The organism is Pseudoduganella ginsengisoli, assembly GCF_009720865.1.
In the GTDB taxonomy this organism is placed as follows: Bacteria; Pseudomonadota; Gammaproteobacteria; order Burkholderiales; family Burkholderiaceae_D; genus Rugamonas; species Rugamonas ginsengisoli.
The window spans coordinates 1-89719 of record NZ_WNLA01000024.1 but is presented as its reverse complement, the minus strand read 5'-3'; the positions used below and the strand labels follow the sequence as shown (position 1 = coordinate 89719).

Below are 89719 nucleotides of genomic sequence, written 5' to 3'. Positions count from 1 at the left end.
GCGCCTGGCCGTTGCCGGCAGTACTGCCGGCGGCGTCCGATACCATCGCGGCGGCAGCTTGCGCGGCCGTTGCCGTGGCGGCGGCAATGGCGCCGTCTGCGACGGGCAAGTCCGCCTGCGCATCCGCGCTGCCGGTTTGCATGGACGTTGACGCGGCAGGCGCCATCGCGGCGGCTGCGTCTTCCGTGACGGCGGCGGCGGGGGCTGTCTGCTGTGGCTGGTTGTATCCGGCCACCATGGCCAGCATGGCCGCCATGGCATCGGCCGGCGCGGCGGCTTCCGCGATGGCGGCGGCCGTGGCAGCGCTGTCGGCCGCGGCCGCATCCGCTTTCGCGTCCGCAGGTTTGCTGTCGCCCTCCGGCGCCTGTGCGGTGCTACTCTGGCTGGCGTCCGCTGTCTGTGCTGCTGTGCCGGATTCCGGCGCCTGCTCCGCCTGAGGCGCCGCTTGTGCCGGCTGGCCGGACTGGGCTTGCTGAGGCTGCTGGGCCTGTGGAGACTGCGGCACTTGCTGCGGCGCCTGCGGCTGTGGATGGGCGGCCTGTTGTGCGGCCGGCGCCTTCGCGGCGGGCTGCGCTGGCGCCGGGCGGGGCGCTGCAACGGGCTGTGCCTGAGGCGCCCGCTGTGGGGGCGCCGGCTGCGTCATGCCATACGGCTGGCGCTGTTCCATCTGGCGCGTCAAGGTCTGCGAGAACAAGCCATCCAGGCCAGGCGCGCCGGACGTGCGGCTGGCCGGCGCGTTGGCGCCCGTGGTTTGGATGTTCGGGATGAGCGGAGTCTGCATGATTGCGCCGTCAATTAACGTTTATGAAAGGCCTGGCGGGCCGCGTGTTCATCCATGGCTTTCTGGTCGCGCTTGTTTTCAGCTTTCACCGCCGCCGCCATGGCGCGGTCATTCAAGGTCGAATACGACATGCGCTTGCGTTCTGCTTCTTGCCACGCGCTCTTTTCCCGCTCGCCCTTCACCTGCGTATGCTTCAACACTTCTTCCTGGCCCCGGATTGCATCGTCCAGCTTGCCCATAAAAGCCTGGAAATTGCGGTAAGCCATGGGCGTAATACCGGCTTGCTGGCTGGCCTGGAAGCGCTTGCTGTATTCGTCGCGGTAGCCGATCAGCATGTTCAACTTGTCTTCGGCTTCCTGCACGGCTTTTAATGCCTGGCCAAGGCGCTTGGCCGCGTCATCAGTTTCGCGGCGCGCCAGTTCGATCAAGGTTTGCAGTTGGGAGGGAGAAGCCATAATTCATTATAGGCCCGGGTGTTGCCAGTCAATCAGCCGAACAGAACCGATAATTGCCCTAAACTCTCGCTCATGCTGACCCGTTCCGTGATTTGCTGCTGCAGGAACTTTTCAATTTTGTCATGCAATTGAATGGCCTGGTCCAGCACCGGGTCGCTGCCGGGGCTGTAGGCGCCCACGGCAATCAAGTCGCGGCTGCGCTCATAGCGGGAATACAACTGTTTCAGGTAGCGCGCCCGGTTTTGATGGTCTGCCGAAGTAATGGAGTGCATGGCGCGGCTGATCGATTGTTCAATATCGATGGCCGGGTAGTGGCCCGCTTCGGCCAGGCGACGGTTCAGCACGATATGGCCGTCCAGGATCGCGCGCGCCGAGTCGGCAATCGGGTCTTGCTGGTCGTCGCCTTCTGTCAGCACAGTATAAAACGCGGTAATGGAGCCGCCGCCCATTTCGCCATTGCCGGCCCGTTCCACGAGGACCGGCAATTTTGCAAACACGGAAGGCGGATAGCCTTTGGTGGCGGGCGGTTCGCCTATAGCCAGCGCGATTTCCCGCTGCGCCATCGCATAGCGTGTCAGCGAATCCATGATCAACAGCACGTTCTTGCCCTGGTCGCGGAAGTATTCGGCAATCGCAGTCGAGTACGCCGCGCCCTGCATGCGCATCAGCGGCGGCGTATCGGCTGGCGCTGCGACGACGACAGAGCGCGCCAAGCCTTCTTCGCCCAGGATGTGTTCAATGAATTCCTTGACTTCGCGGCCGCGCTCGCCGATGAGGCCGACGACAATGACATCCGCTTCCGTATAGCGCGCCATCATGCCCAGCAATACGGATTTGCCGACGCCGGAACCTGCAAACAAGCCCATGCGCTGGCCCCGGCCCACGGTCAGCATGGCGTTAATGGAACGCACGCCCACGTCCAGCGTTTCCACAATCGGCGCGCGGCCCAGCGGGTTGGCAGGGCGCACGTTGATGGGCGCGCTGTCGGTGGTGTGGATGGGACCGCCGCCGTCGAGCGGGCGGCCCGCGCCATCGAGTACGCGGCCCAGCAGTTCATAGCCGACCGGTAAATGGCGGGCGCGGTCGCTAGGGCGGCGGCGCGGGTGCGCCACGCTGCCGGGTTTAGGAATCGATTGTTCGATGGGGAAGACGCGGGTGCCCGGCACGATGCCTTCGACGTCGCTTTGCGGCATCAAGAACAGTTTTTCGCCTTCAAACCCGACCACTTCCGCTTCCACCTTGCCGCCGGACGGCAGGGGAACCGTGCAGGCGGCGCCGACTGCCAGCCGCAGGCCGACCGCTTCCATGACGAGACCGGCCACGCGCGTGACGCGGCCAGAGATTTGCATGGGTTCGACAAAGTCCACCAGCGTGGCGCAATCGTTGAGGTAGCTGCTCCAGCGTTGGGAGTGGGTGGATGGTTCTGAAGGCATATAAATTTCCGGGACTTTTCACAGCAGGTCGGATTTTACGGGGACGCCGAGTCAAATCCGCCCTACATTAATCGAGCCACTCAATATTCTTCCCCAGTGCATGGGTCAGCCTAGCCCAGCGCGCCGCCGTTTGCGCATCGATCTGGTTGCTGGCGGTATCGACTTTACAGCCGCCCCGCTCGATGCTGGGGTCGTCAATCACGCGCCAGCCGCCTTTATCCAATTCTTCACCGATGCCTTCGCGCACGACTTCCGCATCTTCAGGATTGAGCATCAGCAGCGCCGGCTGTTGCAGCGAAGGCAAGTATTCAATGGCTTCGCGCACGATGGGCAAAATCAGCGATGGCCTGACCTGCAGCGCCTGTTTCAGCATGGCTTTCGCTAATTGCAGCGCCAGTTCCAGCACGTCGGCGGCAATCACGGTGTCGGCTTCACGCAGCGCTTCGCTGAAATTGTCTGCCAGGTCGCGCAGCGGCAATAATTTCTGGTCGGTTTCTTCCTTGCCCAGTGCGATCGCGTCAGCATGGCCTTCCGCATGGCCGGCCGCATAACCGGCGCCATACCCCTCGATGCGGGCTTCTTCGCGGATGGCGGCCAATTCCTCTTCGGTCGGGTAATGCAGTGGCGGTGCTTCCGGTTCCGCGTATTCGGGTTCCTGTACTTCGGGGGGAGGCGGGGGCGCCGCCGCTGCCTGTTCGGCGGCAACGCGCGCCAGCGTGCTGGGACGGAAGTCGCCAAACGACTTCATTTCCCAGCGCTGGTACGCGGTCTGCTGTTCTTTCGGTATGTGGGCCATTTACTACTTTAAATAAACGAATCCTCGCCTTTGCCGCCGAGGACGATCTGCCCTTCGTCCGCCAGGCGGCGCACGATTTGCAGGATTTGCTTTTGCTGCGTTTCCACTTCGGACAAGCGCACCGGACCTTTCGATTCCAAATCTTCGCGCATCATTTCCGATGCACGGGCCGACATGTTCTTGAAGATCTTGTCGCGCAACTCTTGCGACGCGCCTTTCAGTGCAATGATCAGCATTTCCGACTGGACTTCGCGCAACAGCAGCTGGATGCCGCGGTCGTCGATGTCGATCAGGTTGTCGAACACGAACATCTCGTCCATGATCTTTTGCGCCATGTCGTTGTCGTAGTTCTTGATGTTGTCCATCACGTTCTGTTCTTGCTCGCCCGACATGAAGTTCAAGATTTCCGCAGCAGCACGGACGCCGCCCAGTGTGGATTTCTTGATGTTTTCATTACCGGACAACAGCTTGGTCAGCACGTCATTCAATTCGCGCAAAGCGGCAGGCTGCACGCCATCCAGCGTGGCGATACGCAGCACCACGTCATTGCGCAAACGGTCTGTAAAGTGCCCGAGGATTTCACACGCCTGGTCGCGCTCCAGGTGAACGAGAATGGTGGCAATGATCTGCGGGTGCTCGTTGCGGATCAATTCGGCCACGGAATTGGAATCCATCCATTTCAGCGATTCAATACCGGACGCATCTTTGCCGCCCAGAATCCGCGACAGCAGCACGGACGCCTTGTCGTCGCCCAGCGCCTTGGTCAACACCTGGCGGATGTATTCGTCCGAATCCAGGCCGACGGTAGAGGCCGCTGCCGTGCGGTCGCGGAAATCGTCCAGGGTGGAAATCACTTGCTCATGCGGCACGTTTTTCATGGTGGCCATGGCCGCGCCCAGCTTCAGCACTTCCCGTGGTCCCAAAAATTTCATCACTTCTGCCGCCTCGGTTTCCCCCATGGCCAGCATCAGGATGGCGGCTTTTTGCAGTCCGGTATTCTCAGTCATTTGCGCCTATCCATTCCTTGATCACATTGGCAACAATACGAGGGTCGTCGATCGCGAGTTTCTTGGCCAGCGCCAGGTTGTCGCGGTAGGTACGGGCCGTGTTTTCTTCCATTTTAGCCAGTTCCATCTCCAGCAGCTCTTCTTCTGTCGGGCCTTCAGGCTCTTCAATGACTTCTTCAACCGGTTCTGGCTCAGGCTCGTTGATCTCGTCAATTTTCTTGAAGACTGGCCGCATCATTGGACGCACGATGCGCAGCAAGATGTACAGCAGAATCAGCGCGGTAATCAGGAACTTCGCCAATTCTTTTGCCAGCGGCAAGTTGGCCGGATCACGCCACCAGTCCAGCACGACAGGCGGTTCAAATGGCTTGTCAACGCCGTCAAACGGGGCATTCGCGACGCTCAGCGAATCGCCCCGCTCCTGGTTAAAGCCCATGGCTTCGCGCACCAGGTTGCGGATATTTTCCATTTCCGCCGGCGTGTAAGGCTTGATCGTGACTTTGCCGGTCTTGGCATCGACAAAGCGGCGGTAATTGATGACGACGCCCACCGTCATGCGCTTCAGGCCGGCCATGGCCTTTTGTTCATAGCGCACGGTCTTGTCGACTTCGTAATTGGTGGTCGATTCCTTGTGGTTCGGACCGTTCGCTGCCGTGGTTTGCGTGCCGGCCGGCGTGCCGGGGGCAGGGGCCGTGCCTGGCGGCGTCGTGGTCAGTGGCGCCGTCGCGGCGCCAGGCGGCTGGTTCGACAGGGCGCCTGGCACGCCGTTGGGATTGGCATTGCCGCTGCCGTTGGTTTCACTGCTTTGCTGGCTGCGGATGGCGGAGGCGGCCGGCGGCGAATTGGGTTTATACGATTCGGCAGCCTGTTCCACGGCGGCAAAGTCCACGTCGGCCACGGCTTCGGCGCGCACGTTACCCTCGCCCACGATAGGCAGGACGATGGATTCGACTTGCTTGATGACTTGCTTCTGGACTTCCTGCACGTATTTCAGCTGGCTGGCGTCCAGGTTTTTATTCAATCCCGCTTCATTGCCTTTGTTCTGGTTCGACAGCAGGTTGCCGGCGCCATCGACAATGGTGACGTTCGATGGCAGCAATTCCGGTACCGACGATGCCACCAGGTGCACGATGGCCGACGATTGCGCGGGATCGAGCTGGCGGTTCGGGTGCAAGGTCAGGATGACGGACGCGGTCGGCTTTTGCTGTTCGCGCACGAACACGGAAGGTTTTGGCATCGCCAGGTGTACACGGGCCGATTGCACGGTGGACAGCGATTCAATCGAGCGCGCCAGTTCGCCTTCGAGCGCGCGCTGGTAATTGACTTGTTCGTGGAATTGCGACACGCCCAGCTTCTGGTTTTCCATCAGCTCGAAGCCGACGTTGCCGCCTTTCGGCAAACCTTGCGCCGCCAGTTTCAGGCGCACGTCGTGCACTTGCTCGGTCGGCACCAGGATGGCCTGGCCGTTTTCAGAAAACTTGTGCTTGACCTGCATCTGGTCCAGCGCGGCCGTGATGGCGCCGCCGTCGCGGTCCGTGTAATTCGAGAACAGCACACCGTAGGCGGGCGGCTGGTTCCACAGCCACAGCGCGATGACCAATGCCAGCAAGGCAGCCGCGCCGGCGCCGCGCACCACCCATTTACCCATCTGGGTTTGCAGGAAGGGCGGTTTGACTTCCGGTTCAACCGGTTCCGCTGGTTCTTCGATATCGAGTTGTTCGGCGGCTGCTGCCATGGCTGTTCAGGATGAGATTGGTGGATGCTGTTGCACATTATGGTGCAGCCGGGCGGGAGGCGATCCTGGAAATAAGGGCAGGTTTACCGCGTTGCTCCACGCTGGCGGCTGGCGCAGCGACTGATATTCTGCCAGCACTGACGGGACCGCCACCTATTTTACCTGTGGCTGTGTTCCATGTAAGCAACAAAGTGAGGTCAAAATGAAAACCAGCGGTCTCGGCATCGACAGCAGCCGTATCCAGGCAATGATGGAGCAATTGAAAGCGCATGCGGCCCGTCCGCAGGCGACGCCGCCGGCCATCAAAACCGAAGCGCCCGCTGCAAAAGTCGAGTTTTCCGATGCCTTGAAAAAGTCGCTGGATGCCGTGGCGGAAAGCCAGAACCAGTCAGAGGCGCTGGGCAAGCGGTTTCAAATGGGCGATGACTCGGTCAGCCTGTCCGACGTGATGATTTCCATGCAAAAGGCCAGCATCAACTTCCAGGCCACGGTGCAGGTGCGCAACAAGCTGGTGTCGGCGTATCACGACATCATGAATATGCAAGTGTAATCATTTGGGGCCAGGCCCCGCGCCGGGATCAGCCCAAGCCTGCTATGCGTGCGTTGCGCTCGCGCTCCAGCTTGGTGATGTAGCGTTGCACGGAATTCAATGCCCCCCGCTGCATGTCAAGGAATTGGCAGCCGAGGCGGCGGTTCGTCTTGTTGTTCAACAAGGTCAAATCAATCATATTGCGGATTTGCAAACTCGTGACGACCGTGCCGATTTCCGGCAACTCAATGCGGCAATCTTCATATTTCTTGCCGATGGTGTCACCCAGCAGCAATTTGTTATCGAGTATGGCAATGCCGCCGCAGCTGATGTCGGCCAGCGGAAAACTGCTGGTGCCGCCGCCCAGTTCCGCCGGCAGGGGAATCACGGCGCGCACCGGATTCGTCACCGGCGTATTCATGCGGTAATACTCGCGGCGCTGCAAGCGGATCACGGACTGGGGCAGGGCGATCTTGAACGCCGGGTTGCCCTGGAAACGGCACGGTTCTACACGCTCGCTGGAAAACAGGATGCGGATCTTGTCCAGCGTGGTTTCATACGACAGTGTTCTTGCCCCTAAAATACGCTGGTTCTGGTCGGGATTGATCGAGCAATCCAGGATGACCGCGTTATTGTCCGCATCCACCTCGAGGATGGACGTGACGCACACGTCGGATTCGCCATGCACCAGCATGCGGATCAGCTGGTTTTTTTCGCCGATGCCACGCAGCAGGGCGATAATTTCTTTGCGCGATTCGACTTCAAAGTCGTGCCAGTTTTCCAGTTCCGCTTCTATTCTGTTCATCTATTTTGATCTTCTTCGGTTAATGGAGAGCTGGTGTCAGGTGGTGGCGGAAGCGGCATGCCCGACTTTTGCGCTGCTTCAATATGATAAAGCCACGCTAATAGTTCCGCAATTATCCGGTACAGCACCGGGGGAATCTGGCGGTCCAGGTCGACGTCCATCAGCAACGACACCAGTTCTTTGGACTCATGAATATGCACGCCGTGTTCATTGGCCACGGCAATAATTTGTTCCGCCACCAGGCCGCGGCCTTTGGCGACAACTTTCGGGGCCGGTTCACCGCTGCGGTACGCCAGCGCCACGGCGCTTTGCAATGGCCGCAAATTTCGTGACTCAGCCATTTGGCCCCCACTTTCGGATACACGGGCTCTCGCTGCGGTATGCCAGCGCCACGGCGCTTTGCAATGGCCGCAAATTTCGTGACTCAGCCATTTGGCCCCCCCTTTCGGATACACGGGCTCTCGCTGCGGTATGCCAGCGCCACCGCGCTTTGCAGTGGCCGGAAGTCAGGCTGCTTCGCCACCGGACGCTCCTTCCGTGCCGATCGACAGCGACGCCAGCGGCGCACCTGCCGCATCTAATGCCCGCTGCAATTCTCCCGCCCACGCGCGCATCGTGTCAGCGCTGCCATCGCTGCCGGCCTGCAGCTGGATATGCACCTGGTCGCCCACCAGCGTGACGGACGCCGCCACCTTGCCCAGCATGGGCAGGCTGAAGCGCACACCGCTGCGCCACAGGGTTTCCGGTTCCCGCTCATCGTGCCCTTTGCGCTGGCCGGGGTGATCGCGGTCTTGCCGTTCGACTTCCCACTGCATGGGCTGGCCCGGCCACGCTTCGCCATGCCATTGCACGCGCTGCTGTTCATGCGCATGCAATTGCTGGTTGATCATTTGCGCAGCCGATAAATCCGGCGCCACCTGTGCCGCCCGCGCCAGCGATTCGGCGCTCTGGCGGCCGGTCTGCTGTTCAGGCCGCTGCATTTGCGGTTCGCGCTGCAAATCCGCCAGCGGACGCTTGCCTTCCGCCCATTCCGCCACATGCGATTCATAAAACAAGCCGCTGCTGCCGAGCGCATCCTGCAAGCTTTTTGCCAATTGTTTGGGTTCTGGCGCGCCATCCTGCACCAAGGGCGTTTTACCGGCAATGGTAGCCGGCGTGCCGGGCGCGTGGTACGCATTGGCCAGCGCGGTGGCGATGCTGCGCGCACCCTGGCTCAGCGTCGGGGCGGGCGTGTCGCGGCCCAGGTCCGGCAACTGGTCGGCCGGCGTCAGCGGTGCTTTACTCAGCAACATCGCGCCCAGCGATTGCGGGCGGGCTTGCTGGGCGGGCGCGGCATTGCCGGGCTGCGCTGCTTCCTGGCCGGGGTGTGTGGATGGCTGCGGTGCGTTCTGCTTGAGCTGGGCAACAGATTGCGCCGCTTTGGCGGCTGCGGCCTGCGCGTAAGCCAGCGCTTGCGCGTGGGCCGCGTCAGCCGGGCTGGCGGCATTGCCCGGCGTTTGCTGCTGGGCGCCGGTGGCGGCGGGCTGGCTGTTTGGCGCCGCGCCTTCCGCAAGCGTTTCCACTTCGGCCGGCAATGCGCCTGCCGGCGTCGCTGTGGCGCCGGTTCCTGCATTGGGCTGGCGGCCCGGAACGGGGACGGTTTGCGATGGCAATGGGGCCGCTTCGCCGGCCTCGGCCTGCGGCAAACCCGTGTCCGAGTACATCGGCACGGCAGTTTGCGGCGTATTATTGCCTACCTGGAAGGTGGGGCGGGGAGAGACCGACAACAAGGTCATCGGCAATTCGGCGCCCACTTGCACGCCGGGCGGCAGCATCATGCGGACGGAAGCGCCTGCCACGCGCACCAGTGAACTGCCGTCCTGGTAGTTGGACAGCACCTGTCCCGGCATCGATTGCCCCACCAGCGAGCTCAAGGTGCGGGCCAGCATGGCTTGCCGCGCATCGCTGACAGGAATGGCAGCGGCGGGCGGGGTGACTGCGCCGGCCGGCTTGACGCCGGTGGCGTCCAGGCGCGGCGGCAACATCTAAGCTCCTAAAGTGTGGATACCCGGCCTGGAAGGCCCGGCACCCACGCGTAATAAGTAATCAAACGCCGCCGTACGCGTTGACAAGGCGGCGTTCCGTACCGGTACTGTTGATCAGCGCAGACAGCTGGGCCATCCACGGCATCGTGATATCACGGATCTTGCGGTCCGCCGTCAGCATTTTACGGATCAGCTCGACTTTACGCTCGCGCTGTTCCCCCACCATCGGGGCCGACCCTTCTTCCGCCTGCAGCGTGCGCACGTGGGCCGCGCAGCGCTGTTCCAGTTCCACCAGCTGATCCCATTCACTGCGCGTGGCAGCGTCCAGCATCTGCTCCGTCAAGTCTGCCATTTCAGCGTACACCGTCAATACTTCGTGGTTGGTCATCATGTATTCACGCACTCGCATATTTGTTGGCCAGGGACGAAGGTGGAACGGATGGCTGTGGCGGCTTCGCGGTGTCGCCGATCTGGTTCCACGCATCGCGCAATTCCGTCAGCAGGCGCTGTACTTCTTCGAGGATGGCGGGGTCATTCTTCAGGTTGGCGGTCAGCAAGCGCCCGCTCATGTATTCGTACAGGGCGTCCAGACCCTCGGCGATTTCGCCGCCGACTTTCTTGTCCAGCGCCGCGCGCAAGCCGCTGTCGATAATCATGATGGCCTTGGAGATGGCTTTGCCTTTTTCCCCGATATTGCCTGCGCGCATATTCACCAGCGCATTGCTGATCGAAACCAGCGCGCCGTCAAACAGCATGACGATCAGCTTGTGTGGACTGGCTGCGAGAACGCCGGTCTCGATGCCCACTTTTGCATAGGCATTGACGCCAGTTTGCCTTGATCCGAACATACTATCTCTCCTGTTATTTATTCAGTGATGCAAATTGCTGCGTCAGGAACGAAGCGGTCTTGCTCATGCTGGACAACGCGGTATCCAGCGCCGTGTACTGCTTGCGGTAACGTGCTTCAATATCGACCAGCTTCGCGTTGAACGCATCTTTTTGCTTGCCGATATCTTTGACTGTGTCATTCAAACCCTTGGTGCGGCCAGTCAGGATGCCGGTCGCACCCAGGTAATTCTTGGCCAGCGTATCAAGCTGGTACGCATAGCCTTGCGAAAAGCCCAGCGTGCCGCGCGCGCCAATGGTGTCGCCCTTGATTTCCAGCTTCAAGCCTTCGGTCGGCGCACCGGGTGCACCCGTCAGCATCTGGCCATCGCCAGACGCGGAAAAGCCGCCGATGGTGCCGGCAACGTCGACGCCGTCCACGGACGTTGCCGCGCCAAAGATATCGGCCACTGCCGTGCCGGTATCGCTGGTCAACGTCAGGTTGGATCCGGAACCATATTTGGTCGAATTGAGTTTCAGCGTGCCGTCATCGTTGATGGAGGCCGATACCGTGGCGCCGGACGTCGTGAAATTACTGGCGCCATTGATCGACGCCTGCAAGACGTTGGACAATTCCTGTGCCGTGTACGTGCCCGCCGGGATTTTCACGGACGCCGTGCTGATGGCGGCCGACGACGTCGAACTGTTCAGCTTGACGGTCCACACGGTGTCGGCAGCAATCGTTGTCGATGCAGGAACAGCGGCGGCGCTGGTCAGCGTAGCTTGCGTAGCCAGGCGGGTAATATCAATGCGGTAATCGCCCGCCTTGGTGGCCGTGCGCGACGACACAAAGCTGATGTCCGGATCGCTGCTGCGGCCGACCGCGGCAAACAAGCCCGCGATGTCATTGAAATTCGTGTTGATGGCTTTTTGCAGCTTGCTGTTATCCAAAGTCAGCGTGCCATCTTTCTGGAAGGCGATGCCGATTTGCGACAGCGACGTTAGCTTGCTGCCTTCCAGCCCGCTGATGGTTTGCGTCATCTGGCGCCGCAGCGACGCTTGCAAGGTCTGGATGGTGGAATCGCCCAGCAAGTCGCCGCCTTTTTTCGTCTCCGGATCATAGCTGCTGACCGACTTGATTTGCGTATTCAAATCGTTGAATGCCTTGACGAAGCCACTGATATTGCTGGTCAGCGAACCAGTATCTTTCGACACGGACAGGCTGGCGCTGCCGACCTTGACGGCATTGATGGTGACGCCTTCAATGGCGCCCGTAATGCCCGTGCTGTGGCTGGTCACGGGAATCCCGTTGACGTTGGCCAGGGTATCGAGGGCAGCGGTTTTTTGGCTCAGGTTTTGCGTACCGGCCGGATCATAGGCCAGCAGGCTTTCCACGGAAGGGTCGGCCGGGTCGCCGTTGTTGCCGCTGACCGTGATTTTCATGTTCGAGTTGGCGCCCGTGGACGACGACGCCAGCACCAGGTGATAGGGCGTACCGCTGCTGCCATCGGACACGATGCTGGCCGTCACGCCGAAGTTGGCCTTATTGATGGCGTCGCGGATGCCTTGCAGCGTGTTGTTGGTGCTGTCGATGACGATATTGCCGCTGGAACGGGTACCGTCTTGCGCAAACGTGGCGCCCTGGTACGCGCCGCTGACGCCTGCCGTCAAGCCCGCCACGCCGGGATTGCTGCCGCCCACGGTAATTTGCGTACCGTCCGTCGACACCAGCGAGACCGTGCTGGTAGTGGTGGCGTTATAACCGCTGTTGGCCGTGCCGCTGTTGCCGATCCCGCCAGTAACCGCACCCGTGACGCTTTCCGTCACATTGATATTATTGCCATCCGTATTCGAGAAGCGCAGCGTGCCTGCCGCTGCCGTGCCGGACACGGTGATATTGGCATTGGCCAGCGCCTGCGTCACGCTGTTGTTGCCGGACAAAACTGCATCGATGGCGGCCGCATCGACACCGCCCGCGCCGCCGGCTGCAATGCCCGTGGCCTGGCTGATGATGTCGATGCCGCTGACCGACAAGCTATACGTGCCCCCGCCGCTGGTATCGATGGCGCCAAACGTGCTGGCGCCGCCATTGCCGAACAGCGTGGCGGCAGTTTGCGTGGTATCGGCTTTGGCCGTGACACCCGTGGTGCCGCTCTTGGCATTGATGGCGTCGGCCAGCAACTTCGCGCTGCGCGTGCTGCCGTCGGTGGCAATGGCCGTGCCGTTCAGGCTCAGCGCGCCCGGCGTGATGCCGCCGTTGACGACGCCGGCGCCCAGGGCCGTGCTGGTCACGCCGAAGCTGCCTCCAGTCACCGTGCCCAGAGAAATATTGATGGTGGTCTTGGCGCCCAGTCCGATCGTGGACGTGGTGGATTTGTAGCCACCGGAAGCCAGCGTTTGCGCCTGTGCAACCTGTGAAACGCTGACCCGGTATGAGCCTGGCTGGGCCTTGTTGGTAGCCGAGCCGGTGATGATGTTGGAATCGCTGGAATTCGTGTTCAGGGATTGGAAGCCCGACAGCGACGTCAGGCTGGATAACGACCCCTGGAAGGTGCCCAACGCGCCCGATACCGTGCCGAAAGCCGTGACTTTGGCAAGATAGCTGGCTGATTTCTTGTCCAGGGTCGCTACTGGCGCAGCCTCAACGGCCATCAGCTTAGCGATGATGCCATTGACGTCCAGATTGGATCCGATACCCGGTGAGGAAATGCCCACGTTGTACTCCTGTTGAAAGCATTAGGTTAAGTCATTATCGGCACATTCAAAGGGGACTTGAGAGGGGGAATTACAGTCCAGTTCATCATACGCTTAAAAAAGCGGCAGATTGGAAACTGGCGTTGCCTGATGTGAAATGTGCGGAAAAGAACGGTCGCCTCGTTGCGGGCGCAACACGGCATGCCGCCCATGTTGCCATGGGGGAGAAACGGGCGGCGCGCTGTAGCGGCCGCTCGTGGGGTGAATCAGGCGGTTTGCTTGATCAGCAAGCCTTTGGAATTTTCCAGCGATTTGGCTATGGCCAATGCTTCCGGCGACGGAATCTGGCGCAGCACTTCCTTGGTGGCCTGGTCAACGACTTTGACCACGGTGCGCTTGCTGTCATTGTCCACTGAAAACTCCAGGCCCTGTGCCTTGGCCTGGGATGCCTTGTTTAATTCCGACACTGCCTGATTGACTTCGTCCAGCGTAGGCACAGGCGCCGCACCTTTGACTGCATTCGCTGTTTCCAGGGTTGCAGCAGCAGGGGCTTTGCCGGTACTGGCCAATGCCACTGTGTCTGCCGCAGCCACAGTCCGGTCGACGCCGCGGGCGCCGCTGGAGGAACTGATGGAGTCGATAGTCATGATGCTTCCTTTGCGAAAAATCCCCGGCTGAAAAAATCAGCCGGGGAACCTGTTATCAACGATGGCTGGCCATCATGTCATGTGGGATTAACCACGGAGCAGGGACAGCACACCGTTAGGCAGCGAGTTCGCTTGCGCCAGGATCGCGGTGCCAGCTTGTTGCAGGATCTGGCCACGGGTCAGCTGAGCGGTTTCTGCCGCGAAGTCGGTATCCTGGATACGGCTGCGGGATGCCGACAGGTTTTCCGTCGTGATTTGCAGGTTGGAGATGGTCGAAGCGAAACGGTTCTGGATCGCACCCAGTGCTGCACGGTTGCTGTTGACCGAATTCAGCGCGGCATCGATGGTCAGCAGTGCATCGTTGGCGCCATCGACCGTGCTGACGTCGATGTTCGAAACCGAGCTCAGCGACGAACCCACGGTCACGGCGCCGGTCACAGCGCCTGCGCCGTTGCTGGTGATCGAGAAGCCGGAGTCGGACGAGAATTCGACACGGCCACCCACGGTCACGTCCGCACCCCATGCCACGTTGGCGCCGGGACCGCCGCCGTTACCCAGGTCATGGCCGCGTACTTGTGCGCCTTGCAGTGCGGTGTTGGCGGTGGCAGCCAGTTCGTGGAAGTTGATGTCGTTGCCGGTATTGTCGGCCAGTTCCAGTTCTTTCGCACCGGTGGTCTGGTCGATCTTGATGGTCGCCGTCACGTTGGTGGTCGCGGTCTGTGCATTTACAGCCTGGGCCAGTGCCGACAGGTCGCCGCCCGTCACGGAAGCCGAAATCGTGACGGCTTTCGAGTTGGCATCGTTGGCGATCGAGTTGGCGCCACGCAGTTCGAACTGAACGGTACCGTCCGAAATGTTGGAAATCGTCGCCACGCTCTTGGCCTGGGCGCTGACACCGCTGGTGCCGGTGTTGGCGTTGACGGCTTCCGCCACTTTCTTGGCGCTGTCGCCAGCGGTCACGAACACTTTCGACGTGATGCCGGCGCCAGAGCTGATGGTCAGCTCTTCGTTGGCGGTCACGTTGTTGGTGGCGGTTGCCACAGCCTGCGATTGCGACGTGGCGCTATCGACTGGCTTGATGGTGTTGTTGCCAATGTCGGTGGCTTTGGCCGACTGCACGCCGATGTTAATGGTCTGGTTCGAGTTCGCGCCCACCTGGAACTGGGTGTTGGTCAGGGTGCCGTCCAGCACGTTCTGGCCGTTGAACTGGGTGGAGGTTGCAACGCGGTTCAGTTCGGAGGACAGTGCGGACACCTCGTTCTGGATCGATTTGCGGTCGGAAGCCGAGTTGGAACCGTTAGCGGACTGAACTGCCAGCTCACGAATACGCTGCAGCAGGTCGCCGGCGGTGCTCAGGCCACCTTCAGCCGTTTGCGCCAGAGAAATACCGTCGTTGGCGTTACGGGCTGCTTGGTTATTGCCGCGAACTTGCGAAGTGAAACGTTCCGAAATTGCCAGGCCCGCAGCGTCGTCTTTTGCGCTGTTAATACGCAGACCGGACGACAGGCGTTGCAGGGAAGTGGACAACGCGGATTGGGACGAATTCAGGTTGCGCTGCGAGTTCAGGGAGGCAATGTTGGTGTTGATGGTCTGGGCCATGATGATTCTCCGTTTGCTACATGTTTGGGCTGCGTGCTCATTTCACTTTGGCCCGCCTCGCTGTTCTGAGACGATCAAGCCGCTGTTGTTTTGTGTAACGGTTGCCTCAGAGGAAAATTAAGGGGAAAAATCACGCTAAATTTTTTCAATCCGCCCTAAACCTCGCGTCCTGATGCACGCTTAAGCGGCGCAAAAATTGTGAACTTTAGGGTCGAAAAAAATATTTTTTCACCCTAAAAAATTTCAAAAAACCGACTAAAGCGCCGTCTCGGCCCGATGGAGAATGTGATTATGTTGTTAAAAAATTACGTTGGTGCCAGGCACCAAGGCGATTTGCAACAATTTTGGGGCCAGGCCCCAATTGTCGAGTAGTTGATTGCGCGGAAAAAAAAGGCCCGCTCGGAGGCGGGCCTTGTAGATAAGTAAGGAGTGGACTCAGTCGGCAATCACCACGCGGTTCTTGCCCGTCTGCTTGGCCTGGTACATGGCCTTGTCCGCCCGCTTGACCAATTCCGTCTGGTCTTCATTCGGGCGGCGCAGCGCCACGCCGGCCGAGAACGTAATCAGCACTTTTTCATTGTCGTGCATGAAGAAGTGGCGCGTCAGTTCCCGCTGCAGGCGCGTCATGGTTTGCGATGCCGCTTCAATCGTGGTTTCCGGCAACAGGATCAAGAATTCTTCGCCGCCAAAGCGCGCCACCACATCCATCGACCGGATGGTTTCCTTGACGATTTTCACCAGGTGTTTCAGCGCACCATCGCCGGCAATGTGGCCATAGGTATCGTTGAGCCGCTTGAAATCGTCCAGATCCAGCACGGCAATGCACAGCGGCGTGCCGCGGCGGTCGGCGCGGGCCATTTCCCGCTCGAATACATCATCCAGGCCGCGGCGGTTCAGGCTGCCCGTCAACTGGTCTTCCCGCACCAGCTCGCTCATATGCTGCAACTTCGCTTCCAGCGCATGGATACGCGCTTCCGCATCCTGCACTTCCTGGCGCGCCATCACCATGTTGTCGCGCGCCTTCAGCGCCTCGCTTTGAACGAGGCGGGTTTCCTTTAATACTTCGTCAAGAATGTCGTTGAGTTCGCTGATCTTGTCCGCATTGCGGATTTTCTCGGAATAGCCGCCAATCTTTTCATGGAAATCGCCCGTCGACGTGGCCACCTGGCCGAGGCGGTCGATGAACGTCATCATCATGTTCTTGACGGTCAGCTTGACGTCCGACAGGCCATGCTTCAACTGGCTCTGCTTATAAATGACGTCTTTCAGGCTGCGGGTGGCGTCTTCCAGCTTGCGCGAATCCAGCGGGCCGGCAATCAATTCCTGCACCATGTCGATCTGGCCGCGCAGCCATGAATCGTCATCCAGCAAGCCGCTGACGTTTTCCAGCAGCAGGCGGAACAGGCGCAGCAGCAATTCCTGCTGTTCACCCTGGTCGCCGCTGCGCAATTCAATCTGGTAGCACAGCTGCTTCAGGCGGGAACCGATTTCCGCCAGCGCCACGTCGGAATGGGCTTCCTTGGTGGCGGCGCCCAGTGCTTCCGCCTCCGCCGACAGCGCAGGATTCGCGCTCAGCAGCGACGCTACGGCAAAGGTCAGCGTGCGGGCCAGCATCTCTCGCAATTGCTTGGTTTGTTCGCCGTCCGGCAAATCCGCCAGGTCGATGCCTTTCTTGGGCGCCGGACGCTCCGCCAGTTGCGACAGCGTGCGCGCATAGCCATCCCAGTCGCGTCCCTTGACAGCGCGGTTCAGGCGGCGGCCGAATTCCGCCAGGTCGCCAGTCTGGTCCGACAGGCGGTTGGCAAACTGGTACAGCATCAATTCCGGGCCCGGATCAGGGCGCGGTTCCGGCGCGGCCGTTGGCGCCTGCAGCGCAGGCGGCGCTATCCCGGCAATTTCATAATATATGTCGCGGTACGCTTCTGGCGTTGGCGAAATGCGGCGCAAAGCCAGGCGGCGGAACGCTTCACGGGCGATGTCAGCCGGATTCTGTTCCATTGCGGCAGGTTGGGTAGGTTTGCTGGACATGTGACGCACGGCCTCTTGTTATCAGTGTTAACAGACTGTCTTCATGATAGTTCACTGGTTAGTCTGTCAAATTCACGATTAACGGGTGGAACTAGTGTTACTTTGCGGCATTTGACAATTAGCAGCGCCACTGAGTTTGCAAAGCGACAGTGCGGCTATTGAACTTAAGTAATGTTAACCGCCTTATTCAATCAACCCGTTTTTAATGGCGTAATGTGTCAATTCCGCACTGTTTTTCAATTTCATCTTGGCCAGCAGGCGGGACCGGTACTCGCTAACGGTTTTCACGGACAGCGACAATTCCTTGGCGATCGTTCCCACGGTCTTGCCGGACGCGATCATGGTCAGCGTCTGGTATTCGCGGTCGGACAAGGTTTCGTGGGCCGGTGCTTCATGGTCTTCACCGAGGTGGTTGGCCAATTCCTGCGCCAGCGCCGGACTCACGTATTTTAATCCTCCCGCCACTTGCCGGATCGCCGTCACCAATTCTTTTGGCGCACTTTGCTTGGTCAGATAGCCGGCCGCACCGGCTTTCAGCGAACGGATCGCATACTGGTCTTCGCGGTGCATGGACAGCATCAGCACCGCCAGCTCCGGTTTTTCTTTTTTGATTTGCTTGAGGACGTCGATGCCGCTCTTGTCGGGCAGGGAAATGTCCAGCAACACCACATGGCAGCCCGAGCGGCGGAACAGTTTGACGGCATCGACGCCGTTTTCCGCTTCGCCCGCCACCACAATGTCGCGGGTATCGGCCAGGATTTGTTTCAAGCCTTCGCGCACGATGGCATGGTCATCAGCAATGAAGACCTTGATGAGGGCTTTGTCGGTCATGTCACGAATTTAAAATTTCAATACGGCAATATCAATAAGTTGCTCATTGTACCGTCCCGGCTTGCCGCCAGCGAGGGAAAGCAGCATCTTCAATGCACGGGGCAGGGCCGTCAGGCCGGGCATCCTCATTGTAAGGTGCGCCGTATCTTGATGGCCACGACCGTGCCGCCGCCATGGGCGTGGCTGAGCGCCAGGGTGCCGCCCAGCGCGGCAGCCCGCTCCGCCATGCCGCGCAAGCCAAAGGACTGGGGTTTCGCCCGGTCTGCCGGGCGGATGCCGCGGCCGTTGTCGGTTATTTTTAAATGCAGGTAGCCGCGGGTGCGCGACAGTTGCACGTCCACGTGCGTGGCATGGGCGTGCTTGGCGATATTGGTCAGCGCTTCCTGCAAGATGCGGAATAGCGCGCTGGCGCGGTCCGGCGCCACATCAAGGTCCGTATCGGTGCACGTGAATGCGCACTCGATGCCGGTCTGGTTGGCAAATTCGCGCACTTGCCATTCCAGCGCCACATCCAGCCCGCAATCGAGGATGGATGGGCGCAAATCCAGCGAGATGCGGTGGACGGCGTCGATCGTGCGGTCCACCAGTGCATCCACATAGGCAGCTTTTTCCTGCAGCACCGGGTCTTGCGGCAAACGCTTGGACAGCATGGCCAGCGCCATTTTGATGGCTGTCAGGTTGCCGCCCAGGTCATCGTGGATTTCACGGGCAATACGGGTGCGTTCCTGTTCCTTGACCGTTTCAATGTGGGCCGTCAATTCCGCCAGCCGGGCGCGGCTTCTGCGGACTTCCAGCTGTTCCAGCCGGCTTTCCGTGATATTGGTCATGATGCCTTCCCACTGCACGCCGCCGCCATCGGACAGCGGGTGCGGGGTGCAGCGCAAATTGATCCATTTCACGTCGCGCCATGCATCGACCCAGATCCGGCCTTCCCAATTCCATGCGGACAGCGTGACGGCAGACGCTTGCATCGCATCGGTATAGGATTTGCGGTCTTCCTCCAAAATCAGCGCTTCGAAGCGTTCCGGCTGCGCATGCAATTCCGCCGGCGCCATGCCCAGCAGGGCCTGGCAGCCATCGGACAGGTACGGGAAGGCGACCCTGCCATCGGCATAGCGGATGAACTGGTACACCAGGCCCGGTGTATTGCGCACGATGGCGTCAAAGCGTGCCTGCGCCTGGCGCAGTGCGGCCGTGTGTGGATGGGGCTCAAGGGACTGGTCGGGTTGGGACGGTTGGCTCATGACTCGCAGTGTAGCGCCCGGGCCGGTCAATGCGCTACTGATGGCATGCTGCAGGGCGGGGCGGCCCGCGCTTATCCGTTATGGCTGCTTGCGCCGTGCGCGCCATTGGGCAATGTAGCGGCGCAATACGCGCAGCAGGCGCACGCCATTGCGCGCATGCCGCGCGGGGCTCAGGCGCCGCCGCATGTCATGGCGCCATTGCTGCACGCGGGACCGGATCGCCTGCACGTTTTGCCACGCGCGGGTGGCGCGCAGGCGGCCGATCCAGCGGTCGCGCAATTCAAGAAAGCGGCCGTGGCCCCAGGCAAACCACGCCATGCGCATCAGCGCCGGCTGTGTCAGCGCATAAATCCGGGCCACCAGCGCGGCGCCCGCGACTTTGGCAATGACGATGGTGGAAATGCCGGCAAATGCATGGCCTTTGGCAATGGCAAACAGTGCAAGGATCTTGACGGGAAACAGCGCCAGTCCGGGCAATAAGAACAGGCACAGGGCGGGAATGGGCCCCAGCGAACAAATCCATGACCGTACACGGGGCATGGGAATCAGGCGCGTGATGGCTGCCATGATGCGTTCGCCCAAGTCCCACAGCCACTCTTCCAGCAACAGGATCAGGGCGGCCGTGTAGACCAGTGGCGCCAGCAGGCGGCGCCTGAGTGTGTACAATCGCTTCATTGAGCAATAATAAATGCTACTCGCTTAAAAATTGGTTATGAACAAGGCTTTTGTCAAAGAATCCGATGCCGACGATGACGACGACGACCTGCAGGGGGCGCCGCCCATTCCGAAAGGCTCAAAAAACTACATTACCCCGGCAGGCTACCAGCGCATCAAGCAAGAGTTGCTGCACTTGATAGATGATGAGCGGCCGGAAGTGGTGAAAGTCGTGCACTGGGCTGCATCGAATGGCGACCGCTCGGAAAACGGCGACTATATCTATGGCAAGAAGCGTTTGCGGGAAATCGACCGCCGCATCCGTTTCCTCACCAAGCGCCTGGATCTGGCCGAAGTGGTGGACCCCAGTGTCCATCATGGCAGCGACCAGGTGTTCTTTGGCGCCACCGTCACCTATGCAAAGCAGGATGGCGAAGAACACACCATCACCATCGTTGGTATTGATGAGTTTGATCCGTTAAAAGGCAAAGTCAGCTGGATCTCTCCCATTGCCCGTACGCTGACCAAGGCGCGCGAAGGCGATACGGTGGTGCTGCATACACCGAACGGTGTGGAAGAACTCGATATTCTGGAAGTCACTTATCCGGAGCCGTCCGCCTGACGCTGCGGCCAGGCAGCAAGCCTGCCGCGCCAGCATACGCGAAGTGCGTCCCGCACGGCTCACGATTTGCCACCGCCCCACGGTCCGGCAAATTTATTCCGGATCCTGCCGTGCGGCGCCTGCCGCAGGACTAGCATGTTGCCGCGCCCCGCAACGGCGCGCGCACCTTGACTCATCCATGGGAGGCTTCATGAGCACGTTACGTTACTGCTGGCCCGTCTTGCTGCTGTGCGGGTCGTTCCAGGCTGCGGCTGCGCCGCAATACAGCCTGGCCTTGCTCGACAATGCGCACGGCACGGCCGTTGCCATCAATAATGCCGGCCTGGTGGCTGGAAACCGCTGGGACAATACGCTGGGCAGCCGCTCATTTACGTGGAGTGGCGGCCAGTTCGCCCTGTTGCCGCCAGCATTCGGCCTGGTCTACGGCATGAGCTCGCAGGGCCATATCGCTGGTTCGACGCAAACGTTCGAGGAGGGCGGCGGGCAATGGATGTGGTCCGAAGGCGTGGTTTACCACCAGGGCAAACTCGACGGGGTACCGGAAGTCTTTCCCCCTGCGACGAACTTCGGTATGTACCGTTTTACGCGTGCACAAGCCGTCAATGGCGCGGGCGCCGTGCTGGCCGTGACGGAAGCGGGCAGCCACAGTGGGACATTCCTGTACGCGAATGGCCACACCACGGTCTTGCCCATGTCGCAAGCGATCGCCATCAACGATGCGGGGCAAATTGCCGGCAACAGTAGTTATTCAGAACCCATTGAACAAGCCGTGCTGTTTGACCACGGCGTGCTGACGGGACTGGGAACCTTGCCGACGGATGGCTATGCGCACAGCCGGGCCAGCGATATCAATGAACAGGGCATGGTGGTGGGGTCGTCTTACTATGGTAATGGGGACCAGTTGCACACGCATTCCTTCCTGTACCAACACGGAGAAATGACGCCGCTGGGCAACTTCACGACGGAAAACGTTGCCAATGCCATTAACAATGCGGGCGCGGTGGTGGGGTATTACATGGTGGGAGGCGCTACCGACCATGGCTACCTGATCGTCAATGGTGAGCAATACGACTTGAATGCACTGGTCAATAACAGCGCAGGCTGGACCATCAGCCGTGCGGAAGACATCAATGACAGCGGCTATATCGTGGGGCAGGCGTGCCGCAACAATGGCAGCGATTGCGTGGCGATGATGTTGAGCCCGGTGCCAGAACCGGGAGTGTGGGCCATGCTGGCGGCAGGGGTGGGCTTGCTGGGCTGGCGCCGGATGCGGGGCGCTGCGTAGCGCCCCGCTGGAGCCGCGTCAGCTACGTTCGCGCAGCACGCGGTTCACGCCCGCGACTTTACGCACGTTGCGCAGCAAGCCCGCCAAATGTACGCGGTCCTTCACTTGCACGGTAAAGCGCAACTGGTGCAGCACGTGTTCCGCATCTTCGTCCATGCCGACAAACGTGATGTTGGCGTCGGATTCGCCTATCTCGGCAGCGACGCGCGCCAAAATGCCTTTTTCATTTTCAATCAGCAGCTTGATGCGGACATCGAAGCGGCGGTTGATGTCATGGCCCCATTTGACGGGGATCCAGCGGTCCGGTTCTTTCTGGCGCTGGCGCTTGCCGACGGAGCAATCGTTGGTGTGCACCAGCAAACCCTGGTCGCGCCGTAACTGGCCGATGATGCCGTCGCCGGGAATCGGCAGGCAGCATTGCGCCAGCTGCACGGACACGCCTTCGCTGCCGCATATGGTGACCGGGTCCAGTTCCGCCGCACTGTTGTGGTCGACCGGCATGGCGGCCGATTCACCGCCAATCAAGCCAAAGATGTGGCGCGCAACCAGCGCCGCCATGCGCTTGCCGATGCCGATGTCGGCATACAGTTCATCGAGCGACTTGGCCGACGATTCATTGAGCAGGCGTTCGGCCAGCGGTTCCGGCAATTCCGGATCGATATTGGCAACGGCCAGCGCCTGCGCCAGCAATTGCTTGCCCAGTGCGATGGATTCCGGCAGGTTAATGGTGCGCAAATGGTGGCGGATCGCGGAGCGGGCTTTGCCCGTACGCACAAAGCTGAGCCAGCCAGGGCTGGGGCGCGATTGCGGGTCCGTGATGATTTCAATAATGTCGCCGTTGCGCAGTTCGGTACGCAGCGGCACGGATTCGCCATTGATGTTGACGCCCACCGTGTGGTCGCCAATGCCCGTGTGGATCGCGTACGCAAAATCGATCGGTGTGGCGCCGCGGGGCAGCGCAATGATTTTCGACTTGGGCGTGAACACGTAGACGGAATCGGGGAACAAGTCGACTTTCACGTGTTCGAGGAATTCCGCGGAATCGCCCGTTTGCTGCTGGATGTCCAGCAGCGACTGCAGCCACGCGTGGGTGCGCTGCTGCAAATCCGTCATGCTGGTGTCGCCGGTTTTGTACAGCCAGTGCGCAGCCACGCCCGACTCCGCCGTGCGGTGCATTTCCTGCGTGCGGATCTGGAATTCCACCGGCGTACCATACGGGCCGATCAACGTGGTGTGCAGCGACTGGTAGCCGTTCAATTTGCGGATCGCAATGTAATCCTTGAACTTGCCCGGCATGGGTTTGTACAGCGAGTGCAGCGTGCCCAGCGCGACATAGCATTCCTGGAACGTGTTGACGACGACGCGGAAGCCATACACGTCCAGCACTTGCGAAAAGCTCAGGTGCTTGCTGCGCATCTTTTTATAGATGCCATACAAGGTTTTTTCACGGCCATACACTTCCGCCTCGATATCAGCGGACGCCAGCGTGTTTTTCACGGCTTCGAGGATTTTCTTGACCACTTCGCGGCGGTTGCCGCGCGCGGCTTTCACGGCCTTGGCCAGCACGTGGTAGCGCAGCGGGTGCAAGTGCGCAAACGATAAATCCTGCAATTCGCGGTAGATATTGTTCAAGCCCAGGCGGTGTGCAATGGGTACGTACACTTCCATGGTTTCGCCTGCGATGCGGCGCTTCTTGGCCGGCGCCATCACATCCAGCGTGCGCATGTTGTGCAGGCGGTCAGCCAGTTTGATCAGGATGACGCGCACATCGGACGCCATGGCCAGCAGCATCTTGCGGAAGTTTTCCGCCTGCGCTTCGATCTGGCTCTGGAATTCAATTTTCTCCAGCTTCGACAAGCCATCGACCAGGTGCGCGACCGGCGCGCCAAAGCGCTCGATCAACTCTTCCTTCTTGACGTCCTGGTCTTCCATCACATCGTGCAACAGGGCCGCCATGATGGCTTGCGCATCGAGTTTCCAGTCGGCGCAAATTTCCGCGACAGCGATCGGATGGGAGATATACGGTTCACCGGACTTGCGGACTTGGCCGAGGTGCATCTCGTCCGAGAAGCGGTACGCTTCCTTGACCTTTTTCAGGTCGGCGGCCGACAAGTATTCGGACAGCTTTTCAGTCAGGTGAGTAACGGACGCAACGCCCGCAGTCAGGGTAGGGGTAGCCAGTGGCGAAGAAGGCACAGGGGAAGCAGCGGTGGAGGGTGAAGCGGGAACGCCCGGCTCAGTGGAGGCCGGGCGCTTGGCCCGGCTGGCGGGCTTGCCTGTTACATCGTCAGGTATCAGGTTCATACGGGTCCACTCGTTCTAAACGTTCGAACCGCGTCGTAAGTGAGGGCGCGCAGCGCCCAGCTTACATAGGAACCTTTTTCAGCATTTCCAGGCCGACTTTGCCGGCCGCGATTTCACGCAGTGCAACAACGGTTGGTTTGTCTTTGGCTTCCACTTTCGGGGTGTGGCCTTGCAGCAGCTGGCGGGCGCGGTACGTTGCAGCCAGGGTCAGCTGGAAGCGGTTTGGTACGTTTTTCAGGCAATCTTCAATGGTGATACGGGCCATCTATTACTCCAATTCGGTGGAAAGCTTAGTTGCAAATACTAGCTAAAATTACGGATTATTCTGCGTGTTCCGCGTGGATACCCAGCTGGGCGAAGAGCGAGACGTTGCGTGCTGCTTGCTGCGAGAACCTGCAGCGGGCTGCCCGGACTATCGCGTTCAACTCGGCCAGGGCGACGGAAAAGTCTTGGTTGATAATAACATACTCGAACTCGGGCGCGTGGGCGATTTCGCCGCCCGCAGCCAGCAAGCGCCGCGTAATCACGTGCGGTTCATCCTGGCCGCGCTTGTGCAGCCGTTCTTCCAGCGCCTGGATCGATGGCGGCAAAATAAAGATCCCGGCAGCCATTGGGAATTGCTTCTTCACCTGGCGCGCACCTTGCCAGTCGATTTCCAGCAAGATGTCGGTGCCTGTCTTCATTTGCTCTTCCACGAAGATGCGCGACGTGCCGTAGTAATTACCGTGCACTTCCGCCCATTCGAGGAATTCACCGGCCTGTGCGCGCGCGACGAAGTCTTCCGGCGTCGTGAAAAAGTATTCACGGCCATGTTCTTCGCCTGGGCGCGGCGGGCGCGTCGTGGTCGAGATCGACAGCTTGATGCCTGGCTCTTGCGCCAGCAGGGCGTTGACCAGCGTGGACTTGCCGGCGCCGGATGGCGCGGCCACCATGAACAGGCTGCCAGAGAATGCGTGAGGGAGGCTCATGTTGTTCTTCCAATAACTTGTGAGCGTTGGATCGCCCAAAGGCGTATTTTATCAAGGCTTGCTCTGGATCACCACTTTTGCGCAGGTTTGATCCCATCGCGTGGCTCGAAAAGCACGATCGTTTTCCTTGAAACTGGACCGACTGGTCTATAGAATGGTTTTATGCCTACTTCAACTGACAAAAAATCGGCGCCACCCGGCACCCGCGAACGGCTGGTGGGGGCGATGATCCGCACGTTGCAGACCCGGGGCCTGCACGGGGCGGGGCTGAGCGAGATCCTCGCGCTGGCCAAGGCGCCCAAGGGCGTGCTGTACCACCATTTCCCCGGCGGTAAAAATGCGCTGGCCGTGGCGGCCGTGGAAACCACGGTGGCGTGGTCGTGCGACTGGCTGGACAAATTGATGGACCAGCACGAACACCCGGCTGACGCGCTGCGCGACTGGATCGCCCGCGCCATGGGCGGGCTGGGCGACAGTGGTTTTGAAATCGGCTGCCCGATGGCGGCCGTGGCGCTGGAATCGACGGCGGCCGATGTGGAATTGCGCGCGGCGCTGGCGCGTGGCTTTGATGCGATCCGTTTGCGGATTGCCCAGGCGCTGGTGCGCGCCGGCCATGATGAACAGCGGGCGCGGGGATTGGCTGCACTGATGGTGGCTGCCTACGAAGGGGGCTTGTTGCAGGCACGCGTTGCCAATGACGTGACCCCCATGCTGCAGGCGACGGATACGTTGCTGTTGCTGTTGAAAACCAAGGAGTGACCATGAGTGAAGCTTTGACGATACACGCCAGCGATGGCTATCCGCTGGCAGCACTGCGCTTCCCGGCGCAAGGCCCGGAGCGGGCGCGCCTGATCGTGGCGGGGGCTACCGGCGTACCGCAAGGTTTTTATCGGCGCTTTGCCGAATTTGCCGCCAGCCGCGGCTATACGGTGCTGACCTTTGACTACCGCGGCATCGCGCAATCGAAGTCCGGCAAGCTGCGCGGCTTCCGCGCCAGCTTCCTCGATTGGGCGCGGCTGGATCTGGCGGCTGTCGTGGACGCTGCGGCTGCGCTGCCATCGACGGCCCCTATCTATATGGTGGGCCACTCGTTTGGCGGCCATGCCTTCGGCTTGCTGCCGAACCACGCGAAAGTCGACGGGCTGTATGTCTTTGGCACAGGGGCCGGCTGGCACGGCTGGATGCCGCCGCTGGAACGCATCCGCGTGTGGTTCATGTGGCACGTGGCCGGGCCGCTGCTGGTGAAGTGGAAGGGATTCCTCGCCTGGAAAAAGCTGGGCATGGGCGAAGACTTGCCGCTGGGTGTGTACACGCAGTGGAAGCGCTGGTGCAACTACCCGCATTACTTCTTTGACGACCCGGAAATGGGACAGGTGGCGCGCGATTTCGCGCAAGTGACGGCGCCCATCATGGCGGTCAATGCGGCGGACGATTTGTGGGCGCCGCCAGATTCGCGCAATGCGTTCATGACGGGCTACCGCAATGCGCCGTGGAGCGGCGTCGATATTGACCCGAAGCGCTCCGGCATTGGCGCTATAGGCCACATGGGATATTTCAGGCCGCATGCACAGGCATTGTGGGAACCTGCGCTGGCATGGTTTGAAGGATTGGGCGCACGGCGTCCGGCCAGTCGTCCGGCACTGTAAACGCAAAAACGGCAAGCCGCGAAGCTTGCCGTTTAATTTCAACCATGGGGCCGGGCCCCACAGTTAAGCGAACCGTTTAGATCGCCCAGCCGCCGCCGTAGAAGATCGCCAGTGCTGCAGCAATGGCCACGGTACCGGTGTTCAGTTTGCGGAACTCGCCGGAAATCACGCGGCCCACCACCAGGGTGCAGAAGCCCAGCATGATGCCGGTCACGATGTTGCAGGTCAGCAGGATGAAAACGGCGCAAACCAGACCCGACAGGGCATCGATCTTGTCATCCATGTGCATGCGGGCAACCGAACCCAGCATCAGCAAGCCAACGTACATCAGTGCCGGCGCGGTAGCGTAGGCAGGCACCAGGCCGGCCAGTGGCGAGAAGAAGATCAGGCCCAGGAAGGACAGGCCCACGACGACAGCCGCCAGGCCGGTACGGGCGCCGGCTGCAGTGCCCACGGTCGATTCAATGTAAGCCGCAGCAGGAGCGCCGCCCACCAGTGCCGAGAAGATCGACGAGATCGAGTCGGTGGTCAGTGCACGGCCGCCATTGTGGATGTAGCCGTTTTCATTGATCTGGCCAGCTTCGCCGGCAACAGCGCGGATGGTGCCGGTGGCGTCAAACACGGCGGTCATGACCAGCGCCAGTACGGAAGGTAGTACCGCCATCGACAGCGCGCCCTGGATATCCATCGAGCCGATCAGCGAAGCTTTGCCTTCGGCCGCCAGGCTAGGCAGGGCGAACACGCCAGTGAATTTCACGGTTGGGTCAAATGCCAGGCCGGCAGCGGACAGCGCCACCACCACCAGCAAAATGCCGCCAGGTACTTTGCGGGTTTCCAGGCCGAAGATGGCAGCCAGACCAACCAGGCTCATCATGACAGGGAAGGACGTGATGTCACCCAGCGCAACCGGCAAGCCGTCGTGCGGGTTCTTGATGACGAGGCCGACGCCGTTGGCAGCGATCAGCAGCAGGAACAGGCCGATGCCCACGCCGGTACCGTGCGCCACGCCTTGCGGCAAGTTTTGCAGGATCCACGAACGCACGCCGGTCACGGAAATCAGCGTGAACACGATACCCATCAAGGCAACCGCGCCCAGCGCCACTTGCGGCGACAAGCCTTTACCCAGCACCAGGCCGAAAGCCATGAAGGCAGTCAGCGAAATAGCGCAGCCAACCGCGATCGGCAGGCGGGCCCACACGCCCATCAGCAGCGAACCAAATGCCGCGGTGAGGCAAACCGCAACAAACACGGCGCTGACGTCAAAGCCGGCTTTACCCAGCATGCCCGGAACCACGAACACGGAATACACCATGGCCAGGAAAGTGGTAATACCGGCGATGATTTCACGGCGCTGCGTACTGCCACGCGCTGAAATTTGGAAGTAGTCATCGATTTTGCTGACTGGCACCACTGGCGCCGCTGGCGGCGCTTCCTGGTTGACGACTGGCCGGAGTTGAGGTTGGCTCATGTTGTGCTGCTCCTATCTATTCTCCGCTGATGCGGCCATTTACCCCGGCCGCCCCAAGCGTGTCTGAGTTATATATTTGGGGGTGGTACGACTGCCTTCGTGGGCGAGCGCCCAGTCGGTATAGGTAGAGTAGGGTTTTGACAGGGGGCGACGCACTACGCCCAGGAAATAGCTGCCATATGTCAATTCTTATGCATAGCAAATTACTACCAAGGTATGCATGGTTGGCAACAGCGGGCTAAGTCCCGGTTTACAAGAGGGAAAACCGGGTTTGGCCATCTCTCTGGCGGCTGTGGCGACGCGTGCTTTGTAGCTCAGTTTCACAAAAGCTGTTGCGTGAAAACTGGCGTGGTGTTGCATATTTTATCTGCTTGCCGCACGCGTAAAGATGTCGATTAATGCATGAGTGTAATGACTTTTTGATTGGGATGGGGCCCAAGTCATGAATCGCAAGAAATATATCACGTTATGATGTATTTTCTTGATTCAAATCATTGACGCCATGACACTTCCTCCGCTGGGCAAGGCTGACTTTTTTGCCTTGTCTGAATTCCGTTACCAAATGCGCCGCTTTGAGCGGTTTTCTGAAACTGCCGTGCAGGCGGAAGGCATCACGCCGCTGCAATATTTGCTGATGCTGCACATCAAGGGCTTTCCGGGCCGCGAATGGGCGACCATCGGCGAGCTGGCTGAAAAGCTGCAAGCACAGCAGCACGGCGTGGTGGCGCTGGTTTCCCGCTGCGAAGCGGCCGGGCTGGTGCAGCGCCGCGACAGCGTGGAAGACCGCCGCCGCGTGGAAGTGCACTTGCTGCCAGCCGGCGAAACCATCCTGACCCGCCTGGCGGATGTGCACCGCGCCGAACTGGTGGCGCTGCAAGGCAAGTTCACGGTGCCTGTTCTCCTTCCTTCCGGCGACCATCATGAGTGAGCGCGAACTTTCCCGCCGCGATTTCAACGGCGATGTGCGGCTGCTGCTGAATGCGATCCGGTTATTCACCAACCTGTTTTTCTATTAAACGCTGTCAGTGGCGGAACTGTCGCCTGCAGCCCATACGCTGGGGCCGTGGGTGATTGCCGTGCCGGTGGTAGGCGGGCTGTTGATCGGGTTGATGCTATGACGTGATAGGCGATTTATTGCTGCACCATCCGGCGGCCAGTGCCGTCGGTGCGCTGTTGCTGGCCAAGGCGCTGATGTGAGTGGTGGCGTGCGTTTCCCGTCACGCGGGACGGCGTGGTGATCGGCATGCTGGACCGCGCCGCGCTGGGGACGATGACGGTGATTACACAGGAAGCGCCGGTCAGCGTGTTGTATGGCCTCAACCCACCACCGGTGGCGCTGCCCGGCGAAACGTGCCGCATCGTGGCCACCCGCATGGCCGTGCATGGCGTCGAGCATTTGCCGGTGGTGGCCGATACCGAATCCTTGCGCTTGATCGGCGTGGTCAGCCGCAGCGACCTCGTGAAGCCGGCACTCAGCCTGCACAAGGTAGAATATGAGTGGCGGGCATTCCGGCGTATGGGGCAGTTACGGACGTGAGTTATTTTGCGGCGGGACTTTTTTCTGGATCATAAATTTCACCTTTTACTTTGGGGTGAAATGTAAATCTCTTGAAGTAAATTAGCTAGTTCTTGCTTGCGGCATCATAAAGTTCACCTATGATTCGAGTCTCAAAGCGATAATTCAGTGGAGGAGGGTAATCTAATTTCGGATCATCTAATTGCTCTATTTTTATTTGAGCATCTTCTTTCCAGGGGAGCCAGGATTTTGCTTCAGCTAACGAGCCGGATGAAGCAGAGAGCAGTAATGCTGAAATTAAAGTTCTGATATAAACATTTCATTTATTTATCTGATATTTAAGAAAGTTGTTGAATTTAGATGGTCCGGCCTGGACCGGGTAACTTTGGTTTCATTTACCCATCAGATATATGCAGGAAATGCGTTTATTGTAGCGAAAATCGGTAAATCCCTGAGGTAGATTTTTACCTGTTCCGGCGATTGAATCAGAGGCTTACGATTAATTTGGCATTGCATCGAAAATCTCGCCCTCAATAATTGGTTTGAAATGAAATTTCAACTCGACAGGATATATGGATGAGGGGTCGTCGTACGAAAATTCGAAATCTGCATGTTCTGCCATTGGGAGCCACTTCCTGTCGTATGCATTCTTTTGGCTATCCCGTCGTATATAGCTGATGGCATAAGTTTGCGAGGATGGGCAGATGGGTTTTATTTTTTTAGCTCCACACAATTTTCTGAACAGGAGCGGACATTGATGCGGCTTGGAGTAATTATTAATTTGTAGTCTGTCGGAATAGTGTAGGTGTCACGAGGGCGATAGCTGTAACCGTATCTGCCAAAATCTATAGGCCCTTTGCTGATTTCGCCATCCTTATTCACCAAATAGGCAGAAGGTTCCTGTGCATGTTTAATTTGATCGCAAATAGCGGGTGATGTTGCAGAAAATGCATGGACCGACAGCATTGACAGCGCAGTTATAAGCAGAATCGATTGACGGCTGTAACGCTTACGCATACAGGTGTTCAATGTTTCTTTGATGCGTCATACATTTCGCCAACAATCCTTTGTTCAAAATGGTATGTGACGCCTACTGGATATGGAGATGCGGGATCTTCAACGTCCGGGAATGTGGCGTAGGTGTCAACTTTGAAGGGTAGCCATGACAAATCATTGATGTCTCTGCGCTTGTTGATCCTCGTGTATGCCAGATCATATGTAGCTGTTCCAGGACATAACGATTTAGCTTTTTTGACTGAAAGGCAACTTCCCGCGCAAGGGATGACTTTTAATCTGGCTGGAGTAATTATGACTTTGTAATCAGTAAGGATGACGTTGTAATCTTCATCATTGTTGATATAGCCGTATTTCCCAAGGTTGATTGGTCCAGTGCTGATGTTTTTGGATTTGTCTATCAAGAATACTGTAGGGCTCTTGCTAGATGCAATTAACCGGCAAATGCTATTTATTTTTGATTCATGCTCACCTGCTAGCAAGTACGGAGAAAGCAGCGCTAAGCTCATTGGTATGAGTCTTTTTAATTTCTCCGGGCTTATGAATTTAACCTCATTATTTTTTAATTGTGGGATCATATATTTCGCCGACAATTCTGCTGTTAAATGCGTAATCTAGTTCAACCCAATCATTTGTCTCGGGATCGATTACACTTGAAAATCCCATTTCACTTTCAGTTTTCCACGGAAGCGAGGAAGTGCCCTGTAAATCTTTTCCATCTCTAATAACAATACCTAGTGAGTAAGTTGAGGACATAGGGCAAAGGGGCTTAGTTCTCTTAGTTTCAAAGCAACCGATTGTGCAATTCTCAATCTTTAATCTTGCTGGAGTGATAATGATTTTATATTCGGTGGGAATAGTGAAGGTGTCACTATGGGAGTATTTGTAGGGGAATCGTCCAAATTCGATTGGTCCTTTGCTTAGCTTGCCATCCTTGCCGACCAAGAATGCAGTTGGGTTTTTTGATTTTTTTACAATATCGCACACTTCGGTATTATTTTCGTTACCTGATGCGTTCGCAATCATTACAAATGAAATTGCTAGAAAAGAAAAATGAGCGGTTAATGATTGGCGGGTCATTTAATTTGTTCGATTAAGAATGATTGGTATCTATTTTTCAGGTCGTTCATTGTGAAAACATAGCCATCTTTTTTTCTAACATGGATACCTCCAGGTAAGCTGGTCCACGTAGTTTTTAAGATGGACGCGGCCTCTTCAATTTTACCTGTTCGAATTAGCGATAAAGATTGTTTGCTTGCTTCTATCAGTCTTGTAGCCATCCTATCTTGTTGTAAAGGGGTAAAGCCCCTTTTAAATCCAAAATGAGGTTTGAGGAGCTCATAATAGGTCCCCAGAAGGATTTGATAAGCTCCAGCAGCCGTGTTGCTACGGTCTCCTAAGGACTCGAAAGGATGAGTGCTAACATCTTTGAAGCTTTTTCCTCCGTTTAGCAAGTAGTACCGTTTACTATCATCAGGCTCACCATGACACTCAAACTCTCTAAGAACTTTCAAAAAAGCACGTAGTCGAAGATCAGGCATTGGATCGGAAATTTTTCTATAGATCCCTGCAACTGCGTAATCTTGCATGTTGGGAAGCTGGGTTCTTTTGAAGTCACTGATATACCCATCATACGTCCGCACATCAATATGCCCATAATTCTTGTCATCCGGCAGGTTGGGCTTAGTTGCTTCTCTTGGCTTCTTCGGGTCAGCCCCGCCTGTATATTTCGTCTTATTTTTCTTTGCTTCCTCTTTGGCAAGCTTGCGCTCTTTCATCGCTGCTTCCCACAAACTAAGCTCCTTCTTGTACGCCGCTTGTTTCAGGTCGTACTCAGCCTTTTCCTTTTCATACTTCTTAAAGGCCGCCTCGGTAACTTTGCGGTTTGCTTCTTCTTTTTCGTCGGAATAACGGTAAACAATCACGTCGCCTGGTAGCGCCCAGCGCGCATCAGGAACCGATGCCGTAACGTCCACAAACCCCTGCGACAGCAGCCATTTTCCCGCACCTTTGGCTGAAATGTCATCGTTGAATCCACTGACCAGGCCGGCACGCCATAAACCCACTTTTACCGAGGCATAACAACGCCCATCGGACTTGCCGGGAGCTTTGCCGGTTAGCGGCGTAAATTTCTTGGCCAACAGGTCTGCTTTGATTGATGCAGACGTGCATTTATCGGTTTTGAACATGGCGTCCCACTGCCATGTCGACTGTTCTTCCATGATGTCGATCAGCGTTTTGACGGAAGGTGGTACCGGCTGGTCCAGGCTGGTGACCTTTGGTCCTGCCACCGTGCCGGTGTTCTGCTGTTGGGCCGGGGGCGATTTGGCGCCAGATGCAGCCTTGTCATTGACTCCCGGCGTCGTACAGCCGGAAGCGCCGGCTTTAAAGTCTTGCGGACTCCACAGTCCTAAAGTTGGCAAGCGGTTCCTGTGCAGCCAGTCTCCAACCCGTTCTTTGATGGATAAACGCGGACGTCCTGCGTTATCGCGGCAAGCTTGCGTTTCCTTGCTGGGCGGCTTGCCATTGCCGGCAATTTGCCCGGCAGTGGGCGCGTTGGGGGCAACGGTGGCAGTTGGGGCTTGCGGCGGGGCGGCGGGTTGTGCCGGAGGCGGCGCTGCCGTTGCTGCGGTAACTGGCGCCGCAGCAGGCGCCGGAGTCGGTCCCGGCGTGGCAGCTGCCGGATCTGGTTCACCTTCATGTGGCTCCGTCTCCAGCGCCACCTTGATATGGGGGCTGACCGCACACACGTTCATGTCAGAGCCCTGGGTGAAACCGACGTATTTGGTCGAATACTCGCCATTGGTCTTCTTGACCAGGATTTCCAGCGGTTCGTTGGGCTTCAAGCCGGAGATTTCCGGTATGTTGCCTTGCTCATCTGTCGTGCCGCTGTAAGTCTCTTTGCCGACCACGACACGGCATTTCAGCCCGGCGATGGGCTGCCCGCCAAAGTCGCGGATCGACATGTTGAAACAAATGGTGCTGTCGCCGTCGGCCTGTGCGTCCGCTGCGGGCGAGGCGTCAGGCGCCGCGATGTCATCTGGCTCGACAGCAGGCGCCGCATCAGGCAATGCATCCAACTGCGGAAACGCGCTGGTGGCATTGCGCGGCAAAGGTGACTGGCCAATCATGCGTCCCCTCCTGCAGGGCCAAAGTTATGTTTAACATCCACAAACACCCGCCATTCCCCCTCACCCAAAAACAAATCCACCGCCTCCTTCTCCTTGGTAAACACGCGGCGTGTATCGCCTTCGTCGCCCGTGACGCCGGTGGCGATGACAGTGCCGGACTTGTCGCGGATCGAATACGGCATTTGCACGTGGGCCGCGCCGCTGGTTTCATCCACACCGATAAAATTGGCGACATTGACTTGCTGGCTGTAGACGCCGGGCCAGCTTTCCGGCACAGGCATGCGCGGGAAATCGGAGCTGGCGCTGGCCGGTCCACCCAATTCCTTCATGCTGGCCTTGAAGTCGATTTTTCCCGGACCGTGCAGCATGATGTTGCCGCCTTCCAGCTTCAGGAACGCGCCTTGCGCTGCCAGTTGCACGTGTTCTTTGGCGGCAGCCAGTACGCTGCCGCTCACGCTGGCGACCGTCACAGATTTGTCCGCCGTGATAGCGGTGCGGCCGGTCTGGCTCTGCACACTGGCTTCGCCGCTGGCCGCATGCAGGCGGATACCGGTTTCCTGTACCGGCTTGCTGCCGCTTGCCTTACCGTAGGTGAACAGGCTGATGCCGCCCGCCACCGCCTGCAAGTGATTGCCTTGCGCGGCCATGTTGATGTCCTGTCCCGCCGTGATGCTGCTGTTTTCCGCTGCACTGAGGATGGCGCTGCCTGGCGTGAGGGCGGCAATACCGGCGGGCGCAGACAATTGCAGTTGTGGTTCGCGGAATGCGCTGGCGCCCGCGTCATTGCCAGCGATAGTTTTCATGCTGTGCGCGACGGCGGCAATGGCTGGCAGCTGGTCTGGCGCCGGTTCTGGTGTTCCATTGCTAGCGGCCACGCCCGCGCGGTGCTGTTGCGCGGTTTTTGCCATCGATGCCTGCAATTGCACTGCTTGTCCCAGCTGCGCATGCGCTTCGCGTGCATCGAGCTGGCTGCCGCTGGCGCCGCGCCGCGCATCGCCGGACAACAGTATGCCTTGTCCGGCACGCAGCGCGGCGCTGTGCGTCGTATGGAGTTCAGCGCCCAAACCTGCCGGCTCCAGCGACTGGTTATCGTCCTGATGGCGCTGGCGCCCGAGGTTCAGTTCGGACGCATCTTGCTGTTGCCTGCCATGGCGCTGTAATGCCAGGCGCGGACGTCCCGCCGTATCGTCGAACACCAGCTGGCTGTAAGCGCCCGTTCCCTCCTGGCTGGCGCTCATGGCTTGCGATTTCAGGCCCGACAGCACGGCCGGATGGGCGTGCGCGGCGCTGGCGCCCGGGAACCATGCGGGCGCGTTGCCCGTGCTGGCGCCCGCCCCAGCGGCATGCTGGTTGTGCTGCGCATTGTCGTGGCCCTTGCCGTTGTACAGCGCGCCAATGATGGTGGGACGGTCGATATCGCCTTCGAGAAAGTCCACCAAGACTTCCTGGCCAACGCGGGGCAGGGCGTGGCTGCCCCAGTTGGCGCCGGCAATGGGCGCCAGCGGCGTGGCAACGCGCACCCATGTGCCGGCGCTGTCGTCGGCGGGTGCCCCAGCGTGGCTGTCCGGATCAGGATGTTCCAGCCGGCTGTGGCTTTGCTTGCCACGCTGCCAGTGGAACTGCACTTTGACGCGGTGGTCGCGGTCGGTATGGATGGTGCTGCCCGGCGGGCCGACAACGATCGCCGTCTGCTGGCCGGTCACGCGGGGTTTTTGATGGCGGGGTTCGCCATCGTCGCCAAAGGGCGCCGGACGGTACGCAATACTGCTGCGTATTGCTTCGATACGGTTGCGGTACAGCGGGCGTTCATGGATGCGCAGTCCCGCCGCATGCAGGCCGGTCGAGGTTTCCTTGGCAATGCTGGAAGCCAGGGCGCCAACGGGCAGACGCGCACTGATTGCAGCCTGCATCTGGGCGTCCAGATTGTTGTGCATCAGGTGTACTGCGCGCAGCACCACGAACGTGCGCGCGTCATCGCCGTCGGCTAAATCCAGCTGGTCTTGTCCATGCAGTGTAAATATGGTGCCAGGGGACAGCGTGCGCACGGTCCCTGCACCAGTGTGGACTTCTTTGCGCGCTTCCAGTCCGGCCAGCAGATTGTCTGCATGCCGCTGCCCATGCGCGGTGGAGGCATAAGCATACTGGCCCAGCGTATCGCGGTGGGATAGCGGCGAAGCGCCGCCGCTGCCTGCATTGACTGGCCTGCTGTGCAATGTCCGGTAATCCCAGCTGCGCAATTCGATGGCATTGGTTTGCAGGCGCAGTTCGGTACGCCAGCGGTCCATTGCATCGTCCTTCATCACGGCGCCGGGCTGGGTAAAGCGGACAATGGGCTGGCCGGCAGGCTGGAATACGCCGTTATGGTCGGCGATGACCAGCGTATGCGCGCCCAGCGCAGGGCTGTCCGGATCGCCTGCATGGTCGAAAAAATAAAACAAGCCCTGTTCCAGCATCAGGCGCTGGACAAAGGCCAGGTCGCTTTCCTGATACTGCGTCACCAGGCTGTGTCTGGGATAAACGCTGATGTCGAGCAAGTCGAAGCGCCACGCGGGCGCCAGCTTGCCCCGGCCGCGCCACGCGGAAAAGACGGCGTCCAGTATTTCCGGCACCGTCATGTCCTGGAATACCCGGCTGTCGCGGCCGTATGCCAGAAAGCTGGTCCAGGGCTCCAGTGTCAGCTGGTAGCGTGCCAGCCCGCCATTGGATGCGGCCAGTTCCACTGCAGTGATATGGCCGTGAAAAGGGCGCAATGTATCCGTGCTGGCTGTCAGCAATTGCAGCAGGGCAGGTTGCCCCAGCAGTGACTTCAGCGGGATGGCGGCATCGGTCGATAGCGCGCTGATCGTGAGCGAAAAGCCGGCATCCAGCGCTTCTTCGCCACGAACGCATTCCGGGATCAGCTTGTCTGCCCCAATGGGCGTGCTCAGCTGTAGCAGGCGGGTGGCTTGTGTCAGGCCGGAAAACGAAAAACTTGCCATACAACATGTCGAAAGTCATTTATTAATGACAATATTACACGTTGAATATGTATTTTTGATAAGAGTGCGCCTATCGTGCGCACCCTCAGGGGAAGCAGCCCGGCGTGGCGGGCCGGCATTGCTTACTCCAGGTTTTGCACCTGCTCGCGCATCTGCTCGATCAACAGCTTCAATTCCATCGAGGCATCGGCCAATTCCTTGACCGACGCCTTGGCGCCCAGGGTGTTCGCTTCGCGGTTCAATTCCTGCATCATGAAGTCCAGGCGCTTGCCGACCTGGCCGCCTTTTTTCAGGATGTGGCGCGTTTCCGTCAGGTGGGCGGACAGGCGGCCCAGTTCTTCGGCCACGTCGATACGGATGCCGTACAAAATCACTTCCTGGCGGATGCGTTCCAGCGCGTCCTGGCGCGACAGGCTTGTGTTCGAGCTCTGGCACGCGATGCCCAGCGCTTCCTGCATGCGTTCCACGGCTTTTTGCTGGAATTGCGCAACCACCTGGGGAATCAGCGGCGTGATGCGCTTGACGATGGCTTCCATTGATTCAATGCGGGACACCAGCATGGCTTCCAGCGCCGCACCTTCGCGCTGGCGGCTGGTGACAAACGCGGACAGCGTGCGCTGCATCAGCGCGGCCACGTCGGCTTGCAGGGTTTCCTGCCCGATTTGTGCTTCTTCCACCACACCGGGCCAGCGCAGCAATTCCGCCACAGTCATCTGCGGCGCTTGCGGGAAGTGGGACGCCACTTCGCCTTGCAAACGCGACAATTCTGTCAGCAACTGGGTATTCAATGCCTGGGTGCCGGCCGCGGCAGCCTTGCGGCCAAAGCTCAGGCGCAGTTCCACCTTGCCGCGCGTGATGGCGGCCATGATCGCAGAGCGTAAATCGGGTTCGAGGGCGCGCAAATCGTCGTTGATACGAAACTGCAGGTCAAGAAAACGCGAATTGACGCTTTTGATTTCAATGGTCAATGTCCCGGCTGCGCTTTCGCTGGTGGCGACCGCGTAGCCCGTCATGCTGGAAATACTCAATGGATCTCCCCGATCTTTTTTTAATCTTTACAAAAACAGTGATTTCTCCACACAATCCAGTTGTTGAGGCGAGGAAATCCTATGGCTGCACAGAACAACGCCCCATTGCCGGAAGGGCTGGAAATTGCTGGATATCGCATTGTAAAGAAAATTGCGTCCGGCGGGTTCAGTATTGTTTACCTTGCCTACGATGGGGAAGGCAATGCTGTCGCCATCAAGGAGTACTTGCCCAGCGCGCTGGCGCTGCGCCAGCAGGGCGAACTGGCGCCCGTCATAGCGAAAGCCAATCTCCCTGTGTTCCGTATCGGCTTGAAATGCTTCTTTGAAGAGGGCCGCGCGCTGGCCCGTATTTCGCACCCGAATGTTGTGAGAGTGCTAAATTTCTTTCGCGCAAATGAGACAGTGTACATGGTGATGGCGTATGAATCGGGCCATTCGCTGCAAGAACACATACAGCGCCAGCGCGCCAAAGGCAGCCGCCTGGGCGAACCGTTTATCCGCCAGATCTTCCTGCAAGTGGTGAAAGGGTTGCGGGAAGTCCATGCCAGCAAATTGCTGCACCTGGATTTAAAACCTGCCAATATCTATTTGCGTACGGACGGCACGCCGATGCTGCTTGACTTCGGCGCCGCGCGGCAAACCGTCAACAATGATTTGCCGATGCTGACGCCGATGTACACGCCGGGTTTTGCGCCGCCAGAGCTGTACATCAAGACCGAGCCGCTGGGTCCCTGGACGGACATTTACAGTATCGGCGCCGCGATGTTTGCGTGCATGGTAGGTTCGCCGCCGCAGCCTGCCGACCAGCGCCGCAAGGAAGACAAGATGGCGGAACACTTTGCCAAGCTCGATGGCCATTACACCCAGGAGCTGGTGGCGCTGGTGCGCAGCGCGCTGGCGGTGGACCCGCTGGCGCGGCCGCAAAGCCTGTTTGAGATCCAGAAAGTGCTGCAAACGCCGCTGCCGCAGCCGCCTGCCGAACCGGGGACGCTGGAAAAGCTGGGCGGCCAGGTGCGGGGCTTGTTTGAACGCTTTACGCGCAAGAAGGATGCCGCCCAAACCACGCTGCATCCTTAAAAAGAAGGAAAGGCCATGCAATTTTCCGTGTACCAGGAAAGCCAGATCGGCGGCCGCAAGGTGAACCAGGACCGCATGGGCTACAGTTTTACGCGCGATGCGCTGCTGTTGGTGCTGGCCGACGGCATGGGCGGCCATTTGAAGGGCGAAGTTGCCGCCACCATCACGCTGCAAACGATTTCCACGCTATTCCAGCAGCAAGCCACGCCTTACGTAAAAATCCCGGAACGCTTCCTCGAGGAAGCGTTCATGGCGGCGCACCAGGAAATCCACCGCTACAAGGCCATGCACAATTTGCCTGACACGCCGCGCACCACCGTGGTGGCGTGCCTGATCCAGCACAACCTGGCCACCTGGGCCCATTGCGGCGATTCGCGCCTGTACTGGATGCGTGGCGGCCAGGTATTGGCCCGCACGCGCGACCACTCGCACGTGGAAAGCCTGATTGCCAAAGGACTGGTGCAGCCATCGGAACGCACCACGCACCCAGACCGCAACAAGCTGTATAACTGCCTGGGCGCGTCGTCGCTGCCCAAGGTCGAGATGTCGCGCCGCGCCAGCCTGTTGCCGGGCGACGTGATGCTATTATGCTCGGATGGCCTGTGGAATGAGCTGGCCGATGAAGACATGGCGCAGCGGCTGCAAACGCAAACCGTCGTGCGCGCGGTGCCGGACATGCTGCGCCAGGCCGTGGCCACGGGTGGTCCGGCCAGCGATAATGCCACCGCTTTGGCTATCATGTGGCAAGGCAGCACGGCTGCCGACGGCATCCCATCGCAACCCAGCGCTTCCATGATTTCCACGGAAATGCTGGCCGAAGACCAGGTCAATTCCACGATACTCGGCGCCGAAGCGCAGGCAGCGCAGCAAGAGAGCGCGGTAGCCGACGTGTTCGACGACGATGAAATTGAACGGGCGATCGCGGAAATCCGCGGCGCCATTGAAAAATCCACGCAATTACTAACCAAGAGAGATCCTTCCCAATGACGTTTGAATCCCGCCCGAGCGGCCGCGCTGTTGACGCGCTGCGCAAACTCACCCTGACGCGCAATTACACCAAGCATGCGGAAGGTTCCGTACTGATCGAATGCGGCGATACCAAAGTCATTTGCACGGCCAGTGTGGAAGAAAAGGTGCCGGGCTTCATGAAGGGCGAAGGGCGTGGCTGGCTGACGGCGGAATATGGCATGCTGCCCCGTTCCACGCATACGCGCATGGACCGCGAAGCGGCCAAGGGCAAGCAAAGCGGCCGCACGCAGGAAATCCAGCGCCTGATCGGCCGTTCGCTGCGCGCTGCGTTTGACCTCGATGCGCTGGGCGAGCGCACGCTGAAACTGGACTGCGACGTGATCCAGGCCGATGGCGGCACCCGCACCGCATCGATCACAGGGGCGATGGTGGCGGCGTACGACGCGCTGTCGAAACTGGTGGCGAAAGGGGCGCTGCCTGCCGTGCCATTGAAGCATTTCGTGGCAGCCATTTCTGTCGGCGTGTACCAGGATATGCCGGTGCTGGACCTCGATTATGTGGAAGATTCCGGCTGCGATACGGACATGAATGTCGTCATGACGGATGCGGGCGGCTTCATTGAAGTGCAGGGAACGGCGGAAGGCGCGGCCTTTGACCGCGAGCGCATGAACCGCTTGCTGGACTTGGCGCAGGCCGGGATTGCGGACCTGATCACATTGCAGAAGCAGGCGCTGGGATTGGCCTGAGCGCAGGGCGGGCCAAGGTACGCTACGCCGCCATTTTCTCTTGTAGAAATGCGATAAACGCGGCAGTCTTGCGGGCCAGGAATGCCCGCGCCGGATATACGGCGTAATTCGACGGCCCTGGCGGCAGCGCCACATCCGTCAACAGCGGCACCAGCAAGCCCGCCGCGATTTCTTCCCGTACCAGCGGCGCCGGCACCCTGATAATGCCCGCGCCGCCGACAGCCGCCGTCACCAGCGATCCGCCGTCATTCATTTGCAGCGGCCCATCGACCCGCATCGTGTACGGCCCGTCCGGCCCCATGAATGACCAGTCGTCATACACGCGGCTGCCCACTGCGTACAGCAGGCATGCATGGTGCTGCAAGTCTTCCACGGCCTGCGGCGTGCCGGCCCGTTCCAGGTAAGACGGCGCCGCTACGATCACGGCGGGATTGTCGCTGAGCTTGCGGGCCACGAGGGTGGAATCGACCAGGCTGGACGTGCGGATCGCCACGTCGATTTGCTCGGCAATCAAATCCGTCATGCGGTCATCCAGTTGCAGCGACACCTTCACTTGCGGGTAGCGCGCCGTGAATTCCACCAGTTTGGGCACCAGTAATTTGCGGCCCGCCATCGAACAGGATACGCGCAGCACGCCCCGCGGCTCGTCCTGGTATTGCCCGCTCAATTGTTCGACGTTGGCCAGCGCCTGTTCGATGCGCTGCGCTTCCCGCAACACCAGTTCGCCGATTTCCGTCAGCGCCAGCCGGCGCGTCGACCGCTGGATCAGGCGCGCTCCCAATTCCTCTTCGAGTTTCGCCAGTTGGCGCGACACGACGGACTTGCCGCAACCGAGGCGCTGGGCGCATGCGCTGATGCTGCCGGCCTGGATGATGGCGGCAAACACGGCCAGCCGCTGGGGATTCAAGGTATTCATTGTTCGAATTTGGTCAACAATATTGTGTGGTATTGCTAGCTTATCAGGCAACGATGCGGGGCGTACACTGCTTCCCATCAACTAACTCACTGGAGCCTGATATGACCACCCCCAACCGTGCATTTCGTTCGTTTCGCCTGATCCGCCGTCCGCAAGGCGCCGTGCAAGCGGCTGATTTTGAATTGGCCGCCGAAGCGCTGCGCGACGTGCAGGACGGCGAAGTGCTGGTGCAAGTGCAGTATATTTCGCTGGATCCGGCCATGCGCGGCTGGATGAATGAAAGCAAAGAATCGTATATGCCGCCGGTGGCATTGGGCGACGTCATGCGCGCCATCGCGGCCGGTAAAGTCATCGCCTCGAAGCATCCCAACTTTGCTGCGGGTGATTATGTGACGGGGCTGCTGGGCGTGCAGGAATATGCGTATTCGAATGGCCAGGGCTTGACCAAGGTGGATCCATCGCTGGCGCCGCTGCCGCTGTTCCTTGGCGCGCTGGGGATGCCTGGCTTGACGGCATACTTTGGTTTGCTCGACGTGGGCCAGCCGAAGGCAGGCGACACGGTGGTCGTCTCTGGCGCGGCCGGTGCGGTGGGTGCGCTGGTCGGGCAAATTGCGAAGATCAACGGCGCCCGCGTCATCGGTATTGCTGGCGGCGCCGATAAGGTGCGCTACCTGACGGAAGAACTGGGTTTTGATGCCGCCATCGATTACAAGAACGATGACGTGGCCGCAGCGCTGAAAGAGCTGGCGCCCAATGGTGTCGATGTGTTCTTTGATAACGTGGGCGGCGCGATTCTCGATGCGGTGCTGATGCGTTTGGCCCATGGCGCGCGCATTGTGATTTGCGGCGCGATTTCACAGTACAACAACAAGGAAGCCATGCACGGCCCGGCCAACTACCTGCAATTGCTGGTCAAGCGCGCGACGATGCGGGGTGTCATGGTGGCGGATTACTACCACCGCGCCATGGAAGCCATTACTGCCATGGGCGGCTGGATCGCAGCGGGCAAATTGAAAACCCGTGAACACGTGGTGGAAGGGTTTGACACGTTCCCTGACACGTTCAACAAGCTGTTCACGGGGGATAACAACGGCAAGCTGGTGCTGAAAGTCGCTTAACGCTTAGTTGGTGTTCAGGCCGTATTTACCTGCACGCACCCACACCGTGACTTTTGCCGGCGGCGCCTGGAAGTTGGCCCAGCCGCTGGCATTCGCGCACACTTGCGACGCCACCGCGTTGGTGATGTCGGTGAAGCACTGGTTCGCATGCGCGGCGCCCACGTACATCCACTTGTAGCCCGTGGTGGTCTGGTTATCGTTCATCAGGACCGCCAGGCCATACCAGTGCTGCGCATTGCCTTCACGGGTAAAGCCGACGACGTCGGCATGGTCGAAGTAATCGTTCTGGACGCCGTACGCGTGGAATTTGCGGGCCTTCATCAACTGGTCCAGCACCCACGAGTGGTTCGCGACCTTGCCTGGCACACCTTCATAGTCGCCCAGGAACACTGTTGGATAGCCTCCCGAGCGCAGCAGGATCGTGGCATAGGCCATCGGCTTGAACCAGTCCTGCACCTTGGACGACAGGCCGCGGCCATCGAGCGTGTCGTGGTTGTCAACGAAGGTGGCGGCGCGCGTCGGCTGCCATGACACCAGCGTGTTGGTCAGCAGGGAGCCCATGTCGAAGCTGCCGTATGCATTGCCGGCGGCCTGGAACTTCGCGTGCAGCGGCACGTCGAATGCGGACATCGTCGTGGCGGAGCCTGGATTCACCGTGTTGACGTAATTGTTCAGGCGGTTGATGTCATTGTCCCAGTATTCAGCCACGGCATACGCGTTTGGCTTGCTGGTGGCGCTGCGCACGTACGACAGCCACTCAGGATAGTAAGACGCCATGATGTGCTTGGCCGCGTCGATGCGGAAGCCATCGAGCTTGGCGGTATTGGTGTACCACACGCCCCAGTCTTTCAAGTGCTGGCGCACGTCCGGATGCTGGAAGTCGACGTCGGCGCCCATCAGGTAATCGTAGTTGCCGTACTCGGTCGACACTTCCGGATCCCAGCCCTTGCCAGTGCCGCGGAATTTATAAATGCGGCAATTGGTGCAGCCATCGGCGCCCAGGTTTTGCGCGTAATCGGTGCCGTCGAAGTGGTACCAGGTCCAGCGGAAATTGTTGTACTTGAGGGTGCCGTCGGCTTGCAGGCGGCCGGGGAAGTTAAAGCTGGTCCACACTTGCAGGCTGACGTCGCCGCCGTATTCGACATTGCGGTTGTTCTGGTCCACGCGCACGCCGGTGGTCCACTCCGTGGTTTCCGCGCCCATCTTGTGGTTCAGCACGATGTCGGCATAGACCTGGATGCCGTTCGCGTGCGCCGCATCGATGGCGGCAATGTATTCCGCCTTGGTGCCCCAGCGCGTGCGCACGGCGCCTTTCTGGTTGAATTCGCCGAGATCGAACAAGTCGTACACGGCATAGCCGACGTCATTGACGCCGCCGCTGCCCTTGTAGGCGGGCGGCAGCCAGAACGCCGTCACGCCCCGGTTGGCCCAGGCGGCGGCATTGTTTTTTACGCGGTTCCAGTGCTGGCCATCGCCGCTGGAATCCCAGTCAAAGTACTGCAGCATGGTGCCGTTGGTTTGCGCCATGGCGGCGCCGGCGGACAGCGCCAGGGCGGCGCCAAAAATGTATTGCTGGATCTTTTGCATCGGTGTCTCCGTTATTGTTTCGTTGCGGTACATGATTTAGTTTTGTTACAGCACAACGCTTGTATTGCGATTACAAAATTCCCTGTAGTTGGCTTGGTTATCTCCTTTTCTTGCTCACATAATTTAGTAGTTTCATTACAAATGTCGGAAAAGTAAACCGAATTGTTACGGACTGTGGTGCGCAATACCCAATTCCGGATGGCAAGGCATGGAGCGTGGCGCGGCAGCGGCGCGGTACAATACCTGCTTTGAAATTTCAGCCGGAACCTGCCATGACCCAAACCCTCGTCCTCGCCTCCAACAACAAAGGCAAGCTCAAAGAATTCAACGAATTGCTGGCCACGGTGGGCTTCGACGTGCGCCCGCAGGGCGAATTCAACGTGCCGGAAGCAGAGGAGCCGTTTGCGACGTTCGTGGAAAACGCGCTGGCCAAGGCGCGCCACGCAGCGCGCCTGACGGGCTTGCCGGCGCTGGCCGACGATTCCGGCGTGTGCGTCAATGCGCTGAAAGGGGCGCCGGGCGTGTATTCCGCGCGCTATGCAGGGGAGCCGAAATCGGATGCGGCCAACAATGCGAAAGTCATTGCCGACCTGGCTGCGCATGCGGATAAATCCGCGTATTACTACTGCGTGCTGGTATTTGTGCGCCACGCGGACGATCCGCAGCCGGTGATTGCCGATGGCCGCTGGCATGGCGAAATCATTGAGGCAGCGCGCGGCGACGGTGGTTTCGGCTATGACCCGCACTTTTACATTCCTGCACTGGGCAAGTGCGTGGCGGAACTGGCGCCGGAAGAAAAGAACCGTTTGTCGCACCGTGGCCAGGCCCTGCGCGTGCTGGTGGAAAAACTCAAATGATCCCGATTAAAGTTGTCGGCGCAGGTTCATCCAACACAGCGTCCAATGCCACGCCAAAACCGGCCGATGTGCCGGCTGGAAGCTACGCGGGTGCGGCCGGCGCCGCGCTGAATTACCTGCAGCCGGGCGCGCTGAATTTGACGGCGCTGCCGCCGCTGTCGCTGTACATCCACTTCCCATGGTGCGTGCGCAAGTGCCCGTATTGCGACTTCAATTCGCATGAAGCGCAAGACCGTGCGTTTCCGGAAGACGAATACCTGGCCGCGCTGCGCACGGACCTGGAAATGGCGCTGCCATTGATCTGGGGGCGCAAGATCCACACGATCTTCATTGGCGGCGGCACGCCGAGCCTGATGTCGGCAGCGGGGCTGGACCGCCTGATGTCGGATGTGCGCACGTTGCTGCCGATGGATGCAGACATTGAAATCACGATGGAAGCCAATCCCGGCACGTTTGAAGCGGAAAAGTTCAAGTCGTACCGCGCCAGCGGCATCAACCGCCTGTCGATCGGAATCCAGAGCTTTAACGCCGGACACTTGAAGGCGCTGGGCCGCATCCACGATGGTGGGGAAGCCCGCCGCGCCGTGGAAATCGCGCAGTCCACGTTTGACAATTTCAACCTGGATTTGATGTATGCGCTGCCATCGCAGACCCTGGAGCAGGCGCGCACCGACATTGAAACCGCCATCAGTTTCAAGCCGCCGCATTTGTCGCTGTACCATCTGACGATGGAGCCGAACACGGTATTCGCGAAATATCCGCCTGCGCTGCCGGACGACGACGCCAGTGCGGATATGCAAGACATGATTGCCGAGCTGACTGCATCGCACGGCTATGGCCACTATGAAGTGTCCGCCTATGCACAGCCGGGCCGCCAGGCGCGCCACAATCTCAATTACTGGACCTTTGGCGATTACATCGGCATTGGCGCCGGTGCGCATTCCAAGATTTCATTCCCCCACCGCATCTTGCGACAGGCCCGCTACAAGCAGCCGAAGACGTATATGGAGCAAGTCAAGGCAGGCAATCCCGTGCACGAAGAACGGGAAATCAGCCGCGCCGACATGGGTTTTGAATTCATGCTGAACACTTTACGCCTGCGCGGCGGCTTCCCGCCGCAACTGTTCCCGGAACGCACGGGCCTGCAAATCAATGCCATCGACAAGGCATTGAATGAAGCGGAAGCCAAGGGCTTATTGGTGCGCGATCACTTGCTGATCAAGCCGACGGAACTGGGGCAGCGGTTCTTGAATGATTTGCAGGAAATGTTTTTAGGCGAGTAAGGCTTTACGCAAACCCGTTTACCGCCCGCAAATCCGGCTTCTCCACCCATCGTGCAAACGCTTCGGCCATGCGCTCGCTTTCGCCGATGGCTTTTTGCCAGTCGCGGATACGGGTGTCGTGGTTTTGGCCGTAAGCTTTGAAGTCGGAACGGTCGGGCAGTTTGCCGTTCGGCAGGCGGGACAGGAAGGCTGGCGAGGGCGACACCAGCACGACGTTTTCCAGCGCTTCATCGCGGGCGCGGCGCCATGGCATGGATTTGTCCAGCCAGCCGGGAATGATGTGGTCGGAAAAGTGCGGATACAGCACCAGGCCAGGATCGCGCTGGTACGGCAAGTGCAGGTGATAGTCGATCAGGCCGCCGTCCCAGTACGCGCCTGCCGGTGCGCCGGGAATATCGGTCACGGCTTCCAGTACCAGTGGAATCGAGCCGGACGCCATCAGTGCGCTGTGCACGTTCGCTTCAGACAGGCCGACAAAGTGGCCTTCAAATGCATCGAAGGACCGTTTCAGCCAGGCCGCATCATCGCGCGCGTCATGGAAAATCACGCGCTGCATGGAGCCGGCGAGGCGGTTGCGCGACACGGCGTTCCCCAATGCTGCACGGATAAAACCGGATGTTTCGCGCCAGCGGCTGCCGGCCGCATTGGCCAGCGGACCGGCGCCGCGCACGGTAATCACGGACAAGTGATAGTCTGGGCTGGACAGCATTTCCGCGCTGCGGCCATCGACCAATTCTTCCAGCAATGCGCGGCACGTGCGCGAGACATAAGCGGCATCGACCTTGGCCGGATAGCGCTGGTTCGCATACAAGTGCGCCAGCCGTTTATGGGCGGCAACCGGATCGGCAAAGGTGCTGGCCGCCATGCGCCATGCGCCTATCGACGCACCGATCAGTTTGCGCGGGCGCCTGGCCTGTTTAAAGAAGTCGCCACACATCCACTGATCCAGCCCGTTGAGAATCAAGCCTTTCGGGCCGCCTGCCGCGGCAGGCACGATGGCAACGTCGGCAGCCTGGAAGCCTTCGCGCTGGATGCGCTGGCGGGCGCGTTCGCCGATGCGGATGGTGATGGGGGATTGCATGGTTTTAGCAGGGTTGGGTAAAGCGGTATTGTAGCCGGGAGGGGCATCCCACAGGGTGGTGGGTAGCCCTCGTTAGTAAAACTGGCAAAGCAAGGGCAGGGCTGGCAAAACGGCAAGCGGCCCGCAGCAAGCGGCGCCAGCCGGCGCTGCCCCGGTTTTACTTGATGCCCCCGCCCAGCGCCTTGTACAAATCAATCGCGCTGGTCGCCCGCAGCAAGCGCGCCTGTACCAGCGATTGCTCCGCACTGAACAGCTCGCGCTGCGCATCGAGCACGTCGAGCGAACTGGCCACGCCGTTTTCAAAGCGCAGGGTCAGCAATTTCAGCCGCTCGGCTTGCGCTTCCTGTATCGCCCGCTGCGCCGTCACCTGTCCGCCCAGATAGCTGCGCGCCGCCAGCGCATCCGCCACTTCGCGGAACGCGGTCTGGATGGTTTTTTCATAGTCGGCCACGGCAATGTGCTTGCGGGTTTCCGCCAGCGACAAATTCGCCTGGTTGCGGCCAGCCGCGAACACTGGCAACACCAGTTGCGGCGTGAACGACCACGTGCCGCTGCCGCCGTCAAACAAACCGCCAAATGTCGGGCTGGCGCTGCCCAGCGCGGCCGTCAGGCTGATACGGGGGAAGAACGCGGCGCGGGCCGCGCCGATGTTGGCATTGGCAGCCTGCAGGCGCTGTTCCGATGCGCGGATATCGGGGCGGCGCGCCAGCAAGTCCGATGGCAAGCCTTCCGGCAGCGCGCTCATGGCATCGATGGCCGCGTCAGACAGCATCGTGCCGGACTCATTGCCCATCACCGGCTCGCCCACCAGTACCGCCAGTGCATTGGCAGCCTGGGCGCGCTGGCGCGCCAGCGTCAAGGCAGCCACGCGCGCAGTTTCCATCAGCGTCTCATTGGAACGCAAGTCCAGCCGCGATGACGCGCCGGCTTCCACCCGCTGCTGCGTCAAGCCATACGTCTTCGCGCGGGCATCATAAGTGCGCTGAGCCAGCGCGGCTTGTTCCGCCAGCGCCCGTTCCGTGTAATACGCTTTCGCGGTTTCCGCCACCACCGTCAACTGGGCGGCGAGACGCGCTTCATCGGTCGCCAGGTACGATGCCAGCGCCGCATCGGACAAGCTTTTTACACGGCCAAAGAAATCCAGCTCGAACGCGGGAATCGCCACGCCGGCATCCGCACGCTGGCCCACGGCCGCTTTGCCGGTGGCGGAAAACGCGGCAGGCGTGCGCGCCCGCGACTCGCTGACATTGGCATTGACGTTCGGCAGACGGTCCGCCGACTGCACGTCATACAGCGCACGCGCTTCTTCCACGCGCAGCGCTGCCGTGCGCAAGTCGCGGTTGTGTTCCAGCGCGGATGCAATCAGCTGCTGCAGGCGCGGGTCCGTGAAGTAGTCGCGCCAGCCCGTGTCATAGGCGGCTTTGCCTTGCGGCGTGGACGGCGCTGCCATCCCTGCGACGGCAGGCATGGCAGGATACGCATCGGCCACCGGTGCGGCAGGGCGTTCATGGCGTGGCGCCATCGAGCAGCCCATTATGTTCAATGTGGCCGCCGCCACGAATACAGAAATCAGTTTCAGTTTCATTTGGCCGGGTTCTCCGGTAAATCCAGTTCATGCGCGGCGAGACGGCGCTGGCGCTCGCTGCCTTTGAAAATACGGCGCACCACGACAAAGAATACCGGCACGAGGAACACGGCCAGCACGGTCGCCGTGATCATGCCGCCCATTACGCCGGTACCAATGGCGCGCTGGCTGGCCGAACCCGCACCGCTGGCAATCACCAGCGGCAGCACGCCGAGGATAAACGCCAGCGACGTCATGATGATGGGGCGGAAGCGCAGGTGCACGGCTTCCAGCGTGGCTTCCACCAGGCCCTTGCCCTGTGCCTGCAAGTCCTTGGCAAACTCGATAATCAAAATCGCGTTCTTGGCCGACAAGCCGATAATCGCAATCAAGCCGACCTTGAAGTACACGTCATTCGGCAAGCCGCGCATCGTCGCACCCAGCAGCGCGCCAAGAATACCCAGCGGCACGACCAGCAGCACGGCAATCGGAATCGATTCGCTTTCATACAGTGCGGCCAGCACGAGGAAGGCGGCGAGCATCGACAGCGCAAACAGGGCAGGCGCCTGTGAACCGGACGTCTTTTCTTCCAGCGACTGGCCGGTCCATTCGATACCGAAGCCCGGCGGCAACTGCTGCGCCAGGCGTTCGATTTCCGCCATGGCTTCGCCCGTGCTGCGACCGGGCGCCGCGTCGCCGCTGAGGCGGATGGCGGGGTAGCCGTTGTAGCGCACCAGCTGCATGGCGCCCGTCACCCATTCCGATTTCGCGAACGATGCCAGCGGCACCATGGCGCCGGATGCGCTTTTCACGTTCAGCCGCAGCAAATCTTCCGGCTGCAGGCGGCGCAGTGCGTCCGCCTGGGCAATGACGCGCTGCTGGCGGCCGCTGGACGTGAAGTCATTGACGTAGCTGGAACCGAACGCCACCGACAGCGCATTGTTAATGTCGGCAAACGACACGCCCAGCGCATACGCTTTTTCGCGGTCGATATCGAGCTGCAGTTGCGGCGCATCTTCCAGCCCTTCCGGACGCATGCCTTTCAATACCGGGCTTTTCGATGCGAGGCCCAGCAACTGGTTGCGCGCGGCCACCAGCGCCGCGTGGCCCTGGCTGCTGCGGTCTTGCAGGCGCAACGTGACGCCCGTTGCATTGCCCAGCTCACGGATCGGCGGCGGGCTCAGGGCAAAGATGCTGGCGTCGGCAATGCCGGACAAGCCTTTAAATGCGTTCCCCGCGACTTTGTCCGCAGCCTCTTCCGGTCCCCGTTCATTCCAGTCTTTCAGCGGCACGAATACCAGGCCGGCATTCTGGCCATTGCCGGAGAAGCTGAAGCCCGCCACGGCAATCGTGCGCGCCACGGCTTTTTGCTGGCGCAGATACGATTCCACCTTGGCCAGCACTTCTTCCGTACGGCTCTTCGATGCGCCGGCCGGCAATTGCACGTTGGCGATGATGTAGCCCTGGTCTTCATTCGGCAGGAACGACGACGGCAGGCGCACGTACAGCCACGCCACCACGCCGCACACCAGCGCAAACACGATCATGTAGCGGCCCGTGCGCGTCAGGATGCGGGCGATCATGCCCTGGTAGCCGGTGGCGGTGGCGGCAAACCGGCGGTTGAACCAGCCAAAGAATCCGCGTTTTTCATGGTGGCCGGCCGGGATGGGTTTCAACAGCGTGGCGCACAGCGCCGGCGTCAACGTCAGCGCCATCAGGGCGGAAAACACCATCGACGACACCATCGACAGCGAGAACTGGCGGTAAATCGCGCCCACCGCGCCGCCAAAGAACGCCATCGGGATGAATACCGCAATCAGCACCAGCGTAATGCCGATAATGGCGCCGGTGATCTGGCCCATGGCCTTGCGGGTGGCGGCGCGCGGCGACAAGCCTTCTTCGCTCATGATGCGCTCGACGTTTTCCACCACGACGATGGCGTCATCGACGAGGATACCGATGGCCAGCACCATGCCGAACATGGTCAGCACGTTGATGGAGAAGCCCGCCAGCTGCATGACGGCAAAGGTGCCCAGCAGCGCCACCGGTACGACGATGGTGGGAATCAGCGTGTAGCGGAAGTTCTGCAGGAACAGGTACATGACGAGGAACACCAGCACGACGGCTTCCAGCAGGGTTTTCACCACTTCCTCGATGGAGATTTTCACGAACAGCGACGTATCGTACGGGATCGTGTATTGCAGGCCGGGCGGGAAATACTTCGCCAGTTCATCCATCTTGGCGCGCACCAGGTTGGCCGTGGCCAGCGCATTGCCCGTCAGCGATTGCTGCACGGCGATGGCGACAAACGGCTGGCCATTTAAGCGCGCACTGATGGCGTTCGTTGCCGCCGCCATTTCAATGCGGGCCACGTCGGCCAGCCGCACGGTGGCGCCGCTGCCTGCGCCGCGCAGCACGATGCGGCCGAATTCTTCGGGCGACGTCAGTTGGCCCTGCACGACGACCGGCGCAGACCACGTTTGCGAACGGGGCGCGGGCAAGTCGCCCAGCGTACCTGCCGTCACTTGCGCATTTTGCGCGCGGATCGCCGCCGTTACGTCAGCCATCGTGAGCTTGTAGCCCACCAGCTTGTCCGGATCGATCCAGATCCGCATCGCGCGTTCCGTACCGAACAACTGGGCCTGGCCTACACCCGGCAGGCGCTTGATTTCATTGACGACGTTGCGTGCCAGGTAATCGCCGATGGCTGCCGTATCCATCGTGCCATCGGTCGACGACGCGCCAACGAACATCAGGATATTGCTGCGCGCCTTGTTGACTTGCACGCCCTGCTGCGTCACAGCTTGCGGCAAGCGCGATTCCACACGCTTGATGCGGTTTTGCACGTCCACGGCAGCCAGGTCGGGATTGGTGCCGGGCAGGAACGTCACCGTGATGCTGACGTTGCCATTGGCTTCGCTTTGCGATTCCACGTATTGCAAGCCGTCCGCGCCATTCATTTCCTGCTCGATCACGCTGGTGACGGCGTCGTCCAGTACCTGGGCAGTCGCGCCAGGATAGGTGGCGGAAATCACGATCGATGGTGGTGCAATGGTCGGATATTGCGCCACCGGCAGCATTGTGATCGCCAGCATCCCGCCCAGCAAGATGAACAGCGCGATCACCCACGCGAAGACGGGGCGGTCGATAAAGAACTTGGCCATCTGGTCTCCCGCTTATTTGGCTGCGGCGGCAGAGGCGGGCGCGGCGCCCGGCGTGGCGGCAGGCGCCGGTGCGCTGACCTGGCCCGGTGCATTGCCGGCCGGCGGCCCTTGCCATGGCGTCGGCGTGACCGTGCCACCAGGCTTGGTTTTCTGGAAGCCTTCGACAATGATCTTTTCGCCACCCTTCAAGCCGGAACTGATGATCCAGCTGCCATCTTGCGCCGCATCGGCTTTGACGGGAACGGACGTGACTTTATTGTCGGCGCCCACCACCAGCACTGCCGCACCTTCCGGACCGCGCACCACCGCTTGCTGTGGCACGGCGATGCCCGATTCATTGACGGCTTGTTCCAGCCTTGCCCGTACATACATGCCTGGCAACAGCGTGCGGTCCGGGTTAGGGAATTCCGCCCGCATCGTAATGGCGCCCGTGCTTTCATCGACGGAGACGTCCGAGAACAGCAGCTTGCCTGACTTCGCATAAGGCTGGCCATCTTCCGTCGTCAAGGTGACCTTCGCGGAGCCCGCATTGTTCTTGCCTTCGGCGGATTTCAGCTTGCCCTCAGCGAGCGCCTTGCGCAGCCGCAGCACCTCCGTTGACGATTGCGTAATGGTCACGTAAATCGGGTCCAGCGTTTGCACGACAGCCATCGGCGTCGCTTCACCCTGGCCTACCAGTGCGCCTTCCGTCACGAGGGCGCGGCCCACGCGGCCGGAAATCGGCGCCGTCACCGTGGCATAGCCCAGCGTCAGCCCGGCCGTCTGGCGCGCTGCGCGCGCTGTCGCCAAATCCGCCGCCGCCTGCTTTTGCGCTGTCACGGCATCATCGTATTCCTGGTTGCTGACTGCCTGCGCCGCCACCAATGGTTTATATCGTTTGACTTTCAGTTCCGCCTGCGCCAGGTTGGCTTCGGCCTTGGCCACTGCAGCTTGCGCGCTGTCGTACGACGCCTGGAACTGGGCCGGGTCGATACGGAACAGCAGGTCGCCTGCCTTGACGTCGCTGCCTTCCCTATATGCGCGGGCCTGCACGATGCCCGCAATACGGGCGCGTACTTGCGCAATGCGCGACGCTTCCAGGCGGCCCGGCAATTCGGCCGACAAGGTCAGGGCCGCAGGGGCGACGGTATAAACAGCAACTTTAGGGGGCGGGGGCGGGGCGGCTGCAGCCTTTTCGTCTTTGTGGCCGCAGGCAGCCAGCAGCGACAGAACAGCAATGGGGAGGCAGCGTGGAACTGATCTCATGGATATCTCGGAGTGGATGTTGGATGCGGTACGCCGTGGCGCTGGCGGCCAGAGCGGTGTTGGCCATTGTATAACAGGGTTGTATGTAACGTTTTGTTATACGTTTCAGGCTTGCAACATACAATGCAGCAACAAAAAAGCCCGGTACGGAAGTGATCCGTACCGGGCTTTTCACGGAGACGTGGCGATTAACGCATGGCCGAAATGATTTGTTTCAGCTTGCCGGAGTCGGCGCAGAATGCGCGGATACCTTCCGCCAGTTTTTCCGTCGCCATTGCATCTTCATTGAGCATGAAGCGGAACGTCTTTTCATCGACGGACAGTTGCACGATGCCGCCCGACGCATCCAGGCCCAGTTTGCGCTCGACCGGCGCGTCAGTATCGGCCAGTTTTTGCAGCAAGTCCGGGCTGATGGTCAGCAAATCGCAGCCGGCCAGTTCCAGGATCTGGCTGGTGTTGCGGAAGCTGGCGCCCATGACTTCCGTCTTGTAGCCGAATTTGCGGTAGTAGTTATAGATGCGCTTGACGGATTGCACGCCCGGATCTTCCGCGCCCACGTAATCGATGCCGGTGCTCTTCTTGTACCAGTCATAGATACGGCCGACGAATGGCGAAATCAGCTGCACGCCCGCCTCCGCGCACGCGATGGCTTGCGCCAGCGAGAACAGCAAGGTCAGGTTGCAGTGGATGCCTTCTTTTTCCAGGATTTCCGCCGCGCGGATACCTTCCCACGTGGAGGCGATCTTGATCAGCACGCGCTCGCGGGGAATGCCGGCTTTTTCATACAGGGCGATCAGTTCGCGGCCTTTGGCGACGTTGGCTTCCGTGTCGAACGACAGGCGCGCATCGATTTCCGTCGAGACGCGGCCCGGGATGACTTTCAGGATTTCCGTGCCAAAAGCAATCAGCAGGTGGTCGATGATGTCGCCCGTCGTGGCATTCGGGTTGTCGCGCACGGCTTTTTCCAGCAGTGGCTTGTATTCATCCTTTTGCACGGCTTTCAGGATCAGCGATGGGTTGGTCGTGGCATCGCGCGGCGTATAAGCCTTGATCGACTGGAAATCGCCGGTATCGGCAACGACGGTGGTGTATTGCTTGAGCTGTTCTAATTGGTTCATAGCGTGTGTCTAGCGTTGCGGGATGAAAGGAAGTAAAGCCTGAACGGCACATTGTACACAATCGGCGGGTACAGTTAGCACGGATATCACGTACTGCGCTGGCACAGTGAAAAGTGGATTAACATTGCAACATTTGTTATTCATCAGGAGTTTTGCCTTGAACTGCATCCTGCCTGCCTGTTTACTGGCTGCCACCGGCCCCGTATGCCTCGATATCGACGGCGCCAACCGTTCGCCCCGCGTGCAGCGGGTCCAATAACGCGAACGAACCGTTACCGTGCGCCTTCCCGAACGCAGCATAGCGACTTACCTGACCCTGGCTTTTTCCGGGCTGACGGTGGTGTTGACGGTGGCGCTGGCCGAAGCCATCGGCGCGGCGGCCGGGGACGAACTGAAGGCAGGCATTAGCCAGGGCTTGACGGAACTGGCGCTGCAGACCGCTGATAAGCTGGACCGGGGCATGGCGGAACGCTACCGCGAAGTGCAGCTGATGTCGCGCAACCAGGTGCTGATTACGGAACACGGGCCGCTCGACAAGCGGCGCGCCATCCTCAATGACCGGCAAGCCACCTACCATTGGTATGCGTGGATAGGTTTGGCCGGGCTCGATGGCAAAGTGCTGCTGTCCACGCAAGGCATGCTGGAAGGGGCCGACGTCTCGCAGCGGCCCTGGTTCCGCAATGCGCTGGCGGGCATTTACGTGGGCGACGTGCATGAAGCCGTGTTGCTGGCCAAGCTGCTGCCCAGCGCCGGCAATGAACCGAAGCGCTTTGTCGATATCGCGTTTCCTTTTGTGGACGCGGACGGCAAACCAGCCGGCGTGGTGGGCGCGCACTTGTCGTGGCAATGGGCGAAGGAAGTGCAGCAATCCGTGATGCAGTTTTCGCAGACCGCCAGCGGGGCGGCGCCTGGGCAGCGCAACAAGGAAGCGCTGATCGTCGGCATGGATGGCACGGTATTGCTGGGCCCAGCCGGACTGCAAGGAAGCAAGCTGGCGCTGGCCAGCGTGACGGCGGCGCAGGCGGGGCGCACCGGCCACATGGAAGAGCGCTGGCCTGATGGTAAGCATTACCTGGTCGGCTACAGCAAGACGCGGGGCTATAACGCTTATCCCGGCCTGGGCTGGAGCATCGTCGTAAGGGAAAGCCTGGAAGACGCCTACGTCCCGGTGCATGCGATCCAGCGCCGCGTGCTGTGGACCGGCGCCGCGCTGGCGGCGCTGTTTTCCGTCGCGGGCCTGCTGCTGGCGCGGCTGCTGGCCCGTCCAATGGGCGAACTGGCGGCATCGGCCGGGCGGGTCCAGCGCGGCGAAGCGCTGGTGGTAGAGGCGGGACGGCGCGGCTATGCGGAAGTGACGCAGCTGGCAGGCGCCCTGAATGCCCTGGTGGGCAACTTGCTGGGCAAGACCGAGGAATTGAATGAGTTGAACCGCTCGCTGGAGCAGCGGGTGGGCGAACGCACGCAGGAATTGCTGCGGGCGCTGGCCAGGGTGCGGGCCGAAGAGCGGCGCGTGCAAACCATCATCGACAGTGCGCAAGATGCATTCATCGGGCTGGATTTGCAGGGCCGCATTACGGACTGGAATCGCGCGGCAGAACACTTGTTCGGCTGGAAGCGGGACGAAGCCGTGGGCCAGCCGGTGGACACGCTGCTGATACCGGCGCGTTTCCGCGAACAATATGCGAAAGCCATGCGCAGCTTCCATGAGCGGGGCGACGCCGATCTGCTGAACCGCCGCCTGGAGCGCATCGTCGTGAACCGTGCCGGCGACGAAGTGCCGGTCGAAGTGACGATCGGCCTGGCCGGCTCGCAAGACCAATACTTCTTCAGCGTTTTCTTGCGCGACATTTCCGAACGCAAGAAAGTCGAGCAAATGAAAAATGAATTCATTTCCACGGTGTCCCATGAATTGCGCACGCCCATGACGTCGATCCGCGCGTCGCTGTCGATGCTGGCTTCCGGCATGGCCGGCGATTTGCCGGACGATACGCGCCAGCTGATCGACATCGCCTATGCCAGCTGTGAGCGGATGGTGCGGCTGGTCAACGACGTACTCGACATCGAGAAAATGGAGTCGGGCAAGATGGACTTCGACTTTGCGCCGCGCGCCTTGCTGCCGCTGGTGCAGGAAGCCATTGACGGCGTGCAGGGCAGCGCCGCGCAGGCGCACGTGACGCTGGTGCTGGAACATGGCGCCGATGCCGGCTTGGCGTGGGCGCTGGCTGACCACGACCGCATTATCCAGGTGCTGGTCAACCTGTTGTCGAATGCCGTCAAGTTTTCGCCGCCGGGCGGCCAGGTCACGGTGTGGGTGGAACGCTGCCATGAAGCGGATGGCGACTGGTCCGTGATACGCGTGGCGGACCAGGGGCCGGGCATACCGGAAGCATTCCACGCCCGCATCTTCGAGAAATTCGCGCAGGCTGATTCCACCGATACGCGTCAAAAGGGCGGCACGGGCCTGGGCTTATCGATCTGTAAAGCCATCGTTGAGCGCCATGGCGGCGATATCAGCTTTACGACGCAGGCCGGGCATGGCACGCAATTCAGCGTGCGCTTGAAGGCGGTAGGGTCGGCTGCCGCTGCGCCGGATCTTGCACAGGATCCGGTACCGGAGCTGTAACGGCGTCCCACGGTTCATGCACGGCCATGCCCGCAAATGACGGCCACGCTGAAAAATCCTGTTCCAGCCGCGGCAGCAGCGCCCGCAAGCGTTCCGGCTGGCGCTGGAAGGTGGTGGCGGAACCATCGAGCAAACGGTTGCCGCTGTAGCGGAACGCCATGCCCGGCAAGCCTGTTTGCGGCTGCTTGAGCAAAACCAGCACATCGAGCGGCGCCGCCAGTCCGGAATCCTGCGGCATCAATGGAATCGCCCACAGCTCCGCTGGTTCGCCGCCGGCGCGCACGTAGCGGTGCTGCCGTTCCGGTCCGATGGCGCCCGATTCCAGGGCAATGCGCACGTCCACGCGGTGGCGCACGCCCCAGTCGAGGAACGGCTCGGCAAAGCTGCGGATCTGTTCTTCATCCGTGCGGTAATCCATCACGGTCACGATGGACGCGGCATGCGCCAGCGCATCGAGCAGCGTGTCCTTGCTGCGCCACCAGAATGGCACGACAAAATCCAGCGGCATGCCTTGCGCTGCGGCCCGCAGTTGCGCCAGCAATTGCGCATAGCCGTGGTCGAAGCGGGCGCTGGCCGTGCCATAACCGTCGATCAGGTAAGGCTCGATGTCGAATTGCACGCCGTGCAGGCGGGCGGCGGGTTCCACCTTGCGGTTATAGGCGGCGAATGCGCGGAGCCGGCCGGTGGTGGCGGCGTGGTGATCCGGCAGCGCCATGTGCGGGTCGCCTTCGACTGCCCACAGCGCGATGCCGGCGGCGGCGGCTTTTTTGGCAAAAGCCGCCAGCCGTCCGGATTGCGGTACCGTGGCGCCTTGCGTGGGTACGGTGATGAACAGCGTGCGCATGCCGTGGCGGCGTGCCTTGGCCAGCACTTTGGCGGGATCGCTGAGCCATTCTTTCGAACGCCAGATCCACGTGGCGCGGGCCGGCGCGAGGGCGGCGGACGGCCGCAGTTGCAATTGCAGGCTGTCGATGGCGAGGGTGGCGGCGCTGTCCGGGCAGGCCAATACAAAGTGCCGCCAGTGCGCAGGGTCCCAGCCGGAAGCCGGCAAAGGCAGCAGCGCTGCGCCGGCTGCCGGCCCCAGTTGGCCCAGGGGCATCGACCGCTCATCGTGGGATGCCGCATCATCGGCCAGCGACAGGGCAAATGCGCCGTCAGCCCGGTATTGCACGGCCAGCGCCAGTGCCGCTTGCGGCATGGTCCATGGTGCGGACAGCAGCACCCCGGCCGGCTTGGCGCCGCCGCGGCATTGCACGGCAAGGCGGCCGTCTGCAATGTGCGCCTGCACCCGTTCTTCCACGCCGTAGGACCGCCATTGCAATTGCCCGGCGAAATTGCTGCGCAGGGGCGCGGCAGTGCGCGCGGCTGCTGCGTCAGGCACGGCGGGTGGCAAGATGGTTTCCACGGAGCCGAAAGCCGGTGTCGCCGGTTCAGGGCGGTAAATCAAGACGGTGCGCGCGTCGGCGACGCGGTCGGACGGAGTGGCGGTGCGCACGGCGGCGATCTGTTCCGGCGGGACGGGCAGGGCGACGCCCCGGCAATTGGGCAGTTGCGGACCTGCGCGCAGATGTAATGCAGGGCTGTCCGGCAGCGACAGCGGGAACCATGGCGCAGTGTCGTGCGGCGCATTGGGCGTCATTGGCGTATCGGCCGGGCAAACCTGCAGCCATGCTTGCGGCGCAGCCATTAGGGAAGGCGCCGCCAACAGTGCGGCAGACCCGATAACTGCTGCAAAGGGCAGCCCACGCGCATTCCCCATGTCACGCCTTGCTTTGCCAGTTACCCTTGCGCGTCATGGCGCCCCACGTGGATTCGCGCTGCGTGGCCCAGCGCCACAGCCCCACCAGCCGCCACCAGCTGTTCAACTGGCGGTAGCCGAAGTTTTCCGCGATCACCACCAGCGCCAATATGCCCAGCTGGCGCATGCGGGGATAGATATGGAACGACATTTCTTCCAGCATCAGGCCCGATGCGGACAGCAGCACGCCCAGTCCGATTGCGACAAACAGGAAAATGGCAAATGCCTGCCATGAAATCCAGCCAAACCAGAATGCGACAGCCATGAACACGTAGCCGCCCAGTTCCACCAGCGGTCCCAGCCACTCGAACAGCATCATGAATGGAAAGGCCAGCCAGCCCGGTACGCCGCCGTTACGGTTGAACATCAAGCCCCAGTTGGCTGCGAGGCTTTCTGACAAACCCCGTTGCCAGCGGATGCGCTGGTTGCGCAGCGTTGCATGGTCTTCCGGCGCTTCCGTCCAGCACACGGGGTCGGGCACGAATTGCACACGGTATGGGACGCCTCGGTCGCGCAATTGCCGGTGCATGCGCACCACCAGCTCCATGTCTTCTCCGATGGTTTTCGGACGGTAGCCGCCTGCCAGTACGACCGCATCCTTGCGGAACAAGCCGAAGGCGCCGGAAATAATCAGCATGCCGTTGACAGTGGACCAGCCCAGCCGCCCGAACAGGAAGGCGCGCAAGTATTCGACCACCTGGAACAATGCCCAGATATTGCGGGGCAAACCGATGCGCGTTAAAAAGCCGCCTTTGACTTCGCAGCCGTTGGCCACGCGCACGGTGCCGCCGGAAGCCACGACGGTGGCGTCATTGAGGAAAGGGCGCACCAGCCGGTGCAAGGCGTCGCGCTGCAAGATGGAGTCCGCATCGACACCGCAAAACAGCGGATAGCGCGACGCATTGATGCCCGCGTTCAGCGAATCGGCCTTGCCGCCATTAACCTTGTCGATGACGCGCAAATTGGGGTAGCGGGTGGAGCGGTAAATCGCCCGCACCGGCTTGGTTTCCAGCTGTACGCGGTACGCTTCCGGGAAGGGTTCCAGCGCAAATTCCTTTTGCAGCACGGCCAGCGTATCGTCTTTGGAACCATCGTTGATGACGATGATTTCCAGTTCCGCATATGACAGTTGCAGCATCGAGCGTACGGATGCGGCAATCGTGGCTTCTTCGTTATACGCCGGCACCAGCAGGCTGATAGGGGGCTCCAGCGACGAATACACTTGCGGCAAATCGTCAAGGATATCTTCCTGGCTGCGGCGGTACAGCGCCACCACTGACAGCAGGTTCAGCATCAGGTAGCCGCCGTTCAGGAGGATGAAGTAAATGATGACGAAGTGCGTGAAAAAGTCGATCGCCAGGTGCAGCATGCAATTCTCCGTTCAGGTGGCCAGTTGGGCTTCCGCCAGCACCTGGCGCATCATGTCGGCGCCAAAGCGGTCGGCGCCTTCGCACACGGCCTGGATATCGGCCTGGGTCAGGAAAGGCAGCGATGCCAGCGCCTGCGCGGCGCGGTAGCGCACCCACCATTGCGAATCGCACAGCATGCCCTGCAAGCGCGGTACATCGGATGCGTCGCCGATATGGCCCAGCGCACGCGCCGCCTGCAGCCGCACGCGCCAGTCTTCGTGGCTGATATGGCTGCGGACCAGGTCCAGCATATCCGGTACGGCAGCCATACGCAGCACGGCAATCAGTACATCGACCGAACCGCCACGCAGCAAGCCTTGCAGCACTTGAGCGGGCAGCGTGGCGCGCAAGCCTTCCAGCAGGCGCAATGCGGATGGCAGGCGCTCCTGCGGCAACTGCGGAATGGCGGCCACCAGCACCGGTGTCCAGTGCGCGTGGGCGTCGTGCAGGATTTTCGCCACTTGCGACAACGCCCAGTCATCGCGCCGCAACAGCAGCGGCGCCATTTCGCGGGCCGCTGCGGCCGGATCGATTTGCACCAGCGCCCACAATGCATGGACGGACGTGGCCGCGTCTTCACCTGCAGCTTCCCGCGCCAGGCTGTCCCACGCGCTGCGGTCGCGCAAATGGCCCAGCGCCAGGATGCCCAGCAGCTTGCGGGCGCGCTGGCCGGAGTTCAGCAGGCTGCGGGCGATGGCGCCGCAATGGAGTGCGGCGCCCACCTGGTTCAGCCCCGAGCTGGCATCGCCCCGCACGGACTGGTGCAGCCGCACCCACAGTTTTAAAAAGGTCAGGCGGTCGGCTGCGGCCAGTGCGGGCAGTGAGGCTGGCGGTTCGCCGGCCAGCGCCGCGTTCAGCAATGGCCGCCACACAGCAATCACGCGCTGTTCCTGACGCCGCCGCCGCCGCAAGTCGTCGCGCAGCACGATGATGTATAGGCCGATGACCAGCGTCAGGGCCAGCGCGCCGGTGCCGGTCCACGCGGCAGCCAGCAAAATGGGATCGGCAAGCCGGCCAAAGAGCTGGGCAGGCAGCAGCAGCGCCATGTCAGGGCTGGCGCAGGTAGCGGCGTACGCGGGCCAGCAATTCAGCAGGCTGGAATGGCTTGACGACGTAATCGTTGGCGCCCGCATCGAGCGCGCGCACGATATCGCGTTCTGTGGTCTTGGCGGTCAGCATCACGACCGGCACCTGCTTCCACGCTGGCAGGGCGCGGATGATACCGATGACTTCAAAACCATCGAGGTAAGGCAGCATGACATCGAGCAGTACCAGGGCCGGCAATTCGGCCGCCTGCTCCACGGCGTCGCGCGCAGCCATGCCATCGGCAGCCAGTTGCACCCGGTAGCCTTGCCGTTCCAGCATGAATTTCAAAATCTGGCTGATGTGTTCATCATCCTCGACGACGAGAATAAATGGCTTGCTGGCGTCTTCAGTCATGGTATTCGGGAAAAAACGTATACCAGATCATTGTACAGAAAGTGTAAAAAAGACAGCTTTGCGTTGGCGTGCGTGGCGTAAGCGAAATATATACCACTGTATTGGACAATAAACGTTGTGCCTTACTCAACATTTATTGAGGCGTGTCTATGACTATGCTACTGTGCGAGTTCATAGCCAACTCTGGTTTCCATGTCACGAACTCCCCAACGGCGCAGTGTCAGGCGACTGCCCACTGCATTGCATTGTTACAACCTGGGCCGCGGAATGGCCGCCGCATTGGTCGGTGTGTTTCTGGCTGGCTGCGCGGCTAAGCGTTCCCAGTACGATGTTCCTGTAGTCCCTGTCCCTGCCACGTTCCAGAAAGCGTCGTCCGGCGCTGCTGCGGCCCAAACCGCAGCCACGGCTGGAGGGGCCGCACCGGCCGCGGCGAGCGCCCGGCTGGACCAGGTATTGCCAGAGTGGTGGCGCCTGCTGGGCAGCGCTGAGCTGGACAGCCTGGTCAAGCAAGCGCTGGAAGGCAATGCCGAGCTGAAAATTGCCGCGCTGCGCGTTCAGCAAGCCCGTGCGCGCACGTCGCAAGCGGTGTCGGACCAGCTGCCGGTGGTGACGGGCTCCGTGCAGCGGCGGCGCGAGGCGGCAGAGGGCGAGATTGGCGGTGGTGTGACCAGTTCGCGCACGCCGGCCCGTAGCGTGAATCAGGTGGGCGTGCGGACTGACTTCCGGCTCGATATCTGGGGCGAGCGGCAATCCATTTACGAATCCACGGAATTGCAGGAACGCCGCGCCATGTTCCAGCGCGATGACGTGCAGCGCAACGTGGTGGCCAATGTGGTGGCCGGCTATCTCGACTACCTGTCGTTCAATGACCGGCTGCGTGTGGCGATTGAAACGGACGTCGCCGTATCCGGCATGCTGGCGGCTGTGGAAGCGCGGCTCGACAAGGGCGACGCCACGCTGATCGACATGGAACAGCAGCGTGCCGCCGTCTATTCCGTCAAAGCCACGATACCCGCGCTGGAACAGCAGCGCGATGAAGCGCTGAACAATCTGGCCGTGCTGCTGGGCGTCGCGCCAGGCTCGCTGCAATTGAAAGGGCAGGGTGTGGCGGCATTGTCTTTCCCGGCCGTGCTGCCGGGCGTACCGTCCGCGCTGCTGTTGCGCCGCCCCGATGTGCGCGTGATGGAAGCCCGCCTGCTGGCGGCCGATGCGGATATCGATATCGCGCGCACCCGCTTGCTGCCGCCGCTGGATTTATCCGCGCAGGCCGGGTATGGCAGTGAGTTCATGTCGCGCCTGTTCCGTCCCGAGACGCTGTTCTGGAATGTCGTCGGCAATTTGTCCGCCACGATTTTTGACCATGGCCGCCGCAACCGCGACGTGGACGTGGCCACGTCCGTGCACCAGGAAATGGTGGAAACGTATGCGCGCGTGATTTATGGCGCCGTGCGCGAAGTCGATGACGCATTGAACGGCATCCGGCTGGGCCGCGCGCGCCTCAATGCGCAGCGCGAAGCGGCGCAGGCAGCCAAGCGGGCATGGGATTACAGCCGCGAATCGTACCAGGCGGGCGGTATCGACCATTTGCTGCTGCTCGATACGGAGCGCACGTATCACCGCATGCTCGATGAGCAGCACAATATCGACTTGCAGCGCTACCGAGCGCTGATCAACTTGTTTACCGCACTGGGCGGCGGCACGGCTGGCGGCGATCCGTTGCCCGGCAAGGGCAAGCGCCCGGCGGCGCCGGACGACACGGGCCGCGTCGTGACTGACGTTGCGCTGGGGCCTGCGCAAGCCAATGACGCTGCACCCGCTGCGCAAGCCGGCAGCGGCTGGCAGCTGGAACTGGCCGGCGCCACCGACAGTACGGCCGTCGCTGCAGCGTGGCGCGATTTGCAGTTGCGTTTCCCCGACTTGATGGCGCAGCGCACCGTGGCGGCGCGCAAGCCTGAGCGGGATGGCGCGGGTTTGCGGGTTTTCCTCGCGCACTTTGCCACTGGGGCCGATGCGGAAATCGCGTGCGCCCGCCTGCGCGAGCAAAATATCGCTTGCCGCGCCGTTGCACCCGGCACGGCGCCGAAAGGTGTGCTGGCGCCTGCGCCTGCGGCCACGCCTTCTCCTGTGACACACCAGCCGGCGCTGTTCGGCCGCGCTGCCGGTATGGCGCGGCTGCCATGAGTGATGCCACGCACGAACCGCGTGATCCCGGCGCCGCGCCAGCCCATGTGGAGCTGACGCCGCGCCAGCAGCAAATCATGGAATTGCTGCGGGCCGGTAAAGTCAACAAGGAAATCGCCCGCGAATTGGGCATCGGCGTCGGCACCGTCAAGCAGCACGTGGTGACCTTGTTCAAGCGTCTCAATGTGCGCAACCGCACGATGGCGGTGTCGCGCGGCATGGAATTGGCGGAACAGCGCCACGCGGAAGCACAAGTCCATGGCGACCTGCCGGCGGCGCAGCCTGTGCCCACGCCGGTCCCTGCCGCCGGTATGCTGGAACGCCGTCCGTGCGTGGTACTGAGCCTGGGCTTGCCGGCCGATGCGGACGATGCCGCCGTGCGCCGCCTGCACGACAGCCTGGCGGCGCTGGCTTGCGACCTGGATGCCGTGTTTGTCGCGCGGCGCGGCAATGCCGGCGATTTGATTTTCGGCTTGCACCAGGTAGGTGAACGGGATTTGCTGCGCGCGATCGCTTGCGCGCAGCGCGTCTTTGCCGCATTTGATGCCGGCGCACCGGCGCTGGCAGGCGCCATGCGCGGCGGGCTGACGGTCGGCATTGTCGTGGCCAGCATGCTGCGCAACGGCGGCTGGTCCGGTGAAGCCATTGTCAGCACGGCCATTGCAGGCGCGCGCGAATTGCAGGAGCAGGCGCAGGCCGGACAATTGATGCTGGGCCGCCCTGTATGGGACGTCATGCAGGCGCAAGGCATCCGCTGCGATGCCCTGTTTGGCGCAGGCCAGGCGCCTGGCGCGGTGGCGTTCGCCGCGCTGGCCGGCATGGACTGGCAGGGCGAGCGCGTGGCCTATCCGCTGGTGGGCCGCGTCACGGAACAAAAGACGCTGGAACGCTGCCTGCGCGATGCGGCCGATGGGCGTGGCGGCGTGCTGCTGCTGGAAGGCGAGACCGGCATGGGCAAATCGCGGCTGTGCAAGGCGCTGCTGGCGCAATGCCGCCAGGCGCAAGGCCATGGCGTCGTGTACAGCGTGCAGCAAGATGCCGGGCAGCGCGATACCGCCGCCCATATCATTGCCATGTTCGATGGCTCGCGCGCCATGCCGGGGGCGCCGCTGGCGGTTATTGTTGATGATTTCCATTTTCTGACGCCGCAGCAACGGCTGGCCGTGCTCCAGCGGGGCCGCGCGGCAGCGCAGGCTGGTGCGCTGGTCGTGCTGTCCGGACGCCATGTGCCGGAAACCGCGGCGCTGCTGGCTGCGCATGCGGAAGGCGCCGATGCATTGCCCGTGGCCCGGCTGGCGCTGAGCCGGTTGAGCGGCAAGGAAATCGAATCGCTGGTGCTGCAGGTGCCGGGAGCGCAGGGCATGCCGGCCGTGCAGGTACAGCAAATCGTGGCTGATGCGGCGGGCGTGCCGCTGTTTGCCGTCGAACTGGCGCGCCATTGCCACGAAGTGGGCGTGGCGCTGCCGCTGCTGGTCACCGTGATTGCGCGGCTCGACAGCCTGCGGCTGGACCGCAAGCTGTTGCGCGTGGCAGCGCGCCGCAGCCTGCCGCCGACTTCTGCCGAGGTGGCCGCCATGCTGGGCGAACCGCAGGACGCCGTGGCGGATGCCGTGCGGCGGGCCGTGGCGTCCGGTGTGCTGCGCGAAGATGGCGAAGGGCGGCTGGATTTCGGCCACCCGCTGCTGCGCAAGATCATTGATTATTTATCCCTGGAATAGTCTCGTGAGTGACATAAATAACTCTTCATTGCTGCACAGGTTCCTGCGTGATAATCCGCTGGGACAGGTGCTGAATTCGCCGGACTTGCGGCGCGTGACGCCGGGGCTGGCGGTGTCGGCGCTGTTATCGAATTTGCTGGCGCTGGCGCTGCCGCTGGCGATTTTGCAAATCATGGACCGCGTGGTCGGCAACCAGTCGCTGGAAACGCTGGCCTTCCTGGTGGGCGGCATTGTGGTGGCGCTGGTGCTGGAAGAAGTACTGCGCGCCATCAGTTCCGTCGTCACGGGCTGGCTGGGCATCCGCTATGAACACCAGTCCGGCATGGCGGCGCTGGGCCGCCTGTTGCGCGTGCCGATGCGGCGCTACCGGGGCGAAGAAGCGGGCACGTACGCGGAACGCATTCTGGCCAGCGCCAAGGTCGCCGAGTTTTATTCCGGCCAGGCTTTGCTGGTGGTCTTCGACTTGCCGTTCGTTGTGCTGTTCATGGCCATCATTATTGCCATCGGCGGCTGGGTGGGCCTGGTGCCGATTGCACTGTTGACGGCGTTCGTCGCACTGAGCCTGCGCTTCGGCAAGCGCTTGAGCGACCAGATCGAACAGCGGCAGGTATTGGATGACCGCCGCAGCAGCTTCCTGGCCGAAGTGCTGTCGAATATCCATACGGTGAAAACACAGGCGATGGAATTGCTGATGCTGCGCCGCTATGAGCGTTTGCAGGAAGCGAATGCCCGCATCGGCGAACAGCTGACGGACAGCAGCGCCCGCGCCAACGATTTGGGCGTGCTGTTTTCGCAGGTGATGGTAGTGGCTGTGATTTCAGCCGGTTCCACGGCCGTGATCCTGGGCCAGATGACGCCGGGCAGCCTGGCGGCCGTCATGATGCTGTCGGTGCGGGCGCTGCAGCCGCTGCGCCGCAGCCTGACCGTGTGGCTGCGCTACCAGTCGTTCGTGTCGGCCCAGCAGCGCCTGCACGACATCATGGCCATGCCGGCCGAAGAGAGCGCCGGATTGCCGCCGCTGCAGCCGGTCCGCGAAAGCATCGAGCTGCACGATATTTCGCTGAACCACGGCGCGCAGCACCCGTTATTTGCGCATTTGTCGCTGACGATACCTGCCGGCCGGTGCGTCGCCATCCAGGGCGACAGCGGCAGCGGCAAAACCAGCCTGCTGTCGCTGATTAACGGTTTAGAGCGTCCCGACCAGGGCCAGGTGCTGCTGGACGGCGTACCGGTCAGCGGCTGTGCGCCGGATTCCATTCACCAGCACATTGCCTTCCTGCCGCAAGCGGGCAAGATCATGGCGGGCACCATCCTGGAAAACCTGACCATGTTTGACCACCGCCTGAACCACGCGGCGCTGGCCGTGGCGCGGGAAATGGGGCTGGACCGCATGGTGGCCGGCATGAAGGCGGGCTATGAGACGCCGCTGGGCGAGGGCGGCGGCGAAATCCTCCCGGAAGGCGTGCGCCAGATGATTGCCATTGCCCGTGCGCTGGTGCATGGACCCAGCGTGATCCTGTTTGACGAAGCCAATATTGCGCTGGACATGGAAGGCGACAAGCGCTTGCGCGATTACCTGGCCCGCGCCAAAGGCAAGTGCACCATCGTCATGGTTACGCACCGCCCATCGATGCTGTCGCTGGCCGACCAGGTATATGCGCTGACGGACGGCCATTTGCGTGAAGGCGCATTGCGCGAAAAAGACAAGCCTGCCGAGCAGGAAGCGCCGCAGCCAGTTGCGCCTGAGCGTCCGCAAGGCATCAGCGACGCCTATGAAATGGCTGCCCGCTATTATCCGAACCCGACCGACCTGGCGCGCTGCCTGGCGCCATTGCTGGAAGCGCTGGAATGGCAGGGACAGCCGCAGCACCTGGTCGACGCCATGCCGCACCTGGCGCAAGAGCTGGATTTATCCGGCTTATGCAGCGTGCTGGCCAATCTGGGTTTTTTCCCGCGCCATTTCAATACATCGCTGGCAACGCTGGATGAACGCTTGCTGCCTTGCCTGTTCCTGCCGCACGATGGCCCGGCCATGGTGGTGCTGGGCCGCCGCGCGGACGGCGCGCTGCGCGTATTCGATGGCGGCAGCGGCAGGGAAGCTGCACTGGAAGAGAGTGTGCTGGGCCAGCTGGGCGAAGCATATCTGTTCCAGCCCGATGAGCGCATAGGTCTGAGGTCGGCGCGCAATACGAATACCGGTACATGGTTTGGTGCGCTGGTGTGGCGCCTGCGCAAGCATCTGGGCATGATCCTGGGCTTGACGGTGCTGTCGACCGGCCTGGCGCTGATGCCGCCTTTGTTCGTCAAGGCGGTGTTCGATACGGTGATCCCCAGCGGCGATATCCGGCTGGGGATGTTCCTTGCGCTGGGTGTCTTGCTGGTCGTGGGGCTGGACTGGCTGTTGCGGGGCTTGAAGAACCGCATCCTCGCTTATGTGGGCGGCCGCACCGAATATGTGCTGGGTACGGGGGTCTTTGAACGGGTGATCTGCCTGCCTGCCACGGCGACCGATGGCGCCACCAGTGCGCGCCAGCTGGAACGTATCAAGAACCTGGAAAGCCTGCGCGATTTCTTCCTCGGCCCGATGGTGCTGATTGCGTTTGAATTGCCTGCCAGCCTGGTCATGCTGCTGGCGCTGGCCTTTGTCAACGCGTGGGTATTGCTGGTGGTGCTGACGGCGGTGGCGCTGTATGCGGCGCTGTGGTTCGGCACGCGCCAGTGGAACCAGAATTCGATGGCGCGCGCGTCGCAGCTGGGCGGCGCCCGCAGTGAATTCATCAACGAAGTGCTGTCCAACATGCGCTTGATCCGCAGCGCGGGCGTGGCACAAACGTGGCTGAAGCGGTTCCAGGAAGTCAGCGGCAAGGCCGTACTGGCATCGTTCCAGGACCAGCAATTGCGGATCCGGATGTCTGGCGCCGCGCAAATCCTCGGCATGTGCACAGGGCTGTTTTCAATGGCGGCCTCGGCATACCTGGCTATCTCCGGAAACCTGACGGGCGGCGCCATGGTGGCCACGATGATGATCGTGTGGCGCCTCACGGGCCCGATCCAGAACGTGTTCCTGGCCGTCAGTTCGCTGGTGCGCACCCGCACCAATATCCGCCAGATTGAAAACCTGATGCGGCTGCCAACGGAGCGCGAAAGCGGCATCAAGCCTGTGGTGCGGCCAGCCGTGGCGGGCGAGCTGGCGTTTTCGCGCGTGTCGTTCCGGTACGCGAACGATGCGGATCCGGCGTTGCTGGGCTTGAACTTCTCTGTCGAGCCGGGGCAGATGGTGGTGATTGCGGGGCCCAATGGTTCCGGCAAGTCCACGCTGCTGAAACTGATAGTGCGCGTGTATTCGCCGCAGGCCGGGTCGATCCGCCTGGACCAGGTGGATATCCGCCAGATCGCTGCGGCGGAACTGCGCAGCGGCATCAGCTACATGCCGCAGAACTGTGAAATCTTCCACGGCACCATCGAACAAAACCTCAAGCTGGTGCACCCGGTGGCCACTGATGAAGAAGTGCGCTGGGCTGTTGATATGGCGGGTTTGTCGGCCGATATCGCGGCCATGCCGGAAGGGTTCCAGACGCGTATTTCCAACAGCCGCCTGGAGCAGTTGCCTTATGGCTTCCGCCAGCGCCTGCTGCTGGCGCGCGCCATGCTGAAGCCTGCTTCCGTGGTGCTGCTCGATGAACCGGGTACTGGTATGGACGAAGCAGGTGAACAGGCGCTGATCCGTTGCATCACGTGGCTGAAGGGACGCACCACGCTGCTGGTGGTGTCGCACCGGCCGGGGCATATGCGGATGGCGGACCGGGTGATCTATATGAAAGATGGCGCGGTGGCGGCAATGGGGCCGTATGAAGCCATCAAGAACAATATGGCAGGGTAATGAGCATGAAGAAATTTGCACAACGAGTATTGTTCGGGGCCGAGGGGCAGACTGGCATGGGCAGCCGCAAGCGCCGCCTGCTGTCAGAGGCCGCGCGGGTGGAGGAAGAACTGGTGCCGGCTTTTGTGCGGCCGCTGCTGGTCATGGTGACCATCGTGGTGGTGCTGTTCTTCATGTGGGCTGCCGTGACGCAGATTACCGAAGTGGCGCGGGCGCCGGGCGAGGTGGCGCCGGCCGGCCAGGTCAAGGTGGTGCAGCACATCGATGGCGGCGCTGTGGCGGAAATCGCGGTGGAAGAAAAAGCGCTGGTGCAGCAGGGACAAGTGCTGGTGCGGCTCGATGGTTCGCAAGCGCTGGCGGATTTGCGGCAGACGGCGGCGCGCATGATGGTGCTGAAGCTGCGCTTGGAGCGCCTGAGCGCTTTCGTGGAAAACCGCAAGCCGAAATTCGAGGAATTGGCGCCGGACCATCCGGAACTGGTCGCCCACCAGCAGCAGATTTACCAGACCCAGTTATCCAGCCGTGATTCGGCGCTGGCCATTATTGACCACCAGATCAGCCAGCGCACCGACCGCCTGCAGCAAACGCAAAAGGCGCTGGCGACGGCGCTGGAACACCAGGGATTGACAGGCGAACTGACGAACATGCGGGAAGACCTGGCCAGCCGCAAGCTGGTGAACCGTTCCGTGCTGCTGGAAACGCGCCGCGCCAAAGTCAGCGCGGATGGCGAAGTGGCGCGGCTGTCGGGGGATGCCAAGGTGTCGGAGCAGGAGCTGGCGGAAAGCCGCAGCCGCCGCGTCGATACGCTCAATGTGCTGCGCCGCGATGCGCTGGCTGAAATCGGCAACGTCAGTGCCGAGCTGGCGGAAGTGACCGAATTGCTGGCCCGTTTGCAGGCCAAGGTGGACCGGCTCGTTGTGCGTGCGCCGGTGCGCGGCTACGTGCAGGATATGAAAGTGCAAACAGTGGGGCAGGTGGTGCAGCCCGGCGGCTTGATCATGCAAATCGTGCCGGATGCGGTGCCGCTGGAAGCCGTGGTGCGGATTGCGCCCAAGGATATCGGTTACGTCAAAGTGGGGCAGACCGTCAATTTGCGTGTCAGCAGCTTTGACTATGCACGGTTTGGTTTTGCTGAAGGGAAACTAAAGCGCATTACGGCAACCAGCGTCGTCGGTGAAGACGGCCGGCCTTACTTCCGTGGCTGGGTGGATTTGCCGCAACCGTATGTTGGACACAACAGGGACCGCTATATGTTGCAGCCAGGTATGGGAGTGGAAGCGGAAATCCTGACGGGGGAGAAAACCGTGCTGGCTTACCTGTCCAAGCCCTTGTTGGAAATGTTCTCACGGTCGTTCCGGGAGCGTTAATTTCCGTATGGAATTATTTTTCCTGATAAAAAGTTAATTTTATAGAGGGCACTATAACCTCTGGCCGTCTGGATAGTTGAATAGCGGAAAGCTACACTGCAAATAGGCAAAATTCGCCAAATTCGCAAAAAATCGCTAGGAAACTGTCATGGCTGACGAGAATCAAACTCCGGAGCAACCTCAAGAGAGCGCTGCGCCGGTTAATCACGAAGCGGCATTGTTCGATGACTTGACTGTCTTAAGCCGTGGCGAAGGATTAGGCGATACCACCCGCACCGATAATTTGGGTTCGGCGCCTGAGCGGGTGGATAACACTGGCAATGAAAACGTCCAGGCGGATGTGCGCGGCAATGATACGCGCGACCGAAATGCGCAGGATGATGGTACTGCGTCCGCCCAGGGGCTGGGTGTCAATGCTGGTGATAATGGCAATGGCGGGGTGCCTCCGGCAATCGACAATGGCAGCACGGGTGGACAGGCGGGCGTGCCGTTTGTCGATCAGGTGGTGCCTGCGGCACAAATCGACCTTCCGGCAGATACGGGGGCGGCAGGCGGCGCGAATGGCGCTGCGGATGTGAATTTGACGCCGCCGGCGGGCGGCGTTGGTAATGATGGCGGCGGTAGTCCTGTTGCGGGCGTGACGCCGCAGGGGAATACAGCGTCGAATCCTGTTACGGATGTGAATACTGCAACGGCCCCCAGCGATGCGGGGACCGATGCGCCTGCCGTGACGCAAGCGCCAACGGCAACGCCTGCGCCAACGGAGGCGGCGGTGACGGAGACGCCGGCACCGGCAGCAACCACTGCTGCTCCTGCGGATACAGGAGCGCCAACTGATACGGCCGCGCCGACTGTCACGCCAGATCCAACCGCGACCCAGGCGCCAACGCAAGCACCGACTACGGCGCCGACTGATACGGCTGCGCCAACGGAAACTGCAGCACCAACGGAAACCGCAGCACCCACTGAAACTGCAGCACCCACCGAAACCGCCGCGCCAACTGATACGCCTGCGCCGACGGTTACGGCTACGCCAGCTCCAACGGAAGCACCGACTGCGGCGCCTACCCAAGCGCCGACTACTGCGCCAACTGCCGCGCCAACGGTAGCACCTGCCGAAACGCCAGCGCCGACGGAGGCAGCAACTCAGGCCCCAGCGCAGACGCAGCCGCCCGCGACCGAGACTGCAGCCCCAACCGATACGACCGCACCTTCGTCGACGGAGCCAGCCACGACTGAGCCAGTAACCACGGAGCCTTCGACAACTGAACCGGCCACGACTGAACCCGCTACCACCGCGCCATCGACTACGGAACCGGCCACGACTGAACCCGCTACCACCGCGCCATCGACTACGGAACCGGCTACGACTGAGCCAGCAACCACCGAGCCTTCGACGACGGAACCGGCCACGACTGAACCAGCCACCACGGAACCTTCGACCACGGAACCGGCTACGACTGAGCCAGCCACTACTGAGCCATCGACGACGGAGCCAGCTACGACTGAGCCAGCGACCACGGAACCTTCGACGACGGAACCGGCCACGACTGAGCCAGCAACCACCGAGCCATCGACAACGGAACCGGCCACGACTGAGCCAGCAACCACCGAGCCTTCGACCACGGAACCGGCCACGACTGAGCCAGCGACCACCGAGCCTTCGACGACCGAACCGGCTACGACTGAGCCAGCGACCACCGAGCCTTCGACGACCGAACCGGCTACGACTGAGCCAGCCACCACTGAGCCTTCGACGACGGAACCGGCTACGACTGAGCCAGCGACCACCGAACCTTCGACAACGGAACCGGCCACGACTGAGCCAGCGACCACCGAGCCTTCGACGACGGAACCGGCCACGACTGAGCCTGTCACCACTGAGCCAGCGACCACGGAACCTTCGACGACGGAACCAGCCACGACTGAACCAGCCACCACCGAGCCATCGACGACGGAACCAGCCACGACTGAGCCAGCCACCACGGAACCTTCGCCAACGGAACCGGCTACGACTGAACCAGCAACCACCGAGCCGTCGACGACAGAACCGGCTACGACTGAGCCAGCGACGACGGAACCTTCGACAACGGAACCTGCTACGACTGAACCAGCCACCACTGAGCCTTCGACGACGGAACCGGCCACGACTGAGCCAGCGACCACGGAACCTTCGACGACGGAACCGGCCACGACTGAGCCAGCAACCACCGAGCCATCGACAACTGAACCGGCCACGACTGAGCCAGCCACCACGGAGCCTTCGACAACGGAACCGGCTACGACTGAGCCAGCAACCACCGAGCCATCGACGACGGAGCCGGCCACGACTGAACCCGCCACCACTGAGCCATCGACAACGGAACCGGCCACGACTGAGCCAGCGACCACCGAGCCTTCGACGACCGAACCGGCTACGACTGAGCCAGCAACCACCGAACCTTCGACGACGGAACCGGCCACGACTGAACCAGCAACCACTGAGCCATCGACGACGGAACCAGCCACGACTGAGCCAGCGACCACCGAACCTTCGACAACGGAACCGGCCACGACTGAGCCAGCCACCACGGAGCCTTCGACGACGGAGCCGGCCACGTCTGAGCCAGCCACCACCGAGCCATCGACGACGGAGCCGGCCACGACTGAACCAGCCACCACCGAGCCATCGACGACGGAACCAGCCACGACTGAGCCAGCCACCACCGAGCCATCGACGACGGAGCCGGCCACGACTGAACCAGCCACCACCGAGCCATCGACGACGGAACCAGCCACGACTGAGCCAGCCACCACTGCGCCTTCGACAACGGCACCGGCCACGACTGAGCCAGCTACCACTGAGCCTTCGACAACGGCACCGGCTACGACTGAGCCTTCCGACGATGAACCGGCGATTACGATTGAGCCGGCACCGACCGCACCTGCTCCGACTTCGCCTGCCACAACTGGGCCAGCGACGACGGAACCGGCTACGACTTCGCCCGCCACAACTGAGCCTGCTACGACTGCACCTGCAACCACTGCACCAGCAACGACCGAACCAACCCCGACGCCGTCGCCAACCAGCGGCTCCGGCAATAGCGGCGGTTCTCATGGCAACAATGGCTTCGGCAACGGTGATCAGAACGCACCAGGCAATTCTGGAGGGCATAACAATGCCGAGAATGCTGGTGGCGGCACGACAACGCCTGCACCAACGCCGACGCCTTCACCAACCAGCGCCCCTGGTAACAACGGCAATGGCAACGGCTCGAATGCCAACAATGGCCACGGCAATGGCGACCAAACGGCTCCTGGCAACTCTGGCAGCAACAACAATGCCGAGAATGCCGGTGGCGGCACTACTGCACCAACCGTGACGCCAGCGCCGACCACGACGCCTGCGCCAACCAATGCATCTGGCAACAATGGCAACGGCTCGAACGCCAATAATGGCCATGGCAATGGCGATCAGACAGCGCCAGGCAATTCCGGCAGCAATAACAATGCCGAAAATGCCGGCGGCGGCACCACTGCGCCGACTGTAACGCCAGCACCAACGACGACGTCTACACCGACCGCGACGCCAGCACCAACCAGCGCGTCTGGCAACAATGGGCACGGTTCAAATGCCAATAATGGCCATGGCAATGGCGATCAGACAGCGCCAGGCAATTCCGGCAGCAATAACAATGCCGAAAATGCCGGCGGCGGCACCACTGCGCCGACTGTAACGCCAGCACCAACGGCGACGTCCGCACCGACCACGACGCCTGCACCAACCAGCGCGTCTGGCAACAATGGGCACGGCTCAAATGCCAATAACGGCTACGGCAATGGCGATCAGAGCGCGCCAGGCAATTCTGGCAGCAACAATAACGCCGAAAATGCCGGCGGCGGTACCACTGCGCCGACTGTAACGCCAGCGCCAACGGCGACGTCTGCACCGACCACGACGCCTGCACCAACCAGTGCGTCTGGCAACAATGGACACGGTTCAAATGCCAATAATGGCTACGGCAATGGCGACCAGACTGCTCCAGGCAATTCCGGCAGCAATAACAACGCCGAAAATGCCGGTGGCGGCACCTCCGCACCGACTGTAACGCCAGCACCAACGACGACATCAGCGCCGACTACGGCGCCTGCGCCAACGAGTGCATCGGGCAGCAACGGTAATGGCAATGGCAACGGTTCTCAAGCCAACAATGGCCACGGCAATGGCGACCAAACGGCCCCAGGTAACTCGGGTAGTAATAACGATGATGAAAATGCAGTAACCATTGCTCCGGCGCCGACCGCGACGCCTGCACCGACCGTGACATCCGCACCGGCCACCACGCCAGCGCCAACCAGCGCTTCTGGCAATAACGGCAACGGTAATGGCAACGGTAATGGCAACGGTAATGGCAAAGGCAAAGGTAACAGCGCCGACGTAACGACGACGCCAGTGCCTACGCAGACGGCTGCACCAACGCAAGCACCTACCCAGGCGCCGACGCAGGCTCCAACCCAGGCTCCAACCCAGGCACCCACGGCCGCCCCAACGCCTGAACCGACGCACGCTTCGACCCAGGCGCCAACCTCGGCGCCGACGGAAGCTCCAACGCATGCGCCAACCGAAGCACCGACCCACGCGCCAGTGCACACGGATCTGCCGACCGTCGCTCCAACGGAAGCGCCGACCCACGCGCCGACGGAAGCGCCGACTGCCGCCCCGACGCAGGCGCCAACCACGGCGCCAACCACCGGTAATAACGGCAATGGCAACGGCCAGGGCTCCCAAGCCAACAACGGCCACGGCAATGGTGACCAGACTGCACCAGGCAATTCCGGCAACCATAACAATGCGGAAAATGCCGTCACCACGGCGCCGGCGCCGACCGCCGCCCCGACTGTGGCGCCAACAGTAGCACCGACCATTGCACCTGCTTCGACGCCAGCACCGACCACGACGCCTGCGCCGACGTCAACCCCGGCACCAACCACCGCTTCCGGCAATAACGGGAATGGCAACGGCAACGGCAATGGCCACGGCAAAACCAAAGCCGGCGGCGCAGCGCCAGTGGCTGAACAGACGAGTTCTTCGACGGTCACCGACGATAGCAGTGGCCATCACGCCAGCACGACCAGCAGTCCGGATGCGTCGCACATTAAGGGCCTGTCGATTGACGGCACCCATACGGACAGCTTAAGCTCGCACGACAGCAGCGCTTCCCTGACGACCCACGACAGCATGCAGCATGATGCGTCGGCCGATATGTTCCACTTCGGCGATGTGCAGGCCGGTGCGGGGACGGGCGGTGCTGCCAGCGGCAACTGGGCTGACGTCATTGAGATGGACTTCAACCACGAACATGGCGCAGTGCAGGGCGGTGCGTGGACAGAGGAAATCGATGGACAGAAGATCGTCGATGGCCACCATGTGCAGCCCGACGATCATCATTCGACGACGCACTCGGACATCAACCAGGCGCACACAGACCATATCGACAAACTGCAGTGGTAATTTAAAGAGGCCGATTTGCACCCAACGATTTTTGTCTCCATCGCCAGTTACCGGGATCCCGACTGCCAGAACACGGTGCGGGATCTGTTTGAAAAGGCGACGTATCCGGAGCGGGTGTTTATCGGCATCTGCTGGCAGTTCGTGCCAAAGGATGATGACGACTGCTTCGTGCTGGAGACTCGGCCCGAACAGGTGCGCGTCATCCGCGTCCATGCATCGGAAAGCAAAGGCGCTTGCTGGGCGCGCAACAAGGTGCAATCGCTGTGGCAGGGCGAAGATTACTTCATGCAGGTCGACAGCCATATGCGCTTTGTGCAGGGCTGGGACGAACTGCTGATCGGGATGCTGGCGCAGTGCGACAGCCCCAAGCCCGTGCTGTCCACCTATCCGCTGACCTTCACGCCGCCCGACACCTACGGCGATGAAGGCGTCGTCACGATTTACCCCAAATGCTTCGACGACTTCGGTGTGCTCGTGCAGCGCTCGGAAATGGCCAGCATGAAGGATGCGCCGCCGAAGCCAAGGAAGAATGCCTTCATCGGCGCGGGCCTGATTTTCGCGGCAGGCAATATCGTCAAGGAAGTGCCGTACGATCCCTACGTGTATTTCGAAGGCGAGGAAATCACCATGGCCGTACGTATGTGGACCAGCGGCTGGGATATCTTCGTGCCGAACGCCGTAGTGGCGTTTCATGACTATGGCCAGCGCCCGGAGCGCCCGCGCCACTGGAAAGACCAGACAGACTGGGACAAACTGAACCTGCATGCGCGCAAACGCATCCGCTACCTGTGCGGCATCGACAAGACCCGCGATGATGACCTGGTCGAGATCGAGCGCTACGGCCTGGGTACGGCCCGTTCGTTGGCGGAATATGAAGCCTTTTCGGGACTGGATTTCGGCGTCCGTACCTACCGCGGCGCGATCCTGCTGCGACCCGAACTGGCGGCCGACCAGCCCACGCAATGCACGGCGCGCAAAGACATGTTCGTGCGCATTTGGCGCGACAATTTCTGGAATTGCGAAGAAACCCGTTCCGGCTCGGGCTCCGCGCTGTCCGCCACTGTTGGATTGCGTAAATGGCTGCCTGGCACGCTGAACTTCCTCGGCGTGGACATCCTTGCCGATGCCGGTTGCGGCGACATGAACTGGATCCGCGAGCTGACGGGCGCGCTGCGTTTATACCTGGGCTACGATATCGTGCCCGAGCTGGTGGCCGACTTGCGGGAGCGGATGAAAGACCAGTCCAACTGCCTGTTCTCGGAAACCGATATCGTGACGGCGACGTTGCCCCGCAGCGATGCCATACTATGCCGCGACGTGTTGACGCACTTGCCGCTGGATGCCGTCATGATGGCATTGAAGCGCTTCCGTCAAAGCGGTGCGCGCTACCTGATCACGACTTCGCATACGCTGGGCCGCAATGCCGCGATCCGCAACGGCGGCTGGCAAGCGCTGGATTTAACGGCCGCGCCATTCAATCTGCCGCCGCCACGTTTGACGTTCCGCGAAGGCGGGACCAAGCACACTGCCGTGTGGGCTTGCAGCGATTTGCCTGAGTAGCCCTGTTGTAAAAAATGCTTGCTATTCGCGGACACATTCGATAATGTGTCCGTCCTCTTTGGGTATTTCCCATTAACCAGTGCTGACCAGGAAAGGAGTTCAACCATGATTTTCGCACGCCAAAAAACTTCCTCGATGGGCCTGGGTCTCCGCGCGCAAGCCGCCGCCAATTAAGCTCTTGCCGCGCCTCGCGCGCGATCCGTGCCGGCGTTGATGCGCCGCACCGTCCAGTGCCCGTTTTTCGCAATCTCCGATATGGAATTCCGGAATGGGCAATTACATCCGTACTATCTCCGACCGCGCGACTGTCGTGGCGTCGGACCATCTGTGGCTGGAAGATTCAGCCATACAGCAATTAACCAATACGTCCCTGCTGCCCGGCATGCGCCGTGTGGCAGGCTTACCGGACTTGCATCCCGGCCGCGGCTATCCTGTCGGCGCGGCTTTCTTTTCAACGGGGCGCCTGTATCCCGCACTGTGTGGCGGCGATATCGGCTGCGGCGTTGCGCTGTGGGATACCGGCCTGATCGCCGGTAAAACCAGCCTCGATAAGCTCGACAAGCAACTGGGCAATCTCGACGATCCGCCCGATGGCAGCGAGCTGGCGCGGCTTGCCGCGCTTGACCCTGAGCTGGAGCAGGGCCTGGACGCGCTGTCGCAGCAACTGAGCGCAGCGGATTTGCCGCCACCCTGCATGGCGTCGCTGGGTACCATCGGCCTTGGCAATCACTTTGTTGAATTGCAGGCCGTTGACCACGTGGCCGATACGGAAGCCGCTGCGGCAATGGGTTTGCAGCCCAAGCGCTTGCACCTTGCCGTGCATAGCGGCTCGCGCGGGCTGGGGCAAATCGTCTTGCGCCGCCATGTGGAGCTGCACAGCCATGCGGGCCTGGCGGAAGCGTCGCCTGACGCGCACGCCTACCTGGCGCAGCACGCTGCCGCGCTCACGTATGCGCACGTGAACCGGCGCATGATCGCATTGCGCGTGCTGGCGCGCCTGCGCACGCAAGGCGTATCGCTGCTGGACGTTGACCATAACTATGTGGCGCCTGCCGTGATAAATGGCGAACAAGGCTGGCTGCACCGCAAAGGCGCCAACCCGTCCGGTCACGGCGTGGTGCTGTTGCCCGGTTCGCGCGATGCGTGGAGCTATGTGGTGCAGCCGCTTGCCGCGGATGGTGATCCCGGCCTGCAGTCGCTGGCGCATGGCGCCGGACGCAAATGGATGCGCACCGATTGCAAGGACCGCCTGGTACGCAGGGCGACGTCGGCGCAATTGGCGCGCACGTCGTTTGGCGGCCGTGTGATCTGCGCCGACAAGGCGCTGATTTATGAAGAAGCGCCGCAGGCATACAAGGATGTCGATACGGTGCTGGACAGCCTGGAAGGCGCCGGGCTGGCGCGCGCCATTGCGCGGCTGCGGCCCGTGCTGACGTATAAAACCCGTGGGGAGTGCTGCTGATGATCCTGTTTCAACTGACTGCCAATACGGGGCCGGCGGAATGCTGCCTGGCCGTGCGCCATGCGTTGAACGCGCTGGTGAAAGAGGGGAGCAAGAGCGGCGTGAAAATCGAAGTGCTGGAGCAGCAGGATGGTCCGGCGCAGGATACGTACAGTTCGATTTTGCTGGGACTCGTCAGCCGCGAAGACAATGTGGCGGCGCGCGAACTGGCAGAGCGCTGGTCTGGCACGCTGCAATGGATTTGCGACAGCCCTTACCGTCCGGGCCACAAACGCAAGAACTGGTTCATCGGCGGCGCCATCCACGACCCGCCGGAGCCGCTGCCGGACAGCGCGATCCGCTATGAAGCCATGCACGCGTCAGGTCCAGGCGGCCAGCACGTCAACAAGACCGCCAGTGCGGTGCGCGCCACGCACATCGCAACCGGATTGTCAGTACGGGTCCAGTCGCAGCGCAGCCAGCTGGCCAACCGGCAGTTGGCGGCGCGGCTGTTGGCTGGCAAGCTGGAAGCGCTGGCCGGCAGCCATGCGGATGAAGCCAGGGCGCAGCGCCGTTTGCAGCACACGCAAACGGAGCGTGGCAATGCGCGCCGCACGTTTGTTGGTAAAAGCTTTATTGAGGCGCAACGTACCTGAAGTGCGGGCAGCGCTGGCGAGGTGCGCTACAATAATCCCATCGTTGCTAAAGGATGTTGTGATGTTGACAAATGAAATGAAGCGTCAGGCGTTCCTGAAACTGCGCACGGAGAATTACCGCGCCAGCCTGCGTCTGGAAGGGTTGACGCCGCGCCCGGTAGCCGCAACCAAGCCAGTGCCAACTGCGGGCGCGCGCAAAACCAAACATGCCTGATAAGTATGGCGTCGGCGGGGATACGCAGTACTGCTATCCTGATTCTGATGTACTGATTAACAAGCTTGGCCTCACCGATGAGGCCAGTCTGCAAACGGCAGAAGTCGAACTGACTCAGGCCCGCATCGAGCAGTTCGAACCCGACTTCGATAACATTTCACTGGATGCCTTGTGCGGCATTCACCGATTCCTGTTTCAGGATATTTACGAGTGGGCGGGCGACCTGCGGACAGTTGACATCAGCAAAGGCAATTCCCGTTTTGCCAACGTCAGCCGCATCGAGCCGGAAGCGAATAAGCTCTTTCGGCAATTGGCGCAGGAAGGTTATCTCATCAATCTGCCGCGCGAACAATTCATCGCCCGGCTGGCGCACTACTACAGCGAGTTGAATGTCATCCATCCATTCAGGGATGGAAATGGGCGCGCCCAGCGCGTATTGTTTGAAGTAATCAGCATTAATGCCGCTTACATATTGCGCTGGGAACCAATTGAGCGCACCGAGTGGCTGAGCGCCAATATCGCTGCCTACAACTGTCAATTGGCGCCGTTGGCCGCGCTGCTGGATCGGGCATTGGCGCCTATCTGACCGAAGAGCCGGCCGATCAACATCAGCCGATGAACGAATCAAACTGCAAATCAAACTCCTGCAGCGCCTTCTGCGCATTCTGCATTTTCTTGCGGAATTCCGGACCGCGCTGCAGCGCCAGGCCCACTGCCAGCACGTCGATGACGACGAGGTAAGCCAGGCGGGCGGAAATCGGCGTGTACGGGTCGATGTTGAAGATCAGGTCAATCGGGATCAGCACGGTGGCCAGGTCCGCCAGCGGTGTGCCCGATGGCGCCAGCACGATGACTTCCGCGCCGCCGCGGCGCGCCAGCTTCACGGAACGCACCAGGGCCGGGCTGTTGCCGCGCTGGGAAATCGCCACCACGGCGTCGCCTTCGCGCATCAGCGCGGCGGCAATGCTGTGGATGGCCGGGTCGGCATACGCCACGGTCGGTACGCCGGAACGGAAAAACTTGTGCTGTGCATCGGCTGCCACGATGCCGGATGTGCCCTGGCCATAGAATTCGATCTTGTTGGATTTCGACAGGATGTCGAGCGCCTTTTGGATCGCTTCCGGGCGCAGGTTGTTGCGCAAGTCCAGCAGCGTGTTGATGGAACGGCTGCAAATCTTGTTGATGAGATCCGCCGCCAGGTCATCCTGCGCCGGCTGTTCGTTCAGGCCGGGCAGGGCCAGCGCCAGGCCCTGCGCCAGCTTCAGCTTGAATTCGTGCCAGCCATCGTAGCCCAGGGTGCGGCAAAACCGCACCACGGTGGGCTCGGACACTTGCGCGGTGCGCGCCAGCGCCGTGATGTTCTGGTCCACAATCTTGGCCGGATTTTCCAATACCGCGAGCGCAACCTTGCGTTCGGATTTGGACAGGGCGTCAAGCTGGGTACGAATCGAATCAAGCAGCACGGTAATCTCGTTATTCTTCGGGCAGGGGTGTAGCAGGGGTTTCGTGGAGCATGCTCCACGCCTGCGGAACGGCCCGGCCTAGCAAGGCCGGGTTCCTTGCGCTCATCAGTCTTCTGGCAGCGCTTCTTCGCGCCATTGTAAGCCGTCGCGGCCAATCAGTGCACTGGCCGCCGCCGGGCCCCACGTGCCGGAGGCGTATGGCGTCGGCAGCGACTCATCCTGTTCCCAGTGGTTCAAGATCGGTTCCACCCATTCCCACGCGGCTTCCAGTTCGTCGCCGCGCATGAACAGCGTCAGTTGGCCGCGCAGCACATCGAGCAGCAGACGCTCGTACGCATCCATACGCGGCATCTTGAACGTTTCGCGGAAGTCCAGTTCCAGCTCGGCAGGTTTCAAGCGCATGCCTTCGCCCGGCGTTTTCGCCATCAGGTTCATGCGCAAGCCTTCGTCCGGCTGCAGGCGGATCACCAGGCAGTTTGGCTGGAAGGAAGACGTTGGCTGGTTGAAGATCGAGTGCGGGATTTGTTTGAAGCGCACGACGATTTCCGCCAGCGAATCCGCCATGCGCTTGCCGGTACGCAGGTAGAACGGCACGCCGGCCCAGCGCCACGTATCGATTTCCGCTTTCATGGCCACGAAGGTTTCAGTGCGCGAACGTTCCGGCGCATCCGGCTCGTCGCGGTAGCCCGGCACGGACTGGCCATCCACGTGGCCGGCGCGGTACTGGCCGCGCACGATGTTTTGCGCCAGGGTAGCAGGCGTAAAGCGCTTCAGCGAACGCAGTACTTGCAGCTTTTCGTCACGCACCGCATCCGGCGCGATCGACGTTGGCGGTTCCATCGCCACGATACACAGCAATTGCAGCAAGTGGTTTTGCAGCATGTCGCGCAGTGCGCCTGACGTGTCGTAGTAGCCGATACGGTTGCCGACGCCCAGCTTTTCCGCAATGGTGATCTGCACGTCGGAAATCCATTCGCGGCGCCACAGCGGTTCAAACAGGATGTTACCGAAGCGCAGGGCCAGCAAGTTTTGCACGGTCTCTTTGCCCAGGTAGTGGTCGATCCGGTAAATCTGCGATTCTTCGAAGACCTTGCCCACTTCCGCATTGATTTGCTTGGCGGACGCCAGGTCGCGGCCCAGCGGCTTTTCCAGCACCACGCGGGAATTCTTCGTGGCCAGGCCGTTTTCCTTCAGGTTGTCGCAGATTTTTGCGAACAGGGCAGGCGGCGTGGCCAGGTAATACACACGGGTCACATTGTCATCGTTACGCAGCGCTTCCACCAGCGCGCTGTACGTCGACGAGTCCGTCGCGTTCAGCGACACGTAGACGATACGGGCCGTAAAGCGGGCCCACGCTTCCGGCGTCACCGCAGGCGACTTGATCAGCGGGCGGGACGTGCTGTTGACGATGCCGATGAACTCTTCCTGGCCGCAATCCTGGCGGCCCACGCAAATGATGCGCGCCGTCGCAGGCAGGTCGCCGCATACGTCGCGGGAATACATTGCGGGCAGCAATTTGCGCATCGACAGGTCGCCACTGCCGCCGAACAGAACCAGATCAAAATCGTTGAGAGCCATAATATGTGTGTGAGTGAGTTGTGCCGGGGTAGCGTACTACTTGCCGTGCTACTGGTGAAAATTTACTACACAAATTCTTGATAATCAAGAAAATTTACTACGAAATTTCGTCATCCTCGCGGAAGCGAGGATCCATGCTGAGTCAATGCCGCACGCGCCCCATGGATTCCCGCGGGGGCGCCGAGCCTGCGCGGGAATGACGAGGCACGGGCTACGCTTCCTGATATTGGGATGCCGGATTGCCTGCTACATCCACTTTCACTTGCAGCACCTTGCCGCTCAGCGGCAACCGCGCCAATTCCTCGGCAGGCCGCTTGCCCGCTGTCGTGATATACAGCGTTTTCAAATCGTCGCCGCCAAATGTCACCATGGTCGGGCAGCGCACGGGCAGGGCGATTTCTTGCAGGATGACGCCGGAGGGCGACAGCTTGACGACGCGGCCCCCTTCAAACAGGGCCACCCAGTAATTGCCCTCGGCATCGACTGCCGCGCCATCCGGGCGGCCGCCGTAATCCGGTGCGGTTTTATCGCTGCTGAACTGGTGCACTACCTGTGCATCGGAAATCGTGGCGCGGGCCGCATCGAATGCATAGCGCGTAACTTTGTGGCCGGCCGTATCCGCGTGATACAGCAAGGTATTGTCCGGGCTGAACGCGAGGCCGTTGGAATTCATGACGTTGGCCGGCCAGGCCAAACGCAGCTCGCCTTTATCCAGCACGTACATGTCGGCCGCCGGCTTGTCGCGCGGCTCGTAAATGGTGCCCACCCAAAAGCGGCCCGTTGCATCGACCTTGCCATCGTTGAAGCGGGTGGTGGCCGTGTCGTACGGCGCGGCGGCAATGGCCGTCAATGCGCCGCTGTCCGTGTTCAAGTGCATCATGCCGGCGCGCAGTGCGACAATCAGCCCGCCATTGCTGCTGATGGCCAGTGCCGACGGTTCGCTGGCCATCGGCCACTTGCGGTGCTTGCCGCTGGCCGGGTGCAGGCTGTGCACGGCGAAGCCATCGATATCCACCCAGTACAGCGTATCGTTGTGCCACAGCGGGCTTTCGCCCACCAGCATCACGTCATCAAAGGCAGCAGTCACCTGGTTCATCAGCGCAGCTCCTGGGCAGCTTTTGCCATTTCAATCAAGCCATTGGTGGAACTGTCGTGGCGCGCAGGCTGCGGCTCGCCCGTCAATTCAGCTTGAATCGCCTTGGCTAATACTTTGCCCAATTCCACGCCCCACTGGTCGAAGCTGTTGATGTCCCACAGCACGCCCTGCACGAAGGTCTTGTGTTCATACAGCGCGATCAGCGCGCCCAGCGCGGCCGGGTTCAGCACGTCCATCAAGATCGTATTGGAAGGGCGGTTGCCCGGGAATGTCTTGTGGGGCGCCAGCAAGTCGATTTGCGCGCCTGGTACGCCTTGCGCCGCCAGTTCCGCGCGTACTTCAAGCTCCGTTTTCCCCGTCATGAAGGCTTCCGATTGCGCGAAACAGTTGGCCAGCAGTGCATCGTGGTGGCCTTCCAAATCGTGCGTCGGGCGCAGCGCGGCAATGAAATCGATCGGCGTCATATCGGTACCCTGATGCAGCAGCTGGAAGTACGCGTGCTGCGCATTGGTGCCGCATTCGCCCCACACGACAGGGCAGGTCGGCGTATCGACTGGCTGGCCGCTGCGCGTAATGCGCTTGCCATTGCTTTCCATATCCAGCTGCTGCAGGTAGGCCGGGAAGCGGTTCAAGTCTTGGTGGTAGGGCGCGATCGACAGCGACGCCGCGCCTTCGAACTGGCGGTTCCAGAAACCCACCAGCGCCAGCAGGGCCGGCAAATTCTTTTCCAGCGGCGCGGTGCGGAAATGCTGATCCAATTCATGCGCGCCGGCCAGGAAATCGCTGAAGTAGCCAAAGCCGACCGACAGCGCCACCGGCAAGCCGATAGCCGACCAGACGGAATAGCGGCCGCCAACCCAATCCCAGAACGGGAACATGTTGGCCGTATCGATGCCGAACTTGCCGACCGCCTCCTTGTTGGTGGACACAGCGACAAAGTGTTTGGCCAGGCCGTCTTCTTTGCCATGCTGCAGGAACCAGTTGCGCGCCGTGTGCGCGTTCATCATGGTTTCCGCCGTGGTAAAGGTTTTCGACGCCACGATGAACAGCGTGGTTTCGGCATTGACTTGCGCCAGCGCGGCGTCCATGTCGTGGCCATCGACGTTGGACACAAAATGCATTTTCAAGCGCGGGTGCGCATACGAGCGCAGCGCCAGGCATACCATTTTCGGGCCCAGGTCCGAGCCGCCGATACCGATGTTGACGACGTCGGTAATGGGCTTGCCCGTGTGGCCCAGCCATGCGCCGCTGCGCACGCGGTCCGTGAAGTCGCGGATCTGGTCCAGCACCGCGTGCACGTCGGCATTCACGTCCTGGCCATCCACCTTCAGCGCGTTGCCGCGCGGCATACGCAATGCCGTATGCAGGACGGCGCGCTGTTCGGTTATATTGATCTTTTCCCCTGCGAACATGGCGTCGCGCAGGCGTTCCACGCCCCGCTCGCGGGCCAGGTCCGCCAGCAATTTAATGGTGGCGCCGTCCAGGCGGTTTTTCGAATAATCGAGGAACAGGCCGGCGGCGCCGGCAGACAGTTGCGAAAAGCGCTGGTTATCAGCGGCGAACAAGTCGCGCAACGTGCGTTGACGGGTTTCAGCGTGGTGGGCTGCTAATGCCTGGTAGGCGGCAGTGGTGGTCAGGGCTGGCTGGCGCATATGTCGTATGAACATCTGGTTGCTAGAGGATGATTCATCATACAACAAATGCGGTAAATTCACTACACAAAAAATTGATTGTGTCGTGCAATTTTGTAGTAAAATTTCACTCAAATATGACTCTTGAGGAAATATCATGGCGGTGCATCCCGTACTTGAATCCGTAACAGCACGCATCATCGAGCGTAGCCGTCCATCGCGCGCAGCTTATCTGGCGCACCTGCAAGCGGCCCGCACCAAAGGCCCGCAGCGCGGCGCGCTGGCGTGCACGAACCTGGCGCACGGCTTTGCCGCGTTCCCGGCCAATGACAAGCTGCTGCTGAAGGAAGTCAAAAAGCCCAGCGTGGCGATCGTGTCGGCTTATAACGATATGCTGTCGGCGCACCAGCCATTTGAAACGTTCCCGGCCATCATCAAGGATGCCGTACGCCAAGTTGGCGCCGTGGCGCAATTCGCCGGCGGCACGCCCGCCATGTGCGATGGCGTAACGCAGGGCCAGCCGGGCATGGAATTGTCGCTGTTTTCGCGCGATGCGATTGCCATGTCGGTGGCGATTGCGCTGTCCCACAATATGTTTGACTCCGCGCTGTTCCTCGGCGTGTGCGACAAGATCGTTCCGGGCCTCTTGATCGGCGCGCTGCACTTCGGCCATTTGCCCGCCGTGTTCGTACCGGCCGGCCCGATGACGACCGGGATCTCCAATAAAGAGAAAGCCGCGATCCGCCAGCGCTATGCAAAAGGCGAGGCGACCCGCGAAGAATTGCTGGAAGGCGAAGCCAAGGCGTACCACGGCGCCGGTACCTGCACGTTCTACGGCACGGCCAACTCGAACCAGATGCTGATGGAAGTCATGGGCCTGCACTTGCCGGGCGCCGCCTTCATCACGCCGGGCACGCCGCTGCGCGATGCGCTGACGGCGGCCGCCGCCCAGCGCGCCGCGCTGATCACGGACCAGGGCGACGAATACCTGCCGGTCGGCCACGTGGTCGATGAAAAATCCATCGTCAACGCCATCGTGGCGCTGCTGGCGACGGGCGGCTCGACCAACCACACGCTGCACTTGCCGGCCATCGCGAAAGCGGCGGGCATCATCATTGACTGGAACGATTTCGACGAACTATCGGACGTAGTGCCGCTGCTGGCGCGCGTCTATCCAAATGGCGATGCCGACGTGAACCACTTCCACGCGGCAGGCGGCACCGGATTTATCATCCGCGAATTGCTGGATGCGGGCTTGCTGCACGATGACGTGCTGACGGTGCTGGGCAAAGGCTTGCGCAAGCATACGGTGGAGCCATTCCTGGCTGACAATGGCGGTGTGGTTTGGAAAGATACGCCGGCCGTATCCGGCGACGACAACGTGGTGCGTCCGCACACCAACCCATTCTCGAAAGATGGCGGCATGGTGCTGGTCAAGGGCAACCTGGGCCGCGCCATTATGAAAGTGTCGGCCGTGAAGGAAGAACACCGCGTGGTGGAAGCGCCGGCCATCGTGTTTGATTCGCAGGAAGCCTTTATGGCGGCCTACAAAGCCAAGCAGCTCGATAAAGACTTCGTGGCCGTGGTGCGCTTCCAGGGCCCGCGCGCCAACGGCATGCCGGAACTGCACGCGCTGACCCCGGCGCTGGCGAACTTGCAGGATGCGGGCCGCAAGGTGGCGCTGGTGACCGATGGCCGCATGTCCGGCGCATCGGGCAAGGTGCCGGCCGCGATCCACGTGTCGCCGGAAATTTTGGCAAGCGGTCCGCTGGGCCTGGTGCGCGATGGCGACGTGATCCGCGTCGATGCCACCAATGGCGTGCTGGAAGCGCTGGTGGCGAGCGACGTGTGGCATGCGCGTGCGCTGGCAACGGCTGACCTGACACCCAACACGATCGGCATGGGCCGCGAACTGTTCTCGATGTTCCGCCACAACGTCAGCGAAGCGGAAACCGGTGCGACCACATTCCCGCTGCCATCGCCGATTCCCACCACCGTGCCGCTGCACGATGGCAACCCGGTTGGCAATACCATGCCGGGCTCCGATGAAGACACCTCTCTGAAGAAGGAATGACCATGACTTTGCTGGAAATTATGCGCACGTCCGCCGTGATCCCTGTGATTGCGATTGACGATCCTGATCACGCTGTGCCGCTGGCGAAAGCGCTGGTGGCAGGCGGCATCCGCGTGCTGGAAGTGACGTTGCGTACCCAGCATGGCCTGGGCGCCATCAAGGCGATGTCGGAAGTGGAAGGCGCGATTGTCGGCGTCGGCACGTTGACACAGCCTGAAGAATTCGCTGCGGCCCGCGATGCGGGCGCCGTGTTCGGCGTATCGCCAGGCTTGACGCCGGCGCTGATCGCAGCCGCGAAAAGCAGCGGCCTGCCGCTGTTGCCGGGCGTGATGACGCCGTCGGAAGTCATGGTGGCGCGCGAACAGGGCTTTAAACAGCTGAAACTGTTCCCGGCTGTACCGGCGGGCGGCGTCGGCATGTTGAACGGTATCGGCGGCCCGCTGCCGGACGTGACGTTCTGCCCGACCGGCGGCATTTCGCAAGACACGGCGGCGCAATTCCTGGCGCTGAAAAACGTGGCCTGCGTGGGCGGCTCGTGGCTGACCCCGAAAGATGCGATGCAGGCGGGCGACTGGGCCCGTATCACGGAAATCGCCAAAGCCGCCAGCGGCCTGCGCGGTTAATCTGCTCTCACTCGGTAGCGAGATATAGCGATGTAGGCCGGATTAGCCCCGCGTAATCCGGCATGCCCGCCGGCGACACATGCATGGCGGATTACGGCTGCGCCTAATCCGCCCTACATCATGTACACTGGCATCTTTCCCGTTCGATATCGTTTTGTATCGTGGATTGCCAGCAGTACTTTCACCTCATAAATACCATCAAATCCGGCTGGGCTGAGCGGTTTGACGGGCTTGACTTCATGGGCGGCGACGGCACCCTGGTCAAAGGTGCGGAATTGCGTTCCGCACGCAATAGTTGCGAATTGATGCATCTGACCCGCCATACGCACCTGTGCACGGGCTGTACCCGCGCGGAACCCAAAGCCGCCTGATCTTTCCTGATTTTTCCTGTCCGTATCGTGCCCGGCGCTGCCGGATGGCCGTGCTAGCCTCGCATGAATTTGCCCATTGCGAGGTGACGCCATGTCTGCACGTTTGCCGCATTCTGTCCGGTATTTGCCCCGTTTGACATTGCTGGCCCTGCTGGCCGGCGCTTCTTATTCCTCCCCGCACGCAGCTGAGATCACGGTGACGGGCGCCGACGGTGCGCCGGGCCAGCCCGGCAAACCCGCGCAAGCCGTGATGAACGGTTCATCGGACCCCGTTAACCGCGCCACCGCCCAAGGGGGCGCCGGCGGGCCGGGCGCGGCGGGCGCCGCAGCTGG

General features: G+C 61.1%; 72 protein-coding genes and 1 pseudogene. 27 read left to right on the top strand and 46 right to left on the bottom strand.

The annotated features are described in order from the left end of the window. The 6 genes and pseudogenes from GM668_RS25575 to fliF form a co-directional block, all read right to left on the bottom strand. Positions 1 to 781 (bottom strand): annotated as a pseudogene (locus tag GM668_RS25575) (hypothetical protein); the annotation flags it as partial. Between the two features lie 14 nt (positions 782 to 795). After that, complete coding sequence (gene fliJ, locus GM668_RS25570; RefSeq protein ID WP_155441803.1) at positions 796 to 1236, bottom strand: flagellar export protein FliJ; 441 nt, start codon at positions 1234 to 1236, stop codon at positions 796 to 798. A gap of 32 nt (positions 1237 to 1268) precedes the next feature. Beyond that, complete coding sequence (fliI, locus tag GM668_RS25565) at positions 1269 to 2669, bottom strand: flagellar protein export ATPase FliI (RefSeq protein WP_155441802.1); 1401 nt, start codon at positions 2667 to 2669, stop codon at positions 1269 to 1271. 67 nt (positions 2670 to 2736) lie between these two features. Continuing rightward, positions 2737 to 3465 carry a flagellar assembly protein FliH gene (gene fliH, locus GM668_RS25560; protein WP_155441801.1) on the bottom strand — a complete coding sequence of 243 codons (729 nt, stop codon included), beginning with the start codon at positions 3463 to 3465 and terminating at the stop codon, positions 2737 to 2739. An 8-nt stretch (positions 3466 to 3473) separates the two neighbouring features. After that, on the bottom strand, positions 3474 to 4472 hold the full coding sequence (gene fliG, locus GM668_RS25555) for a flagellar motor switch protein FliG (protein ID WP_155441800.1): 999 nt from the start codon (positions 4470 to 4472) through the stop codon (positions 3474 to 3476). After that, complete coding sequence (gene fliF, locus GM668_RS25550; protein ID WP_155441799.1) at positions 4465 to 6207, bottom strand: flagellar basal-body MS-ring/collar protein FliF; 1743 nt, start codon at positions 6205 to 6207, stop codon at positions 4465 to 4467. The genes fliG and fliF overlap by 8 nt, the downstream gene beginning before the upstream one ends. Positions 6208 to 6409: 202 nt before the next feature. On the opposite strand from fliF, the gene fliE reads away from it, so the two are divergent. Continuing rightward, positions 6410 to 6757 carry a flagellar hook-basal body complex protein FliE gene (gene fliE / locus GM668_RS25545; protein WP_155441798.1) on the top strand — a complete coding sequence of 116 codons (348 nt, stop codon included), beginning with the start codon at positions 6410 to 6412 and terminating at the stop codon, positions 6755 to 6757. 28 nt (positions 6758 to 6785) lie between these two features. Here the strand turns inward: fliE and GM668_RS25540 are convergent, their stop codons facing one another. The 12 genes from GM668_RS25540 to GM668_RS25485 all read right to left on the bottom strand — a co-directional run bounded on the left by GM668_RS25540 (position 6786) and on the right by GM668_RS25485 (position 20108). Beyond that, positions 6786 to 7541 (bottom strand): flagellar brake protein, encoded by a 756-nt coding sequence (locus tag GM668_RS25540; protein WP_155441797.1) that lies wholly within the window; start codon positions 7539 to 7541, stop codon positions 6786 to 6788. After that, positions 7538 to 7882, bottom strand: coding sequence for an EscU/YscU/HrcU family type III secretion system export apparatus switch protein (locus tag GM668_RS25535; RefSeq protein WP_155441796.1), 345 nt, complete (start codon positions 7880 to 7882; stop codon positions 7538 to 7540). The genes GM668_RS25540 and GM668_RS25535 overlap by 4 nt, the downstream gene beginning before the upstream one ends. Before the next feature lie 165 nt (positions 7883 to 8047). After that, positions 8048 to 9565: a flagellar hook-length control protein FliK gene (gene fliK, locus GM668_RS25530; protein WP_155441795.1), complete on the bottom strand. Its 1518-nt coding sequence runs from the start codon at positions 9563 to 9565 to the stop codon at positions 8048 to 8050. Positions 9566 to 9626: 61 nt separating this feature from the next. Further along, a complete protein-coding gene (locus GM668_RS25525; RefSeq protein ID WP_155441794.1) occupies positions 9627 to 9956 on the bottom strand; it encodes a flagellar protein FliT in 330 nt (109 codons plus the stop codon). 4 nt (positions 9957 to 9960) lie between these two features. Further along, positions 9961 to 10413 carry a flagellar export chaperone FliS gene (gene fliS / locus GM668_RS25520; protein WP_155441793.1) on the bottom strand — a complete coding sequence of 151 codons (453 nt, stop codon included), beginning with the start codon at positions 10411 to 10413 and terminating at the stop codon, positions 9961 to 9963. A 13-nt stretch (positions 10414 to 10426) separates the two neighbouring features. Next, positions 10427 to 13105, bottom strand: a complete 2679-nt coding sequence (gene fliD / locus GM668_RS25515; RefSeq protein WP_170305830.1) for a flagellar filament capping protein FliD — start codon at positions 13103 to 13105, stop codon at positions 10427 to 10429. Between the two features lie 245 nt (positions 13106 to 13350). Beyond that, positions 13351 to 13731, bottom strand: coding sequence for a flagellar protein FlaG (locus GM668_RS25510; protein WP_155441792.1), 381 nt, complete (start codon positions 13729 to 13731; stop codon positions 13351 to 13353). Between the two features lie 87 nt (positions 13732 to 13818). Beyond that, positions 13819 to 15330, bottom strand: a complete 1512-nt coding sequence (locus tag GM668_RS25505; protein WP_155441791.1) for a flagellin N-terminal helical domain-containing protein — start codon at positions 15328 to 15330, stop codon at positions 13819 to 13821. 435 nt (positions 15331 to 15765) lie between these two features. Continuing rightward, a complete protein-coding gene (locus tag GM668_RS25500; RefSeq protein WP_155441790.1) occupies positions 15766 to 17358 on the bottom strand; it encodes a GGDEF domain-containing protein in 1593 nt (530 codons plus the stop codon). A gap of 183 nt (positions 17359 to 17541) precedes the next feature. Further along, a complete protein-coding gene (locus GM668_RS25495; RefSeq protein ID WP_155441789.1) occupies positions 17542 to 18189 on the bottom strand; it encodes a response regulator in 648 nt (215 codons plus the stop codon). 125 nt (positions 18190 to 18314) lie between these two features. Next, positions 18315 to 19433 (bottom strand): sensor histidine kinase, encoded by a 1119-nt coding sequence (locus GM668_RS25490; RefSeq protein ID WP_155441788.1) that lies wholly within the window; start codon positions 19431 to 19433, stop codon positions 18315 to 18317. Between the two features lie 78 nt (positions 19434 to 19511). Beyond that, the gene (locus tag GM668_RS25485) at positions 19512 to 20108 is read right to left on the bottom strand and encodes a hypothetical protein (protein ID WP_155441787.1); all 597 of its coding nucleotides are present in this window, start codon (positions 20106 to 20108) and stop codon (positions 19512 to 19514) included. 37 nt (positions 20109 to 20145) lie between these two features. On the opposite strand from GM668_RS25485, the gene greB reads away from it, so the two are divergent. Together greB and GM668_RS25475 are read left to right on the top strand one after the other, a co-directional pair. After that, positions 20146 to 20709 (top strand): transcription elongation factor GreB, encoded by a 564-nt coding sequence (gene greB, locus GM668_RS25480; RefSeq protein WP_155441786.1) that lies wholly within the window; start codon positions 20146 to 20148, stop codon positions 20707 to 20709. A 190-nt stretch (positions 20710 to 20899) separates the two neighbouring features. After that, a complete protein-coding gene (locus GM668_RS25475; protein ID WP_170305829.1) occupies positions 20900 to 21994 on the top strand; it encodes a PEP-CTERM sorting domain-containing protein in 1095 nt (364 codons plus the stop codon). Between the two features lie 18 nt (positions 21995 to 22012). On the opposite strand, the gene GM668_RS25470 is transcribed toward GM668_RS25475, so the two are convergent. From GM668_RS25470 to gmk, 3 genes are all read right to left on the bottom strand, one after another. Beyond that, positions 22013 to 24298 carry a RelA/SpoT family protein gene (locus GM668_RS25470; RefSeq protein ID WP_155441785.1) on the bottom strand — a complete coding sequence of 762 codons (2286 nt, stop codon included), beginning with the start codon at positions 24296 to 24298 and terminating at the stop codon, positions 22013 to 22015. Between the two features lie 61 nt (positions 24299 to 24359). Next, positions 24360 to 24563, bottom strand: coding sequence for a DNA-directed RNA polymerase subunit omega (gene rpoZ / locus GM668_RS25465; protein ID WP_005665923.1), 204 nt, complete (start codon positions 24561 to 24563; stop codon positions 24360 to 24362). Positions 24564 to 24618: 55 nt separating this feature from the next. Beyond that, positions 24619 to 25266 (bottom strand): guanylate kinase, encoded by a 648-nt coding sequence (gene gmk, locus GM668_RS25460; RefSeq protein WP_155441784.1) that lies wholly within the window; start codon positions 25264 to 25266, stop codon positions 24619 to 24621. A 162-nt stretch (positions 25267 to 25428) separates the two neighbouring features. Between gmk and GM668_RS25455 the strand changes: the two genes are divergently transcribed. Continuing rightward, entirely contained in the window at positions 25429 to 26025 is a 597-nt protein-coding gene (locus tag GM668_RS25455; protein ID WP_229499902.1) for a TetR/AcrR family transcriptional regulator, read from the top strand. A gap of 2 nt (positions 26026 to 26027) precedes the next feature. After that, positions 26028 to 26912 (top strand): alpha/beta hydrolase family protein, encoded by an 885-nt coding sequence (locus GM668_RS25450; protein ID WP_155441783.1) that lies wholly within the window; start codon positions 26028 to 26030, stop codon positions 26910 to 26912. A gap of 76 nt (positions 26913 to 26988) precedes the next feature. On the opposite strand, the gene GM668_RS25445 is transcribed toward GM668_RS25450, so the two are convergent. Further along, positions 26989 to 28380, bottom strand: coding sequence for an NCS2 family permease (locus tag GM668_RS25445; protein WP_155441782.1), 1392 nt, complete (start codon positions 28378 to 28380; stop codon positions 26989 to 26991). Positions 28381 to 28882: 502 nt separating this feature from the next. Between GM668_RS25445 and GM668_RS25440 the strand changes: the two genes are divergently transcribed. Beyond that, the gene (locus tag GM668_RS25440; RefSeq protein ID WP_155441781.1) at positions 28883 to 29308 is read left to right on the top strand and encodes a MarR family winged helix-turn-helix transcriptional regulator; all 426 of its coding nucleotides are present in this window, start codon (positions 28883 to 28885) and stop codon (positions 29306 to 29308) included. A gap of 315 nt (positions 29309 to 29623) precedes the next feature. Continuing rightward, on the top strand, positions 29624 to 29917 hold the full coding sequence (locus tag GM668_RS25435) for a CBS domain-containing protein (protein WP_155441780.1): 294 nt from the start codon (positions 29624 to 29626) through the stop codon (positions 29915 to 29917). A 690-nt stretch (positions 29918 to 30607) separates the two neighbouring features. Here GM668_RS25435 and GM668_RS25430 read toward each other — a convergent pair. From GM668_RS25430 to GM668_RS25405, 6 genes are all read right to left on the bottom strand, one after another. Next, a complete protein-coding gene (locus GM668_RS25430) occupies positions 30608 to 30913 on the bottom strand; it encodes a hypothetical protein (RefSeq protein WP_155441779.1) in 306 nt (101 codons plus the stop codon). A gap of 8 nt (positions 30914 to 30921) precedes the next feature. Beyond that, complete coding sequence (locus GM668_RS25425; protein WP_155441778.1) at positions 30922 to 31488, bottom strand: hypothetical protein; 567 nt, start codon at positions 31486 to 31488, stop codon at positions 30922 to 30924. Further along, complete coding sequence (locus GM668_RS25420) at positions 31466 to 31990, bottom strand: hypothetical protein (RefSeq protein ID WP_155441777.1); 525 nt, start codon at positions 31988 to 31990, stop codon at positions 31466 to 31468. The genes GM668_RS25425 and GM668_RS25420 overlap by 23 nt, the downstream gene beginning before the upstream one ends. Beyond that, complete coding sequence (locus tag GM668_RS25415; RefSeq protein ID WP_155441776.1) at positions 31987 to 34041, bottom strand: lysozyme family protein; 2055 nt, start codon at positions 34039 to 34041, stop codon at positions 31987 to 31989. The genes GM668_RS25420 and GM668_RS25415 overlap by 4 nt, the downstream gene beginning before the upstream one ends. Next, positions 34038 to 37019, bottom strand: a complete 2982-nt coding sequence (locus GM668_RS25410) for a type VI secretion system Vgr family protein (protein WP_155441775.1) — start codon at positions 37017 to 37019, stop codon at positions 34038 to 34040. Before GM668_RS25410 ends, GM668_RS25415 begins: the two co-directional genes overlap by 4 nt. A gap of 122 nt (positions 37020 to 37141) precedes the next feature. Beyond that, positions 37142 to 38032, bottom strand: coding sequence for a YicC/YloC family endoribonuclease (locus tag GM668_RS25405; RefSeq protein ID WP_155441807.1), 891 nt, complete (start codon positions 38030 to 38032; stop codon positions 37142 to 37144). A 96-nt stretch (positions 38033 to 38128) separates the two neighbouring features. Between GM668_RS25405 and GM668_RS25400 the strand changes: the two genes are divergently transcribed. From GM668_RS25400 to rph, 3 genes are read left to right on the top strand one after another with little or no spacing between them, the layout of a single operon-like run. Then, positions 38129 to 39124, top strand: coding sequence for a serine/threonine protein kinase (locus tag GM668_RS25400; RefSeq protein WP_155441774.1), 996 nt, complete (start codon positions 38129 to 38131; stop codon positions 39122 to 39124). 15 nt (positions 39125 to 39139) lie between these two features. Beyond that, the gene (locus GM668_RS25395; RefSeq protein ID WP_155441773.1) at positions 39140 to 40111 is read left to right on the top strand and encodes a PP2C family protein-serine/threonine phosphatase; all 972 of its coding nucleotides are present in this window, start codon (positions 39140 to 39142) and stop codon (positions 40109 to 40111) included. After that, positions 40108 to 40839: a ribonuclease PH gene (gene rph / locus GM668_RS25390; protein WP_155441772.1), complete on the top strand. Its 732-nt coding sequence runs from the start codon at positions 40108 to 40110 to the stop codon at positions 40837 to 40839. The genes GM668_RS25395 and rph overlap by 4 nt, the downstream gene beginning before the upstream one ends. 22 nt (positions 40840 to 40861) lie before the next feature. Here the strand turns inward: rph and GM668_RS25385 are convergent, their stop codons facing one another. Then, positions 40862 to 41755 carry a LysR family transcriptional regulator gene (locus GM668_RS25385; protein ID WP_155441771.1) on the bottom strand — a complete coding sequence of 298 codons (894 nt, stop codon included), beginning with the start codon at positions 41753 to 41755 and terminating at the stop codon, positions 40862 to 40864. A 101-nt stretch (positions 41756 to 41856) separates the two neighbouring features. On the opposite strand from GM668_RS25385, the gene GM668_RS25380 reads away from it, so the two are divergent. After that, positions 41857 to 42873, top strand: a complete 1017-nt coding sequence (locus GM668_RS25380) for an NADP-dependent oxidoreductase (protein WP_155441770.1) — start codon at positions 41857 to 41859, stop codon at positions 42871 to 42873. Positions 42874 to 42876: 3 nt separating this feature from the next. Here GM668_RS25380 and GM668_RS25375 read toward each other — a convergent pair whose 3' ends face one another. Next, positions 42877 to 44460 carry an alpha-amylase gene (locus GM668_RS25375; protein WP_155441769.1) on the bottom strand — a complete coding sequence of 528 codons (1584 nt, stop codon included), beginning with the start codon at positions 44458 to 44460 and terminating at the stop codon, positions 42877 to 42879. 272 nt (positions 44461 to 44732) lie between these two features. Here GM668_RS25375 and rdgB point away from each other — a divergent pair, with 272 nt between their 5' ends. After that, positions 44733 to 45317, top strand: a complete 585-nt coding sequence (gene rdgB, locus GM668_RS25370) for an RdgB/HAM1 family non-canonical purine NTP pyrophosphatase (RefSeq protein ID WP_155441768.1) — start codon at positions 44733 to 44735, stop codon at positions 45315 to 45317. Next, positions 45314 to 46600 (top strand): radical SAM family heme chaperone HemW, encoded by a 1287-nt coding sequence (hemW, locus tag GM668_RS25365; protein ID WP_155441767.1) that lies wholly within the window; start codon positions 45314 to 45316, stop codon positions 46598 to 46600. Before rdgB ends, hemW begins: the two co-directional genes overlap by 4 nt. 4 nt (positions 46601 to 46604) lie before the next feature. Here the strand turns inward: hemW and GM668_RS25360 are convergent, their stop codons facing one another. From GM668_RS25360 to tal, 5 genes are all read right to left on the bottom strand, one after another. After that, on the bottom strand, positions 46605 to 47681 hold the full coding sequence (locus GM668_RS25360) for a patatin-like phospholipase domain-containing protein (RefSeq protein ID WP_155441766.1): 1077 nt from the start codon (positions 47679 to 47681) through the stop codon (positions 46605 to 46607). Positions 47682 to 47838: 157 nt separating this feature from the next. Further along, the gene (locus tag GM668_RS25355; protein WP_155441765.1) at positions 47839 to 49266 is read right to left on the bottom strand and encodes an efflux transporter outer membrane subunit; all 1428 of its coding nucleotides are present in this window, start codon (positions 49264 to 49266) and stop codon (positions 47839 to 47841) included. Next, complete coding sequence (locus GM668_RS25350) at positions 49263 to 52409, bottom strand: efflux RND transporter permease subunit (protein ID WP_155441764.1); 3147 nt, start codon at positions 52407 to 52409, stop codon at positions 49263 to 49265. The genes GM668_RS25355 and GM668_RS25350 overlap by 4 nt, the downstream gene beginning before the upstream one ends. A gap of 12 nt (positions 52410 to 52421) precedes the next feature. Next, positions 52422 to 53654: an efflux RND transporter periplasmic adaptor subunit gene (locus tag GM668_RS25345; RefSeq protein WP_155441763.1), complete on the bottom strand. Its 1233-nt coding sequence runs from the start codon at positions 53652 to 53654 to the stop codon at positions 52422 to 52424. Between the two features lie 188 nt (positions 53655 to 53842). Continuing rightward, entirely contained in the window at positions 53843 to 54772 is a 930-nt protein-coding gene (gene tal, locus GM668_RS25340) for a transaldolase (RefSeq protein WP_155441762.1), read from the bottom strand. Between the two features lie 277 nt (positions 54773 to 55049). Here tal and GM668_RS25335 point away from each other — a divergent pair, with 277 nt between their 5' ends. Next, the gene (locus GM668_RS25335; RefSeq protein ID WP_170305828.1) at positions 55050 to 57395 is read left to right on the top strand and encodes a sensor histidine kinase; all 2346 of its coding nucleotides are present in this window, start codon (positions 55050 to 55052) and stop codon (positions 57393 to 57395) included. Here the strand turns inward: GM668_RS25335 and GM668_RS25330 are convergent. The 4 genes from GM668_RS25330 to GM668_RS25315 form a co-directional block, all read right to left on the bottom strand. Then, positions 57319 to 59082: a hypothetical protein gene (locus tag GM668_RS25330; RefSeq protein WP_155441761.1), complete on the bottom strand. Its 1764-nt coding sequence runs from the start codon at positions 59080 to 59082 to the stop codon at positions 57319 to 57321. The genes GM668_RS25335 and GM668_RS25330 overlap by 77 nt on opposite strands. Positions 59083 to 59155: 73 nt before the next feature. Further along, on the bottom strand, positions 59156 to 60562 hold the full coding sequence (locus GM668_RS25325; RefSeq protein ID WP_155441760.1) for a glycosyltransferase family 2 protein: 1407 nt from the start codon (positions 60560 to 60562) through the stop codon (positions 59156 to 59158). A 12-nt stretch (positions 60563 to 60574) separates the two neighbouring features. Further along, positions 60575 to 61648: a HEAT repeat domain-containing protein gene (locus GM668_RS25320; protein ID WP_155441759.1), complete on the bottom strand. Its 1074-nt coding sequence runs from the start codon at positions 61646 to 61648 to the stop codon at positions 60575 to 60577. A 1-nt stretch (position 61649) separates the two neighbouring features. Then, positions 61650 to 62042: a response regulator transcription factor gene (locus tag GM668_RS25315; RefSeq protein ID WP_155441758.1), complete on the bottom strand. Its 393-nt coding sequence runs from the start codon at positions 62040 to 62042 to the stop codon at positions 61650 to 61652. A 267-nt stretch (positions 62043 to 62309) separates the two neighbouring features. Between GM668_RS25315 and GM668_RS25310 the strand changes: the two genes are divergently transcribed. The 4 genes from GM668_RS25310 to GM668_RS25295 are packed head-to-tail and all read left to right on the top strand — an operon-like array spanning position 62310 to position 71188. Continuing rightward, a complete protein-coding gene (locus tag GM668_RS25310; RefSeq protein WP_170305827.1) occupies positions 62310 to 64223 on the top strand; it encodes an efflux transporter outer membrane subunit in 1914 nt (637 codons plus the stop codon). Continuing rightward, positions 64220 to 65941 (top strand): helix-turn-helix transcriptional regulator, encoded by a 1722-nt coding sequence (locus tag GM668_RS25305; protein ID WP_155441756.1) that lies wholly within the window; start codon positions 64220 to 64222, stop codon positions 65939 to 65941. Before GM668_RS25310 ends, GM668_RS25305 begins: the two co-directional genes overlap by 4 nt. 4 nt (positions 65942 to 65945) lie before the next feature. Next, positions 65946 to 69821 carry a peptidase domain-containing ABC transporter gene (locus GM668_RS25300; protein WP_170305826.1) on the top strand — a complete coding sequence of 1292 codons (3876 nt, stop codon included), beginning with the start codon at positions 65946 to 65948 and terminating at the stop codon, positions 69819 to 69821. Positions 69822 to 69826: 5 nt separating this feature from the next. Continuing rightward, positions 69827 to 71188: an HlyD family type I secretion periplasmic adaptor subunit gene (locus GM668_RS25295; protein WP_170305825.1), complete on the top strand. Its 1362-nt coding sequence runs from the start codon at positions 69827 to 69829 to the stop codon at positions 71186 to 71188. Between the two features lie 256 nt (positions 71189 to 71444). Here the strand turns inward: GM668_RS25295 and GM668_RS25290 are convergent, their stop codons facing one another. Together GM668_RS25290 and GM668_RS25285 are read right to left on the bottom strand one after the other, a co-directional pair. Beyond that, positions 71445 to 71924, bottom strand: a complete 480-nt coding sequence (locus GM668_RS25290) for a hypothetical protein (RefSeq protein ID WP_155441753.1) — start codon at positions 71922 to 71924, stop codon at positions 71445 to 71447. A gap of 410 nt (positions 71925 to 72334) precedes the next feature. Next, on the bottom strand, positions 72335 to 74269 hold the full coding sequence (locus GM668_RS25285; protein ID WP_155441752.1) for a YadA family autotransporter adhesin: 1935 nt from the start codon (positions 74267 to 74269) through the stop codon (positions 72335 to 72337). Between the two features lie 277 nt (positions 74270 to 74546). Here GM668_RS25285 and GM668_RS31350 point away from each other — a divergent pair, with 277 nt between their 5' ends. The 6 genes from GM668_RS31350 (at position 74547) to GM668_RS25240 (ending at position 81136) form a co-directional block, all read left to right on the top strand. Next, entirely contained in the window at positions 74547 to 76679 is a 2133-nt protein-coding gene (locus GM668_RS31350) for a hypothetical protein (protein ID WP_229499900.1), read from the top strand. A gap of 15 nt (positions 76680 to 76694) precedes the next feature. Continuing rightward, positions 76695 to 78239, top strand: coding sequence for a GlcNAc-transferase family protein (locus GM668_RS25260; protein WP_155441747.1), 1545 nt, complete (start codon positions 76695 to 76697; stop codon positions 78237 to 78239). A 268-nt stretch (positions 78240 to 78507) separates the two neighbouring features. Next, positions 78508 to 79701, top strand: coding sequence for an RNA ligase RtcB family protein (locus tag GM668_RS25255; protein ID WP_155441746.1), 1194 nt, complete (start codon positions 78508 to 78510; stop codon positions 79699 to 79701). Next, on the top strand, positions 79701 to 80336 hold the full coding sequence (gene prfH, locus GM668_RS25250) for a peptide chain release factor H (RefSeq protein WP_155441745.1): 636 nt from the start codon (positions 79701 to 79703) through the stop codon (positions 80334 to 80336). Before GM668_RS25255 ends, prfH begins: the two co-directional genes overlap by 1 nt. A gap of 61 nt (positions 80337 to 80397) precedes the next feature. Next, positions 80398 to 80550 carry a YhfG family protein gene (locus GM668_RS25245; RefSeq protein WP_155441744.1) on the top strand — a complete coding sequence of 51 codons (153 nt, stop codon included), beginning with the start codon at positions 80398 to 80400 and terminating at the stop codon, positions 80548 to 80550. Beyond that, on the top strand, positions 80543 to 81136 hold the full coding sequence (locus tag GM668_RS25240; RefSeq protein ID WP_155441743.1) for a putative adenosine monophosphate-protein transferase Fic: 594 nt from the start codon (positions 80543 to 80545) through the stop codon (positions 81134 to 81136). The genes GM668_RS25245 and GM668_RS25240 overlap by 8 nt, the downstream gene beginning before the upstream one ends. 22 nt (positions 81137 to 81158) lie before the next feature. On the opposite strand, the gene GM668_RS25235 is transcribed toward GM668_RS25240, so the two are convergent. The 4 genes from GM668_RS25235 to pgi form a co-directional block, all read right to left on the bottom strand. Continuing rightward, positions 81159 to 82013: an SIS domain-containing protein gene (locus GM668_RS25235; protein ID WP_170305822.1), complete on the bottom strand. Its 855-nt coding sequence runs from the start codon at positions 82011 to 82013 to the stop codon at positions 81159 to 81161. Between the two features lie 105 nt (positions 82014 to 82118). Further along, a complete protein-coding gene (zwf, locus tag GM668_RS25230; RefSeq protein WP_155441741.1) occupies positions 82119 to 83591 on the bottom strand; it encodes a glucose-6-phosphate dehydrogenase in 1473 nt (490 codons plus the stop codon). 211 nt (positions 83592 to 83802) lie between these two features. Continuing rightward, the gene (locus tag GM668_RS25225) at positions 83803 to 84687 is read right to left on the bottom strand and encodes an SMP-30/gluconolactonase/LRE family protein (RefSeq protein ID WP_229499897.1); all 885 of its coding nucleotides are present in this window, start codon (positions 84685 to 84687) and stop codon (positions 83803 to 83805) included. Then, a complete protein-coding gene (gene pgi / locus GM668_RS25220) occupies positions 84687 to 86339 on the bottom strand; it encodes a glucose-6-phosphate isomerase (protein ID WP_155441804.1) in 1653 nt (550 codons plus the stop codon). The genes GM668_RS25225 and pgi overlap by 1 nt, the downstream gene beginning before the upstream one ends. Before the next feature lie 136 nt (positions 86340 to 86475). Here pgi and edd point away from each other — a divergent pair, with 136 nt between their 5' ends. Together edd and eda are read left to right on the top strand one after the other, a co-directional pair. Further along, positions 86476 to 88392 carry a phosphogluconate dehydratase gene (edd, locus tag GM668_RS25215; RefSeq protein WP_155441740.1) on the top strand — a complete coding sequence of 639 codons (1917 nt, stop codon included), beginning with the start codon at positions 86476 to 86478 and terminating at the stop codon, positions 88390 to 88392. Then, positions 88389 to 89015: a bifunctional 4-hydroxy-2-oxoglutarate aldolase/2-dehydro-3-deoxy-phosphogluconate aldolase gene (gene eda, locus GM668_RS25210; RefSeq protein WP_155441739.1), complete on the top strand. Its 627-nt coding sequence runs from the start codon at positions 88389 to 88391 to the stop codon at positions 89013 to 89015. Before edd ends, eda begins: the two co-directional genes overlap by 4 nt. 113 nt (positions 89016 to 89128) lie before the next feature. On the opposite strand, the gene GM668_RS25205 is transcribed toward eda, so the two are convergent. Further along, positions 89129 to 89326 carry a hypothetical protein gene (locus GM668_RS25205; RefSeq protein ID WP_155441738.1) on the bottom strand — a complete coding sequence of 66 codons (198 nt, stop codon included), beginning with the start codon at positions 89324 to 89326 and terminating at the stop codon, positions 89129 to 89131. A 151-nt stretch (positions 89327 to 89477) separates the two neighbouring features. Between GM668_RS25205 and GM668_RS25200 the strand changes: the two genes are divergently transcribed. After that, positions 89478 to 89719, top strand: a 242-nt coding sequence (locus GM668_RS25200; RefSeq protein WP_371868776.1) for a hypothetical protein, incomplete at its 3' end; no start/stop codon positions are given.

Coding starts and splice junctions, on each gene's coding strand:
- GM668_RS25420 (WP_155441777.1), bottom strand. CDS start 31,990: ATGACCCGCCAATCATTAACCGCTCATTTTTCTTTTCTAGCAATTTCA.
- GM668_RS25425 (WP_155441778.1), bottom strand. CDS start 31,488: ATGATCCCACAATTAAAAAATAATGAGGTTAAATTCATAAGCCCGGAG.
- fliG (WP_155441800.1), bottom strand. CDS start 4,472: ATGACTGAGAATACCGGACTGCAAAAAGCCGCCATCCTGATGCTGGCC.
- GM668_RS25405 (WP_155441807.1), bottom strand. CDS start 38,032: ATGACGGGCTACGCGGTCGCCACCAGCGAAAGCGCAGCCGGGACATTG.
- pgi (WP_155441804.1), bottom strand. CDS start 86,339: ATGCGCCAGCCAGCCCTGACCACCACTGCCGCCTACCAGGCATTAGCA.
- edd (WP_155441740.1), top strand. CDS start 86,476: ATGGCGGTGCATCCCGTACTTGAATCCGTAACAGCACGCATCATCGAG.
- GM668_RS25355 (WP_155441765.1), bottom strand. CDS start 49,266: ATGAAACTGAAACTGATTTCTGTATTCGTGGCGGCGGCCACATTGAAC.
- GM668_RS25455 (WP_229499902.1), top strand. CDS start 25,429: ATGCCTACTTCAACTGACAAAAAATCGGCGCCACCCGGCACCCGCGAA.
- rph (WP_155441772.1), top strand. CDS start 40,108: ATGACGTTTGAATCCCGCCCGAGCGGCCGCGCTGTTGACGCGCTGCGC.
- GM668_RS25430 (WP_155441779.1), bottom strand. CDS start 30,913: ATGCGTAAGCGTTACAGCCGTCAATCGATTCTGCTTATAACTGCGCTG.
- hemW (WP_155441767.1), top strand. CDS start 45,314: ATGATCCCGATTAAAGTTGTCGGCGCAGGTTCATCCAACACAGCGTCC.
- GM668_RS25525 (WP_155441794.1), bottom strand. CDS start 9,956: ATGATGACCAACCACGAAGTATTGACGGTGTACGCTGAAATGGCAGAC.
- GM668_RS25350 (WP_155441764.1), bottom strand. CDS start 52,409: ATGGCCAAGTTCTTTATCGACCGCCCCGTCTTCGCGTGGGTGATCGCG.
- GM668_RS25310 (WP_170305827.1), top strand. CDS start 62,310: ATGGCCGCCGCATTGGTCGGTGTGTTTCTGGCTGGCTGCGCGGCTAAG.
- GM668_RS25505 (WP_155441791.1), bottom strand. CDS start 15,330: ATGGCCCAGACCATCAACACCAACATTGCCTCCCTGAACTCGCAGCGC.
- fliI (WP_155441802.1), bottom strand. CDS start 2,669: ATGCCTTCAGAACCATCCACCCACTCCCAACGCTGGAGCAGCTACCTC.
- GM668_RS25330 (WP_155441761.1), bottom strand. CDS start 59,082: ATGGCTGCGCCGCAAGCATGGCTGCAGGTTTGCCCGGCCGATACGCCA.
- greB (WP_155441786.1), top strand. CDS start 20,146: ATGAACAAGGCTTTTGTCAAAGAATCCGATGCCGACGATGACGACGAC.
- fliJ (WP_155441803.1), bottom strand. CDS start 1,236: ATGGCTTCTCCCTCCCAACTGCAAACCTTGATCGAACTGGCGCGCCGC.
- GM668_RS25445 (WP_155441782.1), bottom strand. CDS start 28,380: ATGAGCCAACCTCAACTCCGGCCAGTCGTCAACCAGGAAGCGCCGCCA.
- GM668_RS25475 (WP_170305829.1), top strand. CDS start 20,900: ATGAGCACGTTACGTTACTGCTGGCCCGTCTTGCTGCTGTGCGGGTCG.
- GM668_RS25240 (WP_155441743.1), top strand. CDS start 80,543: ATGCCTGATAAGTATGGCGTCGGCGGGGATACGCAGTACTGCTATCCT.
- zwf (WP_155441741.1), bottom strand. CDS start 83,591: ATGGCTCTCAACGATTTTGATCTGGTTCTGTTCGGCGGCAGTGGCGAC.
- fliH (WP_155441801.1), bottom strand. CDS start 3,465: ATGGCCCACATACCGAAAGAACAGCAGACCGCGTACCAGCGCTGGGAA.
- rdgB (WP_155441768.1), top strand. CDS start 44,733: ATGACCCAAACCCTCGTCCTCGCCTCCAACAACAAAGGCAAGCTCAAA.
- GM668_RS25400 (WP_155441774.1), top strand. CDS start 38,129: ATGGCTGCACAGAACAACGCCCCATTGCCGGAAGGGCTGGAAATTGCT.
- GM668_RS25315 (WP_155441758.1), bottom strand. CDS start 62,042: ATGACTGAAGACGCCAGCAAGCCATTTATTCTCGTCGTCGAGGATGAT.
- GM668_RS25245 (WP_155441744.1), top strand. CDS start 80,398: ATGTTGACAAATGAAATGAAGCGTCAGGCGTTCCTGAAACTGCGCACG.
- GM668_RS25495 (WP_155441789.1), bottom strand. CDS start 18,189: ATGACCGACAAAGCCCTCATCAAGGTCTTCATTGCTGATGACCATGCC.
- tal (WP_155441762.1), bottom strand. CDS start 54,772: ATGAACCAATTAGAACAGCTCAAGCAATACACCACCGTCGTTGCCGAT.
- fliK (WP_155441795.1), bottom strand. CDS start 9,565: ATGTTGCCGCCGCGCCTGGACGCCACCGGCGTCAAGCCGGCCGGCGCA.
- fliF (WP_155441799.1), bottom strand. CDS start 6,207: ATGGCAGCAGCCGCCGAACAACTCGATATCGAAGAACCAGCGGAACCG.
- GM668_RS25415 (WP_155441776.1), bottom strand. CDS start 34,041: ATGATTGGCCAGTCACCTTTGCCGCGCAATGCCACCAGCGCGTTTCCG.
- GM668_RS25485 (WP_155441787.1), bottom strand. CDS start 20,108: ATGAAGCGATTGTACACACTCAGGCGCCGCCTGCTGGCGCCACTGGTC.
- GM668_RS25380 (WP_155441770.1), top strand. CDS start 41,857: ATGACCACCCCCAACCGTGCATTTCGTTCGTTTCGCCTGATCCGCCGT.
- gmk (WP_155441784.1), bottom strand. CDS start 25,266: ATGAGCCTCCCTCACGCATTCTCTGGCAGCCTGTTCATGGTGGCCGCG.
- GM668_RS25540 (WP_155441797.1), bottom strand. CDS start 7,541: ATGAACAGAATAGAAGCGGAACTGGAAAACTGGCACGACTTTGAAGTC.
- GM668_RS25500 (WP_155441790.1), bottom strand. CDS start 17,358: ATGTCCAGCAAACCTACCCAACCTGCCGCAATGGAACAGAATCCGGCT.
- GM668_RS25255 (WP_155441746.1), top strand. CDS start 78,508: ATGGGCAATTACATCCGTACTATCTCCGACCGCGCGACTGTCGTGGCG.
- GM668_RS25510 (WP_155441792.1), bottom strand. CDS start 13,731: ATGACTATCGACTCCATCAGTTCCTCCAGCGGCGCCCGCGGCGTCGAC.
- GM668_RS25375 (WP_155441769.1), bottom strand. CDS start 44,460: ATGCAAAAGATCCAGCAATACATTTTTGGCGCCGCCCTGGCGCTGTCC.
- GM668_RS25295 (WP_170305825.1), top strand. CDS start 69,827: ATGAAGAAATTTGCACAACGAGTATTGTTCGGGGCCGAGGGGCAGACT.
- GM668_RS25345 (WP_155441763.1), bottom strand. CDS start 53,654: ATGAGATCAGTTCCACGCTGCCTCCCCATTGCTGTTCTGTCGCTGCTG.
- GM668_RS25410 (WP_155441775.1), bottom strand. CDS start 37,019: ATGGCAAGTTTTTCGTTTTCCGGCCTGACACAAGCCACCCGCCTGCTA.
- GM668_RS25470 (WP_155441785.1), bottom strand. CDS start 24,298: ATGAACCTGATACCTGACGATGTAACAGGCAAGCCCGCCAGCCGGGCC.
- fliS (WP_155441793.1), bottom strand. CDS start 10,413: ATGTTCGGATCAAGGCAAACTGGCGTCAATGCCTATGCAAAAGTGGGC.
- GM668_RS25205 (WP_155441738.1), bottom strand. CDS start 89,326: ATGCATCAATTCGCAACTATTGCGTGCGGAACGCAATTCCGCACCTTT.
- GM668_RS25320 (WP_155441759.1), bottom strand. CDS start 61,648: ATGGCGCTGCTGCTGCCTGCCCAGCTCTTTGGCCGGCTTGCCGATCCC.
- GM668_RS25225 (WP_229499897.1), bottom strand. CDS start 84,687: ATGAACCAGGTGACTGCTGCCTTTGATGACGTGATGCTGGTGGGCGAA.
- GM668_RS25305 (WP_155441756.1), top strand. CDS start 64,220: ATGAGTGATGCCACGCACGAACCGCGTGATCCCGGCGCCGCGCCAGCC.
- GM668_RS25385 (WP_155441771.1), bottom strand. CDS start 41,755: ATGAATACCTTGAATCCCCAGCGGCTGGCCGTGTTTGCCGCCATCATC.
- GM668_RS25435 (WP_155441780.1), top strand. CDS start 29,624: ATGCTGGACCGCGCCGCGCTGGGGACGATGACGGTGATTACACAGGAA.
- eda (WP_155441739.1), top strand. CDS start 88,389: ATGACCATGACTTTGCTGGAAATTATGCGCACGTCCGCCGTGATCCCT.
- GM668_RS25535 (WP_155441796.1), bottom strand. CDS start 7,882: ATGGCTGAGTCACGAAATTTGCGGCCATTGCAAAGCGCCGTGGCGCTG.
- prfH (WP_155441745.1), top strand. CDS start 79,701: ATGATCCTGTTTCAACTGACTGCCAATACGGGGCCGGCGGAATGCTGC.
- GM668_RS25325 (WP_155441760.1), bottom strand. CDS start 60,562: ATGCTGCACCTGGCGATCGACTTTTTCACGCACTTCGTCATCATTTAC.
- fliE (WP_155441798.1), top strand. CDS start 6,410: ATGAAAACCAGCGGTCTCGGCATCGACAGCAGCCGTATCCAGGCAATG.
- GM668_RS25490 (WP_155441788.1), bottom strand. CDS start 19,433: ATGAGCCAACCGTCCCAACCCGACCAGTCCCTTGAGCCCCATCCACAC.
- GM668_RS25450 (WP_155441783.1), top strand. CDS start 26,028: ATGAGTGAAGCTTTGACGATACACGCCAGCGATGGCTATCCGCTGGCA.
- GM668_RS25360 (WP_155441766.1), bottom strand. CDS start 47,681: ATGCAATCCCCCATCACCATCCGCATCGGCGAACGCGCCCGCCAGCGC.
- GM668_RS25395 (WP_155441773.1), top strand. CDS start 39,140: ATGCAATTTTCCGTGTACCAGGAAAGCCAGATCGGCGGCCGCAAGGTG.
- rpoZ (WP_005665923.1), bottom strand. CDS start 24,563: ATGGCCCGTATCACCATTGAAGATTGCCTGAAAAACGTACCAAACCGC.
- GM668_RS25440 (WP_155441781.1), top strand. CDS start 28,883: ATGACACTTCCTCCGCTGGGCAAGGCTGACTTTTTTGCCTTGTCTGAA.